Origin of the sequence: Clostridioides sp. ES-S-0049-02 (genome assembly GCF_020658465.1) — a bacterium.
Taxonomy (GTDB): Bacteria; Bacillota; Clostridia; order Peptostreptococcales; family Peptostreptococcaceae; genus Clostridioides.
Map to the genome: position 1 here is coordinate 57,672 of NZ_JACVWG010000007.1, position 90,249 is coordinate 147,920.

General features: G+C 28.7%; 92 protein-coding genes (1 of these 92 cut by a window edge). 80 read left to right on the forward strand and 12 right to left on the reverse strand.

What is annotated here, in order from left to right:
- The 21 genes from IC213_RS14540 to IC213_RS14640 form a co-directional block, all read left to right on the forward strand.
- A protein-coding gene (locus IC213_RS14540; protein WP_227436490.1) for a flavodoxin family protein crosses the window boundary here: on the forward strand, window positions 1-209 show its 3' portion. It extends 748 nt beyond the left edge of the window; only the last 209 of its 957 coding nucleotides appear in the window; the start codon falls outside the window, past its left edge; it ends in the stop codon at window positions 207-209.
- A gap of 50 nt (window positions 210-259) precedes the next feature.
- Window positions 260-529 carry a hypothetical protein gene (locus IC213_RS14545; RefSeq protein WP_227436488.1) on the forward strand — a complete coding sequence of 90 codons (270 nt, stop codon included), beginning with the start codon at window positions 260-262 and terminating at the stop codon, window positions 527-529.
- The gene (locus IC213_RS14550; RefSeq protein ID WP_227436486.1) at window positions 522-1,034 is read left to right on the forward strand and encodes a DUF1097 domain-containing protein; all 513 of its coding nucleotides are present in this window, start codon (window positions 522-524) and stop codon (window positions 1,032-1,034) included. Before IC213_RS14545 ends, IC213_RS14550 begins: the two co-directional genes overlap by 8 nt.
- 31 nt (window positions 1,035-1,065) lie before the next feature.
- Complete coding sequence (locus tag IC213_RS14555) at window positions 1,066-1,920, forward strand: acetyl-CoA hydrolase (RefSeq protein WP_227483308.1); 855 nt, start codon at window positions 1,066-1,068, stop codon at window positions 1,918-1,920.
- A gap of 196 nt (window positions 1,921-2,116) precedes the next feature.
- Complete coding sequence (locus IC213_RS14560) at window positions 2,117-2,245, forward strand: winged helix-turn-helix transcriptional regulator (RefSeq protein ID WP_227436484.1); 129 nt, start codon at window positions 2,117-2,119, stop codon at window positions 2,243-2,245.
- A 50-nt stretch (window positions 2,246-2,295) separates the two neighbouring features.
- Window positions 2,296-2,502 (forward strand): MerR family transcriptional regulator, encoded by a 207-nt coding sequence (locus tag IC213_RS14565; protein WP_413927113.1) that lies wholly within the window; start codon window positions 2,296-2,298, stop codon window positions 2,500-2,502.
- Between the two features lie 228 nt (window positions 2,503-2,730).
- Window positions 2,731-3,252 carry a cysteine hydrolase family protein gene (locus IC213_RS14570; RefSeq protein ID WP_227831477.1) on the forward strand — a complete coding sequence of 174 codons (522 nt, stop codon included), beginning with the start codon at window positions 2,731-2,733 and terminating at the stop codon, window positions 3,250-3,252.
- Window positions 3,253-3,746: 494 nt separating this feature from the next.
- Window positions 3,747-5,828, forward strand: coding sequence for a BglG family transcription antiterminator (locus IC213_RS14575; protein WP_227825069.1), 2,082 nt, complete (start codon window positions 3,747-3,749; stop codon window positions 5,826-5,828).
- A 15-nt stretch (window positions 5,829-5,843) separates the two neighbouring features.
- Entirely contained in the window at window positions 5,844-6,131 is a 288-nt protein-coding gene (locus IC213_RS14580; protein ID WP_227436477.1) for a PTS sugar transporter subunit IIB, read from the forward strand.
- A gap of 27 nt (window positions 6,132-6,158) precedes the next feature.
- Window positions 6,159-7,430 carry a PTS ascorbate transporter subunit IIC gene (locus IC213_RS14585; RefSeq protein WP_227436476.1) on the forward strand — a complete coding sequence of 424 codons (1,272 nt, stop codon included), beginning with the start codon at window positions 6,159-6,161 and terminating at the stop codon, window positions 7,428-7,430.
- 63 nt (window positions 7,431-7,493) lie between these two features.
- Window positions 7,494-8,096, forward strand: coding sequence for a KpsF/GutQ family sugar-phosphate isomerase (locus IC213_RS14590; RefSeq protein WP_227436474.1), 603 nt, complete (start codon window positions 7,494-7,496; stop codon window positions 8,094-8,096).
- A gap of 4 nt (window positions 8,097-8,100) precedes the next feature.
- On the forward strand, window positions 8,101-9,006 hold the full coding sequence (dapA, locus tag IC213_RS14595) for a 4-hydroxy-tetrahydrodipicolinate synthase (RefSeq protein ID WP_227483334.1): 906 nt from the start codon (window positions 8,101-8,103) through the stop codon (window positions 9,004-9,006).
- 105 nt (window positions 9,007-9,111) lie between these two features.
- Window positions 9,112-9,744: a ketohydroxyglutarate aldolase gene (locus tag IC213_RS14600; RefSeq protein WP_227436597.1), complete on the forward strand. Its 633-nt coding sequence runs from the start codon at window positions 9,112-9,114 to the stop codon at window positions 9,742-9,744.
- 283 nt (window positions 9,745-10,027) lie between these two features.
- Window positions 10,028-10,453 (forward strand): helix-turn-helix domain-containing protein, encoded by a 426-nt coding sequence (locus IC213_RS14605; protein ID WP_227436472.1) that lies wholly within the window; start codon window positions 10,028-10,030, stop codon window positions 10,451-10,453.
- A 998-nt stretch (window positions 10,454-11,451) separates the two neighbouring features.
- Window positions 11,452-13,962, forward strand: coding sequence for a diguanylate cyclase domain-containing protein (locus IC213_RS14610; protein ID WP_227831476.1), 2,511 nt, complete (start codon window positions 11,452-11,454; stop codon window positions 13,960-13,962).
- A 326-nt stretch (window positions 13,963-14,288) separates the two neighbouring features.
- Window positions 14,289-14,633: a zinc ribbon domain-containing protein YjdM gene (locus IC213_RS14615; RefSeq protein ID WP_227436468.1), complete on the forward strand. Its 345-nt coding sequence runs from the start codon at window positions 14,289-14,291 to the stop codon at window positions 14,631-14,633.
- Between the two features lie 104 nt (window positions 14,634-14,737).
- The gene (locus tag IC213_RS14620; RefSeq protein ID WP_227436466.1) at window positions 14,738-14,977 is read left to right on the forward strand and encodes a hypothetical protein; all 240 of its coding nucleotides are present in this window, start codon (window positions 14,738-14,740) and stop codon (window positions 14,975-14,977) included.
- Between the two features lie 350 nt (window positions 14,978-15,327).
- Window positions 15,328-16,194: a pentapeptide repeat-containing protein gene (locus IC213_RS14625; RefSeq protein WP_227483302.1), complete on the forward strand. Its 867-nt coding sequence runs from the start codon at window positions 15,328-15,330 to the stop codon at window positions 16,192-16,194.
- Between the two features lie 116 nt (window positions 16,195-16,310).
- Window positions 16,311-16,715 carry a YmaF family protein gene (locus IC213_RS14630; protein ID WP_227436462.1) on the forward strand — a complete coding sequence of 135 codons (405 nt, stop codon included), beginning with the start codon at window positions 16,311-16,313 and terminating at the stop codon, window positions 16,713-16,715.
- A 314-nt stretch (window positions 16,716-17,029) separates the two neighbouring features.
- On the forward strand, window positions 17,030-17,479 hold the full coding sequence (locus IC213_RS14635) for a GNAT family N-acetyltransferase (RefSeq protein WP_227863205.1): 450 nt from the start codon (window positions 17,030-17,032) through the stop codon (window positions 17,477-17,479).
- A gap of 492 nt (window positions 17,480-17,971) precedes the next feature.
- Complete coding sequence (locus IC213_RS14640; protein ID WP_227825065.1) at window positions 17,972-19,807, forward strand: glycerophosphodiester phosphodiesterase; 1,836 nt, start codon at window positions 17,972-17,974, stop codon at window positions 19,805-19,807.
- Window positions 19,808-19,897: 90 nt separating this feature from the next.
- Here the strand turns inward: IC213_RS14640 and IC213_RS14645 are convergent, their stop codons facing one another.
- A complete protein-coding gene (locus IC213_RS14645) occupies window positions 19,898-20,224 on the reverse strand; it encodes a winged helix-turn-helix transcriptional regulator (RefSeq protein ID WP_227436457.1) in 327 nt (108 codons plus the stop codon).
- 232 nt (window positions 20,225-20,456) lie between these two features.
- Here IC213_RS14645 and IC213_RS14650 point away from each other — a divergent pair, with 232 nt between their 5' ends.
- The 6 genes from IC213_RS14650 to IC213_RS14675 all read left to right on the forward strand — a co-directional run bounded on the left by IC213_RS14650 (window position 20,457) and on the right by IC213_RS14675 (window position 26,383).
- On the forward strand, window positions 20,457-20,861 hold the full coding sequence (locus IC213_RS14650; protein WP_227436455.1) for a pyridoxamine 5'-phosphate oxidase family protein: 405 nt from the start codon (window positions 20,457-20,459) through the stop codon (window positions 20,859-20,861).
- Window positions 20,862-21,139: 278 nt separating this feature from the next.
- Window positions 21,140-22,048 (forward strand): DUF2268 domain-containing protein, encoded by a 909-nt coding sequence (locus IC213_RS14655; protein ID WP_227863206.1) that lies wholly within the window; start codon window positions 21,140-21,142, stop codon window positions 22,046-22,048.
- 473 nt (window positions 22,049-22,521) lie between these two features.
- On the forward strand, window positions 22,522-23,934 hold the full coding sequence (locus IC213_RS14660) for a potassium/proton antiporter (RefSeq protein ID WP_227436450.1): 1,413 nt from the start codon (window positions 22,522-22,524) through the stop codon (window positions 23,932-23,934).
- A gap of 81 nt (window positions 23,935-24,015) precedes the next feature.
- Complete coding sequence (locus tag IC213_RS14665; protein ID WP_227436449.1) at window positions 24,016-24,828, forward strand: MerR family transcriptional regulator; 813 nt, start codon at window positions 24,016-24,018, stop codon at window positions 24,826-24,828.
- A 284-nt stretch (window positions 24,829-25,112) separates the two neighbouring features.
- Window positions 25,113-25,718: a hypothetical protein gene (locus tag IC213_RS14670; RefSeq protein WP_227436447.1), complete on the forward strand. Its 606-nt coding sequence runs from the start codon at window positions 25,113-25,115 to the stop codon at window positions 25,716-25,718.
- Complete coding sequence (locus IC213_RS14675) at window positions 25,688-26,383, forward strand: DUF488 family protein (protein WP_413927307.1); 696 nt, start codon at window positions 25,688-25,690, stop codon at window positions 26,381-26,383. The genes IC213_RS14670 and IC213_RS14675 overlap by 31 nt, the downstream gene beginning before the upstream one ends.
- 159 nt (window positions 26,384-26,542) lie before the next feature.
- Here IC213_RS14675 and IC213_RS14680 read toward each other — a convergent pair whose 3' ends face one another.
- Window positions 26,543-26,995 (reverse strand): staygreen family protein, encoded by a 453-nt coding sequence (locus IC213_RS14680; protein WP_227436443.1) that lies wholly within the window; start codon window positions 26,993-26,995, stop codon window positions 26,543-26,545.
- 511 nt (window positions 26,996-27,506) lie between these two features.
- Between IC213_RS14680 and IC213_RS14685 the strand changes: the two genes are divergently transcribed.
- The 5 genes from IC213_RS14685 to IC213_RS14705 all read left to right on the forward strand — a co-directional run bounded on the left by IC213_RS14685 (window position 27,507) and on the right by IC213_RS14705 (window position 31,705).
- Entirely contained in the window at window positions 27,507-28,865 is a 1,359-nt protein-coding gene (locus tag IC213_RS14685; RefSeq protein ID WP_227863207.1) for an MATE family efflux transporter, read from the forward strand.
- A gap of 272 nt (window positions 28,866-29,137) precedes the next feature.
- Window positions 29,138-29,518, forward strand: a complete 381-nt coding sequence (locus tag IC213_RS14690; protein ID WP_227436439.1) for a VOC family protein — start codon at window positions 29,138-29,140, stop codon at window positions 29,516-29,518.
- Window positions 29,519-29,642: 124 nt separating this feature from the next.
- The gene (locus IC213_RS14695) at window positions 29,643-29,843 is read left to right on the forward strand and encodes a hypothetical protein (RefSeq protein WP_003420681.1); all 201 of its coding nucleotides are present in this window, start codon (window positions 29,643-29,645) and stop codon (window positions 29,841-29,843) included.
- 194 nt (window positions 29,844-30,037) lie between these two features.
- The gene (locus tag IC213_RS14700; protein ID WP_227436438.1) at window positions 30,038-30,766 is read left to right on the forward strand and encodes an ATP-binding cassette domain-containing protein; all 729 of its coding nucleotides are present in this window, start codon (window positions 30,038-30,040) and stop codon (window positions 30,764-30,766) included.
- 21 nt (window positions 30,767-30,787) lie between these two features.
- Entirely contained in the window at window positions 30,788-31,705 is a 918-nt protein-coding gene (locus IC213_RS14705) for a SufB/SufD family protein (RefSeq protein ID WP_227436436.1), read from the forward strand.
- Here IC213_RS14705 and IC213_RS21355 read toward each other — a convergent pair.
- Window positions 31,697-31,804 (reverse strand): hypothetical protein, encoded by a 108-nt coding sequence (locus IC213_RS21355; RefSeq protein ID WP_227436595.1) that lies wholly within the window; start codon window positions 31,802-31,804, stop codon window positions 31,697-31,699. The two genes, IC213_RS14705 and IC213_RS21355, sit on opposite strands and share 9 nt — an antisense overlap.
- A gap of 43 nt (window positions 31,805-31,847) precedes the next feature.
- Between IC213_RS21355 and IC213_RS14715 the strand changes: the two genes are divergently transcribed.
- From IC213_RS14715 to IC213_RS14735, 5 genes are all read left to right on the forward strand, one after another.
- Window positions 31,848-33,032 carry an amidohydrolase family protein gene (locus tag IC213_RS14715; protein ID WP_227825060.1) on the forward strand — a complete coding sequence of 395 codons (1,185 nt, stop codon included), beginning with the start codon at window positions 31,848-31,850 and terminating at the stop codon, window positions 33,030-33,032.
- Between the two features lie 98 nt (window positions 33,033-33,130).
- Complete coding sequence (locus tag IC213_RS14720; RefSeq protein ID WP_227436432.1) at window positions 33,131-33,319, forward strand: ferredoxin; 189 nt, start codon at window positions 33,131-33,133, stop codon at window positions 33,317-33,319.
- 150 nt (window positions 33,320-33,469) lie between these two features.
- On the forward strand, window positions 33,470-34,120 hold the full coding sequence (locus IC213_RS14725; protein WP_227436430.1) for an HAD family hydrolase: 651 nt from the start codon (window positions 33,470-33,472) through the stop codon (window positions 34,118-34,120).
- 102 nt (window positions 34,121-34,222) lie between these two features.
- Window positions 34,223-35,161: an SDR family oxidoreductase gene (locus tag IC213_RS14730; protein WP_227436429.1), complete on the forward strand. Its 939-nt coding sequence runs from the start codon at window positions 34,223-34,225 to the stop codon at window positions 35,159-35,161.
- 121 nt (window positions 35,162-35,282) lie between these two features.
- Window positions 35,283-36,038 (forward strand): metallophosphoesterase, encoded by a 756-nt coding sequence (locus IC213_RS14735; protein ID WP_227855744.1) that lies wholly within the window; start codon window positions 35,283-35,285, stop codon window positions 36,036-36,038.
- 292 nt (window positions 36,039-36,330) lie between these two features.
- Here the strand turns inward: IC213_RS14735 and IC213_RS14740 are convergent, their stop codons facing one another.
- On the reverse strand, window positions 36,331-37,071 hold the full coding sequence (locus tag IC213_RS14740; RefSeq protein ID WP_227483290.1) for a tRNA 2-thiocytidine biosynthesis TtcA family protein: 741 nt from the start codon (window positions 37,069-37,071) through the stop codon (window positions 36,331-36,333).
- Window positions 37,072-37,195: 124 nt separating this feature from the next.
- Between IC213_RS14740 and IC213_RS14745 the strand changes: the two genes are divergently transcribed.
- The 6 genes from IC213_RS14745 to IC213_RS14770 all read left to right on the forward strand — a co-directional run bounded on the left by IC213_RS14745 (window position 37,196) and on the right by IC213_RS14770 (window position 43,714).
- Window positions 37,196-37,912, forward strand: a complete 717-nt coding sequence (locus IC213_RS14745; RefSeq protein WP_227863208.1) for a M15 family metallopeptidase — start codon at window positions 37,196-37,198, stop codon at window positions 37,910-37,912.
- A gap of 131 nt (window positions 37,913-38,043) precedes the next feature.
- A complete protein-coding gene (locus IC213_RS14750; RefSeq protein WP_227436423.1) occupies window positions 38,044-38,736 on the forward strand; it encodes a response regulator transcription factor in 693 nt (230 codons plus the stop codon).
- Window positions 38,726-39,910 (forward strand): ATP-binding protein, encoded by a 1,185-nt coding sequence (locus tag IC213_RS14755; protein ID WP_227436421.1) that lies wholly within the window; start codon window positions 38,726-38,728, stop codon window positions 39,908-39,910. Before IC213_RS14750 ends, IC213_RS14755 begins: the two co-directional genes overlap by 11 nt.
- Before the next feature lie 280 nt (window positions 39,911-40,190).
- Window positions 40,191-40,646, forward strand: coding sequence for an S-ribosylhomocysteine lyase (locus IC213_RS14760; RefSeq protein WP_227436419.1), 456 nt, complete (start codon window positions 40,191-40,193; stop codon window positions 40,644-40,646).
- Window positions 40,636-41,361, forward strand: a complete 726-nt coding sequence (locus IC213_RS14765; RefSeq protein ID WP_227436417.1) for a vitamin B12 dependent-methionine synthase activation domain-containing protein — start codon at window positions 40,636-40,638, stop codon at window positions 41,359-41,361. The genes IC213_RS14760 and IC213_RS14765 overlap by 11 nt, the downstream gene beginning before the upstream one ends.
- Window positions 41,333-43,714, forward strand: coding sequence for a homocysteine S-methyltransferase family protein (locus IC213_RS14770; protein WP_227436415.1), 2,382 nt, complete (start codon window positions 41,333-41,335; stop codon window positions 43,712-43,714). Before IC213_RS14765 ends, IC213_RS14770 begins: the two co-directional genes overlap by 29 nt.
- 203 nt (window positions 43,715-43,917) lie before the next feature.
- Here the strand turns inward: IC213_RS14770 and IC213_RS14775 are convergent, their stop codons facing one another.
- A complete protein-coding gene (locus tag IC213_RS14775) occupies window positions 43,918-45,147 on the reverse strand; it encodes an aminopeptidase (RefSeq protein ID WP_227483285.1) in 1,230 nt (409 codons plus the stop codon).
- A 367-nt stretch (window positions 45,148-45,514) separates the two neighbouring features.
- Here IC213_RS14775 and IC213_RS14780 point away from each other — a divergent pair, with 367 nt between their 5' ends.
- The 7 genes from IC213_RS14780 (at window position 45,515) to carB (IC213_RS14810) (ending at window position 57,214) form a co-directional block, all read left to right on the forward strand.
- Window positions 45,515-46,432, forward strand: a complete 918-nt coding sequence (locus IC213_RS14780) for a nitroreductase family protein (RefSeq protein WP_227863209.1) — start codon at window positions 45,515-45,517, stop codon at window positions 46,430-46,432.
- Between the two features lie 23 nt (window positions 46,433-46,455).
- Complete coding sequence (locus IC213_RS14785; protein WP_227436409.1) at window positions 46,456-47,091, forward strand: DUF1847 domain-containing protein; 636 nt, start codon at window positions 46,456-46,458, stop codon at window positions 47,089-47,091.
- A 380-nt stretch (window positions 47,092-47,471) separates the two neighbouring features.
- On the forward strand, window positions 47,472-48,188 hold the full coding sequence (gene pyrF / locus IC213_RS14790; RefSeq protein ID WP_227436407.1) for an orotidine-5'-phosphate decarboxylase: 717 nt from the start codon (window positions 47,472-47,474) through the stop codon (window positions 48,186-48,188).
- Window positions 48,189-48,213: 25 nt separating this feature from the next.
- On the forward strand, window positions 48,214-49,257 hold the full coding sequence (gene carA / locus IC213_RS14795; RefSeq protein ID WP_227845260.1) for a glutamine-hydrolyzing carbamoyl-phosphate synthase small subunit: 1,044 nt from the start codon (window positions 48,214-48,216) through the stop codon (window positions 49,255-49,257).
- 52 nt (window positions 49,258-49,309) lie between these two features.
- A complete protein-coding gene (carB, locus tag IC213_RS14800; protein ID WP_227863210.1) occupies window positions 49,310-52,516 on the forward strand; it encodes a carbamoyl-phosphate synthase large subunit in 3,207 nt (1,068 codons plus the stop codon).
- 257 nt (window positions 52,517-52,773) lie between these two features.
- Window positions 52,774-53,823, forward strand: coding sequence for a glutamine-hydrolyzing carbamoyl-phosphate synthase small subunit (carA, locus tag IC213_RS14805; RefSeq protein WP_227436401.1), 1,050 nt, complete (start codon window positions 52,774-52,776; stop codon window positions 53,821-53,823).
- 184 nt (window positions 53,824-54,007) lie between these two features.
- Window positions 54,008-57,214: a carbamoyl-phosphate synthase large subunit gene (gene carB, locus IC213_RS14810; protein ID WP_227825050.1), complete on the forward strand. Its 3,207-nt coding sequence runs from the start codon at window positions 54,008-54,010 to the stop codon at window positions 57,212-57,214.
- 130 nt (window positions 57,215-57,344) lie between these two features.
- On the opposite strand, the gene IC213_RS14815 is transcribed toward carB (IC213_RS14810), so the two are convergent.
- The 6 genes from IC213_RS14815 to IC213_RS14840 all read right to left on the reverse strand — a co-directional run bounded on the left by IC213_RS14815 (window position 57,345) and on the right by IC213_RS14840 (window position 61,180).
- Window positions 57,345-57,722 (reverse strand): DNA polymerase III subunit delta, encoded by a 378-nt coding sequence (locus IC213_RS14815; protein WP_227437582.1) that lies wholly within the window; start codon window positions 57,720-57,722, stop codon window positions 57,345-57,347.
- Window positions 57,723-57,805: 83 nt separating this feature from the next.
- A complete protein-coding gene (locus IC213_RS14820) occupies window positions 57,806-58,255 on the reverse strand; it encodes a permease prefix domain 1-containing protein (protein WP_227825049.1) in 450 nt (149 codons plus the stop codon).
- A gap of 4 nt (window positions 58,256-58,259) precedes the next feature.
- On the reverse strand, window positions 58,260-58,589 hold the full coding sequence (locus IC213_RS14825) for a PadR family transcriptional regulator (protein ID WP_227437578.1): 330 nt from the start codon (window positions 58,587-58,589) through the stop codon (window positions 58,260-58,262).
- Window positions 58,590-58,764: 175 nt separating this feature from the next.
- On the reverse strand, window positions 58,765-59,622 hold the full coding sequence (locus IC213_RS14830) for a MerR family transcriptional regulator (protein ID WP_227437576.1): 858 nt from the start codon (window positions 59,620-59,622) through the stop codon (window positions 58,765-58,767).
- Window positions 59,623-59,642: 20 nt separating this feature from the next.
- Complete coding sequence (locus IC213_RS14835; RefSeq protein WP_227437575.1) at window positions 59,643-60,308, reverse strand: RluA family pseudouridine synthase; 666 nt, start codon at window positions 60,306-60,308, stop codon at window positions 59,643-59,645.
- Window positions 60,308-61,180: a class I SAM-dependent methyltransferase gene (locus IC213_RS14840; protein ID WP_227437573.1), complete on the reverse strand. Its 873-nt coding sequence runs from the start codon at window positions 61,178-61,180 to the stop codon at window positions 60,308-60,310. Before IC213_RS14840 ends, IC213_RS14835 begins: the two co-directional genes overlap by 1 nt.
- 168 nt (window positions 61,181-61,348) lie before the next feature.
- Between IC213_RS14840 and IC213_RS14845 the strand changes: the two genes are divergently transcribed.
- Complete coding sequence (locus IC213_RS14845; protein ID WP_227825047.1) at window positions 61,349-62,092, forward strand: RsiV family protein; 744 nt, start codon at window positions 61,349-61,351, stop codon at window positions 62,090-62,092.
- Between the two features lie 225 nt (window positions 62,093-62,317).
- On the opposite strand, the gene IC213_RS14850 is transcribed toward IC213_RS14845, so the two are convergent.
- Window positions 62,318-62,545 carry a single-stranded DNA-binding protein gene (locus IC213_RS14850; protein WP_227437569.1) on the reverse strand — a complete coding sequence of 76 codons (228 nt, stop codon included), beginning with the start codon at window positions 62,543-62,545 and terminating at the stop codon, window positions 62,318-62,320.
- A 201-nt stretch (window positions 62,546-62,746) separates the two neighbouring features.
- Here IC213_RS14850 and IC213_RS14855 point away from each other — a divergent pair, with 201 nt between their 5' ends.
- The 29 genes from IC213_RS14855 to IC213_RS14995 all read left to right on the forward strand — a co-directional run bounded on the left by IC213_RS14855 (window position 62,747) and on the right by IC213_RS14995 (window position 89,959).
- A complete protein-coding gene (locus IC213_RS14855) occupies window positions 62,747-63,316 on the forward strand; it encodes a recombinase family protein (protein ID WP_227483333.1) in 570 nt (189 codons plus the stop codon).
- Between the two features lie 478 nt (window positions 63,317-63,794).
- Window positions 63,795-64,949: an aminotransferase class I/II-fold pyridoxal phosphate-dependent enzyme gene (locus IC213_RS14860; protein ID WP_227863211.1), complete on the forward strand. Its 1,155-nt coding sequence runs from the start codon at window positions 63,795-63,797 to the stop codon at window positions 64,947-64,949.
- A 48-nt stretch (window positions 64,950-64,997) separates the two neighbouring features.
- Window positions 64,998-66,251, forward strand: a complete 1,254-nt coding sequence (locus IC213_RS14865; RefSeq protein ID WP_227437565.1) for an MFS transporter — start codon at window positions 64,998-65,000, stop codon at window positions 66,249-66,251.
- A 213-nt stretch (window positions 66,252-66,464) separates the two neighbouring features.
- Complete coding sequence (locus IC213_RS14870) at window positions 66,465-67,859, forward strand: sodium:solute symporter family protein (RefSeq protein ID WP_227437563.1); 1,395 nt, start codon at window positions 66,465-66,467, stop codon at window positions 67,857-67,859.
- Window positions 67,860-67,875: 16 nt separating this feature from the next.
- Window positions 67,876-68,118, forward strand: coding sequence for a hypothetical protein (locus tag IC213_RS14875; RefSeq protein WP_227863212.1), 243 nt, complete (start codon window positions 67,876-67,878; stop codon window positions 68,116-68,118).
- Entirely contained in the window at window positions 68,105-68,653 is a 549-nt protein-coding gene (locus IC213_RS14880; protein ID WP_227483274.1) for a hypothetical protein, read from the forward strand. Before IC213_RS14875 ends, IC213_RS14880 begins: the two co-directional genes overlap by 14 nt.
- A 159-nt stretch (window positions 68,654-68,812) precedes the next feature.
- Window positions 68,813-69,523, forward strand: a complete 711-nt coding sequence (locus IC213_RS14885; RefSeq protein ID WP_227437556.1) for a UPF0489 family protein — start codon at window positions 68,813-68,815, stop codon at window positions 69,521-69,523.
- Window positions 69,524-69,640: 117 nt separating this feature from the next.
- Window positions 69,641-70,138, forward strand: a complete 498-nt coding sequence (locus tag IC213_RS14890) for an SEC-C metal-binding domain-containing protein (protein WP_227437554.1) — start codon at window positions 69,641-69,643, stop codon at window positions 70,136-70,138.
- Window positions 70,139-70,147: 9 nt separating this feature from the next.
- Window positions 70,148-70,309, forward strand: a complete 162-nt coding sequence (locus IC213_RS14895) for a hypothetical protein (RefSeq protein WP_227437552.1) — start codon at window positions 70,148-70,150, stop codon at window positions 70,307-70,309.
- Window positions 70,310-70,418: 109 nt separating this feature from the next.
- The gene (locus IC213_RS14900; RefSeq protein WP_227851722.1) at window positions 70,419-71,357 is read left to right on the forward strand and encodes a dipeptidase; all 939 of its coding nucleotides are present in this window, start codon (window positions 70,419-70,421) and stop codon (window positions 71,355-71,357) included.
- Window positions 71,358-71,440: 83 nt separating this feature from the next.
- Window positions 71,441-72,301 carry a sporulation peptidase YabG gene (gene yabG / locus IC213_RS14905; RefSeq protein ID WP_227437548.1) on the forward strand — a complete coding sequence of 287 codons (861 nt, stop codon included), beginning with the start codon at window positions 71,441-71,443 and terminating at the stop codon, window positions 72,299-72,301.
- A gap of 147 nt (window positions 72,302-72,448) precedes the next feature.
- Window positions 72,449-72,715, forward strand: coding sequence for a Veg family protein (locus IC213_RS14910; protein ID WP_009892135.1), 267 nt, complete (start codon window positions 72,449-72,451; stop codon window positions 72,713-72,715).
- A gap of 92 nt (window positions 72,716-72,807) precedes the next feature.
- Window positions 72,808-74,358, forward strand: coding sequence for a DUF3794 and LysM peptidoglycan-binding domain-containing protein (locus IC213_RS14915; protein ID WP_227437546.1), 1,551 nt, complete (start codon window positions 72,808-72,810; stop codon window positions 74,356-74,358).
- A gap of 117 nt (window positions 74,359-74,475) precedes the next feature.
- Entirely contained in the window at window positions 74,476-75,366 is an 891-nt protein-coding gene (ispE, locus tag IC213_RS14920; protein WP_227437544.1) for a 4-(cytidine 5'-diphospho)-2-C-methyl-D-erythritol kinase, read from the forward strand.
- Window positions 75,350-76,030, forward strand: coding sequence for a GntR family transcriptional regulator (locus IC213_RS14925; RefSeq protein WP_227437541.1), 681 nt, complete (start codon window positions 75,350-75,352; stop codon window positions 76,028-76,030). The genes ispE and IC213_RS14925 overlap by 17 nt, the downstream gene beginning before the upstream one ends.
- A gap of 135 nt (window positions 76,031-76,165) precedes the next feature.
- Entirely contained in the window at window positions 76,166-76,825 is a 660-nt protein-coding gene (gene spoIIR / locus IC213_RS14930; RefSeq protein ID WP_227437539.1) for a stage II sporulation protein R, read from the forward strand.
- A 31-nt stretch (window positions 76,826-76,856) separates the two neighbouring features.
- Complete coding sequence (locus IC213_RS14935; protein WP_227483272.1) at window positions 76,857-77,363, forward strand: cell wall hydrolase; 507 nt, start codon at window positions 76,857-76,859, stop codon at window positions 77,361-77,363.
- A 201-nt stretch (window positions 77,364-77,564) separates the two neighbouring features.
- Window positions 77,565-78,371: a glutamate racemase gene (gene murI, locus IC213_RS14940; protein ID WP_227437535.1), complete on the forward strand. Its 807-nt coding sequence runs from the start codon at window positions 77,565-77,567 to the stop codon at window positions 78,369-78,371.
- 17 nt (window positions 78,372-78,388) lie between these two features.
- Window positions 78,389-78,817, forward strand: a complete 429-nt coding sequence (locus tag IC213_RS14945; RefSeq protein WP_413926632.1) for a DUF1934 domain-containing protein — start codon at window positions 78,389-78,391, stop codon at window positions 78,815-78,817.
- 182 nt (window positions 78,818-78,999) lie between these two features.
- Window positions 79,000-80,388, forward strand: a complete 1,389-nt coding sequence (tilS, locus tag IC213_RS14950; RefSeq protein ID WP_227437532.1) for a tRNA lysidine(34) synthetase TilS — start codon at window positions 79,000-79,002, stop codon at window positions 80,386-80,388.
- A 33-nt stretch (window positions 80,389-80,421) separates the two neighbouring features.
- Window positions 80,422-82,392, forward strand: coding sequence for an ATP-dependent zinc metalloprotease FtsH (gene ftsH / locus IC213_RS14955; protein WP_227437529.1), 1,971 nt, complete (start codon window positions 80,422-80,424; stop codon window positions 82,390-82,392).
- Between the two features lie 318 nt (window positions 82,393-82,710).
- Entirely contained in the window at window positions 82,711-83,688 is a 978-nt protein-coding gene (locus IC213_RS14960; RefSeq protein ID WP_227836338.1) for a biotin--[acetyl-CoA-carboxylase] ligase, read from the forward strand.
- Entirely contained in the window at window positions 83,681-84,640 is a 960-nt protein-coding gene (locus tag IC213_RS14965) for a P1 family peptidase (protein WP_227483269.1), read from the forward strand. The genes IC213_RS14960 and IC213_RS14965 overlap by 8 nt, the downstream gene beginning before the upstream one ends.
- Window positions 84,641-84,836: 196 nt before the next feature.
- Window positions 84,837-85,427 (forward strand): ECF transporter S component, encoded by a 591-nt coding sequence (locus tag IC213_RS14970; protein WP_227483268.1) that lies wholly within the window; start codon window positions 84,837-84,839, stop codon window positions 85,425-85,427.
- 18 nt (window positions 85,428-85,445) lie between these two features.
- The gene (locus tag IC213_RS14975) at window positions 85,446-86,216 is read left to right on the forward strand and encodes a type III pantothenate kinase (RefSeq protein ID WP_227437521.1); all 771 of its coding nucleotides are present in this window, start codon (window positions 85,446-85,448) and stop codon (window positions 86,214-86,216) included.
- Between the two features lie 136 nt (window positions 86,217-86,352).
- Window positions 86,353-87,321: a tRNA dihydrouridine synthase DusB gene (gene dusB, locus IC213_RS14980; RefSeq protein WP_227437519.1), complete on the forward strand. Its 969-nt coding sequence runs from the start codon at window positions 86,353-86,355 to the stop codon at window positions 87,319-87,321.
- A gap of 108 nt (window positions 87,322-87,429) precedes the next feature.
- Window positions 87,430-87,909 (forward strand): transcription elongation factor GreA, encoded by a 480-nt coding sequence (gene greA, locus IC213_RS14985; RefSeq protein ID WP_021386470.1) that lies wholly within the window; start codon window positions 87,430-87,432, stop codon window positions 87,907-87,909.
- A gap of 14 nt (window positions 87,910-87,923) precedes the next feature.
- Window positions 87,924-89,456, forward strand: coding sequence for a lysine--tRNA ligase (gene lysS / locus IC213_RS14990; protein ID WP_227825042.1), 1,533 nt, complete (start codon window positions 87,924-87,926; stop codon window positions 89,454-89,456).
- A gap of 308 nt (window positions 89,457-89,764) precedes the next feature.
- On the forward strand, window positions 89,765-89,959 hold the full coding sequence (locus tag IC213_RS14995; protein ID WP_227483267.1) for a hypothetical protein: 195 nt from the start codon (window positions 89,765-89,767) through the stop codon (window positions 89,957-89,959).
- Window positions 89,960-90,249: the final 290 nt, after the last annotated feature.

Below are 90,249 nucleotides of genomic sequence, written 5' to 3' on the forward strand. Positions count from 1 at the left end.
AAACTGTATTTAGTTTCCCAGAAGAGCAATTAGGTCATGCTCATGATACTTTAGCAGGTAAGTTTATACATGGTGATGATATTAAGAAAATGGAAGGTCATTATGCAGAAGTTCGTAAAACACCAGAATTTAAAGAAAGAAAAGCCGCTTACAATTTTATAGAACCATTAACCAAAGAAAAGCATGCTGAACTTTCATTAGGAGAATAATTAAAATATGAAGACTCATATTTTAATTAGTGTTATAGGAGATTTATTATATGAATGAAAAGCCACACTTTAAACAAATTGGAATTATTAATATAGTAAATAATATCCAAATAGCACTTATCATATCGACTATAGAAGCAATTATTGCTTTAGTACCTGCATATTACAATGTTAGATTAGCTCCAGTGTTCATTGCTATGTTTATACCACTACACTTAATTTGTTTTGTAGTATCTATGATTGCAAATCCAATAACAATAAGGTTAGTGGGAATGAATCAAGCTATAGAAACTACTAATTATAATATAGGAAATGGATAGAAAGAAAAAAGAAATATTAACACTATCCATAGGGATTGCTTTACTACCTCCTTTATGGGCAGTGCTAGCACCTTATATAGGAATAAAAACTGGAGCAGTAGCATTAATTTGTGCAGGATTATATGTAACAAATGGTAATAAACGAAAAGATGGATTAAAAATAATGTTTGGTTTTTGGTGTGGAGATTTATGGGCAGTGTTGGCTATTATAATTATGGAATACATAAATCTCAACCCAAATCTAGAATTATTTTTAACACTTGGTATATTAGGTTTTTTTGCAGTTATAATTGCATCCTTATTTGAAAAAGTAATTTTCTTACCATCATGGCTTTGTGGTTGGGCCATAGGTCTAACTATTATGACAGGTGAAAGTATTATTAACTTACAAAGTCTTTGTATTCAAGTTGCTGTGGCTATGGCAGTAGGAGTATGGTATGTAGGAGCAGGCGTAGATTTATTTACTGTATGTATTTTGGAGAAAGATAAAAAAACGGGAAATTGAAAGCATATGAATATAATTTGATTATAGGAGAATGTTTATGGGATTTGAATTTAAAATAATGAGAAGTTTAATATATGTAGGACTTGCTAAGGAAGAGTATAGACCTAAATTAATGGACTGGTTATATCGCTACCATATTCCAGATAGTATTAGTAATTTTGGACCATATTGTACTAAATATGCTTTTTATCAAGCATATCCTACACCAGATGAAGGCGAACGTTTTGGTGTACGTAAGATGCAATTAACAGAGCATTATTGGATTGTAGATGAACATATGCCTGAAATGGCAAATAGAATTATGACAGAATACATGCCTATGGATGTTCTCCGTTGGCAAGGGTGTATACCAGATGTGGAGAATAAAAAAGTTCATGAGAATGCAGAAAGTGGAGATGCAGGACGTGCAGTAGGTGGGGATAATGGATGTCCACCATTTATATTTGCTTTTGTTCCAATAAACTGGGAAGAAGATTTTAGAGGAAAAGGACGTACTGTACAAGATGGACCAAACTATCGTTGGCAATTTATGATTAAGTACCCAGATGGAATTTCTAAAGAAGAAGGAGAAGGATGGTTCTATGATGAGGTAGTTCCATACTTTACAAACTGCTGTTATGTTAATCGTTTTGTAAGTAGTAAAATCATGATTAACTATGGAGCAACTGCCTTTGATCGTGTAGTAGAACTATGGTTTGAAGGAGAAGAAGAATGGTATAAAGCTGTGGTTGAGGGGACAAAATCATTTATCAAAAAGCCAGAATGGGCACAAGAAGAAGAGTTCCCATATTTAAAACCACAATTTAATATTGCCTCAGTATTCTTAGGTGATATAGCAACTATGGACGCATATTCACAGTATCGTGGATATATTCCAATGAGATAAAATCAAGAAGTTCCTTTTATGATGACAAATAGTTAAAATAATAAAACTGTTATCATGAAGGGAATATTTTTGTGTCTAGAAAAACTTTTGAAGTAAAAGTTAAATATGTGAGAGAGTATTTTAAAGGTAAAGAATCATTGTTAGATACATGTAGACAATATAATATTTACAACGTATCATATTAATAAGTTTATACTTGAGTTATGAAGTAAAAAGAGTAATTCCAAAGATTACAAATGGTATGATGATTGTGATACTTCAAGTTTTAGAAGGTGTTGGAATTGTTAATAGGAAGAAATTTAATGAACATGAAGAACTCATATAACAGTAGGAGGATACAATGTATACAATTGGACAGTATCTAAATTTTTAGGAATATCTAGAGACACACTAAAATTTTATGAGAACAAAGGCTTAGTAAATCCCAAGAAAAATGATGAAAACAGATATAGAAAATATAATCAGTTTGATATATATGATATTACAACAATAAATTTTTATAGAGAAATGGAGATAGAAATTAAAAAGATTCAAGAAATAAGAAAAAGTAAGAGTATAAACAACTTAGAACTTTTGCTATAAGAGAAAGAACAAACTCTTTAAGAATGTAAGGGATAATCATATGCTAAGTGAGTGATATGATTATCTCTTATTTATTAATTGAATTTAAGTAAAAATTACTTGTAGATATTCTCTTAAGCTGGAGCCTAGTTTTAATAGGTTTTTCACAATAAAAATTTATAGGCTAATATTTATTTTTATAGTAAAATATAAAGAAATTATTAGAGGAATATTCAAGGAGGAATAGGTATGGTTTTATTAATTGTTGATACACAAAAACTAATAACAAATGAAAAATTATATAAATTTCATGAATTTGTAGTAAATATAGAAAGCTTAATTGATACAGCAAGAAAAAATAATATAGAAGTAATCTATGTACGTCATGACGATGGAGTTGAAAATGAGTTGACTAAAGGTAAAAACGGATTTGAAATATATGAAAAATTTAAACCATGTGATGAAGAAAAAATCTTTGATAAAGGAGTAAATAGTGCTTTTAAGGGAACAGGCTTATTAGAATACTTAAAAAGTACTAGTGAAAAAAATATAATTATTGCTGGACTTCAAACAGATTACTGTATTGATGCTACTATAAAATGTGGATTTGAACATGGATTTAACATAATAGTCCCAGCTTATGCAAATACAACTGTTGATAATTCATTTATGTCAGCAGAACAATCATATAAATACTACAATGAATTTATCTGGAATGAAAGATATGCAGAATGTATTTCAGTGGACGAAACACTTAGAAGGATGAAATAAATATAGATTATTACATAAGAAAAAACTTAACTTATTTAGTCTAAAATATTAAAATCATAAGGAACATAGACTGTGACATTTATATTTACATAAGTTGATTTCAAATTTAAATTCCAACAAGGGATGTTAAATTCCAAATTAAAAATCAGACTTAATATATTAGAGTTATATATAAGGCACATCAATTTTATTTTGAATTAATGTGCTTTTAAGTTGTAGTAATTTATTCATAATCAATATAATTTTTATTATTTAAATCAATTTTTCTTGTGTTTCTTTATTTAAGAAACTCTTTTTTTATCTATAGAATCTATACATGTATTATAGTTTGTATTTTAGATAAGTTTAGTTTTTGTCTTAATCTAAAACAAAAGTTAGACTTAAATGAAATTGAAAAGGCTAAAATTATCAAATAAAATAAATATTGTGGAGGTGATGAAAATCTAGTGATAATATAAAGACTAATCTTAACAAGAAAGTAGGGATTAATAGAAGTGGATAAAGAAATTGTATCAATTCTTCAGGTTTTATTAAATAGCACATTGATTACAGCTGACGAACTACAAGAAGAATCTAATGCATCAAAGAGGCAAATTACTTATAGAATAAATAAAATCAATGACATACTTAAAGTAAAAAAAGTACCACTTATATATTTAAGAGCTGATAAAGATATTATTGTTAAAAAAGATACAAAAGATGCAATTAGAGAAATCCTCGAAAAAAACTATTCTAAGAATACTTACTATTTTAGCAAAACAGAAAGACTTTTATATATGTATTTAATGCTTTTTATTAATCTTGAGGATATTTCAATTAATCATTTTATAGATTCTATAAAAGTAAGTAGGTCTACTGTAAATCTTGATTTTAAAGATTTGATACCAGAACTTGAAAAAAAGAACATTAAAGTTAAGAACAATCGTATAAACGGATATTACCTAGTCGGGAATGAGATGGAAATTAGAAGAGTACTTATTAAAAACATTATAGAAACTCTATCTAATGAGAAAAGTTCAAGAGTATTTGATATTTTTATTGAAGAGTATAAGTTAGATAGTTTTGAAGAAGCTAAAAAAATTATATTAAAGCTTGTAAAAAAATATGAAATTACTTTTGTTGAAGATAGATTAATAGAGTTTATATATATCTTTATCTTTCTAAAAGCAAGAATGTATTCAAATAGAGTAGTTATTCAAGAAAATATAGATATTCCTAATATTGCAGTCATGAGTTCGATGAAGGAATACAAATTTGCTAGGGAGCTATTAGAAGTATATGAGAGTAAAGAGAAGATAAAATCTCATAATATAATGTATATTAGTGCTTGGATTTTAGGTATATCAGTAGGAAATGATGAAGAAGATACAGAAGATAGAGCTGTTATTTCAAAAATTGTAAATAAAATGATGACAAAGTTTGGATATTTAAGTGGAGTTTATTATATAAGTCAAGAAAAAATATTTAAGAGACTATATTCTCATTTTAGACCAGCCTATTACAGACTTTTATTTAAATTACCTATTTATAATCCAATTTGTGAAAAGGTAAAAGAAGAGTATAGATTAGTTTATAGAATTGTGAGTAATGCAATGAAAGAGTTTTGTGGGCTATTTGGAGAAGACATTCAAGAAGAGGAATTGGCATATTTAACTATGCATTTTGCAACCCTTTTCTCAGATAAAAAAGAGTTTGATGGACCTAGAAAAAGGAGAGCATTGATAGTTTGTTCAAATGGTGTTGGCAGTTCAGCTATTTTACATGCAGAACTTACAAGCTTGTTCCCTGATTTGCATTTTCTACCAATACTAGAATCCTCTGAACTGGAAAATATTAGTGAATCTGTAGACATTGTGTTTACAACTAATTATAAGGCGGAGGGTTTAAAAACAGATGTGCCAGTGATTAAAGTTAGTCCTGTTATGACCCCAAAAGAAAAATATAAGGTTACACGTGAAGTGTACATTCAATTGGGTGATATTTTTTTAAGGCAACCTAAAATCGATGAGGTTATGGATATAATAAAAAAATATGCGAAAGTAACTTCTGAAAGTATGCTTTCAAGTGAGTTATTAGCCTATTTTACACAGATAGAAAATTTTACGTCTAAGGAAGGAGAAGGACCTATGCTAAGTGACATTACTAATGAAACGCTAATAAAACTAAGGATAAAAGCTAAAGATTGGGAGGAAGCTATTAGACAGTCAGCTTCTGTCTTAGTTGAAAATAATAAAGTAACTGAAGCCTATGTAGATGCTATGGTTAATTCAGCAAAAGCGTCTGGACCATACATAGTAATTACAAAACATGTGGCACTTCCACATGCTAGACCAGAAGCAGGGGCAAAAGAAATTGCAATAGGGATTGCTACTTTAGAAAATCCTGTTGAATTTGGAAATGATAATAATGACCCTGTAAAATATGTATTTTGCTTAAGTGCAATAGATAATAATAGTCATTTACGTGCTATGTCAGAGTTAGTTGAACTATTGGAAGAAGAAGAATTCTTTAGAGTTTTGGATAATGCTAAGGAAGCTAATGAAATTATTGATTTTATAAAAACACATGAATTATAAAAGGGGGATTTAATTATGTATAAAATTTTAATCGCATGTAGAGCAGGAGTTGGCTCAAGTTTGATGTTAAAAATAAAGACTCAACAAATTATTAAGGAAAATAATTTTCCAATTGAAGTAGAGCATGGTTCATTAGACTCCTTAAATGGATTCAATGGAGATGCTGTAGAAACATTAATTGATGTTGCTGAAGAGTTAAAAAATAAAAATTTGAAATTTGATATAATTGGAATTCACAACATTGTTGACCGTAATGAAATTAAAACAGCATTAGAAAAATTTCTTGCATCAAAAGAAAAATAAAATTTAATAGAATAGGGAGGGCTATTTATGGAGTTTATTATTAGTTTATTGAGTACGCCAGCTGTTTTACTTGGTGTAGTTGCATTTATAGGATTGATTCTTCAAAAGAAACCAGCTGTTGAAGTATTTACTGGAGCTTCAAAAACACTTATAGGTTTCTTGATATTTGGTATTGGTGCTTCAGCTATGACTGGAGCATTACAGAACTTCAATAAATTATTTCAACAAGGTTTTGGAATTACAGGTGTTATAGCTTCACCAGAAGCAGCTACTGCACTTGCACAAGGTACATATGGTTTTGCGGTTTCATGTACATTGATTCTTGGATTCATATTAAACTTAGTTTTTGCACGTATTACAAGATTCAAAAATATTTTCTTTACAACAGGTCATAGTTTATTCTTTTCTTGTGTATTAGTTTTGATTATGAAAGCACATGGATTCGATAACACAATTACTATTTTAGTGGGTGGTACTATCTTAGGATTTATGTCTGCTGCATTACCTCAATTCTGTCAACCATTTATGCGTGAACTGACAGGTGGGGATGAACAAGCTATTGGTCACTTCAACATGATTGGTTATGGCTTATCAGGTTATATTGGTCGTTTATTTTCAAAGCATAAAGAAGAAACAACAGAAACGATTAAATTTCCTAAGTGGTTATCAATATTTAGAGATTTCTTAATGGGTCTGTCTATAGTTATGTTAATCTTATTCTATGTAGCAACTTTAAAAGCTGGACACTCATTTACTCAGGAACTTGCTGGCTCAACACATTGGTTAGTATTCCCTCTTATAGAAGCATTTACATTCGTAGCTGGTATGTCAATATTAATGTCTGGTGTTCGTATGTTCTTGGCTGAAATAACTGCAGCATTCGTAATTATTTCAGAAAAATATATTCCAGGTTCACGTCCTGCATTAGATGTACCAACAGTATTTCCATACGCACCAAATGCAGTTATTATTGGATTTATCTCAGCATATGCTGCTGGTCTATTAGCAATTGTTATTATGGCATCATTTCCTAATATATTCCCTGTAGTAATTATTCCAGCTGCTCATATATGTTTCTTCTCAGGTGGTACAGCTGCGGTATTTGGTAATGCATCAGGAGGATGGAGAGGAGCTATTGTTGGCTCATTCGTTGTAGGATTATTTCTTGCATTCTTACCAGTTATACTATATCCAGTTTATGGAACACTTGGTATAGAAGGAGCAACTTTCCCTAATATTGATTATAACGTGGTTGGTTCAATATTACATAATATTTTACAATTTATAAAACCTATCTAAAACATATTAATATTATACAAGGATAATAGGTATTCCTATTATAATTTTAAGGAGGATAAATCTATGGTAGAAAATACATTACCTGTATTTCTAGAGAATCTATCTAATGAAGTTGCAACGTTCATTGCTTCAATAGATGAAGTATCTATAAACAAAGCATGTGATTTAATTTTCGAAGCAGAAAGAAGTTATGGACGTGTGCATGTAACTGGTATTGGTAAACCAGGTCATGTATCAGGGTATATTTCTTCATTACTTTCATCTACTGGAACACCAGCATATGTATTGCATGGTACAGAAGCAGTACATGGGTCAAGTGGTCAAGTACTTGAGGGTGATGTTGTTATTGCAATATCGAATAGTGGTGAAACTCAAGAATTAAAAGCAACTGTTGAAACATTAAAAGCAAATGGAGCAAAAATAATTGGGGTGAGTGGTAATGTTGATTCATACTTAAAAAATTCTTCTGATATATTCCTATTTGCAGGCGTTAAACAGGAAGGAGATTGCCTTAATAAGGCTCCTCGTGCATCAATTCTTGCTGAAACTATAGTATTACAATCATTAAGTGTTGCACTTCAGTACGCTAAAGGTCTTGATGCAAAGCAGTATTTAAAGTGGCATCCAGGAGGAAGTCTTGGAAAGTCTATTAGAGAGGGAATATAATTTTATGAAATATAAAGGTATTATATGTGCAATGATAACTCCATTTGATGAAAATCAAAATATCAATCCACACGCAACATGTGAATTGATTGATTATCTAATTGATAGAGGAATCTATGGATTATTTATTTTAGGAACTAATGGTGAATGTCATGTGCTTACAGATGATGAAAAGGTTGAATTTGCAAAGATTGTTATCAATCACACTAACAATCGTGTACCTGTTTTTGTTGGAACAGGAGGTAATTCAACTCGTGAAGTTATAAGTTTATCCAAGAGAATGGAAGAAATAGGTGCAAGTGCATTATCAATTATTACGCCATATTTTGTAACACCAACACAACAGGAATTAATTTTACATTATAAAACTATTGCTAATGCAGTTAACTTACCAATTATGATGTATAACATGCCAAGTAAGACTGGAATTAATATTGAACCTGAGTCAGTACATGAATTATCTAAGGTAAAGAATATTGTTGGAATAAAGGATAGTAGTGGTAAGCTTGATAATATAAAAGCTTATATTGAAATAACTAGGAATGAAGACTTTAGTGTATTTTCAGGTTCAGATTCCCTTATTCTTGATACTTTGAAATCTGGTGGGCAAGGTGCTGTAGCAGCCACAGCAAATTTTTTAACAGAGATTGATATTGCTATTTATGATAACTTTATTAAGGGTGATTTAAGAGCAGCTCAAAAAGCTCAAAATAGTATTGAAGAACTTCGGCGTATCCTAAAATTTGGGACTATTCCATCTGTTATAAAGAAAACTGTTGTCTTGAATGGAATTAATGTTGGGACTGCACGACTTCCTGTAATTGAGCCAATGGGAGAATTGCTTGAAGAAATTAAGCAAGTAGTTGAAAATTATAAAACTTTATTCAATAAAAACTGTGAGAATAGATAACACAGATAGTGACATCACATTGACATATAACTAATATAGTATTGTAAAATGGGATTGGAATTAATGAAGAATCAAAATGCTTTGATGAATGTAGAGGTGAATGGTATGAAAAAGATGAATATAACTAAAAGAATGGTAGAATGTGGAGCTCTAGCAATTGTAAGAGTGGAAACACTTGAGCGTGCATGTGAGATTGCTGAAGGCTGTATTAAAGGTGGAGTACCAGTTATAGAAATGAGTTATACCTTGAATAATGCTGGAGAAATCATTCAAGGGCTTAGCAAAAAGTATGGTAAAAGACTTTGTGTGGGTGCTGGAACAGTTTTGGATAGTGAAACAGCTCGTCATGCCATTTTACATGGAGCTCAGTTCATTATTGCACCGAATTACAATGAAGGTGTAGCAAAAACTTGTAATAGATATCAAATTCCTTACGCACCAGGGTGTACATCACTAACAGAAGCAGTAGATGCATTGAGTTTAGGAGCTACCTTTATCAAAGCTTTTCCAATATCAGATTTCTATGGACCTAAACTAGTAAAGGTATTTAAAACACCAATACCTGATATGCCAATATTGGCAAGTGGTGGAATTACTCTTGATAACTTGCATATATGGTTGGAAAATGGTGTTGATGTGTGTGGATTTGGTGGGTTATTAACCAAGGGTAGTGTTGAAGATATTGCTGAAAATGCCAGAAAGATTCGTGAAACAATTAAAAATATAAGAAAAGCTTAAAGTTAGAGCTGTTGCTGAACAATTATAAATTGATGTGTAACAGCTTTTTTTTTACGAAGAGTAGCTTATTTTCAAGAAATAAATTTCATTTAAAATTCCAAAAAAGGAGTTGAATTTAAAATTTGATTAGAAAAAAATCAATTTTAAGGCAACTCCTTTATTATTTTTTTATTTGAAATGTAGATAAATTCAGCAATGCAACTAATAGTTAACATGGTGCAACTATATAAGTCTTGTGAATAAATCAATAAATAAATATAATTTAAATTGAGATGAGGTGATTATGTTGAACTTGGGGGAAAGTTTAAAAAGACTAAGAAAAGAAAGAAATCTATCACAAGAACAACTTGCTGAAATGCTAAATGTATCTAGGCAAGCTATATCAAAATGGGAATCCAATAAAACATATCCAGATATAGAAAATTTAATACTATTAAGAAATCTATTTAATGTAACTTTAGATGATTTGATAGTTAATACAAATAAAACTGAAGCTGAAGATACGATTGTACCAGGTAAATTACCTACTGATAATATCGCAGATTATGATAAAAATGAGGAAGAAAATGACCCATCAGATAATTTAATTATAGGTGGTTTTATAATTGGCATCTCAATTGGATTTGTCACAAGTAATTTTATGTGGGGGATAGTTGGTAGTTTTATAGGTATGGGAATTAGTTATATACTGGACTATATAAAAAAATAGAATAAATTAAATTTTAAAAAAGTTAAACCTACAGATTTACTTTTAGTTGAAGATTGAGGTAGTTTTTCTGATACTATATTAGATAATAATTATCTAGGTATAACCACTTACTTTTTAATTATTGATAAGAAAGAAAATAAATTTATTAAACAATTTTAGTACATTTACTGTAGTACACTTAAAAATAAAACTTTATAATAATGAATAATTAACATAGACCATATAAGATAATTACTTATGTGGTTATTTTTTAGTGAAGAAATTACTTATAGTATAGCAAATAACTATACTATAAGTAATAGATACAGTTTTTATGTGTATAGTATATAACATAGAATAAAAAACAAAGAATATATTTAATTGATATTAAAAAGAATTTAAGAATAGATAGTATCTCTAAGTTTAAAAAAATGAATATTAATATATAATTAACTCGAAAAACATATAGTTTTATAAGATAATTTAGAAGAATATTTAAAAATACGTATTAAAAATAGCAATGGTCAATCAGACTTGTAGAGTTAATACAAAACACTGTAGATAGTATATTTAAATTGATATGATTTTCTATTATTTTTTCCATAATTTCAATGGTTTTATCTTATTTTTCTATTTAGAAAAGGACTGATTTAAAGTTCAAGTTATGATATAATTTCATTAAAAGAAGGCAAATTTTAGATAAATATCAGAAAATTATGGTTAAGAAACAATAAGTTCCACCCTATATATAAAATTAATCAAGTTTTGTTTGCAATAAATCAAACCTATTGCCTAAATTAGAAGAAATCAATTTGTATAATTTTTGAAGTTGTAGCATTAGGGAAATCAACAATAGCCATACCTTTAGCATTCAAGCTGGACGATGTGTGAAAATTTAAAAGTTAAATAAAACAATATTGTAAATAAAATAATTTGACACACTGATTATTCACTTTTATCATTATGCTAATTAGCACAATAGATTAGAAGTGGGTATAAAGAGAGGAGGATAATTAAAAATGAAGCAAGAAGATACTGGGACACATCGAATGTGTAAAGAAGAGAAAGTAACAAATAATGAAGTTATTTCAGAGGACATGCTAAAAGCTATGGATATTGGAGTTAGTAAGCATATTTTAGATGATTCATTTACAATTATCTGGGGAAATACAGCTTTTTATCAGTTGTTGGGATATACAGAGAAAGAATTTTTGTCTCATTTTTCTAGTCTTAGACATTATTATGAAGATAATCTTTATCATTTTGAAGCTATGAAAAGTCATTTTTTAGATGCTTATCAGAATGGTAAGAAAAGTGTAGAATATCAAACTTGCATTCCAGTAAATCATGGAGAATATGTTTGGGTAATAATGACTGGTATATTAGTTGAGCCACAGGAGGATGGAAAAGCAATAGTCTATATCATATATTCAAATATTGATGAGTTAAAAATTAGACAGAATGAACTATATGAGATGGAAAAAGAAAGTACAGAGAGTTTTAAGTGGATGATGTCAGAGTATGCTGGAAATGTATATATAAGTGATATGGATACATATGAGTTGTTGTACGTAAATAAACAGTCATGTAATACTCTACAGGCATCAGCAAATGAGGTGATTGGGAAAAAATGCTATGAGGTAATTCAAGGTAGAACTTCCCCATGTCCATTCTGTACCAATTCATGTTTAAAAAAAGATGAGACATATGAATGGGAGTTTTACAATTCCAAGTTGAAGCGAACATTTATGATTAAAAATCGTATGATAAATTGGGAAGGACACAGAGCACGCATAGAGTTGTCTTATGATATGTACAGTTCTGAGTATAAACTTGCAAAAAAAGATCAGGAAAGAGAATCAATCCTGAAAACTATTCCAGCAGGAATGATTCGAATGGATGCAAGGGATTATCTTACAATACTTTGGTATAATGATATATTTCTGAATATGATTGAATATACAAAGGAGCAGTTTAAAGAGGAACTTAATAGCCAATGTTTATATTTATATCCTGAGGATTATAAGCGTGCGAAGATGATGGCGCAAGATTTAAAAGAGTCTGGAGATAATGTTGTATTTGAAGCAAGAGCATATACGCGCTCAAAAGAAGAACGTATATGGACTATCACTCTATGTTATATTAGTGGAGAAGACAGTTGGGATGGAATACCATCTTTTTATAGTGTAGGACTTGATATTACAAAAGAAAGAAAACAGATTGAGAAATTGCAATACATAGCAGAGAAAGATGCATTGACAGGAATTTATAATCGTGCTGAAACAGAAAAGCAGATTAAGGAATATGTTGAACAAAATTTAGATGCTATGGGTGCGCTATTTATGATTGATACAGATAATTTCAAACATATTAATGATACAGAAGGTCACATGATTGGGGACATAGTGCTCACAGAGATGGCATCAGGCATGAAAAAAATAATGCGCGATAGTGATGTTGTTGGCAGAATAGGTGGAGATGAGTTTGCAATTTTTATGAAGAACATTTCTTCAACTAAAGATGCAGAAAAGAAAGCAGAAGAATTGCTGTATATGTTCCGTCATCTATTTCAGAAAGAAAAAAGCTCTGTAAAAGTAACCTGTAGTATTGGAATCTCTATATATCCGAAAGATGGTAATACATTCAAGGAAATGTATACAAGAGCTGATAAGGCTTTATATCAGGCAAAAAGTTTGGGTAAAAACAATTATGTCATCTATAATCATGATGCCTTTAAAGGCTTGGAAGAATTGAATTACTCTTCTCTTGGGACAGCTATTGATTCAGAAAAAAAATACGTCGAATCTTCTGATAATCTTACACGTTATATATTCCGTGTCCTTTATCAGACCGATAATATAGACCAGACGATTAATATGATACTTGAAATTATTGGTAAGCAGTTTAATGTGAGTCGTGCTTATATCTTTGAAAATTCAGAAGATGGTCGATACACTTCTAATACTTATGAATGGTGTAATGAGGGAATCATTCCTCAAATAGAATACTTGCAAAATGCTGATTATGAGGACTATGGAGATTATGAAAAACTCTTTGAAGATGATTCTGTTTTCTATTGTCGTGATGTACATACATTAAGTCCTGAATTAGAGGAATTGTTTTCTAGTCAAGACATACATTCCACACTTCAATGTGCATATAGAGAAGATGAGGTATTCAGAGGATTTGTTGGATTTGATGAATGTACTGGTCTACGTCTATGGACACAAGAAGAAGTCAGTACATTAGCTTTGATTTCTCAAGTTCTATCAATATTTTTGCAACGTAAGAAAAAGAAGAAATTAAATCAACAGATGCAGCAATACCAGGCTATTATAGATAGTATTGATCAATGTATTTATGTTGTTGATAAGGAAGATAATTTGTTATTGTATGGAAATAAAAGATTTAAGAGTACATATCCTAAATTACATATTGGGCAGTATTGTAATTATGACTCTATAGATATTAATAAGACTCTTATAACATGGAATCAAAAGGAAGCATATTTATGTGTCAGTATGATTTAGTAGTAAAAGAAGTACTATGTTGGGCATAAATTAAATTTTACTTTAGACAAAATATTTTCGTTGACTATAGGAAATATTAGAGTTCTTATTTAAGGAATTAGGTAAATTTTGTAATGATATTGAAATATCAATTTATAAAAAATAGTATTAGTTTTAAAAGCAGTTGATTATAACAGATTGACTGTTTTTTCTTTTATAAATATTTAAAACTATAAGTACAAGGCTATATTTGTCAATATAAGTATAATGTGGTATCATATAGGCTCAAAAGAAATTTTATATATTTAAAAATAAAATTAAAAATAATAAATGGAGGACACATGAATATGGAAAATTTGCCAAATTGCCCGAAATGTAATTCAGAATATACTTATGAAGATGGAACTCTTCTAGTTTGCCCAGAATGCTCTCATGAGTGGACTTTAGAACTAGATACAGAAGAAGATACAAACATTATTAAAGATGTAAATGGAAATGTGTTAAATGATGGAGATGCTGTGACAGTAATCAGAGACCTTAAAGTAAAAGGAAGTTCATCATCTATAAAAATAGGAACAAAAGTAAAAAGTATACGTTTAATTCATGACCCATCTGATGGGCATGATATAGAATGTAAAATAGATGGTTTTGGAGCTATGAAACTAAAGTCTTCTGTTGTCAAAAAAGCATAGTATAAAAAATTTGTAGTATTTATGAAATAATCTATATAGCTATTATACAAATATAAATTTAAGACTTTAATGTAGTAATAGAAAATTCATTAGGAGGGTAACGTATGTGTTATTTTTTAAAAGGTGAAGAACAAGATTATTATGTAAATAAAGTAATGGAAGAAATGAAAAAAGTAGTACCTATAGTATACAGATGCTGTGAAGATAGTGAAGATGGAGAAGCAGTAGTTGGGTGTGACGAAAATGGGGAAGCAAAGTTATGGATAACATTTGGCCCAAATGAAAGATTAGAAATGGATAAACACATAGAAAAAGGTACATTACTAGAATATATTATTGGTTAAGAAAGAAATCTTATGATTTCTTTCTTTTTTTGTGACAAATTTAGATTATATATTTAAAAAGAAAACTAATGATGCAATACAAACATCAATTCACATTGGAGAATAAAAAGCGAAAAATTTTTAGTTTATTCTGCAATGTGTAATATTAGACTATTGTGGATGCAAAAACTATTGGCATGAAAAAGGCATTGTCACAAATATTAATATTGATAGATTACTGTATACTATTGGAATAAAGGACACTTTAACTTATAATTAAGAAGAAGTAATTTTGTATAAATAGTTTAAAAATGACTTGTTAATAAATATTAATTTATATTATAAAATGTAAAAATAAAAGGAGAGTAAATATGAAAGCTATACATAGAGATACATATAATAATCAATTATTTAAAGATTTAAAAATTGATTGTGAAAAGTGCTTTGGACTTTGTTGTGTGGCACTTTATTTTTCTGCTTCAGAAGGTTTTCCTGCTGATAAGGAATCAGGTAAGCCATGCACTAACTTACAATCAGATTTTAAATGTTCTGTACATAAAAATCTTAGAAATCAAGGATTTAGAGGCTGTACTACGTATGATTGCTTTGGTTCGGGTCAAAAGGTAGCACAGGTAACATACAAGGGAAAAAACTGGATACAAGAGCCAGAATTAGCAAACCAGATGTTTGAAGTATTTTTAATTATGAGGCAGTTACATGAAATGTTATGGTATCTTAAAGAAGCATCTACATTAGATATACCTAATTCAATCAAAGAAAAACTCAATCTAATAATTGAAGAAACTGATGAGCTAACTAATATGAGTCCAGAACAACTAATAGATTTAGATATAATATCACATCGAACAAAAGTTAATTCATTATTGTCACAAGCTAGTGACTTTGTACTAGAAAAAGCTAAATCCTTTGTAAAGACTTCTAATTTTAAAAATAAGAAAAAATTAAGTAAAAGTATAGATTTAATAGGAGTAGACCTTAGAAAAACAAATTTAATAGGAGCAGATTTAAAAGGTAAATTTCTTATAGCGGCTAATTTAAGGGAAACAGATTTAAGTGGTGCTAATTTGATAGGGGCAGATTTAAGAGACTGCGATATTAGAGGGGCAAATCTTAAAAATAGTGTATTCCTTACACAATTACAGATTAATACTGCAAAGGGAGATTCTAATACGAAGTTACCAGATACACTAGTACATCCTAAATACTGGGATAAATAATTAAATTATTACATAACTTTACAAAATATGAACCTTTTTGACTCCAGTTCATAGTATATATTAGAGATTCTTTAGAGGAATTTCTTAATATATAATATAATAGGAGAGATATAAAAATGAGTTGTCAAAATTGTAAATGTGAAAAAAATTATATGTATGAGGATTATAAATATAATAAGTGTAATAAGTGCTATAATGACTATGAAGAAATGACACATGTCCATGAATACTCAGAAAGTGTTAAATTAGCAGAAGAATGTGAAGATAGACATAATCATCGTGCTGCAGGAGTTACAGGTGAAGTTATACCAATAAATGGCGGAACAAATCATGTTCATAAAATAAATGATAATGTAGATTTTCTTGACCATTTCCACAAGATATGTGTTACAACAGGTCCAGCAATTAATATACCAGGAACTAATAAGCATGTTCACTTAGTATGTGGAAATACTACTGTTAGTGATGGTCATTGCCATAAATTCCTTTTTACTACTCAAATAGAAGCACCTTTAGTATAAACTAAGGTAAATTATTGTAGCAAATTTATTGAATGTAAGTAAAGTATAAAAGTGTATTATATACAATGTTTAAACTTAATGAGGACTATGATATTAGCTTTCATAGTCCTTTATAACTTCTATCTTTGATAAAAAAGAATATTCATTTATAAGTATCAGAGGCATTTTAACTAGTATTCAACAATGAATTTATTTGCCCAAAATACATGATTATAAATTATAATAAACTATTTACAAAATAAAATTTTATTGTGATTATACTTAACATAAGGTTGTACTATGTAATTAAAATATACTATGGAGAGGAGACTATTATGAGCTCTGAAATAGTTTTTGAAGTTAAACAAAGGAGTGCAAAAGAGCTTCAAGAGATGTTACAAATTTGGGAATCATCAGTAAGAGTAACACATGATTTTTTGACAAAAAAAGATATTGAATCTTTGAAGCCAGTAGTTAAAATTGGTTTGACACAAGTAGAAACTATGGTTTGTTTAAAAGTTGATAACATGATTAAAGCTTTTATGGGAATAGATAAAGATAAAATTGAAATGTTATTTATAAAAGATGAATATAGGGGTAATGGTATTGGAAAAAAACTAATATTATATGCTATAGATAAATACAATATAAAATATGTTGATGTAAATGAACAAAATAAAAAAGCAGTGGGATTTTATATTCACTTAGGATTTAAAGAGTTTGATAGGTCTGAAATAGATGGGCAAGGGAATCCATTTCCAATATTACATATGAGGCTAAGTTAATATAGATATAGTTAAATGAAAAAATATGCATATGAAAATATAAATATGCATATAGAGAATTCTACAACTTAAATAAAATTGTAATTGTCCTAATCTATTTGGGTAAATATGATACTATATTTGCTACAGAACTTACAAATGATAATACACTAAAATATGACTGTAAAGAAGGAAGAAAGTTATATTTAGTTATTGTTTGATATGTCCAATAAAATAATATTATAAAATGATAGACCTTATAATTTTAATTCTAGCAATTAAATTTGAAAATAATTTATTTTATTTTCTATAGATTCAGCACTATATTAAATATATAAGCAAATACAAGTTAATAGTAAAAAGCACTTTCTTAAGAAGAAGAAAGTGCTTTTTTATTTGTGAATAGTTGTAAATATAATAATTTGAGAGATATTAAATTATAAATTATTAAAAGATAATATATATTTAAGTGATTTACAGGTTAAAATATAATAAAAAGATTAAGGGGATATCATGAAAAAGAAAGTTTTAAATAATTTTATAAAATTGGTGAAATATAACTGGAGTACATTAATTCTATTTGAGCTATTTCATAAAGGATTAGCTTTGTTGATTATATTACCATCAATCAAACTTGTATTAAGTAGTTCTATGAAAAGTGCAAATATAGTGTATTTAAGTACTGATAACATAGGAGAAATATTAACGAATCCTCTATCAATAATATTAGCCATACTGTCAATTATAATATTGGCGTTTTATATGTTTTTTGAATTTACTTCAGTGATTATTTGTTTTGATAAATCACGAATTTCTGAAAAAATTACTTTGTTTAAACTTATTAAATTATCCTTAAGAAAATCTATAAACATATTGAATCCTAAAAATATATTATTATTTGTGTTTGTATTACTAATAGTTCCATTAACGAATATAGCCCTAACCTCAGGCTTTATAGGGAAAATAAAACTTCCTGAATATATATTGGATTATATAAGTTCTAATATTGTTCTGAATATAATTTATATGGTTTTAATTTTAATATTATATATATCAGTCATTAGATGGATTTTTAGTATACATGAGGTAACTCTAAATACAAATAGTTTTAAAGAAGCAAGGAAAAAAAGTGCTAGCCTTACAAAAGGAAAAGCAATAAAATTAATACTTTATTCCTTAGGATTATCTCTAATAATTACTGTTATGGGGTATATAATTTATCATGTTATTATTATATTGATAGGAATATGGACTAAAAATTACACAAATGCAAACTTTTTAAAAGATATATTTATTAGTAGATGCATTATGTTTAATGATTATGCAGCATTTATTTCATCAATAGCTATATTTATAATTAGTACTGGATTTATTTCTGCATTTTATTATGAATATAATGACATTCGTGTCTATAAAAAGAATCTAGAAAAACAAAAAAACTCAATAAAGTCAGTATTAAAAGTTACTTTGAAAATAGTAGTAATTTTATTTATCTTACATATTGAGTCAATGATGTACTCTTTAAATAATGATATTTTATTTAATACTTCATTTTTTTACAACACAACAGCAACGGCTCACAGGGTTTCAGCGTTGGTTGCTCCAGAAAACACTATAGCAGCATTTAAAGAAACCTTCATAACTCAAGCTGAATATGCTGAAATTGATGTTCAAGAAACTAAAGATGGAGAGTTGATTTTATTTCATGACTCTAATTTTGAAAGAGTCGCTGGTGTAAATAAAAATGTTTGGGAAGTGAATTATGATGAAATTAAGACATATGATGTAGGAAGTCATTTTAGGTCAGATTTTGCTGGGGAGAAAATACCAACTCTTGATGAGGCAATGAAGTATTCTAAAGGCAAAATAAAATTGCTAATAGAAATAAAGCTTAATGGTCATGAAAAAACTGATGTAGAAAAAAGAGTATTAGAGCTAATTAAATCAAATAGAATAGATAATCAATGCGTTGTAGCATCCATGAATAAAAATGTATTAAAAAGGGTTAAAAAATTAAATCCCAATATGGTAACTTGTTATTTAACAGCAGTTGCATATGGGAATTTTTATGACTGGGACTATGTTGACATATATGGAATAGAGTCCACCTTTATAAATAAAAAGGTAGTAGATAACATACATCAAAAAGGAAAACAAGTTTTTGTATGGACTATTAATAGCAGTAAATTAATGAAAAAAATGATTATTTTAAATGTAGATAGTATAATTACAGATAATCCATTTTTAGTAGATGATGCAATTTATTGGCAGAAAAATGGATTCATAAATAGAGTAGCTAATTATTTATTTAGGCATGATTCTGATAAAGATATAATTGAAGTGTATTAGACTAAAAAATGTGCAAATTGCAAAATAATAATATATTTATTTTATAATATTTTTAAATAACCGTATCATAGTGAAGAGATACGGTTATTTTTATTTGTTAATAACTTTGTGTCTGTAATCATTTCCCCATTCATGCATTGAATTTAGAACTGGCTCAAGACTATAACCAGTTTCTGTTAGAGTATATTCTACCTTTGGAGGAACTTCTGGATAAACTTTTCTAGTTACTAAGTCACTTTCTTCCATAGACCTTAAGTTTGATGTTAAAACTTTTTGAGTTATATCTCCAATAGATTTTTTGATTTCACCAAATCTTTTAGTACCATCTAATAGCTCTCGTATAATTAATACCTTCCATCGATTACTGATGAGTTGTAAAGTAATCTCTACAGGACATTCAGGTAAATCTTTTTTCATAAATCACAACATCCTTTCTTTAATAATCTTCTTTAAAGTATTATATCATTTTAGGGAATACGTATAAAAATTTCTTTTAAATATATAAGTATTAAAAAAATAAACTGTGCCAATAGTTTCTATTAGGTAACTATAGTACTTTAAAGTGCTTACTATACAATAGATACTAATGAGTTTATTATATTATTAAAGAAATAAAAAATACAATAAATTATTTTAGGGGGTAGATGAAATGAATGAAGTAGTAAAATTTTTAAAGGAAAATCCAGTTCAATATTTTGCAACAATAGGAGCGGATGGAAAGCCAAAAGTTCGCCCATTCCAATTTATGATTGAAGAATGTGGAAAATTATATTTTTGTACAAGTAATGAAAAAGATGTATTTAAACAAGTTAAAAAAAGCCCATATGTAGAAATAACTACATCAACTCCTGAATTTGCTTGGATAAGACTATGTGGAAAAGTCATATTCTCAGACAATAAGGATATAAAGAAAAAAATAATTGAATCTAGTGAACTTGTTAAATCAATCTATAAGAATGAAGATAATCCTACTTTTGAAATATTTTATCTTGAGGACGCTAAGGCTGTAATCTCAGATTTTTCAGGCGAGCCACCAAAAGAATATAGTATTTAATACAAAAAAATAATTAATATCAAGAGCTAGCAATATTATTTTAACAACATTAAAATAGAATTTAAGTTAGATGATAATATTATCCTTATTTTAACATAATTAATTTTAAGAAATAAAATAAATGTTTAAAAATCTTATACAAATCCATCACATTACAAATAGATAAGAGAGTCATATTATATGAAATTAAATGATTCTCTTGTTTATTTGTATAAGTTTATATATTGACATTGACGCTACGTAATTCTATATACTTTATTTTAAAGGAGATGATAAAAATGAATATTGTAGAGGTACGCTCAGATAAAATATATAAAAAAATAATGAATGCACCTGCAAATAAGAAAGAGGATATATACAGATATGAGTTGATGAAGCCTTTTGAGTTTAAATGGATGTGTATAAATGTTCCAATCACTGCAAAACAAGAAGGTGGATATGATGTAATTATGGCAAGTGATATGATGGGGGTTTTGTCTCCAAAAGATATTAATGAAAGTCAAATAAATAACATAGATATTCTATCCAATGACAAACTTTGGAACAAGTGTAAAGAAACTATTGAAAGTTCCATAAAGCCTTTTATAAAAGAGGGGTATAAATTGAACACTGAGGAGTATAAATTTTCAATATTATTAGCAAATCCCAAAAACCCTTATATAATATTAAGTGATGGATATTTTGGTGATGGTGGAATTCCAGGATATATATTTTTATCAATAGTCCCAAATGAGTATACTATTAATAGGTTACCAGCAGCACTAGCACATGAATGTAATCACAATATTCGATTTCAATTTATAAATTGGAGTAATAACATAACTTTAGAAGAAATGATGATAAATGAAGGTCTTGCAGAAAACTTTGCAACATGGATGTTTGGGGATGATATGGTAGGGCCTTGGGTTAGTAAGACTGACATTGAGACACTGAATAGCTATATAAAGCCAATAATCAAAAGTGGCTTAAAAGAAACTGGATTTCAAAATATAATATCATATCTTTATGGTGATGATATAGCTAAAATGCAAGGATATTTTCCAGTAGGACTACCTTATTGTGCAGGATATGCCTGTGGTTACTATATGATTAAGTATTATTTAGAAAAAACAAACAAGTCAATAGTGGAGGCTACTTTATTACCATATAGTGAAATCATAGAGGAAGTAAGGGAATTTTGGGATTAAATCTATAAGTTGCATAATCTAAAAAAGATTATGCAATTATTCTATTTTTGAGAAAAATAAATTGACAATGATTTGTAAAAAATATACAATAATATATATAAAGAAATATTTCAATGATAAAATTTTGAAGATTTCATATCTAGTGTATCTAATACTACATGCTAGTTTCTTATTACTTATCTAAATATTATGTATTTCATAGTTACCTGTAAACTTACTATAAAAATATGAAATACACTAAATAATCGACTGAAAAATGAAATATTAATTAAATAAAATTCAAACTATAAAGATTAAATGAATATAATTAAAGTAAATATATGAAATTGAGCATAATAATCAACTTTTAATAGATTGTTAAATTTTAATTATACTTTGCACAATATAACTTATATCATATTGATACTTAAAGAATCAGTATAATTATAGATATAATTTAATCTGTAAAATTTATATGAAATGGAGATGATGCTATGACAGAATTGATGATTGTAAGTGGGTTAGTACTATTGATTTGTATAACCTCAAGTAAGGTATTATATAAATTTGGAGTACCAATATTATTGATTTTTATCTTATTGGGTATGTTATTTGGGTCTGATGGAATGGTAGGAATCTATTTTGATAACTATGAGTTAACAAAACAATTATGTTCTATTGGATTGATATTTATAATGTTTTTTGGAGGATTTGGAACAAACTGGAATATGGCTAAACCAGTTGCAGTACCTTCTATACTGATGTCTTCATTAGGTGTAATAATTACAGCAGGTGTTACAGGTATATTTTGTTACATGGTAATAGGAACTACTTTATTTGAAGGTTTGTTAATTGGAGCAATTGCAGCTTCAACAGATGCTGCATCTGTATTTGCTGTATTACGTTCTCAAAAACTAAACCTAAAAGGTTCTCTTGCTTCATTATTAGAAGTTGAAAGTGGAAGTAATGACCCAATAGCATATATGTTAACATTAATTATTTTGACATTGATGAATAATTCTGGTGTAGAACTTATTATTCCAATGGTAATAAAACAAATAACTTTTGGGTTGGCAATAGGATTTATATTGGCAAAATTATCTGTTTATATTTTGAGAAATTCAAATTTTGAGATAGAAGGATTTTATACTATATTTATTACAGCTATTGCGTTACTTTCTTATGCACTTAGTGAATATGTTGGGGGAAATGGATATTTAAGTGTATATATTTCAGGTATTATTATAGGCAATAGTAAGATACCTCATAAAAGGAGTCTAGTTCATTTCTTTGATGGAATTTCATGGATTATGCAAATAATGTTATTCTTTATGTTAGGATTGTTATCCTTCCCTTCAAAACTACCAAGTGTATTTGGTATAGCAATGGCCATATCTGTATTTATGATAATTATTGCAAGGCCATTAGCCACATTTATAACTCTAGCAAAATTTAAATTTTCAAACAGAGAAAAATTGTTTATATCATGGGTAGGTCTTAGAGGTGCTGCATCAGTAGTTTTTGCAATTTATGCAGTTACTCAAGGAGTAGTCATAGAGAATGATATATTTCATATAATATTTTTCATAGCGTTACTTTCAGTAGGACTACAAGGTACGTTGATACCAACTGTAGCAAGGAAGTTAGACTTAGTTGATGATAATACACCTGTATTAAAAACATTTAATGACTATGATGGTGAAATTAGTTCTAAACTTATAGAAGTAAATATAGATGATGATAATAAGTGGGTTAACAAGAGTATAATGGATTCTAATATACCAGAAGAGATATTAATAGTTATGATAAAACGAAAAGAGCAGGTTTTAGTACCTAAAGGGTCAACTGTTATAAAAAGAGGGGATATTTTAGTATTAAGTGGAGACAAAATTGAAGAATTAATATAATTATAATTTATTTAATATTGACTTTGACCTAAGGGTAAGGTTTAAACTTAAATTAATCAAATCTAATGCGCAGGTGATGAGATGTTTTCTATAGGAATGTTTTCTAAAATAAATAAAATAACTACAAAGACATTAAGGTATTATGAAGATATAGGGCTGTTAGAGCCAGAATACGTAGACGAATTTACAAAATACAGATACTATACAACAGAACAATTGCCAAAATTGCATCAAATAATCACCTTAAAACAAATGGGCATATCACTAGTTGAAATAAAAGAAATAATAGAAAAGCCTGAAGAAGTGGAAAGGATTTTAATAAACAAAGAAAAAGAGATATTAGATGTAATGAGGAATGAAGAATATAAGCTTATTAAACTACGTAATTACCTTAAAAACTTAAAAGGAGAAGTCGATATGAATAATGTAATTATTAAGTCTCTACCAAAAGTTAAAATTGCTTCTATGAGAAAAGTATTAAAGAATTATGATGAGCTTTTCAATTTGTTTCCAAATGTAATGGCTGGAGAAATGATGAAATCAGGGTGTACATGTATGGTTCCAGACTATTGTTTTAATATATATCATGATGGTGAATATAGAGAAACAGATATGGATGTTGAGATGTGTCAGGCGATAAATGACCTAAAAGAAGACACAGATTTATTAAAATTTAAAGAAATAGACGAAGTTGAAAATGCAGTTTGTATATTGCATAATGGACCATATTCAACATTAGGAAAAACTTATGCAGATGCATTTAAATGGATACAAGATAATAAATATGAAGTAATAGGGCATTTTAGGGAATCTTATATAGATGGTATATGGAATAAAGAAAATGAAGAAGATTGGTTAACAGAAATTCAGATACCCGTGAAACATATTTTATAATAAATTAAAATAATATATAAGTAATTAAGTAAGGTCTGTCTAAATAAAAAGATAGACCTTATTTTTATATTTAATATATTTTACTAGATTTTTATGTATTTAAATATGCAATTTAAAATAGAGTTTTATACAACTAAGCTTAGAAAAACTGGTCTAACATAAGAAATACAATTAATTGTTTAATTTTAATTAATTAATGATAAGATATGAAAATATACAACTTTATAAATAAAATATATTGATATTTTATTTATAAAGTTGTATATTTTCGTTGAGGTGATAAAGTGGAAAAATATAAAGTATTAACTGATAAAGTAAAACAAGTATTTAATGGATTTTATATTGATTATGAAAATGAAGATTTACCATATATAGATTTAGATAGAACTGACAAGATAATACTAAATGAAAGGTATTTTAAAATAGATAGTTTTCCTAAAACGATGGATAAGGAATCTCCACATAGTATCCTTGATGTATTTTGGGATTTAGATAAAGTAAAGGATAAGTATTTTATACAGGAAAATAAGTTTTTAAGAGCACTATTAATTATAATGAGTTACAGTAAAGAAATAATAATTGTAAGTGAATATTTTGTAAGTGAAAATAAAAAACATATAAAAAGAGTACTAAGTAAAAAGGAGAGTACATATCTAGAACAATTAAGCGATACCTTATTTGATTTTAAAGAAATAGGGTATAATTACTATATAATTGATGCTCTTATGAAGTTGGCACTAAGAGAAAGAGTTTATCTCTCTATATATATGTTGGATTTGGGAATAGGATTAGAAATAAATGGATTATTTAGCAATGTATATATAGGGTTAAATGGAAGTATAGATATAGTTAAGTATATTTGCAATGTAGAGGGCTTGTATGTAAGATAGATTATCAATTGTATAAAATAGTAATTTTAAGAATAGTAGGTGATTGTATGGAAATATTTGCAATAGGTCATTCAAATTATCCATTTGATAAGCTTATTAATATGATAAAAAAATATAATATAAACTGTGTAGTTGACATTAGAGAAACACCATATTCTAAATATAATATTCAGTATAATAGGGAGGCATTCAATGAATCCCTGAGAAAGGCTGGATTTGTATATATATACATGGGCAAGGAATTTGGGGCAAAAAGAACTAATAAAGATGTATATACAAAAGAAGGTTATGCAGATTTTGAAGAGGTAATAAAGGAAGAAGTATTTTTAAAAGGAATCGAAAGATTAAAAAAGGGATGTCAAATTGGTTATAAAATAGTTTTATTAGGTGCAATGCAAGAGCCTATAAGGTGTCATAGAAGTATTTTACTAGGAAAAATATTAAATAAAGAAGGTTTCAATGTAAAATATATAATGCATGAAGGACATTTAGCATCTCAAGAAGATATAGAAGAGTCATTATTAGATAAGTATTTTAGTGATAGAAAACAACTGAGTATTGATAATTTATTAGGAAATGCATTAACAAGAGAAGATATGATACAAGAAGGCTATAGATTAGCTAATAAAGAAATAGGATATAGAACAGAAAAAATAGGTAAGTAAAATATATGAACTACCCAAAAACTTAAACACCATTTGATAAGAAAAATTATTATAAATTTGTAACAGTTAAACATGATGTACTAGCTAAGGTTTTTATGTTAAATTAATATCATTATCTAAAAGGTTACGTTGTTTTAAATAGCACATCATGTTGTACTGTTAAAAAATAAAATCTCTAATATTACCATAATCAACTGTTCTATTAAGAGTAGGATGGCTAGATATAAATCTAACTGTAATTTTTGAGTTTAATAAACAAGGATTCGAAGTTAAAAACACTCTGTCTCCATTGACAATAGAAGTAATAGCCACTGGTAAAATATCAACAAATGTATCATATCTACTTTTAGCAATTTGATAAGGATAGTTTCCTACAAAAACAAATAGATTTAAGTCATATATATCATCAACGAACCAAGCCCATTGACCATAAACTTTGTCAATACTTACTGTACCTAAACCAAGTGTATCAAAGTATGTTGCTATAGTTAAATAAATATTTTCCATGTTTTCTAAGTATGAAACAGTATATCTTCTGAAACGTATAGGTGCTGTGGCAGAAATAGGGTAAACCATATTTACATTTAAATTATTCGCATTCAAATTAACCAAAGTATCACATCCTAAAAATAGTCTATAAGATACAATATTTAAATTGATGTGATTTTGTTACAGATATCTTATAAGATTTTATAAATGATTAGAATTAGGATACAAAGTGAATTAACAAGCCTAATAAGATATTCTACACTAATAGGTACAGGTTGGTAATAGTGTCAAATTGTTATTACAGGACTTATATGTGATAATATTATGAAATTGTTATTATTGTACAATAGTGGTACAATATTATCGAAATACAGTGATTGCGTTTGATGTCCAGCTATATTAACTGGTTAATTTAACTCATAAATATTTTAAATCTAGTATCCATAAAGAATAATAAACATAAGATAATTATAAAGATATACTGTGTTCAAATGATATTAAACAAGATTTATATTATTTGAATACAGTATATTATAACGTTGAAAATACAATTCTAAACCTTATGATATCAATTCATAGTTTGATAAACTAATTAAAAATTAAATTTATATAAAGAGGGAAAAGAGGAAAAGGAATGTTTATAAGGAAGAATGTTATAAGATTAGCAATTCCTATAATGATAGAGCAGACATTTGTTATGCTTTTAGGGGTATTTAATACAATGATGGCAGGTCATATTGGGGAAGAGGCTGTATCTGCAGTTGGAATAGTTGATTCAATCAACAATATATTTATATCTGTATTTGCTGCGCTATCTGTTGGTGCTACTGTTGTTGTAGCTCAACAAATAGGGAAAAGAGATAATGAAAAAGTAAATGAAACTATCAAGCAAGCATTAATATCTGGTGTAATATTATCATTTACAATAACAGTATTAATGTGGATTTTTAGAACAGGTGTAATCAATTTGTTTTATGGTTCAGCAGAAGAATTGGTAAAATCAAATGCAAAACTATACATAGAGTTTACATTATTCACCTATCCATTTATTGCAACACAGCAGATAGCAAATGGTATTCTAAGGGGTTGTGGAGATGTAAAGAAACCTATGTATGTGACTATGTTTATGAATATAGTAAATGTAACATTAGGATATATACTTATATATGGTGTTGATTTAAATACTTTAGGAATAAATTTACAGACACCTTCTTATGGCATAACAGGAGCAGCTATGTCTATTGCCATAGCCAGAATAATCGGATGTATAGTTATTGTAAGGGCTTTGTTTAAAGGGAATGAATTTATATCTATAGGTAAAATATTTCCATTTAAGATTGATGTTGAAACTCAAAAATCTATATTCAATATAGGTATACCAGCAGGGGTTGAACAATTACTTTTTAATGCAGGTAAATTGATTGTTCAAATATTTATAGTTACTATGGGAACATCAGCGATTGCATCAAATGCAATAGGAATGTCAATTGCATCTATTATAAATGTAATTGGAAATGCATTGGCCTTGTCTGCTACGACTTTGGTGGGTCAATATATAGGACGGGGAGACATCAAAGGGGCTAAGAGTACTTTATTGTATCTAACTAAATTTGCAACGGTTTGCTTATTTGCAGTAGGTGCTATATTTATACCAATTGCACCATGGATTTCAAGCATGTATACTCAAAACTCGAATGTAATTGATGTATCAACACAATTGATTCGAAGTGATTGTTTAGCTATGGTAATATGGCCTATATCCTTTGTATTATCAGCAGGGCTGAAAGGTGCTGGAGATACTAGATATACAATGATGACAGCCGTAATAGGAATGTGGATTTTTAGAATTTTTACAGGTTACGTATTAGGGGTTGTATTAGAATTTGGAGTGCTAGGAATTTGGATAGGTATGTATACAGATTGGCTTGTTAGAGGAACATTATATTGTTTGAGATTAAGAGGAACGAAGTGGCTAAAACACAAAGTTGCATAGAATATATAAAATCACTTTTAGATAGTAAATTCTATTTAAAAGTGATTTTTTATTTAGAGAATATCATAATTATAAGTATGATATATAGAAAAATTAAAATATGTAAATTAAGTATATAATTATATGGACACTATAAATTATATACTGTAGAGAATTACATAATTTGGCGACAAATATTAGAAATATATATCTATATTTAATAATATATATGGGTATATTATTAAATATAAAAAATATTAGATATTTATTTAATAATAAAGGTGGGTATTTTTATGATAAATAAAATAGGAAAAATAACTCTCTATGTAAATAATCAAGAGGATGCAAAATTGTTTTGGACAGAAAAATTAAATTTTGTGGTAACTTATGAAAAAGAAATGGGTCCAGATATGAAATGGGTGGAAGTAGCACCAAGTAAAAATGAATTTACAACATTTGTATTGTATGATAAAAATCTGATGATGAAGCAAAATCAAGATGTAAATTTATTGCATCCATCAATAATTTTAAGTACAAGAGATATTCATGGAACTTATGAACAGATAGCAAAGAATAAAGTTGAAGTAGGGGAATTAATGGAGATGCCTTATGGAAGAATGTTTTCTTTTAAAGACCAAGATGGAAATTCTTACTTAGTCAGAGAAGATAAATAATTTTGTAAAGTGTTAAATTTACTCAATATCTGATATAATTAGATACAATAATTATTATAATTTAGTATTAAACGATAATTATATAATTAAAAATCAATTGTAAAATTTGAGTAGAGGTGATAAAATGTTTAAGAAAATGGCAGTACTAAAAGATATAGCAACTAAAATAGGACGTAAAAAAGCGTATGAATTATTAGAAATGGTTGAAGGTAATGACGCTTTTGTAGCTGAAGTAAAAATAAAAAAGAATGGGATTGAATCTAAAAAAGAAGAAATCATGTTAAAAGATAATCAAAAAATAATATTAGAGTATATAGAAGGTTAATTTTTAGATACATATATAATTAAATAATACTGATTTTTAAAGATGAGTTATGAAAACTCATCTTTTTTATTTTTTCATAACTTTGTTTTATATTTAATATATATTTTATCCCTTAGAGTTGCTGAGATATAAAAAGTACTGATATAATAAAAGAATGGATATAAATGTAATATTTTACAGAAAAGAGGGGTATTATGCTTGAAATAAAAAATCTTTCCTTTAATGTTGAGTCTAACAATGAGGAGCTAGGAATAATAAATGATGTTAGCCTTTCATTTGAAAAAGGCAAACTTATTGTTATCACAGGACCAAATGGTGGAGGAAAATCCACAATTGCTAAGCTTATTATGGGAATTGAAAAAGTCACTAGCGGTCAAATACTTTTAGATGGAGAAGATATAACTAATCTTAGCATCACAGAAAGAGCAAAAAAAGGAATAGGATATGCATTTCAACAACCACCAAGAATAAAAGGTATGACAGTTGAAAACCTGCTTACTCTTGCTCATGGAAAACCATTGTCTACTGATGTGTGTTGTCAATATCTTACAGATGTTGGATTGTGCTCAAAAGACTATTTAAATCGTGAAGTTGATAACTCTCTTTCTGGAGGGGAAATGAAAAGAATCGAGATAGCAACTCTTTTTGCTAGAGATTTAAAGGTTTCTATATTTGATGAACCTGAAGCAGGTATAGACCTTTGGAGTTTTGGAAAGCTTAATGAAAGTTTTAAGAAAATTCATGGGGAATCTGACCAAACTATAATCATAATTTCTCACCAAGAAAGAATACTAGAGTTAGCTGATGAAATAATTGTTTTACAAGATGGTTCAGTAAAAAGCCATGGAACAAAAGATGCTATATTACCTGAAATCATGTGCCAAGTTAATTCAAACTGTGAATTAATGAAAGATATGAATTAATTAGAAAGGAAGGCAAATTAAATGAACAAAATAGACTTAAATCTTTTAGAAAAAGTTGCTGAACTTCGTGGAACTCCATTAGGAGCATACAATATACGTAAAAATGGACAAGGTATAGAAAGACATTCAACTGAAAATGTAACTATAGCTCCAAAGACTGATAAACCTGGAATTGATATTATAGTAAAACCAAACACTAAAGGAGAAAATGTTCATATACCAGTAATAGTAACAGAAGCTGGTGTACAAGACATGGTTTATAATGATTTTGAAATTGGAGAAAATGCAGATGTTGTTATAATTGCTGGTTGTGGTATACATAATTGTGGTAATGATGACAGTGAACACAATGGAATACATAGATTCTTCTTACATAAAGGAGCTCGTCTAAAATATGTGGAAAAACATTATGGCGAAGGTGATGGAGAAGGAAAAAGAATTTTAAATCCAGTTACGATTGTTAATATGGGTGAAGATTCATATTGTGAAATGGAAACAATTCAGATTAAAGGCGTTGATTCAACTAAAAGAGAAATGGATGCCACTTTAGGTAAAGGAGCAAAGATAGTTGTATTTGAAAAGTTGTTAACTCATGGAAATCAAGTTGCAGAATCTAATATGAAGGTTATATTGGAAGGTGAAAATTCTTCTGCTCAAGTAATTTCTCGTACAGTTGGTCAAGACAACTCTAAACAAAAATTTAATCCTTGTGTTATTGGGGATTCTCTTTGCTCTGCACATGTTCAATGTGACTCAATAATTATGGGAAATTCTCAAATTAGTGCTATACCTGAAATTGCTGCAAACCATCCAGATGCTCTTTTAGTACATGAAGCAGCAATTGGAAAGATTGCAGGAGACCAAATTTTAAAGATGATGACATTAGGACTTACAGAAGAAGAAGCAGAACAACAAATACTAAATTGTTTTTTAAAGTAAGTCCAAGTTTTTATTTAATTTAATATAATTAATATAGTATAATATAATGAATAAGTCTAAAATTTTTTTATTTTTAGACTTATTTTCTTTATGTAAGATAAAACTATTAGAGAAATTATACTGTAATTAGGATGTGGAATAAATGAAAAACTTACTTATAAGAAATGGCACAATAATATCTCCAAAAGATGGTATCAAATTTGAGAAAAGAGATATCTTGGTTTTACATGGAAAGATATGTGATATTGGATTAAATCTTAAAGAAATGATAAGAAAAGAAAAAATACTCATAAACAAAGAGTTTGAGATAATAAATGCTAACAACATGTATATTTCTCCTGGATTTATAGATGTTCATACCCATTGTTATAAGAGAAAATTACCTACAGGTATGGATTCTGATTCAATTGGAATTGAAAAAGGTTCAACAGTTATATTTGATGCAGGTACAGCAGGTCCTGTAAATTACTACGATTTTAAGAAAAAATATATGGATGAATGTAAGACTGAAGTGTATTCATTTTTAAATGTAACTAATGAGGGATTAAATATATTGAATGAATCAACATCTTTAGATGTTATAAATTTTGATAACATTGAGTCTATTGTAGAAAAAAACATGGAAAAGATAAAAGGTATAAAAGTAAAAGCAAGTAAATTTCAATCTAGTACAGATGGTATAGATATAATTAAGAAGTCAAAGCAAATTGCAGAAAAATTAAATTTACCATTAGTGGTATATATAGGGGAGTATCCATCATATATAGATGAAGTAATGAATATTTTGGGAAAGGGAGATGTAGTTACGCCTGTATATGGAAATAGCACAAATGGAATATTTAATGAATCTGGCAGTTTGAGAGAATCTGTATTAAATGCAAAAGATAGGGGTGTATTATTTGATGTATGCCATGGATTAGAGCAGTTTGATTTTGAAGTCTTTAAAAAAGCAGTAAATCAAGGATTAGAGCCAGATTTAATAAGTACAGATATGCATATAAAAAATATGAAAGATATACATTATTCTCTTTTAAATGTTGTAAATAAAATCATGGAACTTGGTATACCTCTAGAAAAATGTATAGAAAAAGTAACTGAATATCCAACAAAAGTTTTTAATTTGCAAGGAAGTCAAGGTAGGATAAAAATTGGTGGAGAAGGTGATTTTACAATATTTACAATAGATGATAGTGAAGAAATTATAACAGATTATAATAATAATGAACTAATGCTAAATAAAAAATTGAACTTACAATATACTATAAAATCATGGATGAAAAGTAGTGAAGTTTATAGACATTCGTATGATGGCACTGTAATAAATTAAGTTATATTGAAAAAAAAGGAAAAATATGTTTAAATTAGTATATATTGGATAAATATGTAATGGAACAATAATTATAATTTTAGGGGAGGTATTTTAGTATGAAAGCATTTGTTGATAAAGATGTATGTGTAGCTTGTGGAGCGTGTATAGGAACATGTCCAGACGTTTTTAGTATGAGTGATGAAGGACATTCAGTTGCAATTGAAGGAGAAATACCAGCAGAATTACAAGATTTATGTAAAGAAGCAGAAGAAGGATGTCCAGTTTCAGCTATAACAGTTAAATAAGACTGTTTAGATTTAGTTTCAAGACAACATATAAGATTTGATTATTATTTAAGCTATAGTATTAGATTAAGATTCTATTACTATAGCTTTTTAAAATATATAAACTCAAAAGATAATATATTATTTTTATAAAAAGTGGAGGACTTATATATGAAGAAAAATTATGAAATAGTGCTGTTTGACCTAGATGGAACACTTACAGACCCTAAAGAAGGAATAACAAAGTCTATTCAATATTCTTTAAATAGTTTTGGTATAGAAGAAGAATTGGATAACTTAGAACAATTTATAGGGCCACCCCTACATTCTACTTTCAAAGACTATTATAAATTTGAAGATGAAAAGGCAACAGAAGCTGTTGAAAAATATAGAGAATACTTTTCTGACAGAGGAATATTTGAAAATAAAATCTATAAAGACATAAAGGAGACTTTAAAAATACTTTATGAGAATGGGAAAACATTATTATTAGCTACTTCTAAACCAACAGTTTTTGCAGAAACCATACTTAAATATTTTGGTATAGATAGTTATTTTAAATATATCGCAGGTAGTAACCTTGATGGTACAAGAGTAAATAAAAATGAAGTTATAGAATATGTGTTAGATTTGTGTGGTGTAACAGATAAAGATAAGGTCATTATGATTGGTGATAGAAAATACGATATAATTGGAGCTAATAAAATAGGTGTAGATTCTATAGGGGTATTGTATGGATATGGTTCTTTTGATGAAATTAGTAAGAGCAATCCTACCTATATTGTCGAAAGTGTTAAATCTATAAAAGATATTTTGCTATAAATATCTTTTATAGACAAAAACAATACAAAATGGTGTAGCATATTTAAAAATATGATATTATAATTAAGGAAGCCATTTAAAAAAGAGGAGGATGCACTTGAAATGAAATCTATTTTAATCATGGGTGGAAGCGACTTCATAGGTTCTGCACTTGCTAAGCGTTTAATTAAATGTGGGTATCAAATAGATATACTTACGAATGGTAAAAAGGAAATAGATTATAAAGGATTTAGAGAGCACTTAATTTGCGATAGAAAAGTACGCAAAGATATGGAAAACATTATCAATGGAAGACAGTACGATTACATATATGATATGACAGCATATACAAAAGAGGATGTTGGTAATCTTATTGATTTTGTGAACTTAGATAGCTTAAAAAAATACATAGTATTGTCAGCAGGAGCCGTATACAAAGATAGTGGAAGAAATGTAAAAGAAGATAATGAAAAAGGTGAAAATGAAAACTGGGGTAAATATGGACTTAACAAAAAAGAAACAGAAGATTTTGTTATAAATAGTTCTATACCATATATAATTATTAGGCCAACTTATATATATGGTGAAAATAATAATTTGTATAGAGAATACTATTTCTTTGAAAAAATAGAAAAAAACGAAAAAATACCAGTACCTAAAGGAAAACAAGTAAGCAATCAATTTATATATATTGGGGATTTAGTAAAAGTGTTAGAAAGTGTAATGAAAAATTCTCATGTGAGAGAAGCGTATAATGTAACAAATCCACAGTTAATATCTTGGGATGAACTTATATATACATGTGGAGAAGTTATTGGGAAGGAACCTATTATAAAATATGTAGACATGGAAAAAGTTGAGTTTAGAGAGAGAACTTACTTCCCGTTTAGAAATATAGACTTTAATCTAGATATAAATAAGCTTATTGAACATGGTCTTTATATACCAAATGTTTTATTAAAAGAAGGCCTTACAACAACATATAAATGGTTCTTAGCCAATAAACCAAAATTACATGATAGAAAAATGGATAAAGTTGAGTCTGTAATGCAAATAGTTTAAGATAATAAATAAGTAGGTAGATACTTTGAAATTAAAGATAAAGCGTTTTTTAAAATTTTTTATATTGATATTTGTTTTAATTTTTATATACTCAGTTGCAATAGAACCGAGTCTATTAATTGTGAAAAAATATAATATAAATGAAGATGGAAACATGATTAAAGAAGATATAGTAAAAAATGAGAATGAGATTATAAAAGTAGTTCAGATTTCAGATACTCAAATAGGCAGTTTTTATTCGACTAATAAACTTAAAAAAGTAGCTAATAAGGTGAATGCCTTAAATCCAGATATATTAGTATTTACTGGAGATTTAATTGATTATTCTAATAAAAATCCAGATATAGATGAAATTACAAAGATTTTATCTAGTATGAATGCAAGGTTAGGAAAGTTTTCAGTATTTGGTAATCATGATTATATGTATAAACTTCCTAGGTATTATAGACAAATTATGAAAAACTCTAACTTTCATCTTTTAGTTAATGAAAATAAGAAAATAAGACTTGAAGACAATAAGTATATTAATATACTTGGAGCTGATGAGATATTAAATGGTAATCCAAATATACGAGATTTGGAAAGCAAAACTGATTATAATAGTTTTAATTTATTATTAGCACATGAACCAGATTTGGTAGATATGCTCAGTAAAGATACAATGAATTTAGTTTTATCTGGACATAGTCATGGTGGTCAAATAAGGTTGCCTTTCAAGGGTGCTTTAGTTACTCCTCCATATGGAAGGAAATACACTAAAGGATTTTATGATATAAAGGGAAATCATCTATATGTGAGTTCTGGTCTTGGAAGTACAAAGTTGCCATTTAGATTTTTTAATGTACCAGAGATAGTCGAATTTAATATTCTAATCTAGTATAAAATATTGTTTTTATGAAATATAGAGGGATAGAAATTTTAAGAATAAATTGAGTTAAGAATATAAAAAGTTTAAGTTATAGTTAATACATTTATTAGAATTGATAATAATATTAATAACTATTAAAATATAGATATAAAAAATAATAAAAATATAAAAGATTATAATATAGCAAGATTGTGTCAATTATAAATAGAGAGTATTTATAATTAATACAATCTTGTGTTTCTTTATATAAAGATATTAATTTTTATACAATGTATGAAAATGATTTAATGTTATATTTAAATTACTTTAAATAAATATTTTTTATATTTTCCTTATCCCATATAAAAAGTTTTTCTGAATTATTTAAAGCTCCAAATACATTTCTTTTAAAATCTGGCATTTCTTTATTTAAATTCGCAATAAGGTTTTTTATGTATTCTCTCCTAGTATGGCCATTTGCAGGACATGGGTTTGCTATGATAGGATAGTTACACTCCTTTGAAATCTTCTTAGTCATATATTCTTCTATGTAAATCATTGGTCTTATAACAGTTAAATCTTGTCTATCTAAGTATGTTTTTGGCGAAAAACAATTAACTCTTCCTTCATAAAACATAGACATTAAAAATGTCTCAATAGCATCATCCTTATGGTGTCCAAGAGCTACTTTGTTGCACCCAAGTTTCTTTGCGTTGTCATTTAAAGCACCTCTTCTTAAATTAGCACATAGTGCACAAGGATTTTTTTCTTTTCTTATATCAAATACAATTTCTTTTATATTAGTTTGAAATTCATAAAAAGGTACATTTATTTCCTCACATAATTTGTTTAATGGTGAGTTATCAATTCCACCAGTATTTAGTGTTACAGCTATTAATTCAAACTTTTGTGGAGAAAATCTTTGATAATTTTTAAGTATATGAAGTAATGTCAAACTATCTTTTCCACCAGAAAGACCAACTGCAATTTTATCATTTTCTTGTATCATATCAAAGTCTTGTATAGCCTTACGGGCTTTACTAAGAAGTTTTTGCATAGACATTTTTAGCACCATCCTTTATTTGAAAATATAAACTTAAGAATAACTTAAGGTTTACTTATAAAATACTTAAAACTTATACTCTAAAATTAACGTTAATAAACATAACGAAGGAGACGATTCAACCATGAAAAAATTAAAATTGATGTTAGGCATTATAGTAGTAGTATTTATAAGTATGTTTATAGTTAAAGATAAAATTCTGAAAGATGAAGAACCAACTAGAACTGCTCAATTTGCTTCATCTCAAGATGTTGAAACAGATTCTCAGAAAAAAAATCACTCAAATAGTATAGCAGATAATATATTATTGGTAAACAAGACAAATGAACTTAGTAAAGATTATATGCCGAAAGACATTACTAAGGTAAATATAGAATTTGTTCCAGAAGCTACTGAAGAGGAAAAACAAATGGCAGGAGAACCTGCAAAAGCAGTAGAAGACTTAGTTAGACAAGCTAATGAAGAAGGAATACAGTTTTTAGGGTCTTCAGCATATAGGTCTTATGATACTCAACAAGATACTTATACAAGAAGAGTAAATTCTCAAGGTCAGGAAAAAGCTGATGCATATGTAGCAAAACCTGGACATAGTGAACATCAATCTGGACTGTGTATTGACTTGACAAATCCAGAGAGATGGTTTGTTGGAAGTACAAAAGAAGCTATATGGTTGGCAGAAAATGCTCATAAATTTGGATTTATAATAAGATATCCTAAAGGTAAAGAAGATATAACAGGTACAGCATATGAGCCATGGCATATTAGATATGTGGGTAAGGATGTTGCTGAGGAAATTTATTCAAAAGGGTTAACCTTGGAAGAATATTTGCAAAACAAATAATAAAACAACATAACATAAATTGTATGATATTACTAAATGTAATATAAATAAATTTGATACTAGACTACTTTAAGTATAGTATAATTTTAGATGAGTAAAAACTATATTAAAGTAAGTTAGGATGTGAAAAAGTGAAAGATACAATTCTTGTTGTGGATGATGAAAAGGAAATAAGAGACCTTGTAGAGATATACCTTTTAAATGATGGATATAATGTAATTAAGGCTAAAGATGGACAAGAAGCTTTAGATATTTTAGAAAAAGAAAATATTCATCTGATGGTATTGGATATAATGATGCCAAAGATGGATGGGATAGAAGTTTGTAGAAGAGTTAGAGTAAGTTTAAATATACCAATACTTATGTTGAGTGCCAAATCAGAGGATATGGATAAGATACAAGGAATAATGACAGGTGCAGATGACTATCTAACAAAGCCATTTAATCCACTTGAACTTACTGTGAGAGTAAAAGCATTACTTAGAAGAGCGTATTATTTTAGTGGTACTAACAAAGAAAATAAAGATGTCATAGAAGTTGGAGTGGTATTAATAGATAAGGAAAAGCATAGTGTAACAGTAGCTGGAAAGGATATATTTTTGACATCGAGAGAATTTGATATCTTGTATTTACTAGCAAATAATAAAGGTAGAGTATATAGTACAGAAGAGATATTTGAAAAAGTATGGAAAGAACAATACTACCAATCTAACAATACTGTAATGGTTCATATGAGTAGGATAAGAGATAAAATTGAAAAGTATACAGATGGAGAAAAAATAATTCATACTGTATGGGGGGTAGGATATAAAATTGAAAAATAAGAGTGTATTAAATTATATGTTTCGTCCTATAGTAGACTTTATAATAAGCTGTATTATAACCCTAATTATTATGTTAACAAGTGCATATATAATAAAGATATTATATATAAGAACTACTTTATCTACAATTAATTACTTTATGCTTAGTTTAAGAAATATTAGATCTGTTATAGGAGACAGCACATTATATTCAGTTTTATTTCTGACAGCATCATTATCAATTTATTCATTAATGTCATACAAGAGAAATAAAAAACTTGTAAATTTTCTAAAAGATACTGATAACAAAAATAAAAAACTAGAAATTATCATGGATGCTGTAAACTCAATGGAGGAAGGCGATTTAGAAAAAAGTATAGATATTGAGTATGAGTCAAATGGATTAAGTGATAAAAAAATTGATGAGATTGATGAACTTGCAAATAAAATCAATAGTATAGTTTATCAACTTAGAAATATAACTGTTGAAGAAAGACAGGCTCAACAAACTAAGACAGATTTAATAACAAATGTTTCACATGACCTAAGAACTCCTTTAACCTCAATAATGGGTTATCTAGGATTGATAGAAGATGGTAAGTATAAAGATGAAGTTCAGTTGATGTATTATGTTAATATTGCATATGAGAAATCAAAAAGTTTAAATATACTTATAAATGATTTATTTGAACTTACAAAAATGCAAAATAATACAATAAGATTAAAAAAAATAGACATAAACTTGGTAGAGCTATTAAGCCAAATAGTATCTCAACTTGGATTTTATTTTAAAAAAGAATTTATGGTTAGTAGAGTTAATTTCAATGAAGAAAAATTAATTATAAATGCTGACCCAAATAAATTGGTGAGAGCTTTTGAAAATCTTATAACCAATGCTATGAAATATGGAAAAGAAGGAATTTATGTGGATATAGTAACAGCAAAAAAAGGAAATATGGCTATTGCAAAAGTTATAAATTATGGAGAACCCATTCCAGTATTAGATTTACCAAATATATTTGATAGATTCTATAGAGTTGAAAAATCAAGAAATAGCAATGATGGAGGTTCTGGATTAGGTCTTGCAATTACAAAAAATATTGTGAATTTACATGGTGGGGAAATTACTGTTTCAAGTAATATACATCAAACTGTATTTGAGGTACAACTACCAATAATACAAGAAACTGTGTAATAAGATAAAAGTATGATTTAGATACACAAATATTTATAGCATAAAGTGTTTACAAAAATAAAAAAGTAATATATAATTTAAGTCAGTTTAATAAGATACTTATCAAGAATTAGGGGAGAGAGTTAGCTCAGCGATCCTATACCAACCTTTTATTAGGTGGTCCTGCTAACAACGATGAGATGATTGGAAATAATATACTCTTCTTATCAATAGTGGATAGGGGGAGTTTTTTTATAGATTTAAAGTAATAAATTTTTAAGTGATGATGGAGGATTCAAAAATGGAAAAAGTAGAAAGTTTTAAATTAGATCATACAAAAGTTAAAGCTCCTTTTGTGAGAAAGTGTAGTGTACTTGATGGAGTTAAAGGAGATAAAATAACTAAATTTGACTTGAGATTTTTACAACCAAATGTAGAAAGCTTTGGAACTGCTGCTATGCATGGTTTAGAACATTTATTAGCAACTTATTTAAGAGAGACATTAGATGGAGTGATAGATTTATCTCCAATGGGGTGCAGAACAGGATTTTATTTAATATTATGGGGAGATATAGATGCTAAAACAGTTAAAGATGGCTTAGAAAAGGCATTAAAGAAAGTAATTGAATCTGATAAAATGCCAGCTGCTACAGCTTTAGAATGTGGAAATTATAGAGACTTATCTTTATTTGGAGCAAAAGAATATGCAAAAGATGTTTTAGATAAAGGATTTTCTCTTAATATATATGGAGAATAATGTAATTGAAAGAGAACGTATAAGCATAAATCAAAGTGAGGTTCTAAGGTATTTACAATATAAAGGACAAGAAATAGATAAAGAACTTAAAGAAACTATTGATGAATGTATAGAAATAGCCAAAAACAAGATAAATCCTAGATATATATCTAGGATTTATCCTATCAAAATAAATAAAGATAAGATTGTAGAACTAGAGGGAACAAATTTAACCTTAAAAAGTAAGGATATATATGAACTTCTAAAAGACTGTGATGAATGTGTAATTATGGCAGCTACTTTGGGAATAGAGGTAGAAAAGGAAATAAAAAGATACTCTTACTCAGACTTAACAAGAGGACTAATAATTGATTCATGTGGAACAACAGCAATAGAAGAAGTATGCGATATTGTTCAAAATGATATAGAAAAGGTTTTTTTAAAACAAAACAAATTTATAACTATGCGATATAGCCCAGGATATGGGGACTTACCAATAGAGAAAAATATAGATATATTAAATGTTTTAAATGCTCAAAAACAAATAGGACTCACAATTACATCAAATGGGATTATGATACCAAGAAAATCAGTAGTAGCTATTATAGGCATTTCTAATTTGAAAATAGATAAATCAAAGAAAGAAAAATCGTGTGAAAATTGTAAAAACTACAGAAATTGTACATATAGAAAAGGAGCGAATTCTTGTGGAAATAAGACAATATCTAAAGGATAATATATTAATATTTGATGGTGCAATGGGAACAATGCTTCAACAAAAGGGGTTAAAAATAGGTGAAAATCCAGAAGTATTTGGTCTTCAAAATCCAGAAAAACTTATAGAGATACATACATCATATTTAGAAGCAGGCTCAAATGTAATTCTTACAAATACTTTTGGGTGTAATGAATTAAAATTAGATAGTGAATATACAGTAGAAAAAGTTATTGACAATGCTATTTTAGTAGCTAGAAAAGCTATAGAAAATGTAGATAACACTAAACCTAGATATGTAGCACTAGATATTGGTCCTATAGGAGAAATGTTAGAGCCTATGGGAACTTTAAGCTTTGACAGAGCATATGAGATATTTAAAAGACAAGTATTACAGGGAGTTAAATCTGGAGCTGATGTAATAGTAATAGAGACTATGATGGATTTATATGAAGCTAAAGCAGCCGTTTTAGCGGCTAAAGAGAATTCTGACTTACCTGTTTTCTGTACTATGACATTTGATGAGAGTGGGAGAAGTTTTACTGGATGTATGCCAGAAAGTATGGTTGCCACAATAGAAGGTCTGGGAGTTGATGCAATAGGAGTAAACTGTTCATTAGGTCCTAAACAGCTTTTGCCAATAGTCAAAAAAATTGTGTCAAGAGCTTCAATACCTGTAATGGTTCAAGCAAATGCAGGTTTACCAAATATAGTTGATGGAGAAGCTATCTATGATGTTGATGCAAAGGAATTTTTTGAGGGAGTCAAAAAATTTGTTGAAGCTGGAGCAACTATAATAGGCGGGTGTTGTGGCACAAATCCAAGCTTTATAAAAGAAATATCTGAAAATATAAGTTCTGTTAAAAAGGGAAGTACCGAAAAGATTGATAAATGTGTAGTTTGTTCGCCCTCAAAATTTGTGGAAGTAGAATCACCTACAGTTGTCGGAGAAAGATTAAATCCAACTGGTAGAAAATCTTTACAAGAAGCTTTAAAAAATGAAAATTTAGATTATGCAATAAATTTGGGGTTGGAACAAGTAAGTGCTGGTGCACAAATATTAGGCGTGAATGTTGGTTTGCCAGAAATAAATGAAAAGAAATTAATGCCAAAGTTGATAAAAGAGATTCAAGCAGTAGTAGATACACCATTACAAGTCGATTCTTCCAATGTAGAGGCTTTAGAACAAGGTCTTAGATATTATAATGGTAGAACAATTGTAAACTCTGTAAACGGCAAAGAAGAGTCCTTAGAAAGCATATTACCAATAGTTAAAAAGTATGGTGCATGTGTGGTTGGTCTTGCATTAGATGAAAAAGGTATACCTAAAAGAGCTGAGGAAAGATTTGAAATAGCAAAAAAAATAGTTGATAGAGCAGTTTCTTATGGAATAAAACCAAAAGATATATTTATAGATTGTTTATCACTAACTGTTTCAGCACAACAAGAGGAAGCAATAGAAACTATAAGAGCCATAACAATGGTTAAGACATTAGGGGTAAAAACTATACTAGGTGTTTCAAATATTTCATTTGGACTTCCAAATAGAAAAGCACTTAATGCTTCTTTTTTAACGTTAGCTTTAGGAGCAGGGCTTGACTTAGCAATTATAAATCCAAACGAATATAGTATGATGGAGGCTATTAATTCTTTTAGAATCTTAAATAATACAGATAAAGGCTGCGTAGATTATATAAATCAATATAGTAATATGAATAATTCAAAACAGTCTGATTCCACTATTAAAGCTAATAAAGACTTATCACTAGATGTTTTAGTTGAAAGGGGATTAAAAGAAGAAGCCAAAAATGAAACGTTGAATCTTTTAAAAGAGAAGGATGAAAATTATATATTAGATAAAATTTTAATTCCAGCTCTTGATAGAGTAGGAAAGAAATATGATAGTGGAGACATCTTTTTACCACAACTTATTCAATCAGCAGAAACAGTGAAAACTGCACTAAATACAATAAAAGAAACCTTAATAAGTAGAAGTAGTGATAATGTATCTAAAGGAAAAATAATAGTTGCTACAGTAAAAGGAGATATTCATGATATTGGAAAAAATATAGTAAAAATAATGCTAGAGAATTATGGATATGAAGTTATAGACTTAGGAAAAGATGTTCCAATTGAGGAAGTAGTAGAGGTTGCTAAAAAAAGAGATATAAAGTTAGTAGGGTTAAGTGCACTTATGACTACAACTGTTCAAAGTATGAAAGATACAATTCAAGCATTAAGAGATAATGAAATAAATGCAAAAGTATTTGTAGGTGGTGCTGTTTTGACAGAAGAATATGCTGAGGAAATGGGAGCTGACTATTATTCAAAGGATGCAAAATCTGCTGTTGAGATAGCAAAGCTAAATTTTTAGCATGTAAATCGAAATAAAGGTTTTACTAAATAGGATATTTTATATATAATATAAATATAAGTTTTAGAAACTTATGTCCAAAATAATAGGAATTAATCTATAATAATGAGATTAATTAATATAAAAAAATATTTATCATCAACATTAAAAAGGGCTGGGAAGTCTGGTATAACTTCCGTCAGCCCTTTTTAGTATAACAACACTTAAAAAGCCCAATTGCCATCTTTAAAAATCTGTATATGTTTTCCATCATGAGTTTCTCCGACAATATCCATATCTGAAGAACCAACCATAAAGTCAACATGTGTTAGACTATCATTTACTCCATACTCATCTAATTCTTCATCTTTCAAATCATTTCCACCATCTAAGCAAGTCTTATATGCAGAACCAATTGCAAAGTGGCAAGAAGCATTTTCATCATATAAAGTATTATAAAAAATAATATTTGTATCAGATATTGGAGAGTTATATGGAACAAGAGCAACCTCTCCTAGATAATGAGAACCCTCATCTGTTTCAATAAGTTTCTTTAATGTTTCTAGTCCCTTTTCAGCAGAGAAATCTACTATTTTACCATCTTTGAAAGTCAAAGAGAAATTATCAATTATATTTCCTCCATAAACAAGGGGTTTAGTACTGTATACAGTTCCATTGACTTTAAACTTGTGTGGCATTCCAAAAATCTCTTCAGTTGGAATGTTAGGATTAAAACTTACTCCGTTAGGGTCTTTAGATGCTCCACTTAACCAAATATGACCTTTTGGTAAATCTAAAGTTAAATCAGTTTTTGAAGATTTATACTTTAAAGTTTTAAAATTACTTTCATTTAAAAAATCCATTTTAGACTTTAGATTTTCATTATGTTCTTTCCATGCTTTTATAGGGTCTTGTCCATCAACTCTTGAACACTTAAATATGGCATCCCATAATTTATCTATTGCTTCATCTTCTGATAAACTTGGAAATACTTTTTTTGCCCAATCTTTTGTTGGTACAGAAACTATGCTCCATTTACATTTATCTGTTAGCGTATAAGAACGCCACTCTTTTAAAGCCTTTCCAGAAGCTTTTTGAAAGTTAGCAACTTTCTCAGGGTCAACATCTTTTAATAAATCAGGGTTTTGAGCATATACTGATAAAAATGCTCCACCTTCTTTAGCTATATCTACATATTGATCTGCTGTCCATTTTGGAAACTCATGAAATGCTTCGTTTGGAGCATATAAATATTTAATGAGAGTACTTTCTTCATCAGACCATTCTATATATACATTTTTAGCTCCACATTTATATGCTTCCCTCAGTGCATTTCTTGCAAAATCAGCACATTCGATTGGTGATTTTATAAGTAAAGTTTGACCTGGCTGTATGTTAACTCCGACCTTAATTGCTAACTCAGCATATTTTTCTAAATTTTTATTGAAATCCATATCTATCCTCCTGTATTTTTAACATTAAATAACTTATAAATATTATATCATTACTTAGATTTTGGGTCATATTTAAAATATTTATACTTAATAGACTGAGAAATAAAAAATATGTATTCTAATTAAAATAGATTGTTTAGATATATAATTGTAACTAAGACGTTATTTTTTGTTGATAATAGTATTAAAGTAGAAATAAAAATACTTTTTTAGTGAAAGGCTATACAAGAATACCGAAAAAAACTTATAATATAATAATGAGATAGATATTTATAATGAAATAAAAAATTTTCTGGCAAAGCTTATATATGTTTAAATATAGTAGTTTATATATTATGAACAGAAGATTTCAGTTAGGAGGGCATAAATGGAGCTTTATGAAGCCATTTTTTATAGAAAATCTGTAAGAAATTTTTCCAGTACAAAACTAAAAAAGCCATTAATGGAAGAAATAAAAAGAAGTTGTAAAAATTTAGAATACTTAAATGAAGATTTAAATATTAAAGCACATGTTGTTGATAGAGGTCATATAATACACTTTTTAATGGGGAAAGAGTGTAAAGTAAAAGCACCTCATTATATAGTAGTCACATCAGATAAGGGAAAAGACTATTTACAAAATATAGGTTTTGCTACTGAAGGTATAGTATTACGTCTTACAACATTAGGAGTAGCTACTTGTTGGCTGGAGTCCACATTAAAAAGAGAAGATATCTTGGAATTTGTAGATATTGGAAACAAAGACCCAAGAGAAGATGAAGAAGACGATTTAGATTATTTAGCTGGAATAAAAACAGAAGAAGATGATGAAAACAAAATAGAAAATCCATATATAATAATAGCTTTTGGATATCCGGCAAAAAATGAAGATTTATTTAGGACAAGATATGCTAGACCTGATAGAAAACCAGTAAAAGATATTATAAATAAAATAAATAGAAATAGAAAATGGAAAGAAATATTAGAATTTACAAGAAGAGCTCCATCTGTGAAAAACTCTCAACCTTGGTATTTTCACAAAGATGAACGAGGTCTTCATCTATTTGAAAAGAAACCTAAGAAACATTATGAATATATGAATAAGGTTAGCTTAGGTGTAGGTTTAAGACATTTTGATATAGCATGTATAAAAAATAAAATAGATGTTTCATATGAAAAACTTCCTATAAAGAATAAAATAGGAAAATCATATTTTATAACTGTAGTTGAACATGTAAAACCAGAAGAAGAAGAAACTCAAGATGAAAATTTAAGTTTGGAAAAAGAAGAATCACAAAATGAATAAAATTTTGAGAGGGGATAGTAGACATGTATAAGTGTGGGAAATGTAATCTTAGAGGCTGTTCAGATGGAGATATGGATAAGCTAATGAAGATATGCCCAACTAGGGAAGTTGAGTTACAAGAAAAAGCAAAAAAACTTTATGAAGAGGAAGAAAATAGAAAAATAGCTTATAATGCTGGATTAATTGAAACAGAGGGATACTGTCAATATACTAGGTTAAAAGAGATTATAGAGTTTGCTAAAAAATGTGACTATAAAAAAATTGGTATAGCATTTTGTATTGGTTTAAAAAGAGAAATGCAAACAGTACAAAAGGTATTTGAACATCATGGATTTGAAGTGTTTTCTGTTATATGTAAAAATGGAGCGATTCCTAAGACTACAGTTGGATTGAAGCCATCACAAACAATATCAAAATGTAAAGATGAAATAATGTGTAATCCAATAGGGCAAGCTTTATTTTTAAATGAGGCTAAAGTTGACCTTAATATAATTCTTGGATTATGTGTTGGTCATGATACATTAGCCATGAAATATATGGAAGCTCCTATAACAACTCTAATTGTCAAAGATAGAGTAACTGGGCATAATCCAGCTGCTGCTATATATAATGCAGAGTCTTATTTTGAAAAAAAATTATTTGATAAAGATGAAGAATAATTCAAAGACTTATTGACATAAAAAGCAATTAGTGGTTTAATTATAAAAAAGATGAAACTTTAAAATATCCTTAAGATACATAAAGTTATATAAATAAAGAAAAAATATTATGACTAAATTCCTTAAACTAGTCCAGAGAGACTAAAGGGTTATAGATAGTGTTAATATATAACCTCTAGTAAATCACCTAGAGGTTTTTGATGAGTATAAAATAAAAAATTTAAATATAATAAAGTCTTTTAAACTAGTCCAGAGAGACTGGGAAAGATATCTCATAGCTAATTAATATCAAAGTTATGTATAGATAAAATCCTTGTGCCTCTTTTGGTGTAAGGATTTTTTTATGAGGATTTAGGCTTTATTAAAAAGGAGATATAAAAATGATAAATGGTAAAGAGAAGCTAATAGTTGCAATTGATACTGACGAATTTGATAAAGCTAAAGAACTAATAGACAAATTGGAAGATAGTGTAGATATATTTAAAGTAGGACTAGAACAATATGTGGCTACAAAAGGAAAGACAATAGACTATTTAAAAGAAAAAGGTAAAAAAATATTTCTAGACCTTAAATTCCATGATATTCCAAATACTATGAAAAGTGCAGTAAGAGCTGCAGTAAGAGATAATGTTTGGTTAATGACAATTCATGTATCAGATATGGAAGGGATGAGACAATGTGCACTAGTTGCTAAAGAAGAAGCAGAGAGATTAAATATAGAAAAACCTTTGGTGGTTGGAGTAACAGTTTTAACTTCATTAAGCAACCAAGACTTACAAGATATAGGATGTAATATGACAACAGAAGAATTGGCTATAAAGAGAGCTAAATTAGCAAAAGAATCAGGAATAGATGGAGTTGTTTGCTCAGCTCAAGAAGTAGATAAGATAGTAGAGGCATGTGGAACTGATTTTATAACAGTTTGCCCAGGGATAAGACCTAAGTCAGCAGAAGTTGGAGACCAAAAAAGAGTTGTTACTCCATCAGATGCAATAAAAAGAGGAGCTCATTATTTAGTTGTTGGAAGACCTATAACAAAAGCAGAAAGTCCAAGAGAATCAGCTATTAATATTGTAAAAGAAATAGAAAATGCTTAGATAAAACATTTGGGAGGTAGCTTATATGAAGGGGAAATTAATTTTAGAAGATGGAACAGTATTTGAAGGAAAAGCATTTGGATATTTAAAGGAAGCTGTTGGTGAAGTTGTGTTTAATACTTCAATGGCAGGATATGGTGAACTACTGACAGATGCAACTTATTATGGACAAATAGTGACAATGACATATCCACTTATAGGGAACTATGGAATAAATTTAGAAGATGTTGAATCAAATAAAGTACAAGTAAAAGGACTTATAGTAAGAGAAAAAAGTGACAACCCAAATAATTTTAGATGTGAAATGGATATAGACACATATCTAAAGCAAAACAAAGTAATTGGACTTGAAGGAATAGATACAAGAGCATTGACTAAGATTATTAGAAATAATGGAACAAAAAAAGGTATTATAACTTTAGAAAATGTATCATTACAAGAAATTCAGTCTAAATTAACAGAGTGTTGTAATAAAGATTCTGTTAAAAGTGTTACAAGAAAAGAAATTGAAAATATTAAAGGGACTGGTGTTAAAGTCGTAGTTGTAGACTTTGGTGTTAAAAATAGTATATTAGACTCACTGAAAGCTTGTAACTGTGACATAATGGTAGTACCAGCAATGACTACTTCAGAAGAAATTTTAAATATAAACCCTGACTTGATATTATTATCTAATGGGCCAGGTAATCCAGAAGATATAAATGATATAGTTGAAAATATAAAGAAATTAGTAGGCAAAAAACCACTAGCAGGAATCGGTTTAGGACATCAAACTTTGGCATTAGCATTAGGTGGAAAAACTTCAAAACTTGCATTTGGACATAGAGGAGGAAATCATCCAGTTAAATGTTTAGAAACAGGAAAAGTATTTATAACTTCTCAAAATCACGGATACAATGTTTCAGAAATGCCAGAAGATACAGAGATAACTCATGTAAATTTAAATGACAATACTATAGAAGGAATGAGACATAAGGAATTACCAATATATAGTGTTCAGTACATTCCAGAATACACAACAAAAGAAGATTTAGATTGTATATTTAATAAATTCTTAGCATTAATATAGATTTAGTATTATTTACAGATAGTAAAAACCATTTAGATAAGGAGAAAAATTTATGCCTAAATTAGATAGTATAAAGAAAACTTTAGTATTAGGGTCAGGTCCAATAATAATAGGTCAAGCGGCAGAATTTGACTATTCAGGAACTCAAGCATGTCAATCTTTAAAAGAAGAAGGAATTGAAGTTGTATTAATAAATAGTAATCCAGCTACAATAATGACTGATAAAGAAGTGGCAGATAAAATATATATAGAACCATTAACAATAGAATTTATAGAAAAAATAATAGAAAAAGAAAGACCAGATAGCTTACTTGCAGGTATGGGTGGACAAACAGGATTAAACTTAGCAGTTGAGCTTTATGAAAAAGGCATACTAGATAAATATGGAGTAAAAATAATAGGTACTTCAGTAGAATCTATTAAAAAAGGTGAAGACAGAGATATATTTAGAGATGTAATGAAAGAAATAAATCAACCTGTAATAGTTAGTGATATAGTTACAGATTTACAAGCAGGTCTTGATTATGCACTTACAATAGGGTATCCAGTAGTTGTAAGACCAGCATATACATTAGGTGGAACTGGTGGAGGTATCGCTGATACTGAGGAAGAATTAAGAGAGATACTTTCACATGGATTGCAATTAAGCCCAGTTGGACAAGTATTAATTGAAAAAAGTATAAAAGGTTGGAAAGAAATAGAATATGAAGTAATAAGAGATTCAAAAGGAAACTGTATAGTTGTATGTAACATGGAAAATATAGACCCAGTTGGAGTTCATACAGGAGATAGTATAGTTGTTGCTCCAACACAAACTCTAAGCAATAAAGAATGTGCGATGCTTAAAAAAGCATCTTTAGATATATTAAATGCAGTAGAAGTTCAAGGTGGATGCAATGTTCAGTTTGCATTAAACCCACATAGTTTTGAATATGCAGTTATAGAGATAAATCCAAGAGTTAGTAGATCATCAGCATTAGCATCAAAAGCTACAGGATATCCAATAGCAAAAGTTTCATCAAAAATAGCTTTAGGATATACTTTGGATGAAATAGAAAATGCAGTAACTAAAAAAACTTATGCTTGTTTTGAGCCAACTATAGACTATGTAGTTGCTAAGATACCAAAATGGCCATTTGATAAATTTAAAAAGGCAAATAGAAAATTAGGAACTAAGATGATGGCAACTGGTGAAATAATGAGTATAGGAAGTAACTTTGAAGCTGCTATTCTTAAGGGAATAAGATCACTAGAAACAGGAAAATATTCATTAGTTCATGCTCCATCAGAAGAGAGAAGTATTGAAGCGTTGAAGAAAAGAGTTGTAGTACCTGATGATGAAAGATTGTTTGATTTAGCTGAAATGATAAGAAGAGGCTATAAAGTAGAAATGATAGAACAAATCACAGGAATAGACAAATGGTTTATAAATAAATTTAAATGGATAGTTGAGCAAGAAGAAAAATTAAAAGTTATGAAGATTGAAGACTTAACTAAAGATTATCTTCTTGAGTTAAAGAAAAAAGGATTCTCTGATAAAGGTATATCTGACTTAATGAAGATAAGCCCAGAAAAATTATACGAATTAAGAAGTCTATATAACATAAAACCAGCATACAAAATGGTTGATACATGTGCAGGAGAAATAGATGCGATATCTCCATATTATTACTCAACTTATGAGCAATATGATGAAGTAGTTGTAAGTGATAAGAAAAAAGTAATAGTGTTAGGCTCTGGACCAATAAGAATAGGTCAAGGTATAGAATTTGACTATTGTTCAGTTCACTGTGTAAAATCTTTGAGAAAGATGGATATAGAAACTATAATCATAAACAATAACCCTGAAACAGTAAGTACAGATTTTGATACATCAGATAAACTATATTTTGAACCATTAACAGAAGAAGAAGTTTTAAGTATAATTGAAAAAGAAAAACCAGAAGGTGTAATACTACAATTTGGAGGACAAACAGCTATAAAACTAGCTAAGTTCTTACATGAGAAAAATATACCTATATTGGGAACTGATTTTGATGATATAGATGCAGCGGAAGATAGAGAAAAATTTGATGATTTATTAGAGAGATTAGATATAAATAGACCAAAAGGAAAAGGTGTATGGTCACTTAATGAAGGTATTGAAGTTGCTAATGAATTAGGTTATCCAGTATTAGTTAGACCATCTTATGTACTTGGTGGTCAAGGTATGGAAATAACTTACAATGAAGAAAAATTATCTCAATACCTACAGGATGCATTTGATAGAGACCATAAGAATCCAGTACTTATAGACAAGTATTTAACTGGTAGAGAAATAGAAGTAGATGCCATATGTGATAAAGAAGATATATTAATACCTGGAATAATGGAACACTTAGAAAGAGCTGGAGTTCACTCTGGAGATAGTACGACAATGTATCCAAGCCAAAATATATCTGATAAGATAAAAGAAAAGATAGTAGAATACACTAAAAAAATAGCTTTAGACCTTAATGTAATTGGTATGGTTAATATACAATTTATAGAATTCCAGAATGAATTATATATAATAGAGGTTAATCCTAGAGCCAGTAGAACAGTACCATATATAAGTAAAGTGAGTGGGGTACCAATAGTTGATTTAGCTACTAAATGTATGTTAGGAGCTAAATTAAAGGATTTAGGATATGGTACAGGAGTTTATAAAGAGCCTAAACTAGTATCAGTAAAAGTGCCAGTATTCTCAATGTCTAAATTAGCTAAAGTTGAAGTAAGTCTTGGACCTGAAATGAAATCTACAGGAGAAGTTTTAGGTGTAGGAGAAAACCTAGAAGAAGCTCTATATAAAGGATTCTTGGCCGCAGGTAGACATATGTCTGACGAAAGAGGAGTAGTACTTGCTACTGTTAATAATAACGATAAAGATGAGTTTATAGCAATAGCAAAAGATATGAAAGAGTTAGGATACACTTTTGTTGCTACAGAAGGTACAGCTAAGAGTCTAAGAGAAAATGGAATAGAAGCTGATATAGTAAATAGAGTTGAAGAGCCTAGACCAAACATACTAGATGCTATAAGAAATAAACAAGTTGATATAGTAATAAATACACCTACTAAAGGTAATGACTCAACAAGAGACGGATTTAAAATGAGAAGAACAGCTATTGAATTTTCTACTGAAATAATGACATCTTTAGATACACTAAAAGCTCTAGTAGAGGTTAAGAAAAAACACCTAAACAAAGATAAGTTAAAAGTTTACAATATAGCTGAATAGAAATTAAGTTGATTGTATAGTTTAAGAATTTAATCATTAAATTAAAAAGAAGAAGTTATTTTTTCTATGAGTTTTTACTTTTGAGATAACTTCTTTTTTTTAAGAAATTTGTAGTATAATAGAAAAAGATAAAAAATAAATGTAAATAAGTATAAAACTAGAATGTAAAAGTGAAAAATAGATATAGATATTTAAAAGATTATATTTAGTTAATGTTCTTTAGTTTGCCTAAAGAGAATTATAGGAGGTACTGTAATATGAAAGCAAGGTTAATATTAGAAGATGGGACAGTTTTTATAGGAAAAGCATTTGGATATTTAGAAGAAAGTGTAGGAGAAGTAGTATTTAACACTTCGATGATAGGATATGGTGAAGTTTTAACAGACCCTTCTTACTATGGTCAAATAGTTACTATGACTTATCCTCTTATAGGAAATTATGGTATAAATTTATCATCAGCAGAATCTGAAAAAGTGCAAGTGAAAGGATTTATAGTAAGAGAAAAAAGTGATTCTCCAAGTAATTTTAGATGTGAGATTGATATAGACCAATATTTAAAGCAAAATAAAGTGATAGGACTAGAAGGAATAGATACAAGAGCTTTAACTAAGATACTTAGAAATAATGGGACAATGAAAGGTATAATTACATTAGAAGATAGCAAGTTAGAAGATGTTAAACATAAATTAGATAAGTTTTCAAATACAGAAGCAGTTAGAACGGTTACAAGAAAAGAAGTAGAGCATATAGAAGGAAATGGACCAAAAGTAGCTGTTATGGATTTTGGAGTTAAAAGAAATATCTTAAGATCATTTATAGCTCGTGGATGTGATATAACAATATTCCCAGCTACAACATCTCCAGAAGATGTATTAAGTATAAACCCTGATTTAATATTTTTATCAAATGGGCCTGGAGACCCAGAGGATTTAGAAGATGTTATAGAAAATATAAAAGCTCTAATTGGTAAAAAGCCTATAGTTGGAATATGCTTAGGGCATCAGCTTTTAGCCCTAGCTCTTGGAGGAAAAACTGCTAAACTTAAATTTGGACATAGAGGTGGAAATCATCCAGTTAAAGATTTAGAAGAGGGAAAAGTATTTATAACTTCTCAAAATCATGGATATTATGTTTCAGAAGTTCCTGAACAAATGAAAGTGACACATATAAATTTAAATGATAATACTGTTGAGGGAATGAGACATGAGAAGCTAGATGTATACAGTGTTCAATACCACCCTGAAGCTTGTCCAGGGCCAAAAGATAATGACTATATTTTCGATAAGTTTTTAGAGTTCGTAAAATAAATAATATCAATATATATAATATATAACTAAAAATAAGACTAACTTAAATCAAAAAAATATTGGTTTAATTAATATAGATATAATAAATAATCTCAAATTTAATATGGAATAAAATAATTAAAATTGATTGTATAGATTATGAAGATAGAAACTGTGAAAATTGTTTAGATAAGGAGAAAGAGTTATGCCTAAATTAGATAGTATAAAGAAAACTTTAGTATTAGGGTCAGGGCCAATAATAATAGGTCAAGCAGCAGAGTTTGACTACTCAGGAACACAGGCCTGCCAAGCATTAAAAGAAGAGGGAATAGAAGTTGTATTAGTAAATAGTAATCCAGCGACGATAATGACTGATAAAGAAATTGCAGATAAAATATATATAGAACCATTAACAATAGAATTTATAGAAAAAATAATAGAAAAAGAAAGACCAGATAGCTTACTTGCAGGTATGGGTGGTCAAACAGGACTAAACTTGGCTGTAGAATTACATGATGCTGGTATACTAGATAAATATAATGTAAAAGTTATAGGTACATCTATAGAGTCTATAAAAAAGGGTGAGGATAGAGATTTATTTAGAGAAGTAATGAAAGAAATAAATCAACCTGTAATAGTTAGTGATATAGTTACAAACCTAGAAGCAGGTCTTGAATTTGCAAGCAAAATAGGATATCCAGTGGTTGTAAGACCAGCATATACACTAGGTGGAACTGGCGGAGGTATAGCTGATACTGAGGAAGAATTAAGAGAGATACTTTCACATGGATTGCAATTAAGTCCAGTAGGTCAAGTTCTTCTTGAAAAGAGTATAAAAGGTTGGAAAGAAATAGAATATGAAGTAATGAGAGATGGGAATGGAAACTGTATAACTGTATGTAACATGGAAAATGTAGACCCAGTTGGAGTTCATACAGGAGATAGTATAGTTGTTGCTCCAAGTCAAACTTTAAGTGATGAAGAATACCAACTACTTAGAAAAGCATCAATAGATATAATAAATGCAATAGAAGTTCAAGGTGGATGTAATGTTCAAATAGCTTTAAATCCACATAGTTTAGAATATGCAATAATAGAAATAAATCCAAGAGTTAGTAGATCATCAGCGCTAGCATCAAAAGCTACAGGATATCCAATAGCAAAAGTGGCAGCTAAGATAGCCTTAGGATATACTTTGGATGAAATAGAAAATGCAGTAACTAAAAAAACTTATGCTTGTTTTGAGCCAACTTTAGATTATGTAGTAGTAAAAATACCAAAATGGCCATTTGATAAATTTAAAAAGGCAAATAGAAAATTAGGAACTAAGATGATGGCAACTGGTGAAATAATGAGTATAGGAAGCAACTTTGAAGCTGCTATTCTTAAGGGAATAAGATCACTAGAAACAGGAAAATATTCATTAGTTCATGCTCCATCAGAAGGTAGAACGTTAGAAGAGCTAAAGAAAAGAGTTGTAGTACCTGATGATGAAAGATTGTTTGATTTAGCTGAAATGATAAGAAGAGGCTATAAAGTAGAAATGATAGAAGAAATCACTGGTGTTGATAAGTGGTTTATAAATAAATTTAAATGGATAGTTGAGCAAGAAGAAAAATTAAAAGGTCTTAAAATAGAAGATTTAGATAAGGAATACTTACATGAATTAAAGAAAAAAGGATTCTCTGATAAAGGTATATCTGACTTAATGAAGATAAGCCCAGAAAAATTATACGAATTAAGAAGTCTATATAATATACAACCAGTTTATAAAATGGTTGATACATGTGGAGGAGAATTTGAAGCTCTATCTCCATATTACTACTCAACTTATGAGCAATATGATGAAGTAGTTGTAAGTGATAAGAGAAAAGTTGTAGTATTAGGTTCTGGACCAATAAGAATAGGTCAAGGTATAGAATTTGACTATTGTTCAGTTCACTGTGTAAAATCTTTAAGAAAAATGGGTATAGAAACTATAATTGTAAACAATAACCCTGAAACAGTAAGTACAGATTTTGATACATCAGATAAACTATATTTTGAACCATTAACAGAAGAAGAAGTTTTAAACATAATTGAAAAAGAAAAACCAGAAGGTGTAATACTACAATTTGGAGGACAAACAGCTATAAAACTAGCTAAGTTCTTACATGAGAAAAAAATACCTATATTGGGAACTGATTTTGATGATATAGATGCAGCAGAAGATAGAGAAAAATTTGACGACTTATTAGAGAGATTAGATATAAATAGACCAAAAGGAAAAGGTGTGTGGACAACTAATGAAGGTATTGAAGTTGCTAATGAATTAGGTTATCCAGTATTAGTTAGACCATCTTATGTACTTGGTGGTCAAGGTATGGAAATAACTTATAACGAGGAAAAATTAACTCAGTATTTAGATGATGCTTTTGCCAGAGACCATAAGAATCCAGTACTTATAGATAAATATCTAACTGGTAGAGAAATAGAAGTAGATGCTATATGTGATAAAGAAGATATATTAATACCTGGAATAATGGAACATTTAGAAAGAGCTGGAGTTCACTCTGGAGATAGTACGACAATGTATCCAAGCCAAAATATATCTGATAAGATAAAAGACAAAATTCTAGAATATACTAAAAAAATAGCTTTAGACCTTAATGTAATTGGTATGGTTAATATACAATTTATAGAATTCCAGAATGAATTATATATAATAGAGGTTAATCCTAGAGCCAGTAGAACAGTACCATATATAAGTAAAGTGAGTGGGGTACCAATAGTTGACTTAGCTACTAAATGTATGTTAGGAGCTAAATTAAAGGATTTAGGATATGGTACAGGAGTTTATAAAGAGCCTAAACTAGTATCAGTAAAAGTGCCAGTATTCTCAATGTCTAAATTAGCTAAAGTTGAAGTAAGTCTTGGACCTGAAATGAAATCTACAGGAGAAGTTTTAGGTGTAGGAGAAAATCTAGAAGAAGCTCTATATAAAGGATTCTTAGCCGCAGGCAGACATATGTCTGACGAAAGAGGAGTAGTACTTGCTACTGTTAATAATAACGATAAAGAAGAGTTTATAGAAATAGCAAAAGATATGAAAGAGTTAGGATACACTTTTGTTGCTACAGAAGGTACAGCTAAGAGTCTAAGAGAGAATGGAATAGAAGCTGATATAGTAAATAGAGTTGAAGAGCCTAGACCAAATATACTAGATGCTATAAGAAATAAACAAGTTGATATAGTAATAAATACACCTACTAAAGGTAATGACTCAACAAGAGACGGATTTAAAATGAGAAGAACAGCTATTGAATTTTCTACTGAAATAATGACATCTTTAGATACATTAAAAGCCTTAGTAGAGGTTAAGAAAAAGCATATAAATAAAGATAAATTAAAAGTTTATAATATAGCAGAATAAAAAACAAACTGATATTTAGATTAATTAAAGGCGTTAGTTCCTAGGAGCTTTCGCCTTTAATTAATACTCGATAATTATTTTCTTATGTGAACTAAAATAAATATCAATCTTGATACTATCAGTCTTTTCTTTAATCATTAGATAGAGGATAAGAGTGGTAGTCATGAATTTCTTCATGTATAAGATTTTCATATTTATCATAATAGTATTTAATTGTAACAACTATTTTATCTCCTTTAGATACATTTCTATAGAGTTTTTTATTTTTAATAGAGTAGACCTCATCTTTATATATGGCATTAACTATAAAAATTTCTGACTCATAATCAAATGTACCCATTACTGGATTATAGTGTTTTGAATCTTCTTTATAGCAGAAGCTTTCAACAGTCATTATATAAGTTCCAAATGAAATCCATTTGGTACCTTTAAATAAATTTACTTTCTCATTAATATATGAAACGCCTGGCGTATCAAGAATTTTTTCTAATAATATTTTTTTCTCCATATACAAAAACTCCTTTCATAGTACCTATTAATATCGTAGTACTTACTCGTATAAATAAAACAAAACTATATTTATTAATGTGACTACATAACATAGTCATTTTCTATTTCTTTCTTTAATCTATTAATTATAATGCTTAAAATTATCAATATAACTACTACAATTATCAAAGCTATAATCAACCAAGGTGGAACTATGTGACCAAAACCTCTATTGGCTGTAAATGCAGCAGCTGCAACAAGCCATCCAAATAAATTTAAAAATAAGAGCCTTGAATTTGATAATCTTCGCAATAAAACTTTTTTAGGTTCTATTTTTTGTTTAAACATTGAGCGTAATTCTACTGACATCTCACCATCACCATCAAATCTTTCAATTGCCTTATTTTGTGCTTCATCTATTTTATATCCATTTTCAATAAATTCATTTGCAGATGTTGTTAGATGTTCTCTTAGCTCTTCTTTTAAATCTTGAATTTCTTTGTTATTTTCACTCTTATATAGTGTTTCTAAATACTCTTCTATTATTTTCATAAATCTAATCCCCCTTCTTTAGAAACTTGTTCATAATATCTTGTATAAAGTACCACTCTTGAATTTTTACTTCTAAGTTGTCCTTTCCATCATCTGTTATATTGTAATACTTTCTCCTGCTTCCTACGCCTTGGTCATTTCCCCAATAAGATTTTATCAAGCCCTTAGATTCTAATCTTTTAAGAGACACATAGAGTGTACTTTCTTTTAATTCAAATGTAGTTTCATCTCTAACTACTTTTGCTATTTCATATCCATATGAATCTCCTTTGCTTAGTATTGATAATATTAAAGTATCAATATGACCTTTAAGCACTTCTTTGTTTAAGTCCATAAATTCACCTACTTTATTTTATCATATACCTCGTAATATAAGGTATATAGATATATAATAAAACATTTCATATTATTTTCCAAGTCTAAACTATAAAATTTTAATTATTATTTAAAAAGGGCATTCCATTTATGATTTAAAAATCATTTGGAAACGCCCTTTTTATAATACCTGATTATACTAGACATCTTAAATCAATTTCTCTCTTTTTAACCTGTATCTGAATTTCGGTTAGAAGTTCATCTTCATTGTTTGTAGATAGAGGGTCTATTATAGGTATCTCATATATATAATTTTCAATAGGTATCCTTTTATAATCAACATAATCAACTAACTTTTTAAAAGCAGTATAATTTTCTCTGTAAGAGCCTTTATATGTCATACAAATAAAATCACCAGCTGAAATTTCAGATATATATTTTTGAGACTTAGCATCAAATAAATCTCTTTCAACATTTACAAAGCTATTTTCATAGATGACTTTATCTTCCTTTAAGAATTTATCTATAGATACAAGACCACTTACTCCACCATAAAACACAGAGATATTATCTTCTAGTATATTTGCTATTTGTCTTCTGGAAAGCTCCATAGTTTCTTCATTACTTAAACCTTCTTCATATTCTATGGATAAAATACTTCTTCTTGGAATATGTTTTCTTACTATTTTACCTACTTCATCTACTCTCATACCTTTTTCCATTGTTTCTTTTTTTGTACTTAATACTTTTTTTATAAGTTCTAATTCTTTAATTTTTTCATCTACGATATTAATCTTATTGGTTAATAATTTTAGAATTTCTTCATTGTTTTCATCTAATTTTTCTTTGATTTCTTTTAATGGCATACCTAGATACTTTAAGTATTTTATAATATCCAATTGTGAAAATTGGTCAATTGAGTAATATCTGTAATTGCTTTCTTGGTCAACATGAACAGGTTTAAATAAATCTATTTGGTCATAGTATCTTAGCGTTTGTATGCTTATTTTGTGAAGTTTTGACATTTCGCCTATTGAAAACTTTTTACTCATATAATCACCTCATTTGAGATTTAGAATATATTCCATGGATATTTATCAGGTGGAGTACATATAAATTCCATTTTTTCTTTTGTTGTTGGATGGCAAATTTCTATTTTATTAGACCAAAGAGAAATCTGTTGTCCAATTTTATTTACTTCTTGGCCATATCTTTGGTCTCCATATAATGGGTGTTTTCTAGTTGCAAATTGAACTCTTATCTGATGAGAACGACCAGTTTTTAAGTTTACTTGAACTAAGCTTAGATTTTCTTTAAAACCCAAAACTTTGTAACTAAGTTCAGCTTCTTTAGCATCCTTATGGTTTTTTTTCACAACACTCACCATATTTGTTTTTTTATTTTTATATAAAAAATCTTTTAATATGTCTGAATCGGATTTCATTTTACCATGAACAACTGCCATATAGGTTTTTTTGAATGTCTTATTTCTTACTTGTTCAGACAATCTTGAGGCAGCTTTTGATGTTTTGGCAAAAACCATGACTCCACCCACTGGTCTATCCAGTCTATGTACCAAACCAATATATACATTTCCAGGTTTATTGTACTTTGTTTTGATATAGTCTTTTAAAAGATTTACCATGTCCTTATCATTGGTATCATCTCCTTGAGATAATACATTTACAGGTTTATCTACAACTAATAAATGGTTATCTTCATATATGACTTTTATCATTATTTTTTCTCCCATCTTCCAAATATACCACAAGGAAGTATTTTACCATCCCTAGAAGCTGGTATTCCTAATTCTCCACCATAGATTTCGCCATTGTTTGCCTTTTTACCTATTGTTGTAGACAGTACATTTTCTAGAACTATTGGAGAAAATCCTGTTGTATAAGAATTAATTAGAAAGAATAAAGGATTATCAGATAAAACACCCATACATAAATCCACAAAGCTATATAATTTTTCTTCTATTTGCCATACTTCTCCTTTAGGTCCTCTCCCATAAGAAGGAGGGTCCATTATTATTGCATCATATTTCTTACCTCTTCTTATTTCCCTTTCAACAAACTTTACAACATCATCTACTATAAATCTTACTGTTTGATTTTTAAGTCCTGATAACTCTATATTTTCTTTTGCCCAGTTGACCATACCTTTTGCAGCATCAACATGACATACTTCTGCACCAGCGGATGCACATGCTACTGTAGCTCCTCCTGTATATGCAAAAAGATTTAATACTTTTATAGGTCTGTCAGCTTTTTTGATTTTATCCATCATCCAGTCCCAATTGGCTGCTTGTTCTGGGAATAATCCAGTATGTTTAAATCCAGTTGGTTTAATGTGAAATTTTAAGTTTTTGTAATTTATAGTCCATTGTTCTGGATATCTTTTTTTGTGTTCCCACTGACCTCCACCTTTATTACTTCTATGATAATGTCCGTGAGGGTTTTTCCATAGAGCCCATTCAGACTCCATTGGCCATACAACCTGTGGGTCTGGTCTTCTAAGTACATACTTACCCCAACGCTCTAATTTTTCTCCATTTCCCATATCTATAAGTTCATAATCTTTCCATTTATCTGCTAATAATAACATATCTTTCCTCCTATAAAATAACTCTCAATCCTATGTATTATACCACAAAATCAGTCATTTTTTGCTGTTTTAGATACTTTCTATTCTTTACATTTATTGTTAACATTATTACTCTTTTAAACATATTATATAGTATCTGATTTTTTTAATAAGAGGAGGAGAGTTTTAATGGAAAATTATCAAGCTACAAATACTTGTACATATAACATATTATATGTGCAGTTTAATGAAGATTTTGGCAGAAGCAAATACTTTTCATATGATGTAAAATATCCTATTCTGTACAATATTAGAAATCAATCCACCTATGTAAATCCGCCTATTTTAAACAACATAAATTCTGCTGTAAAGATGACTGTAAATAATTTTAAGCTTGGGTTGCAAGAAGAAGAACAAGAATATAATAATGCAGCTTCTCAAAATTCACTTCCAAAACAAAGTTACTGGGTTTCTACTAATTATGCAGTTACTTTCAGTAAAAACTATGTACTAAGTATGATATTAAATCTTATGGGATTTGCTAGTAGTTCTGGACCTAAGTACAATACATTAAATAATTACAATATAGACTTAACAAATGGAAAAGAACTTTTACTAGGTGATATTTTTAGAGATGGAGTTGACTATATAAACATAATAACTGATTATATAAAAGCTGAAATTAATGAAAACAGAGAAATGTATTACTCTAATGTAGAGTTAGTTATACCTGAAGATCAGGCATTTTATATTACAGATGATGGGATTGTTATCTATTTTGGTGTAGATGAGATAGCACCTGAAAGCTTTGGAATCCCTAAATTCAAGATAAGATTTTCTGATTTTGGAAATTTTATAAATCAACGTTTCTATTGTATCTCTCCAGACATATATGTTCAATCAAGAGGAAGAACTAAGCATTTTATGGTATAAAAATATAGATAATTCTGAGCCCTATTTTAGTATATCAAGATTTATGCTGGAGTAGGGTTAAGATTTATCTATCTTAAAAACATAATTTAAACAGTACTATTTGTATATGTTAGTTATATAGACTCAGACCTACTGATAAACATTTATATAGTACAATTAATTTGTATTAAAAGTTTTAACTTTTGACTCAACAAGAAGATTATATTATTATATATATTTAAGTTGTTATTTTTTTTTATACATTTGCTGATAAGCAGAATTTTTATTGATTACTTCTACCTTTAAATTGGGATTACTTACTACTTCATACAAAAAAAGTTTTCCTAATTTTAACCTGATGTTCATCTCCAACCTGTTCCATTCATAGCCTTTGAACAATTCTTTTAATAAAAAAACTTCTCCGCAATGGATGTTTTTTAACTCATCTATTGCATCATTTAACAGACTATTCATATTATTTCCTCCAATTTGTATAATTTCATTAACTTCATTATATTGTTAATTTTTGACATAGTCAAACAAATTATAAAGGAATTATAATGGTGTCAAAAGTTAACAGTATTGACACCAAAAATTCGTTTTAGTAAAATGTATAAAGACAAGTAGATACAGATATCTACAAATTCCTGCATTAAATATTTACGTTAGGAAGTGATTATTATTATATATGGATATTGCCGTGTCAGTACAAAGAACCAGACAGATAACAATAGTTTGTATCAACAACAGCAAGAGATATTAAGCAAGTATAACAATGCTAAAATAATAAAAGAAACTTATACAGGGACTACCACAAATAGACCTAAATTTGAAAAAATTATATCTTCTTTAAAGAAGGGAGATTTACTTGTTGCGACTAAACTTGATAGGCTAGCTAGAAGTACATCAGATGGGATACAACTGATAGAGGGTTTATTTGCTAAAGAAGTTAGTGTCCATATTTTAAATATAGGTCTCCTAGAAAATACTTCAATGGGGAAATTCTTTTTAACTACATTACTTGCAGTTGCAGAACTTGAAAGAAATATGATAATAGAACGAACTCAGTTGGGAAAAGAATTTGCTAGAAAGAAAAAAGATTTTAAGGATGGTAGACCAAAGAAATATAGTAATCAGCAGATACAATACGCATTGGGATTATTAAATTCTAAGCCTTATAGAGAGGTTGTGAAGATGACTGGTATCTCTAAAAGCACACTTATTCGTGCGAAGAAATCAATTTAATGAGATTTTACTTATAAAAAATTAGAGGTATAAATAAATTGGATTATTTGAATATATTTATGCCTCTAATTAATTTTATTTACAGATGTTAAATTATAGTAATGTATAATTACTATAGACTTTTGATGAGAAAATGACAATAAAAGAATTTATACAGAGAACAAAAAATTGATGCTTTATGTATTGAATCAAATTTAATATAAAAAGAGATATGTCTTAAAACAAGCTTATTTTAAGACATATCTCTTTTTATGTTAAATTTTTTAAACATTGTAAAAAAAATATCAAAAACATATTGACTCTATAGTTACTATAGAGTTTATAATTAAAACTATAAAAAAGCAAAATAAGTGTCAGATTTTTAGAAATTATAACAAATATAAAAGTATACTTAAAAAGTTTGTATTAATTAAAGCTGAATTGGTGAAATTTGGCAGGGAAAACGTTGTATAAATAGGTCAAAATAGGAGGAATTAAAATGAGTAATAATATTAATCAAGATTTGGAGACAAAAATAATACATTGGGGACATAGTGCAGACCCAACAACAGGTGCATTAGCTACTCCAATATATCAAACAGCAACATTTGCTGCAAAGACAGTAGAGCATTTTGAAGAGTTATGTATGACATGGGGGTATGTATATACAAGAGAGTGTAATCCGACACTTACAGAGCTAGAGGCTAAATTAGCTATGCTTGAAAATGCAGAAAGTGCTATTTCTAGTACATCAGGTATGGGAGCAATAACATCTACTATATTAGCATTAGTAAAAAGTGGAGACCATATAGTTAGTTCTGATGGAATATTCTCACATACTAAATTATTTATGTCTGAGTTGTTAGCCAAATTTGGCGTTGAAGTTACATTTGTAGATGCAGTAAACCCACAAAATGTAAAAGATGCAATGAAATCAAATACTAAGATAGTTTATATAGAAAGTCCATTAAATCCATCATTAGATTTAGTAGATATAAAAACAATAGCAGAAATTGCTCACGAAAATAAGAGTTTAGCTATTGTTGACAGCACTTTTGGTACTCCAATTATACAAAGACCAATAGACTTAGGTGCAGACTTAGTAATACATAGTCTTACTAAGTTTATAAATGGACATGGAGATACTTTAGGGGGAGCAGTAGCAGGTTCAAAGGAATTAATAGATTTAGTTAGATGGCCAAGTTTATGTTGTTTTACAGGAGCATCTTTACCACCAATGAGTGCATGGATGATTTTAAGAGGTATGAAAACGTTAGACATGAGAATGAAAAAACACTGTGAAAATGGATTGGCAGTAGCAGAGTTTTTAGAGCAAGAAGAAAATGTAGAACTGGTAAAATATCCAGCACTAAAAACTCATCCTCAGTATGAACTTTGTAAAACTCAAATGAATGGTTTAGGTGGAGGAGTAGTTTCATTTAAACTTAAAGATGGAATAAATGGATTAACAAGAGACCAAGCTAGTAGAAAATTAATGAACTCTTTAGAACTTGCAACAATAGCAACAAGCTTAGGAGAAGAACATACATTAGTTCAAATGAATGGAGAAAATCTAATAAGAATAGCAGTAGGACTAGAGTCTGCAAATGATATAATAAATGACTTTAAACAAGCTATAGAAAAATTAAAATAAAGTTATATAAATAAAACTAGAAAATTAAAATCTTAAGGAGACAAAATCATGGAAAACAAAAGTAATGTTAAGAGATTTTTGGTAATATTCATATTGGCATTTGGGACAACAGCTATGTATAGTTTACCATATATGAAGTCATCATTTTATGATCCAATGCAACAAGCATTAGCATTGAGTCATACGCAAATAGGGAACTTATTGAGTTTATATGGATTAGTAGGAATGGTATCTTATTTTATAGGTGGATGGTTTGCTGATAGATTTTCAGTTAGAAAACTGATAACTTTTTCTTTAATTGCTTCAGGAGCATTAGGGTTTTACTTCTCAACATTTCCATCATACAACATGATTCTTTTAATATTTGTATTATGGGGATTTACAACAATATTAACATTCTTCTCAGCTTCTGTTAAGGTTGTTAGAATGCAAGGTAGTGAATCAGAGCAAGGAAGAATATTTGGATTTTATGAAGGTTTATCAGGGGTATCAGGTACATTAATTTCTTTTATAGGTCTTTACTTTTTTGGAAAATTTGCTGAAATAACTATTGGATTTAAATATGTAGTATGGTTATATTCTGCAGCATCTATAATATGTGGTATACTTTTATTCTTCTTAGTAGAAGAAAAGAAAGATACTGGAGCATCAGATGAAGGATTAAGCATTAAATCATTACTAAAAGTAGTTACAATGCCAAAAGCTTGGCTGATTGGTCTTATAATATTTTCAACTTACTTAGTATTTTCAAGTTTAACTTATTTAAGTCCATACTTATCAGAAGTTTATGTAATGCCAATGACTTTAGTTTCAGCTTTATCAATAATTAGAACTTATGTTATAAAAATGGGAGCATCTCCTATTGCAGGTGTTATAACAGATAAAGTTGGTTCATCTATAAGAGTAATGTTTGTAGGATTTATATTAATGACAATAAGTACAGCAGCTTACTTAGTAATCCCTAAGAGTGCAGCACTTATATGGATAGCTGTAATAAATATGATAATACTAAGTGTAATCTTATTTGGATTTAGAGGTATATACTTTGCATCTGTTTCAGAGTCTAATATATCTTTAGAAACTACAGGAGCAGTAGTTGGATTCGCTTCATTTATAGGATTTTCTCCAGATGCATTTTACTATACAGTTGCAGGTAACTGGTTAGATAAATATGGACAAACAGGATATACGTATATATTTATTCTATCTGTAGTGTGTGCAGTTATAGGTATATTTGCCACTTATGCTTTAAATAAAATAAATAAAAAAGAAAATAAAAACTTGAATAATAAAATCGCTTAAATACTTATAATTATTTATATAACTCTACCTATTTTTTTAAAATGGGTAGAGTTGTTCATGTTTAAAATAATAATAGTTTTAGTTTAGAGATTTCATGATTATAAAATAAATTTATAACATGTGGTATAAAGTAAGTTTAATTAAAAAATAACAGTAACTATTTAAATATTAAAATAGAAAATTAAGACAATAATAAGAATATGGAGAGTAGATATGTTAGCATTATGGGAAAATGGAATTATAATTATATTTGCATTTCTATTGTTAGGGATAGGCTATTATTTTTCTAGAAATGTAAAAGATATGGAAAGTTATTACCTAGGAAATCGAAGTTTACCATGGTCTTTGATAGTAGGTACTTTGGTTGCCTCTTGGTATGGTGGAGTTGGTACAGTTGGTAGTGTAGAGTATGCAGCTATATATGGGATATCTGCATGGGCAGTATGGTCAATAGCTGCACATATTGGAAGAATGCCTTTAGCATTGTGGGTTGGACCAAGAATTCATATAAGAACTAATATAACAGTTCCTGATTTATTAGAAAGTTTTTATGGAAAGCAAGTTGCTATAATTGGAGCAGTTTTAATGTTTATATATTGTGCACAACTTGGAGAAATAACAGCTATGGGAACTATAGGTAATGTAGCTTGGGGAATTGATAAACAGCTAATAGGGTTTATAATGGTAGTGGTAGTAGTTATATTGACAGTTCTTGGTGGTCTTATGGGAGTTGCCATTACAGATATGGTATTGTTTTTCTGCATGGTATTTGGTCTAACTATGGTTATGCCAGGTCAATTTGACCAAATAGGTGGTTTTCAAGGTCTTACAGAAGCACTTAAAGATGCACCTCAGTTAATGCATCCTACAAAAGGTATGTCAGCAATGAAAGCATTGATGTTAATAGTATATTCATTTGGAGCTTATTCAGACCCAACGTTTTACCAAAGATTTTCAGCAGCAGATTCTCCAAAAGTTGGGAGAAGAGCTTTATTGACTTGTTTTTCTCTATGGATATGTTTTGACATGGTATTAACTATGACAGGTCTTATAGTTAGAGCCACTTATCCAGAAATGGCTCCAGCAGCTGGGTATATAACTTTAGTTTTAAATACATTGCCAGAAGGTATAAGAGTTATATTTATAATCGGAATTTTAGGTTCAATAATATCAACACTAGATAGTTATTATCTAGCAGCAGGAGCTACCTTAGCAAATGATATATATGGAAGAATTACTAAAAAAGAATTATCTCAAAAGCAATTAGTTAAATTTACTAGAATAGGTGTATGTTTAGCAGCAGTTATGGGACTTAGTGTGGCGTTTAGATTTGAAAATGTATATGATGCATGTATATTTGTAGGAAGTATTTGGATGGGTTCAGCATTTGTACCTATAGTAGGAGGTCTTCTTGGTAATGGAAGAAGAACATCTATGGGTGGTATTTTGGGAATGATTGTAGGCGGAGTAACTTTTGGTTATTTTAAAATGTTTCCAGTTCAAAGTTTTGAATTAGAACCTCTTGTTATAGCCATCCCTCTTTCATTTATTGCATGGACAATAGGAAATAGAATAGGTAAAAATTTAAATACACAAAATAATCTATAAAAAGGGAGTAGTTATTATGTCTAAATTGGTATCTAAAGTAAAAAAAGATTTGGAAATAAAATGGCTTGGTATAGATGGTTTTTTAGTACTATTATACTTTTTAATAACAGGATTTATATTTTATGGTATAGTAACTAGAAATGATATTATAGTTGGAAAGATAATCCCATATGGAGTCATGATAGCAGTAGTTATGATATTTTTTGATTATCTATATAGAGTATTTAAAATGACAGGAAAAAAAGATGAAAGGGAATGATTTTATGGATATAAGAGCATTGCCTATAAAAATTACAAAAGATGAAGCTATAGATATAGCAAAAAGTGGAAATAATTCATTACTAAGTAGACTGATATTAAAAAATAAAGAAGTTCATGAAGTTAGACTTCATTATATAGAGTTTAAAGTCGTTACACTTAAAATTCATCAAAATAAATCTATTTTCATGAAAAAAAAACAAGCTGGTAATACAAATGAATTAAATATTTTAGTAAATGGTTCTACGGGTGCTGGCAGTATAGTACAAGAACTACCAGTGTCTGAAATTGTAAAAAATGTAGATAATGACATCATACAATATAGTGATAAGGATGAAAGGAGAGTAAAATCAAAGGCAAATAAAATGGCTATAAGATTAAGTCACAGGTTTATGGGGGGTATACCAGAGATAGAGATAGTTAAAATTAAAAGTATCTTTAGACCATACTGGGTAGTATTCTTTGGAAAAGTGGAATTAAATACAAGAGTAAGTTACTTGCCAATTGAAGCAGATGGTTTTGTTATAGGAATGTAGGATATTTTATATAAATATATTTTACACTTATTGTATAATACATATTGAGAGAAGATATAATAGCTAGTTATATACAAGTATCTTTTATACTAGATAACCCAATTTATGATAAGTGAGTTTAAGGTGTATAGGTTATAATTATGGAGGAAATTAATTCTTATGATAAACTATAAATATACAGGGTTTTATATAGAAAAGCCAGTAGGAAATAATGTATTTTCATATGAAGAGAGAAAAAATAAGAGTATATATGTTCCAAAACTAATAAGTGGAACATTGGATGATGTGAAATTAGGAAACAAAGTCGTATTTAATGAAATTGATGAAAATAAAGAGATAAAAGCAACAGGATTGGAAAATATGGTCGAATATGTCCTGGGAAATAAAAGAATATATGTTTTTGATAATCATAACCATGCATTTTATTTTTGGATAAAATCTATGATGGCAAATGAATTCACAAGAGGATGTAAATTAGTACATGTAGATCAACATAAGGATACTAGAGAGCCTAAAAACTACAATGTAGATATAAATAATCTGGAGGACGTATTTAGGTATACAAATGAGGTTTTAAATGTAGGAAGTTTTATAAAACCAGCATTAAAACATAATATATTTTCAGAATTAATAATAATAGATAGCTCATATGGCTTTGATTTAGATATAGAACCAGAGTTTGTTCTTGACATAGATTTAGATATATTTTCAGAGGATATGGACTATATACCATTTGATTTTAAACTAGAAAAGATAAAAAATCTAATTAAAAAGGCTAAAGTTGTAACAATTGCTACAAGTCCTTACTTTATAAACCAAGAGTATGCTATAAAAGTATTAAAAGAATTGTTTAATTATGATATAATGTAAGAGTTAACTTTAAATAGAATATGGTATAATCAAAAAGAAGAAACTTCCAATCTAACTAAAAGATTTTATACTATAAAAAAACTAAAAAAATATAGATATACTTAGGAGGAAAAAAGTATGAGTTTATATACTGAATGGAGAAATTTAAGTGATAACCACGAAAGTCAAGAAACAGAGGTAAAATTCTGGGAAGAATATTTAAAAGTTGAAGCTGGAATATACAATGAAATATTAAATAGTAAAATGGATGTTGTTGAAGGTAAAGTAAGTGAATTAGCTGAGAAATTTGGAACTACTAATGAATTTTTCATGGGATTCATAGATGGAATAAGTGAAAGTTTAAAAGAAGATATAGTTTTAGAAGATGTAGAAGCTGATAAAGAAGTTTCTATAAAAATAGATTGGGAAAAATTATATAACAATATGGTAACTGTCGAGGCTCATTGGCTATATAATTTACAAGGTTGGGAAGAAATATTACCAGCAGACCAAAGAAAAGAAATAATAAAAGCATACAAAAAATCTAAAACAGTAGTTAAAGAAGCAAAAATAGGAAGAAATGATTCATGCCCATGTGGAAGTGGTAAAAAATATAAGAAATGTTGTGGAAAGTAAGGTAATCTTATGTTTATTTTAAGATTTGCAGATGATGATGACAATTTATCAGTTAAAGATTTTACATCTTTAACTGATTTAAAAAAATATATTAGTGAAAATAGTATAGATAAAACATGGCATCAAATTGAAGAAGTTAAGAAAGTAATACCTAACCTAAAAGAGGAATAAAATTAAGTAACATTAAAAAGAATATTAAAAAATAGTTGTCAATAGTTGTCTATAAGGACAACTATTTCTATTTTTAGATATAAATATAAAATATACAGGGGGTATAAATATGAAATTTATTGATTTGCATTGTGATACTATAGCAAAATTAATGGAGAATGTAGAAACAAGTGAACTTAAAACTAACAAATATTCTGTTGATATAGACAGGCTGAAAAAAGGGGATTCATTGGCTCAAACATTTGCTCTTTTTGTTGATACTGAAGAAGTAAAACATCCTTTTGATTACTGTATGAGTATGGCAGATAAATTTCATAAAGAAATGAAAAAAAATAGTGATGTAATAGCTCTAGCTACTAACTATGAAGAAATTATGAAAAATCAATCAGAGAATAAGCTTACAGCACTTTTATCTATAGAGGAAGGAGCAGTGCTTGAAGGTAGAATAGAAAACTTAAAGAAGTTTTATGATTTAGGCGTTAGAATGATGACAATAAGTTGGAATCATGTGAATGAGTTAAGCTTTCCTCATAATAATATAGAGTATAGAGAAAAAGGTCTTACAGATTTTGGTAGAGAAGTTGTACATAAGATGAATGAGCTAGGTATGCTAGTTGATGTTTCTCATATTTCAGATGGTGGATTTTATGAAATTGCAAAAATATCCTCTAAACCAATAATAGCTACACATTCAAATTCAAGAGCAATGATGAATCATACTAGAAACCTAACTGATGATATGATTAAAGTGTTGGCTAATAAAGGTGGGGTTACAGGAATTAACTTCTTCCACTTATTTTTAGGCGATAAAAGCGAAAGTAAGCTTGAAGATATGGTTAAACATATAAAACATATTGTAAATGTTGGAGGAATTGATGTTGTAGCTCTAGGCTCAGATTTCGATGGAATAGATTCAAAAGTTGAGATTGAGGATATATCTCAAATGGGTAAATTATACGAGCCTCTAAAAAAAGAAGGATTTAGTGAAGATGAAATAGAAAAAATATACTATAAAAACGCTTTAAGAGTAATAAAAGAAGTGTTATAAGAAATGTTTTTTTGACATTAGGAAACAAAGTTTTATATCGAACATAGTATAAACTAAGATAAAAATTTATTGGAGGTTTAACTATGAAGGTAGGAGACATTGTAGCTAGAAAGTCACATAACAAAGATATTGTATTTAAAATAGTCTCTTTTGGTGTAGATGAAAATAATGAAAAAATAGCTATACTAAAAGGAATTGCATTTAGAGTAATAGCAGATGCTTATATTGATGACCTTGAATTAGTAAAAGCACCTGATATAAAAGATATATTAATAGATAAAAATGTAGAAAATTTATTATATAAGTCAGTAAGAAAGGCTAAAGAGAGACAGAAAAAGATGACAAGGGCAGTTCCAAAACTTCAATTAAATTCTAACACATATGGAATGCCTGGAAAAGTATTACAAATAGATGGAGATAAAGAGTATTTAAAAATTTGTTTGGATGTATATGCTCAACTTGGAATACCTGCAGTAGGAGTAGCAGTTTCAGAGCAAAACCAGCATAAAGAAGTAAGAGCATTACTAGAAAAATATAATCCGGATATACTAGTAATTACAGGACATGATGCAATGACAGTAAAAAGAGGGGATATAGAAGATATGAATAACTATAGAAACTCTTTAAATTTTATGAAAACAGTTAGAGAAGCACGTAAATGGCAACCAAATTTGGATAATCTTGTAATATTTGCAGGAGCATGTCAGTCAAATTATGAAAAAATAATAAATGCAGGAGCGAATTATGCAAGTTCCCCTGGTAGAATAATGATACATGCTTTAGACCCTGTTTTTGTAGTAGAAAAAATTGCATGTTCAAGAATTGATGTAGTAGTACCTATTGATGAGGTTATAGAGCAGACTATCACAGGTGTTAAGGGTATTGGTGGCTCTGAAACAAGAGGGAAATTTAGATGGGCAATGCCAAAAACAATATTGCACTAACAAAAATTAACATAATTATACTGTATATATTCAAAAATAGTATTGACATTTTTGCAAAAAATATATAAAATAATTAGTTTAAACGTTTGACAAAAATGTTTATATGTGATATTATGTAAACATATAAACGTTAAAGAAGGTGATATTGTGGCTACTGTTCAAACTCTAGATAAGATAAGAGTAAGCTTAGAAAGACATATAGGAAAGAAAATATTGTTGAAAGCTAATAAAGGAAGAAAGCAGATTATTACAAAAGAGGGTATACTAGAAAAAGTTTATCCAAGCGTGTTTGTTATAAAATTAGATGATGAAAGTAATGGATATCCTAGGGTATCTTATAGTTACTCAGATTTATTAACATCTAATGTAAAGTTGCAAGTTTTTAGAGATCAAGATAAATTACAAATAAGTTAAAATTATACCTATTAAAAATAGGTGTAATTTTTTTTTTGTTCCTTAAATATAAATATAGTGTGATATTTTTATAATACTTAAGGAGGTAAACTATGGAATTAATTAAAGATGTAATTAAAATTGACAATAGAATAGACTTTGGGAAATTTCAAACATTTATTGAGGCGGAAGCAGTAGTGCCAGACAAGAAGCTAGATGTATATGAGATTGTAAAGACTGAGGGTTACATATCACTTAAAAAAATTGAGATAGCAGATGGAAAGATACTTTGTAGAGGAAGTTTTAATTACAACGTAATTTACATCGCAGACGATAAAAATACTGTTTCTAATGTAGATGGAAAAGTAGATATAAACGAAGTAATAGAAAAAGATAATGTTATGCAAGATATGGAATACATGTTATTTTCAGAGGTAGAGCATATGGACTGCACTATAATGAATGAGAGAAAGATTAAAGTAGGAGCTCTTATGAATATAAGAGGAAGTTTATTTGAAAAACAGAGATTAGATATTGTAAAGGATGTAGCGCAAGTAGAAGGCATACAAAAGCATAGAAAGGAAATCTGTTTTCAAGATATAGTGGGAATAGAAAAAGCAGAAAGTTCTATAAGAGACACTATAACTATAAATACAGAAGAAATTCAATCTATAATAAGCTTAAATCCTTGTGTTAAAGTAAAAGAAAGTAGAGTAACTGATAATAAGGTTATTATTGGTGGAGTATTAGAAATAAATCCATTGGCTTGTACATATGAGGGTGAACTTGTAGAGTTAGATAGAGTGGGTATAGAGTTCACTCAGTTTGTAGAAGTTCCTGGAGTGAGTGATGGTATGACAGAGGAAGTATTATTGTCCATGTCAGACTTTAATCATATTTTTAAACAAAATAGTGAAAGTAATACAGGTCTATTAGAAATAGATTGTATGGCTTGTTGCAAGGTAAAAGTTACAGATGAAGTAACAAGAGAGGTATTACAAGATGCATACTCTCCTCAAAAGATAATAAAATTTGACCATAAACCTATTCAATTAAATAAGACTTTAAGAAATAGTGAAGAAACATTTATGGTTAGAGAAGGAATAAGAAATGATAATGATGATATACAAATAAAAGATATTGTAAGCGTTTGTCCAACTATGTCTATAGAAAATAGCTACATTGAAGGAAATAAAAGTATTATACAAGGGATTATAAAAGTTGAAATTTTATTTATTCCAGTTGAAGGGCTAAAATTAGTTTATAAAATTAGTGAAGAAATTCCATTTGAACATGATATAGAGATGGATAACTTAACTGATACAGCATCAGTATTTAATACGGCATGTATTGATAAAATTGAGGTTGATTTGAATAGAGACCAAATAGATTTGGTTATAAAAATCAAAAGATTTACTGAAGCATTAGATAAAAAGGCAGAAAGCTTTATTGTTAAAGGTGAAGATCAAGGTGTGTATGATTTATCTAAAGCCCCAAGTATAATTGTATATATATGTAAAGAAGGAGATACTTTCTGGAATATTGCAAAAAAATACAATACAACAGAAAATGAAATTGCAGAACTCAATGATATAAAACTTGACGAAGCAATTAAGCCTGGCAAGTGTCTTATTTTAGAAAAAAAAGTCGTATTAGTAGATTAATATTAAAAAATTTAAAGTAATTAAGTATAATAGGGTATTATAATACCCTATTATTTTATTTTTTGTAGTATAATATTATTGTTAGTGATGCATTATTCTTTAAACAAGGAGGATAGAATGGATTTTATAAAACTAAAGAGCAGGGCAAAAATAAATTTATCCATTGATGTCTTAGGAAAAAGGCAAGACGGTTATCATTTTGTTGAAATGATAATGCAAACGATAGATTTATACGATATAGTAAAAATAAAGGGATTAGATAAAGATGAAATAGAGATAAAAAGCACTAGTTTAGATATCCCTTTAGATGAAGATAATATTGTTTATAAAGCTGCCAAAATACTTAAGAATAGATTTAATATAAAAAAAGGCGTAGAAGTATTCATAGAAAAAAATATTCCTGTAGCAGCAGGTATGGCTGGAGGAAGTTCCAATGCCGCCGCAGTATTAGTAGGATTAAATGAATTATGGAAACTTGAGTTATCTGAAGATGAATTAAAAGACATCGGATTTAACTTGGGAGCAGATGTTCCATTTTGTATATCAGGAAGGCCTGCTTTAGCTCAAGGTGTTGGAGAAAAACTAACAGATATTAAAGGTTTACCATGTGATATAAGTATTTTAATATGTAAACCAGAATTATTTGTTTCTACAAAAGAAGTTTATCAAGGGTTAGATTTGAATAATATTAAAAAAAGACCTAATAATAAATATTTGATGGAGTGTTTAAATTCAGAAGACATAAAAGCTGTATCAGAAAATATGGTAAATGTTCTTGAAAATGTTACTATAAGTAAATATGAAGAGATAAATAATATAAAGCAAGTTATGATGAAAAATAATGCTTTAGGTTCTATGATGAGTGGAAGTGGTCCTACAGTTTTTGGATTATTTGAAAGTAAAGAAGATGCTCTAATTGGAAAAAAAGAATTATTAAAAAAATATAAACAGGTATATGTTGTTAACAGCAGTCAAAAAGGGGTTGAAATTTGTGGAGAATTTAACTAAACTGAACTTGGATAATTACAAGCCATTAAGAGATGTAGTCTTCGAAAATTTAAGAGAGGCAATCTTAGAAGGGAAATTAAAGCCTGGTCAAAGGCTGATGGAAGTACAACTAGCAGAACAATTAGGAGTAAGTAGAACTCCAGTAAGAGAGGCAATAAGAAAGCTTGAATTAGAAGGTTTAGTTGTTATGTTGCCTAGAAAAGGTGCATATGTAGCAAATATGTCATTAAAGGATCTTCTAGATGTATTAGAGGTAAGAGCAAGCTTAGAAGGTCTAGCAGCGTCTCTTGCTGCTGAAAGAATTGGTGATGATGATATAAAAAAACTTAAGGATATATCAGAAGCGTTAAAAAAAAGCATTTTGGAATCAGATTTAGATGCACTATTGAAACAAGATGTAGAATTTCATGAATGTATATTTAAAGCAACAAACAATAAAAAGTTAATCCAATTGATAAACTCCTTATGGGAACAAGTGTATAGGTTTAGAGTTACTTATATGTCTGATTACGACTCATCGCTTAATATTGTTGAAGAACATAGATTTTTACTTGATGCCATAATAAAAGGTGATAGTGAGTTGTCTAAGAAATATGCTACAGAGCATATAGAAAAAGCAGAACAATTTATGATAGATAAGGCTATGATGAATAAAGACTTATAAAATTTAAAAAACTACTTTGAAATGTTTATAAACATTTCAAAGTAGTTTTTTTATTGATATTGAAAATATTATGAATAAATTAAATTTAAATGGACATAATTGATGATATAAATTTATCTTGAGGGGGATTTTTCAATGAGAAAAATTAAAGTTAGGTTGGGAATATTAATATTAAGTCTTATATCAGTCATATCAATAATGACGATAGTAATAAATGGTGAAGTAAAAAAAATTGATAATATATCAAAAGACTATAAAGATAAATTAATAAGATTTCATGTCATAGCAAATAGTAATACAGATGAAGATCAAGAACTTAAATTAAAAGTTAGGGATGAAGTAGTAAAATATTTACAACCAAAACTACAAAACTCAAAAAGTATAGAGGAAAGTGAAGCTATTATAAAAAAAGAATATAGTACTCTGGAAGAAATAAGTAAAAATATTATTCTTGAAAATGGATATAATTACAGTGTAAAGGTAGGTATACAATATAGTAACTTTCCTACAAAACAATATTCTAATATAGTTCTTCCAGCAGGTGAATATAAAGCATTAAAAATTATAATTGGAAAAGGTGAAGGAAAAAACTGGTGGTGTGTTATGTTTCCTCCATTATGTTTTGTTGATGAGTCTAATGGAGTTATAGACAAATCTACAGATGATAAGTTAAAAGAAGTTTTAACTGACAAGGAATATAAGCTAATAAAACAAGACACACCAAAGAAAACAAGCAGAGTAAAAATCAAGTTTAAAGTAATTGAAGTAGTAAAGGATTTAGAAGAAAAATTTTAAAAAAATAAAATTATAAGGAGTGGTTTTAATCATGGACAGGTGGAGTAAACTGATAGCTATATTACTAGCTTTAACCTATATATTTATGCCTATTAAAGAGGTATATGCAGATGAGCCAACAGAGACAGCTAAGAAAGTAAACAAACAAGAAAAAAATGTAGCAAAAAAGGAAGTAATAAATTTATCTGATAATGATTTAATGTTACTGTCTAAATTGGTTGCAGGTGAAGCTAGAGGAGAAAGCTATGAGGGACAGGTTGCTGTAGCAGCTGTAGTAATAAACAGAGTATTGGACCCTAGATTTCCAGATTCAATAGAGGAAGTTATATATCAGAAGAATGCTTTCTCAGTTGTGCTTGATGGTTCAATAAACAAGACACCAACAGATTCAGCATGTAAAGCAGCTAAAGAAGCTCTTTATGGAACTGACCCAACAAATAAAGCAGTATATTTCTGGAACCCAGAAATAGCCACTTGCAAATGGATAAATAGACTAAATCCATATCTGAGAATAGGGAATCATGTGTTTGCAAAATAAATTTAAATTTTTGAGTACTGAGAGGAGTTGTCTTTTTCTAGAAATTATTTTCTAATTTGAGATAGCTCCTTTATTTTTTGTTTAAAATAAACTATAATAATCATTTAGGTAATAATATATTAACTGTGAATATAAAAATAAATTTTAGCGATAAATAAGATGTTGTTAAACACAAAAATGTAAAGTAGGTGTTGTATAAAAATGAGCAATAGACCAATAGGAGTTTTTGATTCGGGATTAGGCGGATTGACGGTTTTGAAAGAAATAATGAAGATATTACCAAATGAGGATATAATATATTTTGGAGATACTGCTAGAATACCATATGGTTCGAGATCTAAGGAGACTATAATTAAATATACTTTTCAAGCTATAAATTTTCTAAAAACTAAGGATGTAAAAGCTATAGTTATAGCTTGTAATACTGCTACTGCGAGAAGTTTAAAAGAGGCTCAAGAAAAATATGATATACCAATAATAGGAGTTATAGAAGCCGGTGCTAGGACAGCTGTAAGTTCCACTAAAAACAAGACTGTAGGTATAATTGGAACAGAAGGAACTATAAGTTCAAAGGCATATAATTTAGAAATATCTAAAATAGATAAAAATATAGAAATTGTTAATAAAGCATGTCCTTTATTTGTACCAATTGTTGAAGAAGGATGGGCTAACACAGAAGTAGCTAAGTTAACAGCAAAGATATATCTACAAGAATTAAAAGATAAGAATATAGACTCTTTGGTATTAGGATGTACTCATTATCCTATTTTAAAGAGAACAATAGGTGAAGAGGTTGGAGAACACATAAAATTGGTTAATCCAGCTAAAGAGACAGCTAAAGATTTAAAAAAGATTTTAGAAGAAAGAAACATTATAAATAGCAAAGAAGCTCATGGAATTTATCAATATTATGTATCAGACATACATGAAAAATTTTCAGATATAGCGAAAGAATTTTTAAAGAAAAAAATTGATAAAATTCAAAAAGTGGAGATACAAAAATATTAGTTTATATGAAGAAGTCTATGGAGGAAAAATCGTTGAGTGTAAAAATAAGCATAAATACTAGACAATATGATGAAAAAGGTAATATGGACACCATAGAGATGACTACTTTTGGTAAAATTTTTTATAAAAATGAAGGAATATATGTTATTTACAAGGAAAAAGAAGACAATATAGAAATAACTAATACTATAAAAATACTTAAAAATGAAGTTAGTATTAAAAAGTTTGGTTCTATTAATTCAACTATGATGTTTAAATGTGGAGAAAGCAGTACTACAAAATATGTAACCCCACAAGGTACCTTATTAATTGATATTGACACAAGAGAATTGGATATAAATATACAAGAAGGGGAACACATAAAATTGAAAATAGACTATAATATAAAGATACAAGATTTATTTTTAGGTAGAAACAAAATAGATATATACATAGATATTAAATAATAACTATAGCTATTTTCCAGAAATTTTATAAAGGTAGTGAAAAAACTACCTTTTATTTAATTTATTTGGTATTATTATATTTATATTAAACTTTAATTTCTTAAAATTGATACAAGGGTTTAGCGTTTTTTTATAGAAAGTATACTTAAAAGTGAATAAAACTAAGTGTAAGAGGGATAAATATGATATTTGATAAGGTACTAAGTACTATAAATAAACATAATTTAATACAAAAAGGCGATAAAATAGTTTTGGGTCTTTCTGGAGGACCTGATTCAGTTTGTTTATTGCATGTACTAAATAGATTAAAAAAAGATTTTAATATAGAAATATATGCAGCACATTTAAATCATCAAATAAGAGGAATAGAAGCTCAAAAAGATGCATTATATGTATCTAAGCTTTGTGAGGATATGGGAATTGTATTCTTTGTAAAGTCTATTAATGTACCAAAATATTGTGAAAATGAGGGGTTATCATTAGAAGAAGGAGCAAGGAAGCTAAGATATGAAATGTTTTATGAAATTAAGGATAAGATTAAAGCTAACAAAATAGCTATAGGCCATAATCTCAATGACCAAGCTGAGACTGTCATGATGCGTATTATGAGAGGAACAGGTCTTAAAGGGTTAAAAGGAATTGATTATATTAGAGATAACTGTATAATTAGACCAATCTTGGATGTAGAGAGAATAGATATAGAGGAATATTGTAAGGCTTATAATTTAAATCCTAGAATAGATAAAACAAATTTAGAAAACATATACACTAGAAATAAAATAAGGTTAGACCTTTTACCATATATGAAGGATAATTTTAATTCAAATGTAATAGAATCTATAGTGAGGATGAGCAATAGCTTAAAAAGTGACAACGATTATATTGAGAAAGAGGCAGAAGCTAAATTTAGAGAAGTTTCAAATATAAAAGAAAAGAGCTTTGTAGAGATAAATTTAGAAGATTTTATTTGCTTACATGATGCTATCAAAGTTAGGGTTCTTAGAAATTCTATAAAACATATACTAGGAGATACTAATTTTGTTGATCAAAAACATATAGAGGACATAATGTCTTTAGAAAGTGATTCAAAAGTAAATAAAATGATAACTCTTCCGAGAAATATATTTGTTTATAGAAAAAAAGACAGTATAATATTAACCAATGAGGAAATTGTTAGTGAGGAAATTGAATTTTATTACAATATACCTAGTAATGGGTTTATAAAAATAAAAGAATTAAAACAAATTATTGAGACCCAAGTAATGAGTATAGATAGGTATAAGAGTATGAAATTAGACAATTCATCTAAAGGGTTTGATTTTAATAAGGTAAAAGGGGGTATAGTAATAAGGAGCAGAAGGCAAGGTGATAAGATAAAACTTGCTATGGGAAGTAAAAAAGTGAAGGATTTATTCATAGATTTAAAAATCCCAAGAGAAGAAAGATGTAAAATTCCTATAATCACAGATAGTGAAGGAATAATATGTGTTGGAGATTATAAAATCAGTGAGAATTATAAAATTGATGAAAGCACAAAAGAAGTATTAAAAATTAATTTTAACAAATTATAGGGCAAAGCAATGTATGAAAGGAGGGCTTCTATATTGAATAAGTTGCTAAAAGGGGCAGGTTTTTATCTACTTGTTTTTATAATTATAGTAGGTATAGTTCAATTCTCAGGTAAGCCTACAGAAAAAATAAAAGATTTAAAATTTTCCCAAGTATATAGGGAATTAACAGATGAGAATATATCAAGATTGTACTTTGTAAATCAAACTTCTGTAGAAGGTACTATAAAAGATACAAATACAAAGTTTAAATCATATGTTCCAACAGAAATAATGGGAGATAAACTTGCAGATGAAGTGTTAGATCAAGCTAAGGCTGGAAAATTAACATTTGGTGGTGAAGCTAAACCATCTACACCTTGGTTTGTTGAGATGCTACCTACATTACTGTTAATATTCTTTATGGTAATTCTTTGGTTTGTATTTATGAATCAGTCTCAAGGTGGAGGCGGAAAGGTTATGAGCTTTGGTAAGTCAAAGGCTAAGGTTCATAAGGATGATGAAAAAACTAGAGTTACGTTTAAAGATGTAGCTGGATTGGATGAAGAAAAAGAAGATTTACAAGAAGTAGTAGACTTCTTGAAGAATCCTAAGAAATATATTGAATTAGGGGCAAGGATACCAAAAGGAATGCTTATGGTAGGACCTCCTGGAACTGGTAAAACATATCTATCAAGAGCAGTTGCTGGAGAAGCAGGAGTGCCATTTTTCAGTATAAGTGGTTCTGATTTCGTTGAGATGTTTGTTGGGGTTGGGGCTTCAAGAGTAAGAGATTTATTTGAGCAAGCTAAAAAAAGCGCTCCAGCTATAATATTTATAGATGAAATCGATGCAGTTGGTAGAAAGAGAGGAGCAGGTCTTGGTGGAGGTCATGATGAAAGAGAACAAACTCTTAATCAACTTCTAGTTGAGATGGATGGATTTGGAGTAAACCAAGGTATAATAATCATGGCAGCAACAAATAGACCAGATATACTTGACCCAGCTTTACTTAGACCAGGAAGATTTGACAGACAAGTAGTTGTTGGTACACCAGATGTAAAAGGTAGAGAAGCTATATTTAAAGTTCACTCAAGAAATAAACCGCTAAATGATGATGTTAAAATGGATGTATTAGCTAGAAGAACACCAGGATTTACTCCTGCTGATATAGAAAACTTAATGAATGAAGCTGCAATACTAACAGCTAGAAAAAGAGAAAAGAAAATTAAGATGGAAACTATAGAAGAAGCTATAACAAAGGTTATAGCAGGTGTAGCTAAGAAATCGAGAGTAATAAGTGAAAAAGAAAGAAGACTTACAGCATATCATGAAGGCGGGCATGCAGTTTGTGCTCATATACTTGAGGAAGTAAGTCCTGTTCATCAAGTTACAATAGTACCAAGAGGAAGAGCAGGAGGATTTACAATGCAGCTTCCTGTTGAAGATAAGTTCTATGCTACTAAAAATGAGATGAAAGAGAACATAGTAGTTTTACTTGGAGGTAGAGTAGCAGAAGAGTTAGTGCTAAAAGATGTGTCTACAGGAGCATCAAATGACTTAGAAAGAGTTACAGCTACTGCAAGAAGTATGGTAACAAAATATGGAATGAGTTCTAAACTTGGTCCAATGTCATTTGACAGTGATGATGAAGTATTTTTAGGTAATAGTTTTTCAAGTAAGAGAAACTATTCTGAAGAGGTTGCTTTTGAGATAGACCAAGAAACAAAACGTATAGTTGATGGTGCATATGATAAGACAAGAAGTATATTACAAGAAAACATGGATAGACTGGAGTATGTAGCACAAGCCTTACTTATCTATGAAACTTTAGATGCAGATCAATTTATAAAAGCATTTAATAAAGAATTACCATTAAATGATATTGAAAATGCAATTACAGAGGAAAATTCTCCTAAAGAAAATGAAGAGCAATTAACTATAAATCTAGAAAAAGATAGAGAAGAAAGAAACAATGTTGTTGATATAAATAAAAATCAAGAAAATAAATCTGATGAAGATAAATAATTTTAAAATATTGATTATTTTAAGAGTATTATCTATTAAGGATTAAATATTAAGACTGAAAGTATAATGTTAAATTGATAAACAAAGTATATTTGCATATATCAATCTAATTAATACTTTCAGTTTTTTTTGTGATTTTAGCAAAGATTAGGCAAAATATTAAGCTATGGGAATTAATGGTATGGGTATATAAGTTTACTTATGATAATATATTAAAAAGGAATTTTAAAATTAGTAGTATTAAAAATATATTAATAATGTATAATTACTTATTAGAAGAAAAGAAGTCATGAAATCATATCATATTAGAGGTGAAGTATGCGAGAGAAGATAATAGAAATTATATTAAATAATAAATCTGAGTTTATTTCGGGTGAAGAGTTGTCAAAGCAATTAGGTGTGTCACGTGCAGCTATATGGAAACATATGAAAGCTCTAAAAGAAGAGGGATATAATATAGAATCTGTAAATAAGAAAGGTTATAGATTAACAGAAAATCCAACTGATTTATTAAGTCCACAGAATATCTACTATAAATTAAATACAGAGTTTATTGGTAAGAATATTGAGCATCTTGATACTATAGATTCAACTAATGAATACGCAAAAAGAGTGGCTGTGAATAGTATAGATGGAACTGTGATTTTAAGTGAACATCAAAATATGGGAAAAGGACGATTAGGAAGAACTTGGGATTCCAAACCCCATGAAGGGATTTGGATGAGTATTATTCTAAAACCAGATATGGAACCGTTTAAAGCACCATTTATAACTTTAATAGCAGGAGCAAGTGTAACACAAGCTTTAAATAATCTAGGGGCAAAGACTTTGATAAAATGGCCAAATGATGTTATTTTAAATGGGAAAAAAATATGTGGTATACTAACAGAATTGTCTGCTGAGATTGAAAGAACAAATTATGTTGTTCTTGGTATTGGAATAAATGTTAAAATAATGGACTTTGATTCAGAAATAGCTGAGAAAGCTACCTCATTGTATAAAGAAGGATACAAATTGTCTAGAGTAGATATTGTCAGAAATGTATTGGCTGAATTTGAAAAGTTATATTTAGATTATATTGCAAATAACTCAAAAGAAGAAACTTTAAAAATATGTAGAGATTATTCTGCTATTATAGATAAGAATATATATGTACTAAAAGGAAATGATAAAGAATTAGTTAAATGCTTAGATATAAATGAAGATGGTAACTTAGTAGTTCAGGGTAGTGATGGAAGTGTAAAAGAAATTGTTTCAGGTGAAGTTTCTATAAGAGGAGAAAATGGATATGTATGATAATATTTTAGATATAGAAGGTTTAAAGGTTGGGCAAGTTGAGGATAGAATAGGGCTGACTGGATGTACAGTAGTGATTTGTGAAGAAGGTGCAGTTTGTGGTGTTGATGTAAGAGGGTCGGCTCCAGGAACCAGAGAAACCGATTTATTAGACCCTGTAAATATGGTTCAAAAAGTTCATGCTATAGTTTTAGCAGGAGGTTCTGCATATGGTCTTGAATCTACTTGTGGAGTAAGTAGATACTTAGAAGAAAGAGGAATTGGTTTTGATGTTGGAGTTGGAAAAGTTCCTATAGTTGTTGGAGCAGTTTTATTTGATTTAGGAGTAGGAGATTTTAAGTGTAGACCAGATATACAAATGGGTTATAAAGCTTGTGAGGCGGCAAATACAACTGTTTTAAATCAAGGTAATTATGGAGCAGGATGTGGAGCTACTGTTGGAAAGATAAGAGGGCAAGAATATGCTATGAAAGGTGGAATAGGAAGTTATTCTATAAAACTAGATAATGGCTTGATTGTATCTGCATTAATTGCTGTAAATGCTCTTGGAGATGTTTATGAGGATGGTAAGGTTATAGCAGGCGCCTTAAATGATAAAAAAACAGAAACAATTGATACATATAAATTGATGAAACAAGGTGCAAGTAAAGGTGGATTTAGTATAGATAATACTACAATTGGAGTTATAGCTACGAATGCTAAACTCACTAAAGCTGAATGTAAAAAAATATCTCAAATGGGTCATGATGGGTATGCAAAAGCTATTTTTCCTATCCATACACCTCATGATGGAGATACAATATTCACAATGTCAAAAGGTGAAATAGAAGCAGATATAACGTTATTAGGTTCATTGGCTGTAGAGGCTGTGGAAAAAAGTATAATAAATGCAGTAAAAAAAGCTGATAGTGTAGAAAATATAATAGCATATAAAGACATAGTAAAAAAATGAGAAATATGATGAAATTAGCATATTTTTCTTGTCAAATTGTTGACAATGACAACTCATCTTGATAAAATTATTCTTGTTAGAGCAGGCATCCTGAAAGTAGTAGCCTGACTCATAATGATAAGAAACAAGAGTAAGAAAAATCAAAAAATTAAGTAGTCCGGCATCGTTAGTGAGCTGGAACGGAGGTGTATTTTTTATGATGAACACAAGTGCATCAGTAAGAAAAGTAAATGTAAGAAAGATGACTATAATAGGGGTACTATCAGCTATTTCTATTATGCTATCTATGACTCCATTGGGATTTATTCCAGTTGGACCTACAAAAGCAACTATAATGCATATACCAGTTATTATTGGAGCTATTATGGAAGGACCAATAGTTGGGGCAGCAATAGGCTTTATATTTGGAGTATCAAGTCTTTTAAACGCTATAGTAAACCCAACAGTAACATCTTTTGTTTTTATAAATCCATTAGTTTCAATATTGCCAAGAGTTATGATAGGTATATTGGCTTATTATGTATATCAACTAATAATCAATGCTACAAGTAAGGTATACATATCTGGATTAATTACAGGAGCTGTAGGTTCTTTGTTAAATACAGCTGGTGTTTTAGGAATGATATATGTTTTATATGCTGACAAGTATCTTCAAGCAATGGGTCAAAATGGTTCAGCAGGAAAGGTTATAATGGCTCTTGCCGCAGCAAATGGAGTACCAGAAGCAATAGTAGGAGCTTTAGTAGTAGCTGCCGTTGCTGCTGTACTTAAGAAAAGCAAAAAATAGAAAGAAGGTTAATGACATATGCTTCTAGTATTTGATGTTGGAAATACTAATATGGTTTTAGGTATATATAAGGGTGACAAGTTAGTTAATTATTGGAGAATTAAAACAGATAAGGAAAAAACATCTGATGAATATGGAATTCTAATAAGTAGCTTATTTAAGTATGATGATGTGGATATAAATGCTATTGATGATGTAATAATATCATCTGTAGTTCCAAACGTTATGCATTCTCTTGAAAATTTTTGTATAAAATACTGTAAAAAGCATCCATTGATAGTAGGTCCAGGCATAAAAACAGGTCTAAATATAAAATATGATAATCCAAAACAAGTTGGAGCAGACAGGATAGTTAATGCTGTAGCAGGCATAGAAAAATATGGGGCACCAAGTATACTTGTAGATTTTGGAACAGCAACTACATTTTGTGCTATTTCTGAAAAAGGTGAATATCTAGGGGGTACAATAGCACCAGGAATAAAGATATCTAGTGAGGCATTATTCCAAAGTGCATCTAAATTGCCTAGAGTAGAATTAGCAAAACCAGGTATGACTATTTGTAAAAGTACTGTATCGGCTATGCAATCTGGCATAATTTATGGATATGTAGGTTTAGTTGATAAAATAATAAATATGATGAAAAAAGAATTAAATTGTGATGATGTTAAAGTTATAGCTACAGGTGGGCTAGCTAAACTAATTGCTTCAGAAACAAAAAGTATAGATTATGTAGATGGTTTTTTAACGCTAGAAGGATTAAGAATAATATATGAAAAAAACCAAGAATAATTAATACAGGGAATTGGATTATATATCCAGTTCCCTTTTTATGATAGTTTTTTAGTGTTATGTGGTATATTATAATGAGGAAATGCAGATTTAGAAATAAAATCACAAAAACAAAGGAAAAAATAGGAGAAAAACGATGAAAATAGGAAATTTAGAATTAAAAAATAAAGTTTTTCTGTCACCTATGGCAGGGGTAACAGACCTTCCATTTAGATTAATTTGTAAAGAACAAGAATGTGGACTTTTATATACAGAAATGATAAATGGTAAGGCACTTTGCTATGATGATGAAAATACTAAAAAAATGCTTAAGATAGAAAAAGAAGAACATCCTGTAGCTGTTCAGATATTTGGTTCTGAGCCAGATTTTATGGGAAGAGCAGCAGAAATAATGAACGAATATCCAAATGAAATCCTTGATATAAATATGGGATGTCCAGCTCCAAAAGTAGTTAAAAATGGGGATGGTTCAGCACTTATGAAAAATCCTAAACTTGCAGAGCAGGTATTAAAGGCAGTAGTGAAGAATTCAAAGAAACCAGTTACTTTAAAAATAAGAAAAGGATGGGATGATAATAGTATAAATGCTGTTGAGATAGCAAAGATAGCAGAAGCTTGTGGAATAAGTGCTTTAGCAATACATGGAAGAACGAGAGAGCAATATTATACAGGTAAAGCAGACTGGAATATAATTGCAGATATTAAGAAAAATTTAAATATACCTGTTATAGGAAATGGTGATGTATTTACAATAGAAGATTCAATAAATATGTTAGACAAAACGGGTTGTGATGCTATAATGATAGGTAGGGGTGCTCAGGGTAACCCATGGATATTTAAAAGAATAAACCATTATATGAATACAGGCGAGATTTTACCAGAGCCAACTCTTAACGAAAAGATAAGTACTGCCATTAAACATTTAAAGCTTGCAGTAGAAGAACATGGAGAGTATGTAGCTGTAAGGGAAATGAGAAAACACATCGCTTGGTATTTAAAAGGTCTTAGAAACTCTGCAAGATTAAGAGATGAAATTAATAAAATAGAAGACTATCAAGAAGTTGTGTCGAAATTGGAGTACTATATGGAAGACTCCTTGACATAAAAATAATAGTGACTTATAATATAGCGCATAAATTAAAAAAAGATTATAAAAATTTTAAAATATAATTAGGAAAATTCCTAAGAAATTTGTGAAGGAGTTGTATTTATAATGGAAGAGAATAAAGAGTTTTTATTGACACAAGAGGGATACGATAAATTAGAAGAAGAATTAGAGAATTTAAAGGTTGTAAAGAGAAAAGAAGTTGCAGAGAGAATAAAGGTTGCTATATCTTTTGGTGATTTATCTGAAAATGCTGAGTATGATGAAGCTAAAAAGGAACAGGCACAGGTTGAAGAAAGAATCTTAAAATTAGAAAATATGGTTAGAAAAGCTGTTATCATAGATGAAAGCAAAATAGACCTTAATGTTGTTACAATAGGTTCAATAGTTAAAGTTAAAGATTTAGAATTTGATGAAGATGTTGAATATACTATAGTTGGTTCAACAGAAGCAGACCCATATGATGGCAAAATATCAAACGAATCTCCTGTAGGAAAAGCGCTTTTAGGAAGAGCTGTTAAAGAGGTTGTAGAGGTGCAAGTTCCTGATGGAGTTGCTAAGTTTGAAATATTAGAAATAAGAAGATAATCTGGAGGAAAAAAATGAAAAATAATCAACAAAGCAATGAAGAAGCACAAATTCAAGAAGACCTTAGTGAAGTACTTCAAGTAAGAAGAGATAAACTAAAAAAATTACAAGAATCAGGTAGAGACCCTTTCAAAGAAAGTAGATATGATAGAACTCATTATTCTATGGAAATAAAAGATAACTTTGAAACTCTTGAAGGTCAAACTACAAAAATAGCAGGACGTATCATGAGCAAGAGAATACAAGGTAAAGCTGGTTTTATAGATATTCAAGACCAAGAAGGAAGAATTCAATCTTATGTAAGATTAGATGCTATAGGGGAAGAAGAATATAGTGTATTTTCAACATATGATATTGGAGACATAGTTGGTATTGAAGGGGAAATATTTAGAACTAAAAGGGGCGAAATATCTGTAAAGGCTAAATCTGTAGTATTATTATGCAAATCTTTACAAGTTTTACCAGAAAAATATCATGGATTAAAAGATCAAGAATTAAGATATAGACAAAGATATGTTGATTTAATAGTGAACCCAGAAGTAAAAAATGCTTTTTTAATTAGAACGAAAGCATTAAAGGCATTGAGAGCGTATTTAGATGACAGAGGATTTTTAGAAGTTGAGACTCCAATATTAAATACTATAGCTGGTGGAGCGAATGCTAGACCTTTTATAACTAACCATAACACTTTACATATACCAATGTATTTAAGAATAGCAAACGAATTATACTTAAAGAGACTTATTGTTGGTGGATTTGATAAAGTTTATGAAATGGGAAGAATGTTTAGAAATGAAGGTATGGATTTAAAACATAATCCTGAATATACTGCTATAGAATTATATCAAGCATATGCAGACTACACTGATATGATGGAGATAACAGAAAATGTTGTTGCACATATGGCTGAAGTTGCTACAGGAAGCATGATAATCAACTATCAAGGAACAGAAATAAACTTTACACCTCCTTGGAAGAGAATGACTATGGAAGATTGTGTGAAGGAATATTCTGGCGTAGATTTTTCTGCAATAAATACAGATGAAGAAGCATTAGAAGTTGCTAGAGAAAAAGGAATAGAAATAAAGCCTGGAATGAGAAGAGGGGAAGTAATAAATGCTTTCTTTGAAGAGTTTGGAGAAGATAAATTAATCCAACCAACATTTATAACACATCATCCAGTTGAAGTATCTCCATTATCTAAGAGAAATACTGAAGACCCAAGAAGAACTGATAGATTTGAAGCTTTTGCTAATAAATGGGAGTTAGCTAATGCATTTTCTGAGCTTAATGACCCAATTGACCAAAAAGGAAGATTTATGGACCAATTGAGAAAAAGAGAATTAGGTGATGATGAAGCTTTTGAGATGGATGATGATTTCTTAAAAGCATTAGAAGTAGGTTTACCTCCTACAGGTGGACTAGGAATAGGTATAGATAGAGTTATTATGCTATTAACTAATTCTCCATCTATAAGAGATGTATTATTATTCCCTACTATGAAACCTATTGATAATAATCAAAATAAAGAAGAAGAAGAAAAATAAAAAATACAAGCATTCTACTAAGTTTTAAATAAAATAGAGCTATTAAATTATCAATAAATAGCTTTATTTTATTTAAAATGTCAATGTAGAATGCTTTTTATATGTTCTAAAGAAGTTTTCATGTATTTAATTTATAAATTACCAACAAACGTTACAAATTGATATTAGTTTTTGTTGATTGGAACTTTATATTTAGAAAATATGATTGAAAGTAATTTATTATGAAAATATTTAAAGTAATTTTTGGGAAGGAAAAAGGAATAATTTTTGAGAATACTATATATAAAAAATTATTGGGGGAATGTGTGATGTTTCAAGTAATTGATTTTTTATGTTTAGTTTGTATTGGATTTTTAGTTCTTGATGTTATGGTATATTTTTGTAAGGATGCAATGGATATATTTGAAAGTACAACTAAGGTTAATAAAGTTAAGAGTATAAATGTTTGGGCAGATAGAGTCAGAGCCAACTCATATTCTTACGAAAATAAAATTGCAAAATAGGAAAAACTGTATATGCATGTGTTACTTGTAATATCAAGGGTTATATCTGTTAGTTTTAGTTAAAAGTATTAAAAAAAACAAAGAGTTATAACCTTTTTTAAAATAAAAAACAAAAAAAGTATTGACGAATTATTTTTAAGGTGATATAGTATTACTTGTCCCCAAGAAAAGGGCAAACATGAAAAATGAACTTTGAAAATTAAACAGTAGGTTAATTTATAAAAACAAGAAACAAACCATAAAGCCAGATATTTAGATAACAATAGTATCTGAGCCTGATAAACTTTTAT

Bases quoted from the DNA above. Each gene is read 5' to 3' on its own strand.
- IC213_RS14615 (WP_227436468.1), top strand. From the start codon at position 14,289: ATGGAAAATTTGCCAAATTGCCCGAAATGTAATTCAGAATATACTTAT.
- IC213_RS14640 (WP_227825065.1), top strand. From the start codon at position 17,972: ATGAAAAAGAAAGTTTTAAATAATTTTATAAAATTGGTGAAATATAAC.
- IC213_RS14845 (WP_227825047.1), top strand. From the start codon at position 61,349: ATGGAAAATTATCAAGCTACAAATACTTGTACATATAACATATTATAT.
- carB (WP_227863210.1), top strand. From the start codon at position 49,310: ATGCCTAAATTAGATAGTATAAAGAAAACTTTAGTATTAGGGTCAGGT.
- IC213_RS14960 (WP_227836338.1), top strand. From the start codon at position 82,711: ATGCGAGAGAAGATAATAGAAATTATATTAAATAATAAATCTGAGTTT.
- IC213_RS14885 (WP_227437556.1), top strand. From the start codon at position 68,813: ATGATAAACTATAAATATACAGGGTTTTATATAGAAAAGCCAGTAGGA.
- IC213_RS14995 (WP_227483267.1), top strand. From the start codon at position 89,765: ATGTTTCAAGTAATTGATTTTTTATGTTTAGTTTGTATTGGATTTTTA.
- IC213_RS14740 (WP_227483290.1), bottom strand. From the start codon at position 37,071: ATGTCTATGCAAAAACTTCTTAGTAAAGCCCGTAAGGCTATACAAGAC.
- IC213_RS14745 (WP_227863208.1), top strand. From the start codon at position 37,196: ATGAAAAAATTAAAATTGATGTTAGGCATTATAGTAGTAGTATTTATA.
- IC213_RS14890 (WP_227437554.1), top strand. From the start codon at position 69,641: ATGAGTTTATATACTGAATGGAGAAATTTAAGTGATAACCACGAAAGT.
- IC213_RS14900 (WP_227851722.1), top strand. From the start codon at position 70,419: ATGAAATTTATTGATTTGCATTGTGATACTATAGCAAAATTAATGGAG.
- IC213_RS14550 (WP_227436486.1), top strand. From the start codon at position 522: ATGGATAGAAAGAAAAAAGAAATATTAACACTATCCATAGGGATTGCT.
- IC213_RS14875 (WP_227863212.1), top strand. From the start codon at position 67,876: ATGTCTAAATTGGTATCTAAAGTAAAAAAAGATTTGGAAATAAAATGG.
- IC213_RS14625 (WP_227483302.1), top strand. From the start codon at position 15,328: ATGAAAGCTATACATAGAGATACATATAATAATCAATTATTTAAAGAT.
- IC213_RS14935 (WP_227483272.1), top strand. From the start codon at position 76,857: ATGGACAGGTGGAGTAAACTGATAGCTATATTACTAGCTTTAACCTAT.
- IC213_RS14650 (WP_227436455.1), top strand. From the start codon at position 20,457: ATGAATGAAGTAGTAAAATTTTTAAAGGAAAATCCAGTTCAATATTTT.
- IC213_RS14620 (WP_227436466.1), top strand. From the start codon at position 14,738: ATGTGTTATTTTTTAAAAGGTGAAGAACAAGATTATTATGTAAATAAA.
- spoIIR (WP_227437539.1), top strand. From the start codon at position 76,166: ATGAGAAAAATTAAAGTTAGGTTGGGAATATTAATATTAAGTCTTATA.
- carB (WP_227825050.1), top strand. From the start codon at position 54,008: ATGCCTAAATTAGATAGTATAAAGAAAACTTTAGTATTAGGGTCAGGG.
- IC213_RS14785 (WP_227436409.1), top strand. From the start codon at position 46,456: ATGTATAAGTGTGGGAAATGTAATCTTAGAGGCTGTTCAGATGGAGAT.
- IC213_RS14975 (WP_227437521.1), top strand. From the start codon at position 85,446: ATGCTTCTAGTATTTGATGTTGGAAATACTAATATGGTTTTAGGTATA.
- IC213_RS14585 (WP_227436476.1), top strand. From the start codon at position 6,159: ATGGAGTTTATTATTAGTTTATTGAGTACGCCAGCTGTTTTACTTGGT.
- IC213_RS14655 (WP_227863206.1), top strand. From the start codon at position 21,140: ATGAATATTGTAGAGGTACGCTCAGATAAAATATATAAAAAAATAATG.
- greA (WP_021386470.1), top strand. From the start codon at position 87,430: ATGGAAGAGAATAAAGAGTTTTTATTGACACAAGAGGGATACGATAAA.
- dusB (WP_227437519.1), top strand. From the start codon at position 86,353: ATGAAAATAGGAAATTTAGAATTAAAAAATAAAGTTTTTCTGTCACCT.
- IC213_RS14705 (WP_227436436.1), top strand. From the start codon at position 30,788: ATGAACAAAATAGACTTAAATCTTTTAGAAAAAGTTGCTGAACTTCGT.
- carA (WP_227845260.1), top strand. From the start codon at position 48,214: ATGAAGGGGAAATTAATTTTAGAAGATGGAACAGTATTTGAAGGAAAA.
- IC213_RS14915 (WP_227437546.1), top strand. From the start codon at position 72,808: ATGGAATTAATTAAAGATGTAATTAAAATTGACAATAGAATAGACTTT.
- IC213_RS14945 (WP_413926632.1), top strand. From the start codon at position 78,389: ATGGAGGAAAAATCGTTGAGTGTAAAAATAAGCATAAATACTAGACAA.
- IC213_RS14780 (WP_227863209.1), top strand. From the start codon at position 45,515: ATGGAGCTTTATGAAGCCATTTTTTATAGAAAATCTGTAAGAAATTTT.
- IC213_RS14860 (WP_227863211.1), top strand. From the start codon at position 63,795: ATGAGTAATAATATTAATCAAGATTTGGAGACAAAAATAATACATTGG.
- IC213_RS14610 (WP_227831476.1), top strand. From the start codon at position 11,452: ATGAAGCAAGAAGATACTGGGACACATCGAATGTGTAAAGAAGAGAAA.
- IC213_RS14685 (WP_227863207.1), top strand. From the start codon at position 27,507: ATGTTTATAAGGAAGAATGTTATAAGATTAGCAATTCCTATAATGATA.
- IC213_RS14645 (WP_227436457.1), bottom strand. From the start codon at position 20,224: ATGAAAAAAGATTTACCTGAATGTCCTGTAGAGATTACTTTACAACTC.
- tilS (WP_227437532.1), top strand. From the start codon at position 79,000: ATGATATTTGATAAGGTACTAAGTACTATAAATAAACATAATTTAATA.
- IC213_RS14825 (WP_227437578.1), bottom strand. From the start codon at position 58,589: ATGGACTTAAACAAAGAAGTGCTTAAAGGTCATATTGATACTTTAATA.
- IC213_RS14895 (WP_227437552.1), top strand. From the start codon at position 70,148: ATGTTTATTTTAAGATTTGCAGATGATGATGACAATTTATCAGTTAAA.
- IC213_RS14700 (WP_227436438.1), top strand. From the start codon at position 30,038: ATGCTTGAAATAAAAAATCTTTCCTTTAATGTTGAGTCTAACAATGAG.
- carA (WP_227436401.1), top strand. From the start codon at position 52,774: ATGAAAGCAAGGTTAATATTAGAAGATGGGACAGTTTTTATAGGAAAA.
- IC213_RS14820 (WP_227825049.1), bottom strand. From the start codon at position 58,255: ATGAAAATAATAGAAGAGTATTTAGAAACACTATATAAGAGTGAAAAT.
- IC213_RS14880 (WP_227483274.1), top strand. From the start codon at position 68,105: ATGAAAGGGAATGATTTTATGGATATAAGAGCATTGCCTATAAAAATT.
- IC213_RS14850 (WP_227437569.1), bottom strand. From the start codon at position 62,545: ATGAATAGTCTGTTAAATGATGCAATAGATGAGTTAAAAAACATCCAT.
- IC213_RS14870 (WP_227437563.1), top strand. From the start codon at position 66,465: ATGTTAGCATTATGGGAAAATGGAATTATAATTATATTTGCATTTCTA.
- IC213_RS14725 (WP_227436430.1), top strand. From the start codon at position 33,470: ATGAAGAAAAATTATGAAATAGTGCTGTTTGACCTAGATGGAACACTT.
- IC213_RS14600 (WP_227436597.1), top strand. From the start codon at position 9,112: ATGAAAAAGATGAATATAACTAAAAGAATGGTAGAATGTGGAGCTCTA.
- IC213_RS14545 (WP_227436488.1), top strand. From the start codon at position 260: ATGAATGAAAAGCCACACTTTAAACAAATTGGAATTATTAATATAGTA.
- murI (WP_227437535.1), top strand. From the start codon at position 77,565: ATGAGCAATAGACCAATAGGAGTTTTTGATTCGGGATTAGGCGGATTG.
- IC213_RS14635 (WP_227863205.1), top strand. From the start codon at position 17,030: ATGAGCTCTGAAATAGTTTTTGAAGTTAAACAAAGGAGTGCAAAAGAG.
- IC213_RS14840 (WP_227437573.1), bottom strand. From the start codon at position 61,180: ATGTTATTATTAGCAGATAAATGGAAAGATTATGAACTTATAGATATG.
- IC213_RS14965 (WP_227483269.1), top strand. From the start codon at position 83,681: ATGTATGATAATATTTTAGATATAGAAGGTTTAAAGGTTGGGCAAGTT.
- IC213_RS14815 (WP_227437582.1), bottom strand. From the start codon at position 57,722: ATGGAGAAAAAAATATTATTAGAAAAAATTCTTGATACGCCAGGCGTT.
- IC213_RS14555 (WP_227483308.1), top strand. From the start codon at position 1,066: ATGTTTATGGGATTTGAATTTAAAATAATGAGAAGTTTAATATATGTA.
- yabG (WP_227437548.1), top strand. From the start codon at position 71,441: ATGAAGGTAGGAGACATTGTAGCTAGAAAGTCACATAACAAAGATATT.
- IC213_RS14605 (WP_227436472.1), top strand. From the start codon at position 10,028: ATGTTGAACTTGGGGGAAAGTTTAAAAAGACTAAGAAAAGAAAGAAAT.
- IC213_RS14715 (WP_227825060.1), top strand. From the start codon at position 31,848: ATGAAAAACTTACTTATAAGAAATGGCACAATAATATCTCCAAAAGAT.
- IC213_RS14720 (WP_227436432.1), top strand. From the start codon at position 33,131: ATGAAAGCATTTGTTGATAAAGATGTATGTGTAGCTTGTGGAGCGTGT.
- IC213_RS14660 (WP_227436450.1), top strand. From the start codon at position 22,522: ATGACAGAATTGATGATTGTAAGTGGGTTAGTACTATTGATTTGTATA.
- dapA (WP_227483334.1), top strand. From the start codon at position 8,101: ATGAAATATAAAGGTATTATATGTGCAATGATAACTCCATTTGATGAA.
- IC213_RS14590 (WP_227436474.1), top strand. From the start codon at position 7,494: ATGGTAGAAAATACATTACCTGTATTTCTAGAGAATCTATCTAATGAA.
- IC213_RS14630 (WP_227436462.1), top strand. From the start codon at position 16,311: ATGAGTTGTCAAAATTGTAAATGTGAAAAAAATTATATGTATGAGGAT.
- IC213_RS14580 (WP_227436477.1), top strand. From the start codon at position 5,844: ATGTATAAAATTTTAATCGCATGTAGAGCAGGAGTTGGCTCAAGTTTG.
- IC213_RS14570 (WP_227831477.1), top strand. From the start codon at position 2,731: ATGGTTTTATTAATTGTTGATACACAAAAACTAATAACAAATGAAAAA.
- IC213_RS14730 (WP_227436429.1), top strand. From the start codon at position 34,223: ATGAAATCTATTTTAATCATGGGTGGAAGCGACTTCATAGGTTCTGCA.
- IC213_RS14865 (WP_227437565.1), top strand. From the start codon at position 64,998: ATGGAAAACAAAAGTAATGTTAAGAGATTTTTGGTAATATTCATATTG.
- IC213_RS14695 (WP_003420681.1), top strand. From the start codon at position 29,643: ATGTTTAAGAAAATGGCAGTACTAAAAGATATAGCAACTAAAATAGGA.
- IC213_RS14665 (WP_227436449.1), top strand. From the start codon at position 24,016: ATGTTTTCTATAGGAATGTTTTCTAAAATAAATAAAATAACTACAAAG.
- ispE (WP_227437544.1), top strand. From the start codon at position 74,476: ATGGATTTTATAAAACTAAAGAGCAGGGCAAAAATAAATTTATCCATT.
- IC213_RS14690 (WP_227436439.1), top strand. From the start codon at position 29,138: ATGATAAATAAAATAGGAAAAATAACTCTCTATGTAAATAATCAAGAG.
- IC213_RS14760 (WP_227436419.1), top strand. From the start codon at position 40,191: ATGGAAAAAGTAGAAAGTTTTAAATTAGATCATACAAAAGTTAAAGCT.
- IC213_RS14835 (WP_227437575.1), bottom strand. From the start codon at position 60,308: ATGATAAAAGTCATATATGAAGATAACCATTTATTAGTTGTAGATAAA.
- IC213_RS14830 (WP_227437576.1), bottom strand. From the start codon at position 59,622: ATGAGTAAAAAGTTTTCAATAGGCGAAATGTCAAAACTTCACAAAATA.
- IC213_RS14765 (WP_227436417.1), top strand. From the start codon at position 40,636: ATGGAGAATAATGTAATTGAAAGAGAACGTATAAGCATAAATCAAAGT.
- IC213_RS14970 (WP_227483268.1), top strand. From the start codon at position 84,837: ATGATGAACACAAGTGCATCAGTAAGAAAAGTAAATGTAAGAAAGATG.
- pyrF (WP_227436407.1), top strand. From the start codon at position 47,472: ATGATAAATGGTAAAGAGAAGCTAATAGTTGCAATTGATACTGACGAA.
- IC213_RS14775 (WP_227483285.1), bottom strand. From the start codon at position 45,147: ATGGATTTCAATAAAAATTTAGAAAAATATGCTGAGTTAGCAATTAAG.
- lysS (WP_227825042.1), top strand. From the start codon at position 87,924: ATGAAAAATAATCAACAAAGCAATGAAGAAGCACAAATTCAAGAAGAC.